This is a genomic window from Streptomyces sp. NPDC059169 (assembly GCF_042755225.1).
Taxonomy (GTDB): domain Bacteria; phylum Actinomycetota; class Actinomycetes; order Streptomycetales; family Streptomycetaceae; genus Streptomyces.
This window is the reverse complement of sequence record NZ_JBHZCF010000001.1, coordinates 629,671-728,848: the sequence shown is the minus strand read 5'-3', so window position 1 is coordinate 728,848 and position 99,178 is coordinate 629,671. Positions and strand designations below refer to the sequence as shown.

At 70.0% G+C, this 99,178-nt stretch carries 95 protein-coding genes, 4 tRNA genes and 1 pseudogene (1 of these 100 cut by a window edge); 77 read left to right on the top strand and 23 right to left on the bottom strand.

Annotated elements, in window-relative coordinates; all coding sequences use genetic code 11:
* Positions 1-174: 174 nt before the first annotated feature.
* Entirely contained in the window at positions 175-663 is a 489-nt protein-coding gene (locus ACFXOM_RS03270; RefSeq protein WP_384935124.1) for a YajQ family cyclic di-GMP-binding protein, read from the bottom strand.
* Positions 664-856: 193 nt separating this feature from the next.
* Here ACFXOM_RS03270 and ACFXOM_RS03265 point away from each other — a divergent pair.
* A tRNA-Tyr gene (locus tag ACFXOM_RS03265) sits at positions 857-938 on the top strand.
* Positions 939-1,496: 558 nt separating this feature from the next.
* On the opposite strand, the gene ACFXOM_RS03260 is transcribed toward ACFXOM_RS03265, so the two are convergent.
* Entirely contained in the window at positions 1,497-1,934 is a 438-nt protein-coding gene (locus tag ACFXOM_RS03260) for a hypothetical protein (protein WP_384935173.1), read from the bottom strand.
* A 370-nt stretch (positions 1,935-2,304) separates the two neighbouring features.
* Between ACFXOM_RS03260 and ACFXOM_RS03255 the strand changes: the two genes are divergently transcribed.
* The gene (locus ACFXOM_RS03255; protein ID WP_384935175.1) at positions 2,305-3,939 is read left to right on the top strand and encodes an FAD-dependent monooxygenase; all 1,635 of its coding nucleotides are present in this window, start codon (positions 2,305-2,307) and stop codon (positions 3,937-3,939) included.
* A 278-nt stretch (positions 3,940-4,217) separates the two neighbouring features.
* On the opposite strand, the gene ACFXOM_RS03250 is transcribed toward ACFXOM_RS03255, so the two are convergent.
* From ACFXOM_RS03250 to ACFXOM_RS03235, 4 genes are all read right to left on the bottom strand, one after another.
* On the bottom strand, positions 4,218-4,676 hold the full coding sequence (locus ACFXOM_RS03250) for a transglycosylase SLT domain-containing protein (protein WP_384935412.1): 459 nt from the start codon (positions 4,674-4,676) through the stop codon (positions 4,218-4,220).
* A 1,116-nt stretch (positions 4,677-5,792) separates the two neighbouring features.
* Positions 5,793-6,311 (bottom strand): GyrI-like domain-containing protein, encoded by a 519-nt coding sequence (locus ACFXOM_RS03245; protein WP_385036814.1) that lies wholly within the window; start codon positions 6,309-6,311, stop codon positions 5,793-5,795.
* A gap of 55 nt (positions 6,312-6,366) precedes the next feature.
* Positions 6,367-7,023 (bottom strand): NAD(P)H-binding protein, encoded by a 657-nt coding sequence (locus tag ACFXOM_RS03240; RefSeq protein WP_384935181.1) that lies wholly within the window; start codon positions 7,021-7,023, stop codon positions 6,367-6,369.
* A 67-nt stretch (positions 7,024-7,090) separates the two neighbouring features.
* Positions 7,091-8,335, bottom strand: coding sequence for an amidohydrolase family protein (locus ACFXOM_RS03235; protein ID WP_384935183.1), 1,245 nt, complete (start codon positions 8,333-8,335; stop codon positions 7,091-7,093).
* Between the two features lie 254 nt (positions 8,336-8,589).
* On the opposite strand from ACFXOM_RS03235, the gene ACFXOM_RS03230 reads away from it, so the two are divergent.
* From ACFXOM_RS03230 to ACFXOM_RS03195, 8 genes are all read left to right on the top strand, one after another.
* A tRNA-Thr gene (locus ACFXOM_RS03230) sits at positions 8,590-8,662 on the top strand.
* A gap of 47 nt (positions 8,663-8,709) precedes the next feature.
* Positions 8,710-8,782, top strand: a tRNA-Met gene (locus ACFXOM_RS03225).
* Between the two features lie 119 nt (positions 8,783-8,901).
* The gene (rpmG, locus tag ACFXOM_RS03220) at positions 8,902-9,066 is read left to right on the top strand and encodes a 50S ribosomal protein L33 (RefSeq protein WP_003948671.1); all 165 of its coding nucleotides are present in this window, start codon (positions 8,902-8,904) and stop codon (positions 9,064-9,066) included.
* A gap of 91 nt (positions 9,067-9,157) precedes the next feature.
* On the top strand, positions 9,158-9,610 hold the full coding sequence (locus tag ACFXOM_RS03215) for a MaoC family dehydratase N-terminal domain-containing protein (protein ID WP_384935186.1): 453 nt from the start codon (positions 9,158-9,160) through the stop codon (positions 9,608-9,610).
* Complete coding sequence (locus ACFXOM_RS03210; RefSeq protein WP_384935189.1) at positions 9,610-10,038, top strand: MaoC family dehydratase; 429 nt, start codon at positions 9,610-9,612, stop codon at positions 10,036-10,038. Before ACFXOM_RS03215 ends, ACFXOM_RS03210 begins: the two co-directional genes overlap by 1 nt.
* 253 nt (positions 10,039-10,291) lie before the next feature.
* Positions 10,292-10,852, top strand: coding sequence for a TetR/AcrR family transcriptional regulator (locus ACFXOM_RS03205; RefSeq protein WP_384935192.1), 561 nt, complete (start codon positions 10,292-10,294; stop codon positions 10,850-10,852).
* An 87-nt stretch (positions 10,853-10,939) separates the two neighbouring features.
* Positions 10,940-12,394, top strand: a complete 1,455-nt coding sequence (locus tag ACFXOM_RS03200) for a DHA2 family efflux MFS transporter permease subunit (RefSeq protein WP_385036811.1) — start codon at positions 10,940-10,942, stop codon at positions 12,392-12,394.
* 293 nt (positions 12,395-12,687) lie between these two features.
* A complete protein-coding gene (locus ACFXOM_RS03195) occupies positions 12,688-13,743 on the top strand; it encodes a UDP-N-acetylmuramate dehydrogenase (protein WP_384935198.1) in 1,056 nt (351 codons plus the stop codon).
* Between the two features lie 219 nt (positions 13,744-13,962).
* On the opposite strand, the gene ACFXOM_RS03190 is transcribed toward ACFXOM_RS03195, so the two are convergent.
* Together ACFXOM_RS03190 and ACFXOM_RS03185 are read right to left on the bottom strand one after the other, a co-directional pair.
* Positions 13,963-15,024 carry an adenosine deaminase gene (locus ACFXOM_RS03190; protein WP_384935200.1) on the bottom strand — a complete coding sequence of 354 codons (1,062 nt, stop codon included), beginning with the start codon at positions 15,022-15,024 and terminating at the stop codon, positions 13,963-13,965.
* Between the two features lie 125 nt (positions 15,025-15,149).
* Positions 15,150-16,376, bottom strand: a complete 1,227-nt coding sequence (locus tag ACFXOM_RS03185) for a pyridoxal phosphate-dependent aminotransferase (protein ID WP_384935203.1) — start codon at positions 16,374-16,376, stop codon at positions 15,150-15,152.
* 236 nt (positions 16,377-16,612) lie between these two features.
* Between ACFXOM_RS03185 and ACFXOM_RS03180 the strand changes: the two genes are divergently transcribed.
* The 10 genes from ACFXOM_RS03180 to ACFXOM_RS03135 all read left to right on the top strand — a co-directional run bounded on the left by ACFXOM_RS03180 (position 16,613) and on the right by ACFXOM_RS03135 (position 29,573).
* Positions 16,613-16,685 (top strand) — tRNA-Trp (locus ACFXOM_RS03180).
* A 106-nt stretch (positions 16,686-16,791) separates the two neighbouring features.
* Complete coding sequence (gene secE, locus ACFXOM_RS03175; protein WP_384935206.1) at positions 16,792-17,079, top strand: preprotein translocase subunit SecE; 288 nt, start codon at positions 16,792-16,794, stop codon at positions 17,077-17,079.
* Positions 17,080-17,156: 77 nt separating this feature from the next.
* A complete protein-coding gene (nusG, locus tag ACFXOM_RS03170; RefSeq protein ID WP_384935209.1) occupies positions 17,157-18,011 on the top strand; it encodes a transcription termination/antitermination protein NusG in 855 nt (284 codons plus the stop codon).
* A gap of 534 nt (positions 18,012-18,545) precedes the next feature.
* Positions 18,546-18,980 carry a 50S ribosomal protein L11 gene (gene rplK, locus ACFXOM_RS03165; protein ID WP_384935212.1) on the top strand — a complete coding sequence of 145 codons (435 nt, stop codon included), beginning with the start codon at positions 18,546-18,548 and terminating at the stop codon, positions 18,978-18,980.
* Between the two features lie 103 nt (positions 18,981-19,083).
* A complete protein-coding gene (gene rplA, locus ACFXOM_RS03160) occupies positions 19,084-19,806 on the top strand; it encodes a 50S ribosomal protein L1 (protein WP_384935215.1) in 723 nt (240 codons plus the stop codon).
* 74 nt (positions 19,807-19,880) lie between these two features.
* Positions 19,881-20,222, top strand: a complete 342-nt coding sequence (locus tag ACFXOM_RS03155) for a hypothetical protein (RefSeq protein WP_384935217.1) — start codon at positions 19,881-19,883, stop codon at positions 20,220-20,222.
* Positions 20,223-20,485: 263 nt separating this feature from the next.
* Positions 20,486-21,016 (top strand): 50S ribosomal protein L10, encoded by a 531-nt coding sequence (gene rplJ, locus ACFXOM_RS03150; protein ID WP_384935220.1) that lies wholly within the window; start codon positions 20,486-20,488, stop codon positions 21,014-21,016.
* 111 nt (positions 21,017-21,127) lie between these two features.
* Positions 21,128-21,511: a 50S ribosomal protein L7/L12 gene (gene rplL, locus ACFXOM_RS03145; protein ID WP_384935223.1), complete on the top strand. Its 384-nt coding sequence runs from the start codon at positions 21,128-21,130 to the stop codon at positions 21,509-21,511.
* A 542-nt stretch (positions 21,512-22,053) separates the two neighbouring features.
* Complete coding sequence (gene rpoB, locus ACFXOM_RS03140) at positions 22,054-25,539, top strand: DNA-directed RNA polymerase subunit beta (RefSeq protein WP_384935225.1); 3,486 nt, start codon at positions 22,054-22,056, stop codon at positions 25,537-25,539.
* Between the two features lie 128 nt (positions 25,540-25,667).
* Positions 25,668-29,573, top strand: coding sequence for a DNA-directed RNA polymerase subunit beta' (locus ACFXOM_RS03135; RefSeq protein ID WP_384935228.1), 3,906 nt, complete (start codon positions 25,668-25,670; stop codon positions 29,571-29,573).
* A 131-nt stretch (positions 29,574-29,704) separates the two neighbouring features.
* Here the strand turns inward: ACFXOM_RS03135 and ACFXOM_RS03130 are convergent, their stop codons facing one another.
* From ACFXOM_RS03130 to ACFXOM_RS03105, 6 genes are all read right to left on the bottom strand, one after another.
* Positions 29,705-30,520, bottom strand: a complete 816-nt coding sequence (locus tag ACFXOM_RS03130; RefSeq protein ID WP_385036809.1) for a BTAD domain-containing putative transcriptional regulator — start codon at positions 30,518-30,520, stop codon at positions 29,705-29,707.
* Between the two features lie 171 nt (positions 30,521-30,691).
* On the bottom strand, positions 30,692-30,946 hold the full coding sequence (locus tag ACFXOM_RS03125; protein ID WP_384946095.1) for a hypothetical protein: 255 nt from the start codon (positions 30,944-30,946) through the stop codon (positions 30,692-30,694).
* Positions 30,947-30,975: 29 nt separating this feature from the next.
* Positions 30,976-31,419, bottom strand: coding sequence for a 50S ribosomal protein L11 (rplK, locus tag ACFXOM_RS03120; protein WP_384935237.1), 444 nt, complete (start codon positions 31,417-31,419; stop codon positions 30,976-30,978).
* A gap of 324 nt (positions 31,420-31,743) precedes the next feature.
* Positions 31,744-32,859, bottom strand: a complete 1,116-nt coding sequence (locus ACFXOM_RS03115) for a lantibiotic dehydratase C-terminal domain-containing protein (RefSeq protein WP_384935239.1) — start codon at positions 32,857-32,859, stop codon at positions 31,744-31,746.
* Positions 32,856-34,103, bottom strand: coding sequence for a coproporphyrinogen-III oxidase family protein (locus tag ACFXOM_RS03110; protein ID WP_384935241.1), 1,248 nt, complete (start codon positions 34,101-34,103; stop codon positions 32,856-32,858). The genes ACFXOM_RS03115 and ACFXOM_RS03110 overlap by 4 nt, the downstream gene beginning before the upstream one ends.
* A gap of 131 nt (positions 34,104-34,234) precedes the next feature.
* The gene (locus ACFXOM_RS03105) at positions 34,235-34,387 is read right to left on the bottom strand and encodes a thiocillin/thiostrepton family thiazolyl peptide (RefSeq protein WP_384935244.1); all 153 of its coding nucleotides are present in this window, start codon (positions 34,385-34,387) and stop codon (positions 34,235-34,237) included.
* A 328-nt stretch (positions 34,388-34,715) separates the two neighbouring features.
* On the opposite strand from ACFXOM_RS03105, the gene nocL reads away from it, so the two are divergent.
* From nocL to ACFXOM_RS03045, 12 genes are all read left to right on the top strand, one after another.
* Positions 34,716-35,939 (top strand): 3-methyl-2-indolic acid synthase, encoded by a 1,224-nt coding sequence (gene nocL / locus ACFXOM_RS03100; RefSeq protein WP_384935247.1) that lies wholly within the window; start codon positions 34,716-34,718, stop codon positions 35,937-35,939.
* A 4-nt stretch (positions 35,940-35,943) separates the two neighbouring features.
* On the top strand, positions 35,944-36,678 hold the full coding sequence (locus tag ACFXOM_RS03095) for an alpha/beta fold hydrolase (RefSeq protein ID WP_384935249.1): 735 nt from the start codon (positions 35,944-35,946) through the stop codon (positions 36,676-36,678).
* Complete coding sequence (locus tag ACFXOM_RS03090) at positions 36,675-36,935, top strand: hypothetical protein (protein ID WP_384935252.1); 261 nt, start codon at positions 36,675-36,677, stop codon at positions 36,933-36,935. Before ACFXOM_RS03095 ends, ACFXOM_RS03090 begins: the two co-directional genes overlap by 4 nt.
* Positions 36,905-38,230, top strand: coding sequence for an AMP-binding protein (locus ACFXOM_RS03085; RefSeq protein WP_385036807.1), 1,326 nt, complete (start codon positions 36,905-36,907; stop codon positions 38,228-38,230). The genes ACFXOM_RS03090 and ACFXOM_RS03085 overlap by 31 nt, the downstream gene beginning before the upstream one ends.
* A 1-nt stretch (position 38,231) precedes the next feature.
* The gene (locus ACFXOM_RS03080) at positions 38,232-40,361 is read left to right on the top strand and encodes a hypothetical protein (protein ID WP_384935257.1); all 2,130 of its coding nucleotides are present in this window, start codon (positions 38,232-38,234) and stop codon (positions 40,359-40,361) included.
* Positions 40,358-42,403 (top strand): TOMM precursor leader peptide-binding protein, encoded by a 2,046-nt coding sequence (locus tag ACFXOM_RS03075; protein ID WP_384935259.1) that lies wholly within the window; start codon positions 40,358-40,360, stop codon positions 42,401-42,403. Before ACFXOM_RS03080 ends, ACFXOM_RS03075 begins: the two co-directional genes overlap by 4 nt.
* A 68-nt stretch (positions 42,404-42,471) precedes the next feature.
* Complete coding sequence (locus ACFXOM_RS03070) at positions 42,472-44,079, top strand: nitroreductase family protein (RefSeq protein WP_384946093.1); 1,608 nt, start codon at positions 42,472-42,474, stop codon at positions 44,077-44,079.
* Positions 44,076-47,090, top strand: a complete 3,015-nt coding sequence (locus ACFXOM_RS03065) for a hypothetical protein (protein WP_385036805.1) — start codon at positions 44,076-44,078, stop codon at positions 47,088-47,090. The genes ACFXOM_RS03070 and ACFXOM_RS03065 overlap by 4 nt, the downstream gene beginning before the upstream one ends.
* Positions 47,077-48,159, top strand: coding sequence for a lantibiotic dehydratase C-terminal domain-containing protein (locus tag ACFXOM_RS03060; protein WP_385036803.1), 1,083 nt, complete (start codon positions 47,077-47,079; stop codon positions 48,157-48,159). The genes ACFXOM_RS03065 and ACFXOM_RS03060 overlap by 14 nt, the downstream gene beginning before the upstream one ends.
* 91 nt (positions 48,160-48,250) lie before the next feature.
* Positions 48,251-49,477: a cytochrome P450 gene (locus ACFXOM_RS03055; RefSeq protein ID WP_385036801.1), complete on the top strand. Its 1,227-nt coding sequence runs from the start codon at positions 48,251-48,253 to the stop codon at positions 49,475-49,477.
* 9 nt (positions 49,478-49,486) lie between these two features.
* Positions 49,487-50,848, top strand: coding sequence for a cytochrome P450 (locus tag ACFXOM_RS03050; RefSeq protein WP_384935274.1), 1,362 nt, complete (start codon positions 49,487-49,489; stop codon positions 50,846-50,848).
* Positions 50,845-51,453: a hypothetical protein gene (locus ACFXOM_RS03045; protein ID WP_385036799.1), complete on the top strand. Its 609-nt coding sequence runs from the start codon at positions 50,845-50,847 to the stop codon at positions 51,451-51,453. The genes ACFXOM_RS03050 and ACFXOM_RS03045 overlap by 4 nt, the downstream gene beginning before the upstream one ends.
* Here the strand turns inward: ACFXOM_RS03045 and ACFXOM_RS03040 are convergent.
* Together ACFXOM_RS03040 and ACFXOM_RS03035 are read right to left on the bottom strand one after the other, a co-directional pair.
* The gene (locus tag ACFXOM_RS03040; RefSeq protein ID WP_384935279.1) at positions 51,446-51,910 is read right to left on the bottom strand and encodes a DUF5946 family protein; all 465 of its coding nucleotides are present in this window, start codon (positions 51,908-51,910) and stop codon (positions 51,446-51,448) included. The genes ACFXOM_RS03045 and ACFXOM_RS03040 overlap by 8 nt on opposite strands.
* 7 nt (positions 51,911-51,917) lie before the next feature.
* A complete protein-coding gene (locus ACFXOM_RS03035) occupies positions 51,918-52,454 on the bottom strand; it encodes a DUF5946 family protein (protein WP_384935281.1) in 537 nt (178 codons plus the stop codon).
* Positions 52,455-53,058: 604 nt separating this feature from the next.
* Here ACFXOM_RS03035 and rpsL point away from each other — a divergent pair.
* The 4 genes from rpsL (at position 53,059) to tuf (ending at position 57,418) form a co-directional block, all read left to right on the top strand.
* The gene (gene rpsL, locus ACFXOM_RS03030) at positions 53,059-53,430 is read left to right on the top strand and encodes a 30S ribosomal protein S12 (RefSeq protein ID WP_003948652.1); all 372 of its coding nucleotides are present in this window, start codon (positions 53,059-53,061) and stop codon (positions 53,428-53,430) included.
* A 2-nt stretch (positions 53,431-53,432) separates the two neighbouring features.
* Positions 53,433-53,903: a 30S ribosomal protein S7 gene (gene rpsG / locus ACFXOM_RS03025; protein WP_100108597.1), complete on the top strand. Its 471-nt coding sequence runs from the start codon at positions 53,433-53,435 to the stop codon at positions 53,901-53,903.
* 41 nt (positions 53,904-53,944) lie between these two features.
* On the top strand, positions 53,945-56,071 hold the full coding sequence (gene fusA, locus ACFXOM_RS03020) for an elongation factor G (RefSeq protein ID WP_384935285.1): 2,127 nt from the start codon (positions 53,945-53,947) through the stop codon (positions 56,069-56,071).
* Positions 56,072-56,224: 153 nt separating this feature from the next.
* Positions 56,225-57,418, top strand: a complete 1,194-nt coding sequence (gene tuf, locus ACFXOM_RS03015; protein WP_384935288.1) for an elongation factor Tu — start codon at positions 56,225-56,227, stop codon at positions 57,416-57,418.
* Between the two features lie 173 nt (positions 57,419-57,591).
* Here the strand turns inward: tuf and ACFXOM_RS03010 are convergent, their stop codons facing one another.
* From ACFXOM_RS03010 to ACFXOM_RS02995, 4 genes and pseudogenes are all read right to left on the bottom strand, one after another.
* Complete coding sequence (locus ACFXOM_RS03010; RefSeq protein WP_384935415.1) at positions 57,592-59,706, bottom strand: PIG-L family deacetylase; 2,115 nt, start codon at positions 59,704-59,706, stop codon at positions 57,592-57,594.
* Positions 59,707-60,169: 463 nt separating this feature from the next.
* The gene (locus tag ACFXOM_RS03005; RefSeq protein WP_385036797.1) at positions 60,170-63,127 is read right to left on the bottom strand and encodes a poly(A) polymerase; all 2,958 of its coding nucleotides are present in this window, start codon (positions 63,125-63,127) and stop codon (positions 60,170-60,172) included.
* A gap of 3 nt (positions 63,128-63,130) precedes the next feature.
* A pseudogene (locus tag ACFXOM_RS03000) lies at positions 63,131-64,108 on the bottom strand (AAA family ATPase); the annotation flags it as partial.
* A gap of 150 nt (positions 64,109-64,258) precedes the next feature.
* Complete coding sequence (locus ACFXOM_RS02995) at positions 64,259-65,155, bottom strand: hypothetical protein (protein WP_384935291.1); 897 nt, start codon at positions 65,153-65,155, stop codon at positions 64,259-64,261.
* A 915-nt stretch (positions 65,156-66,070) separates the two neighbouring features.
* Between ACFXOM_RS02995 and ACFXOM_RS02990 the strand changes: the two genes are divergently transcribed.
* From ACFXOM_RS02990 to truA, 32 genes are all read left to right on the top strand, one after another.
* On the top strand, positions 66,071-67,258 hold the full coding sequence (locus ACFXOM_RS02990) for a hypothetical protein (RefSeq protein ID WP_385036794.1): 1,188 nt from the start codon (positions 66,071-66,073) through the stop codon (positions 67,256-67,258).
* Between the two features lie 764 nt (positions 67,259-68,022).
* Positions 68,023-68,331: a 30S ribosomal protein S10 gene (gene rpsJ, locus ACFXOM_RS02985; RefSeq protein ID WP_003948644.1), complete on the top strand. Its 309-nt coding sequence runs from the start codon at positions 68,023-68,025 to the stop codon at positions 68,329-68,331.
* A 13-nt stretch (positions 68,332-68,344) separates the two neighbouring features.
* A complete protein-coding gene (gene rplC, locus ACFXOM_RS02980) occupies positions 68,345-68,989 on the top strand; it encodes a 50S ribosomal protein L3 (RefSeq protein ID WP_384935297.1) in 645 nt (214 codons plus the stop codon).
* Positions 68,990-68,997: 8 nt separating this feature from the next.
* On the top strand, positions 68,998-69,645 hold the full coding sequence (gene rplD / locus ACFXOM_RS02975) for a 50S ribosomal protein L4 (protein WP_384935300.1): 648 nt from the start codon (positions 68,998-69,000) through the stop codon (positions 69,643-69,645).
* On the top strand, positions 69,645-69,968 hold the full coding sequence (gene rplW, locus ACFXOM_RS02970) for a 50S ribosomal protein L23 (protein ID WP_384935302.1): 324 nt from the start codon (positions 69,645-69,647) through the stop codon (positions 69,966-69,968). Before rplD ends, rplW begins: the two co-directional genes overlap by 1 nt.
* A gap of 41 nt (positions 69,969-70,009) precedes the next feature.
* A complete protein-coding gene (gene rplB / locus ACFXOM_RS02965) occupies positions 70,010-70,846 on the top strand; it encodes a 50S ribosomal protein L2 (protein ID WP_384935305.1) in 837 nt (278 codons plus the stop codon).
* 12 nt (positions 70,847-70,858) lie between these two features.
* Entirely contained in the window at positions 70,859-71,140 is a 282-nt protein-coding gene (gene rpsS, locus ACFXOM_RS02960) for a 30S ribosomal protein S19 (RefSeq protein ID WP_017949661.1), read from the top strand.
* Between the two features lie 41 nt (positions 71,141-71,181).
* On the top strand, positions 71,182-71,529 hold the full coding sequence (gene rplV / locus ACFXOM_RS02955) for a 50S ribosomal protein L22 (RefSeq protein ID WP_384946107.1): 348 nt from the start codon (positions 71,182-71,184) through the stop codon (positions 71,527-71,529).
* The gene (gene rpsC, locus ACFXOM_RS02950) at positions 71,529-72,368 is read left to right on the top strand and encodes a 30S ribosomal protein S3 (RefSeq protein WP_384935308.1); all 840 of its coding nucleotides are present in this window, start codon (positions 71,529-71,531) and stop codon (positions 72,366-72,368) included. The genes rplV and rpsC overlap by 1 nt, the downstream gene beginning before the upstream one ends.
* Before the next feature lie 5 nt (positions 72,369-72,373).
* Complete coding sequence (rplP, locus tag ACFXOM_RS02945) at positions 72,374-72,793, top strand: 50S ribosomal protein L16 (RefSeq protein ID WP_005313579.1); 420 nt, start codon at positions 72,374-72,376, stop codon at positions 72,791-72,793.
* Positions 72,793-73,017 (top strand): 50S ribosomal protein L29, encoded by a 225-nt coding sequence (gene rpmC, locus ACFXOM_RS02940; RefSeq protein WP_031076670.1) that lies wholly within the window; start codon positions 72,793-72,795, stop codon positions 73,015-73,017. The genes rplP and rpmC overlap by 1 nt, the downstream gene beginning before the upstream one ends.
* On the top strand, positions 73,017-73,301 hold the full coding sequence (rpsQ, locus tag ACFXOM_RS02935) for a 30S ribosomal protein S17 (RefSeq protein WP_093656384.1): 285 nt from the start codon (positions 73,017-73,019) through the stop codon (positions 73,299-73,301). The genes rpmC and rpsQ overlap by 1 nt, the downstream gene beginning before the upstream one ends.
* 110 nt (positions 73,302-73,411) lie before the next feature.
* Entirely contained in the window at positions 73,412-73,780 is a 369-nt protein-coding gene (rplN, locus tag ACFXOM_RS02930; RefSeq protein ID WP_003956455.1) for a 50S ribosomal protein L14, read from the top strand.
* Positions 73,781-73,782: 2 nt separating this feature from the next.
* Complete coding sequence (gene rplX, locus ACFXOM_RS02925; protein WP_351226551.1) at positions 73,783-74,106, top strand: 50S ribosomal protein L24; 324 nt, start codon at positions 73,783-73,785, stop codon at positions 74,104-74,106.
* Positions 74,106-74,663: a 50S ribosomal protein L5 gene (gene rplE, locus ACFXOM_RS02920; protein WP_019329632.1), complete on the top strand. Its 558-nt coding sequence runs from the start codon at positions 74,106-74,108 to the stop codon at positions 74,661-74,663. Before rplX ends, rplE begins: the two co-directional genes overlap by 1 nt.
* A gap of 5 nt (positions 74,664-74,668) precedes the next feature.
* Complete coding sequence (locus ACFXOM_RS02915) at positions 74,669-74,854, top strand: type Z 30S ribosomal protein S14 (RefSeq protein ID WP_003956452.1); 186 nt, start codon at positions 74,669-74,671, stop codon at positions 74,852-74,854.
* 212 nt (positions 74,855-75,066) lie between these two features.
* Positions 75,067-75,465, top strand: a complete 399-nt coding sequence (rpsH, locus tag ACFXOM_RS02910) for a 30S ribosomal protein S8 (RefSeq protein WP_017949652.1) — start codon at positions 75,067-75,069, stop codon at positions 75,463-75,465.
* 22 nt (positions 75,466-75,487) lie between these two features.
* On the top strand, positions 75,488-76,027 hold the full coding sequence (gene rplF, locus ACFXOM_RS02905; protein ID WP_242329300.1) for a 50S ribosomal protein L6: 540 nt from the start codon (positions 75,488-75,490) through the stop codon (positions 76,025-76,027).
* A gap of 3 nt (positions 76,028-76,030) precedes the next feature.
* Positions 76,031-76,414 carry a 50S ribosomal protein L18 gene (gene rplR, locus ACFXOM_RS02900; RefSeq protein WP_336547169.1) on the top strand — a complete coding sequence of 128 codons (384 nt, stop codon included), beginning with the start codon at positions 76,031-76,033 and terminating at the stop codon, positions 76,412-76,414.
* 43 nt (positions 76,415-76,457) lie between these two features.
* Positions 76,458-77,063, top strand: coding sequence for a 30S ribosomal protein S5 (gene rpsE, locus ACFXOM_RS02895; RefSeq protein WP_005313527.1), 606 nt, complete (start codon positions 76,458-76,460; stop codon positions 77,061-77,063).
* Positions 77,063-77,245, top strand: coding sequence for a 50S ribosomal protein L30 (gene rpmD / locus ACFXOM_RS02890; RefSeq protein ID WP_071273185.1), 183 nt, complete (start codon positions 77,063-77,065; stop codon positions 77,243-77,245). The genes rpsE and rpmD overlap by 1 nt, the downstream gene beginning before the upstream one ends.
* 2 nt (positions 77,246-77,247) lie before the next feature.
* Positions 77,248-77,703: a 50S ribosomal protein L15 gene (gene rplO, locus ACFXOM_RS02885; RefSeq protein WP_384935314.1), complete on the top strand. Its 456-nt coding sequence runs from the start codon at positions 77,248-77,250 to the stop codon at positions 77,701-77,703.
* 245 nt (positions 77,704-77,948) lie between these two features.
* On the top strand, positions 77,949-79,268 hold the full coding sequence (gene secY / locus ACFXOM_RS02880) for a preprotein translocase subunit SecY (protein ID WP_384935317.1): 1,320 nt from the start codon (positions 77,949-77,951) through the stop codon (positions 79,266-79,268).
* On the top strand, positions 79,268-79,933 hold the full coding sequence (locus ACFXOM_RS02875) for an adenylate kinase (RefSeq protein WP_384935320.1): 666 nt from the start codon (positions 79,268-79,270) through the stop codon (positions 79,931-79,933). The genes secY and ACFXOM_RS02875 overlap by 1 nt, the downstream gene beginning before the upstream one ends.
* A gap of 126 nt (positions 79,934-80,059) precedes the next feature.
* Positions 80,060-80,896: a type I methionyl aminopeptidase gene (map, locus tag ACFXOM_RS02870; RefSeq protein ID WP_384935323.1), complete on the top strand. Its 837-nt coding sequence runs from the start codon at positions 80,060-80,062 to the stop codon at positions 80,894-80,896.
* 139 nt (positions 80,897-81,035) lie between these two features.
* Positions 81,036-81,257: a translation initiation factor IF-1 gene (infA, locus tag ACFXOM_RS02865; RefSeq protein WP_003956442.1), complete on the top strand. Its 222-nt coding sequence runs from the start codon at positions 81,036-81,038 to the stop codon at positions 81,255-81,257.
* A 59-nt stretch (positions 81,258-81,316) separates the two neighbouring features.
* The gene (gene rpmJ / locus ACFXOM_RS02860; RefSeq protein WP_003956441.1) at positions 81,317-81,430 is read left to right on the top strand and encodes a 50S ribosomal protein L36; all 114 of its coding nucleotides are present in this window, start codon (positions 81,317-81,319) and stop codon (positions 81,428-81,430) included.
* A gap of 201 nt (positions 81,431-81,631) precedes the next feature.
* Complete coding sequence (rpsM, locus tag ACFXOM_RS02855) at positions 81,632-82,012, top strand: 30S ribosomal protein S13 (protein ID WP_384935324.1); 381 nt, start codon at positions 81,632-81,634, stop codon at positions 82,010-82,012.
* Positions 82,013-82,076: 64 nt separating this feature from the next.
* Complete coding sequence (gene rpsK / locus ACFXOM_RS02850) at positions 82,077-82,481, top strand: 30S ribosomal protein S11 (RefSeq protein ID WP_003948617.1); 405 nt, start codon at positions 82,077-82,079, stop codon at positions 82,479-82,481.
* A 180-nt stretch (positions 82,482-82,661) separates the two neighbouring features.
* Positions 82,662-83,684: a DNA-directed RNA polymerase subunit alpha gene (locus ACFXOM_RS02845; protein WP_003956430.1), complete on the top strand. Its 1,023-nt coding sequence runs from the start codon at positions 82,662-82,664 to the stop codon at positions 83,682-83,684.
* A gap of 447 nt (positions 83,685-84,131) precedes the next feature.
* Positions 84,132-84,626: a 50S ribosomal protein L17 gene (gene rplQ, locus ACFXOM_RS02840; protein WP_384935327.1), complete on the top strand. Its 495-nt coding sequence runs from the start codon at positions 84,132-84,134 to the stop codon at positions 84,624-84,626.
* Positions 84,627-84,725: 99 nt separating this feature from the next.
* Entirely contained in the window at positions 84,726-85,598 is an 873-nt protein-coding gene (truA, locus tag ACFXOM_RS02835) for a tRNA pseudouridine(38-40) synthase TruA (protein ID WP_384935330.1), read from the top strand.
* Here truA and ACFXOM_RS02830 read toward each other — a convergent pair.
* Complete coding sequence (locus tag ACFXOM_RS02830; RefSeq protein ID WP_384935332.1) at positions 85,566-86,414, bottom strand: hypothetical protein; 849 nt, start codon at positions 86,412-86,414, stop codon at positions 85,566-85,568. The genes truA and ACFXOM_RS02830 overlap by 33 nt on opposite strands.
* A gap of 56 nt (positions 86,415-86,470) precedes the next feature.
* On the opposite strand from ACFXOM_RS02830, the gene ACFXOM_RS02825 reads away from it, so the two are divergent.
* From ACFXOM_RS02825 to ACFXOM_RS02805, 5 genes are all read left to right on the top strand, one after another.
* Positions 86,471-88,090, top strand: coding sequence for an ATP-binding cassette domain-containing protein (locus ACFXOM_RS02825; protein WP_384935335.1), 1,620 nt, complete (start codon positions 86,471-86,473; stop codon positions 88,088-88,090).
* A 323-nt stretch (positions 88,091-88,413) separates the two neighbouring features.
* Positions 88,414-88,857 carry a 50S ribosomal protein L13 gene (gene rplM, locus ACFXOM_RS02820; RefSeq protein WP_384935338.1) on the top strand — a complete coding sequence of 148 codons (444 nt, stop codon included), beginning with the start codon at positions 88,414-88,416 and terminating at the stop codon, positions 88,855-88,857.
* 41 nt (positions 88,858-88,898) lie between these two features.
* The gene (gene rpsI, locus ACFXOM_RS02815) at positions 88,899-89,417 is read left to right on the top strand and encodes a 30S ribosomal protein S9 (RefSeq protein ID WP_384935341.1); all 519 of its coding nucleotides are present in this window, start codon (positions 88,899-88,901) and stop codon (positions 89,415-89,417) included.
* Between the two features lie 187 nt (positions 89,418-89,604).
* Positions 89,605-90,963 carry a phosphoglucosamine mutase gene (gene glmM / locus ACFXOM_RS02810; protein ID WP_385036793.1) on the top strand — a complete coding sequence of 453 codons (1,359 nt, stop codon included), beginning with the start codon at positions 89,605-89,607 and terminating at the stop codon, positions 90,961-90,963.
* 230 nt (positions 90,964-91,193) lie between these two features.
* On the top strand, positions 91,194-92,600 hold the full coding sequence (locus ACFXOM_RS02805) for an alpha/beta hydrolase family protein (RefSeq protein WP_385036791.1): 1,407 nt from the start codon (positions 91,194-91,196) through the stop codon (positions 92,598-92,600).
* A 17-nt stretch (positions 92,601-92,617) separates the two neighbouring features.
* On the opposite strand, the gene ACFXOM_RS02800 is transcribed toward ACFXOM_RS02805, so the two are convergent.
* The gene (locus ACFXOM_RS02800; protein ID WP_384935349.1) at positions 92,618-93,568 is read right to left on the bottom strand and encodes a DUF389 domain-containing protein; all 951 of its coding nucleotides are present in this window, start codon (positions 93,566-93,568) and stop codon (positions 92,618-92,620) included.
* A gap of 9 nt (positions 93,569-93,577) precedes the next feature.
* Positions 93,578-94,570 (bottom strand): type I pantothenate kinase, encoded by a 993-nt coding sequence (gene coaA, locus ACFXOM_RS02795; protein WP_384935351.1) that lies wholly within the window; start codon positions 94,568-94,570, stop codon positions 93,578-93,580.
* Between the two features lie 141 nt (positions 94,571-94,711).
* On the opposite strand from coaA, the gene glmS reads away from it, so the two are divergent.
* The 4 genes from glmS to alr form a co-directional block, all read left to right on the top strand.
* The gene (gene glmS / locus ACFXOM_RS02790; RefSeq protein ID WP_384935354.1) at positions 94,712-96,559 is read left to right on the top strand and encodes a glutamine--fructose-6-phosphate transaminase (isomerizing); all 1,848 of its coding nucleotides are present in this window, start codon (positions 94,712-94,714) and stop codon (positions 96,557-96,559) included.
* Positions 96,556-96,924 carry a holo-ACP synthase gene (locus ACFXOM_RS02785; protein ID WP_384935357.1) on the top strand — a complete coding sequence of 123 codons (369 nt, stop codon included), beginning with the start codon at positions 96,556-96,558 and terminating at the stop codon, positions 96,922-96,924. Before glmS ends, ACFXOM_RS02785 begins: the two co-directional genes overlap by 4 nt.
* A gap of 227 nt (positions 96,925-97,151) precedes the next feature.
* Positions 97,152-98,585, top strand: a complete 1,434-nt coding sequence (locus tag ACFXOM_RS02780; protein ID WP_384935360.1) for an NAD(P)H-hydrate dehydratase — start codon at positions 97,152-97,154, stop codon at positions 98,583-98,585.
* Between the two features lie 172 nt (positions 98,586-98,757).
* On the top strand, positions 98,758-99,178 hold the beginning of the coding sequence (alr, locus tag ACFXOM_RS02775) for an alanine racemase (RefSeq protein ID WP_384935363.1). The gene runs 725 nt beyond the window's last position; only the first 421 of its 1,146 coding nucleotides appear in the window; its start codon is at positions 98,758-98,760; its stop codon lies off the right edge, out of view.

Below are 99,178 nucleotides of genomic sequence, written 5' to 3'. Positions count from 1 at the left end.
GTGACGGGCGAGGTCCCCGGGGCGTGTGACCTGTGCGCGGTCCGGGGACGGGCCGCCGTCGGAAAGGACCCCACCCCCCTCCTCTCCCCCCCCCCCAACCCCCAAAACAACCAACAACCCCCTCCCCTCCCCCCCCCTCGCCACCCCCGGAACGCCCGGAACCGCGTCGACGGCTCAGCGGTAGTTCACGAACTGGAGCGCGAAGTCGAAGTCCTTGCCCTTGAGGAGCGCGATCACGGTCTGCAGGTCGTCGCGGCTCTTCGAGCTGACCCGCAGCTCGTCGCCCTGGACCTGCGCCTTGACGCCCTTGGGTCCCTCGTCGCGGATGGCCTTCGCGACCTTCTTCGCGTTCTCCTGGGAGATGCCCTCCTGGATGGTCGCGAAGATCTTGTACTCCTTGCCGGAGAGTTGCGGCTCGCCCGCCTCCAACGCCTTCAGCGAGATGCCCCGCTTGATCAGCTTCGACTGGAAGATGTCGAGGACCGCCTTGACCCTCTCCTCGCCGCTCGCCTGCATGAGGATCTTGTCACCGGACCACTCGATCGTGGCGCCGGTGCCCTTGAAGTCGTAGCGCTGGGAGATCTCCTTGGCGGCCTGGTTGAGGGCGTTGTCGACCTCCTGCCGCTCGACCTTCGAGACGATGTCGAAACTGGAGTCGGCCATGTCCTGTGGCTCCTTGAGTGGGGTGGTTAGGGGTACGGCCGGGCTGCCCGGACCGCCACCGCAAAGCCTAGCCACACACCCCGGTCCCCACGCTGATCAATCCGGTGGCGGAGCACCCCCGGGCATCAGGTATCGTTTACGTCGTTGCCGGGGAGCACCGCGGAAAAGCGGCCATCCTGCAGCAACATCCCATGGCGGTGTGCCCGAGTGGCCAATGGGAGCGGACTGTAAATCCGTCGGCTTAGCCTACCCAGGTTCGAATCCTGGCGCCGCCACGCGTAGAGGACCCCCCTCTGAACTGCGGAAACGCAGGTTCGAGGGGGGTTCTGCGTTGGTGGGCGCATGCAGGGGGCCGATGGGCGAAAAGTAGCGGTTTGTCTCACCTTGATCCGGCTGTGTACCGCCGAGAGAGGACAGGGTGCGCGGCGGAAGTACCCGGTTGCATGTCCTGAGCAGGGTGCTCTCACACGCCACGATCGTCCCGCCGTCCAGCTCGCCGACCGACACCGCGGCAGCGGCCACGACCTCTTCGCTTGCTCCTGGGTCGGGCAAGCACCTTGGAGCCGGGGTGCCGTTGCCTCGCGGCCGAGCCGTCGTCCCGTACCCCGGGCCGGTTTCTCATGTGTGCCGGCTCCTTGACGGGCAATCAGGCGAGGGACGGGCCGGCCTGCCGAGCACCCGCCCCGCTCACTGCGGTGTGCGACTCGGTTGGCCGGCGCATCGTGTGGTCGACGCGGGGCGAGTTGTACGAGCGGGGGTCGACCCGTGGCCGTTGAGGCGTGTTGAGCGTGGCGGTGTCCTTGTCGTTGTTCCACACGCACCGGCCGCGCTCGTCACGCCCGTCGCAGCTGCGACTGGTCTTTGAGCACGGTCACCTGGTCCCCGCCGGCGCTGTAGGACACCACCCCGGACCACCGGCGGTCCGGCCCCATCCGCCACTGGGTGAGCAGCCCCGGTACCCAGCTGCCCTCCACGAGCACCTCGCAGGGTTTCGCGTCGGCACTGGGTCGGTAGGCCGGGAAGCACGGGATGCACGCACCGCGGCCGGCCGCCATCGCCACGGAGAGCGGGACCTGCTCCGGAGCGTGGGTGTCACGGCCGGAACGCCGGGCTTTGAGCTGCCCCTCGCGCAGTGCCGCGCAGTCAGCCGCGCGGTGGAACACCGATCCGCCGCCGGTGACGAGGACCCGGGAGGTGAGCCCCCGCGGCACGGGCGCGCACTCCGTGCACTGTCCGACCACCAGTTCGTGTACGCAGCGCTCATCGGGCATGCCTCGATGCTTCCGGCGGGTGGGCCGCCCCACAAGAGTGGATCACGCCGTTGTGGGAGCTCACGGCGCTGCTCCGCGGTCCGGGGGCCGGCTGGTCCCCTTCCCGGGCGGCCCCTGCGCGGGTTCGCCCCGGGCCGTCGGCCGACCTCCGGCGTCGGCCGACCCGCGGCCCCGGATCGGCCTCGCCCCGGGTGTGACGCAGCGCGAATCTCCCTCCGCATCGGCGGGTCCCAACAGGGCACCGAGTCGCCGGGGTGGTCCTGCGGGGCCACCATGGAGGAGCCGGCGCCCCCACGTCCCCGACGGCAGCAACCACGTCGGGAGCGGGGCCTCGAACCGTCCGCAGAGGACCTCCCGGCGGGAGACACCAGTGGTCGACACCGATGTACTGATCGTGGGCGCTGGTCCGGTGGGGTTGACCGCGGCCGCGGAACTGCGGCGGTACGGCGTCGACTGCCGTCTCATCGACAGGCTCCCGGCCCGGCTTCCGTACGCGAAGGCCGTGGGCGTACAGCCCAGGACCCTGGAGATCTGGGACCGGATGGGTCTGGTGAACGTCGCTCTGGAACGTGCCGTACCGATGCGCGGTCAGCTGATCTTCGTCAACGGGACCGAGCAGGCGCGCATCGACCTCAGGCTTCCGCCCGAGGTCCCCTACGGATTCGCCGCCCTGCCCCAGTACGAGACCGAGCGCATCATCGAGGAGCACCTCCTCCGCTTCGGGACCGTGATCGAGCGCGGTACGGAACTGCTGTCGTTCACGCAGGACGACGACGGCGTCCTGAGTCTGATCAGGACGTCCTCGGACGGGGGCCGGCTGGACCGCGACGTGCGCTCCCGCTACCTCATCGGCTGCGACGGAGCGCACAGCACGGTCCGCAAGGCGCTCGGCCTCAGTTTCGAGGGCGGTGCGTTCGCCGACGAGTACATGCTCGCGGACGTGGAGGTCGACTGGGGCTTGCCCCGCGGTTACGGCGTGCGGGCCACGCACAGGACCGATGGAAAGGTCGATGACCTGCTGGTCTGCATCCCCCTCCCGGGGCGCTGCCGCTACCGCATGTCCATGTTGGTCCCGCCCGAGCTCTCCACGACGGGCTCCCGGGGCGACGGGCGCGACGAGGTCGCCCACGGTCTCGAGGGTGGCCGCGCTCCGGGACTGGAGCACGTCCAGGCGGTCCTCGACCGGCTCTCGCCGCAGCCCACCACAGCCTCGGCCATGCGCTGGTCCTCCGTCTTCCGGATCAGCCACCGCCTGGTGAACCGCTACGGGGGCGGCCGGGCGTTCGTCGCGGGAGACGCCGCGCACATCCATCCGCCGACGGGCGCCCAGGGAATGAACACCGGGATCCAGGACGCCTACAACCTCGCCTGGAAGCTGGCCCTCACCCTCACGGGTGATGCTCACCCCCGGTTGCTCGACAGCTACGACGCCGAGCGCAGACCGGTCGGTGAGGAGGTGGTGGGACGTACCGTCCGGCACGCCACCGAAGGCGTCCAGGCGGACCCGGCCGATCCGGTCGTGCTCATGCTGCGGGAGGCGCAGTTGCTCGTCGGGTACCCCGACAGTCCCGTGGTGGGTCCGGGCTCCGCCGCACGCGTCGGCCCCGGTCCCGGTGAGCGGGCCCCGGACTGTGGTGGCTTGACCGGCACGATCGCCACGTTCCCTTCGCGCCTGTACGACGTGCTCCGGGGCCGCGGGCACGTGCTGTTGCTCTACGCGGACGCGGACGGGCAGGTCGCAGGCTTCGACGAGCCGGCTGTCGTGGCCCGGAACCTGACGCGCGGACAGGTGGAGGCCTGTGCGGTCCTCGCCCCCGATGTCGGCGACGCCGGGGAGACGCAGCTTCCGGTCTACCGGGACGGCCGCGGAGAGTTCCGGCGTGCGTACGCGGCTGTGGGGCCCACGGCCTTCCTCGTGCGCCCGGACGGTTACCTCGGGACGCGCCTCACACCCGCGACGGCCGACGGGCTGTCCGCGCACCTCCGTCGGGTGTTCCTTACCTGACCTGAACCCATCGCCTGCACGCTGTGACCCCGGCACGGGCGTCCGAGTTCGGCCGGCCGGGCGGCTCCTGCCCGCCCCTGCCACGGCGGCCCGCCGTCCGGGGCAGCCTGCCCGGTGGTGTTGCCGGGCGTTCAGGGCTCGTCCCGCACCGGTGGAGGAGGAGCCCTCAGCCGTGGGGCGACAGCGGCGTGCGGGGGGTGCTGTGCGCTGCGTCACGCATCACCAGGGAAAGGAAAAAGGGGAGGTTAAATCGGACAAATACGCCCCATGTGGGCTAATCAGTAGGGCCCGTTCACGTTGTCGATCGACCCGTAACGGTGCTTCGCGTAATTGCATGCGGCCACGATGTTGGCAATCGGATCATAAATGTCCCATGAGGTGTCATCTACGTGGTATGTCCGAAATGTAGGGTCAATGACCTGCATGAGTCCCTTGGAGGGAATTCCCGCTTTCGCGTTGGAATCCCACAGGTTGATGGCGAAGGGGTCGCCGCTCGACTCGCGCATGAGGTTGCGGTGGATCCCGTTGTAGCTGCCGGGGATCCCCTTCGCCTTCATGACCAGCAGTGAGTGCTTGATCCAGCCGTCAATCCGGTGTGCGCTCGCGGGAGTTGCCGATGCCGGGGTGGGGAGGACCGCAGTGCTCGCGCCGAGCAGCACCGCGGCGGCGGCGAGGCCACCGGTGCCGTACTTGAAGGCCTTGGAGGCTGCTCGCTTGGGGAGAACGGAAAGCCGCATGGCGCCGCCCTTTCGCGTATTTCTGTGGATGGTGATCCCGTAGAAGGCGGTTTTGATGAGTAATGACATTTCCGCCGGGGGTTTCTCAGGATCCGAGTGGAGGGCGTTCACGGCAAGGGGCAATTCTGTGATTGCTGCCACAAGGGGTGGGAATTGAGGGGAAAGCGGGACGTCAGCATGACTGCACGGCCGAACCGGGCCTGGCTCGCACGTGAGTCCAGAAAGTCGGAATTTTATTGATTTGGTGGACCTGTCCTCGAAGGGTCGGGAGGGCTGGGAGAGGGTTCGGTGGGACCCTCGGGAAGGCCCTTGAGGCTGTTGGTGCGGCGGGCGGGCGGCCAGATGCGCCGTGCGGTTCGGCTGGGCGCGCGGCCCCGGGTGCGGTGCCCTGTGTATGGGGGTCCGCCGCGGTGCAGGGCGATCCGAGCGGCGCAGATGACGCCGCAGCGGGGTGCGGGTGCACGGTGACGGCCGATGCGCAGGGGGGGTGGGTGTCTCGGTGGCGCTGTACACCGGCCGTACGCCTGGAACGTCCGGCTTCACGAGCCGCCCGAGGCCATCGCACGATGTGGAGACGGCAAGGTCAACAAGGGGCGTCGGTCGGAATTCTCGATCGCCGCGACGCCCTTATGTGTGCACGTGCTTCATTCGCGCAGTCCTGTGCGGGCGAGCAATTCCTCTTCTTATTCCCTGTGTTGACGCCGGGGATTTCCCGCCCTTGCCTGCCGCGCACAAATCCCCTTCCCGCCTTGGGGCATGGCAGGGCCGGAGTGCTCTCCGCACTGTCGGCCGCGCCCGTGCTGTGGCCCGGGAAACCAGTGGCCCGGGGAAGCCTCCGCAGTCAACTGCCGTCCGTCCGGCGGCCTTCCGTCCCGGTGCCCTCCGTCCGGCGGCCTCCTGGTGAGGAGCGCACCGGTCCCGACGGTCGCACCGGTCCCGGTCGTGTCGACGCCCCCAGCGGTCGACGCGCCTGGACGAGACTCCCGTCCTCGAAGCCCATGCCCTCGGCGGCCCGTTGCCGGGGTCGCCCGGAGTGCCTCCGGGACGTCGACGGGCGAGCGCCCAGGGAGGCCAAGCGGCCCGAGCTGCCGAAGCGGCCCAGATGGCCCCATCGGCTCAGTCGGCCAACCGGAAGGCCAGCTCCATCTCCCACTTGGACATGTCGGGCTCGACCCGCGGGTCCGTGAGGTACGACTCAAGCCGGCAGCCCCAGCGCTCCACTCCGCCCGGCTCGGTGATCAGGTCCCAGGCCAGCCCTCTTGCCGCCGCCCATTCGCGCAGCCGCCCGATGTTGTCGAGCAGTCCGTGCGGGTGTCCGGCGTGGACCAGGGTCGCGTAGCGGCCCGCGGGGATGGTGCCGACGACGATGTCGCCCTCCGGCTCGGGAGGGGCGCTGACGGGGACGCCTGCCTCGACCAGCGTGTCACCGCCCGTGTCGATGGCGTAGAAACGGAAGAACGGGGCTCCGACCGGGGCGGCGTCGTAGGACAGTAGCCATCCGAAGACCTCCGGGAACCGGTCGGCGACGAGGCCGAACCGGTCCATCCGCACGGACCTCCTGACGCCCACGTAGGTCTGTTCGGGGCGTTGCACGACGGTGGGTTGGTGCTCCACGTGTTCGCCGTGTCCCTTCATGGTGCCAAGGCCCCTTCCGGTGGACGGAATTCATCGCGCACGCCTGCGCCGGACGTCAGTTGCCCGCGACGTCCTTCACCGCGACCATGACCGGCACCGAGCCGCTGATGAGTTCCAGGACCAGTCCCGCGGTCGCGGACGTCTCGGTGAGTTCGGCGACGACCGCGGCCACGTCGTCCCGCGGTACCAGGCCCGGACCCGTCTCCGCCTCCAGCCGCACCAGCCCCGTCCCGGCGTCGTTCGTCAGCCTCCCGGGCTTCAGGATCGTCCAGTCGAGACCGCTCTTGGCCTGTACGTAGGCATCCGCCTCGCCCTTCGCGCGCAGGTACACGTCGAAGACGTCGTCGCCCTTGCGCGCGGGGTCGGCGCCCATGGCGGAGATGACGACGTGCCGGCGCACCCCCGCACGTTCGGCCGCGTCCGCGAACGCCATCGCCGCCCTTCTGTCCACGGTGTCCTTGCGGGCCGGACCGCTACCGGGGCCGGCTCCGGCGGCGAACACCGCCGCGTCCGCTCCCTGCAGCACCGCGGCCACCTGCTCCACCGAGGCCGACTCCAGGTCCAGCAGCACCGGCTCCGCACCGGCGGATCTCAGGTCGGCGCCCTGCTCCGATTTACGGATGATGCCCACCGGCTCGTGGCCGCCCGCCGAGAGCAACCGCTCCAGCCGCAGCGCGATCTGACCGTGTCCTCCAGCGATGACAATGCGCATGCTCACGACCGTACGCCGGTCCACTGCGGCCCGCGCGCGAGGCCCCGGACTGCGTGCGAGGGCCCGATCACGGGCGGGGGTCCGGCCGCCCCTGGCGCGGCAGTTCGAGCGCCACGGCCGCCGCCGAGTCGCAGTACTCGCGCACTGCGCTGGTGCGGGCCACCACGCGCCCCCGGTGCACGACGATGCGGCTGTACGCGAGGGACAGCACTCCGCTGAGCTGCTCACCGCGCAACGCGAGCAACTCGGCCGGGAAGCCCGCCTCCACCCGCACCTCGGAGAGCCCCATCACCTCCCGGGCCGCCGAGCTGACCGCGTCGTACGCCTCGGAAGCCGACAGCCCGCCCTGTGAGGTCAGGAGGAAGGCCGCCTCCAGCGGATCGCCGCGCCCCACCGGGTTGGCGACGTCGCGCATCGCCCCACTGCCGGCGGCCACCCGCACACCGGCCTGCCGCAGCAGGCGCACCGGCGCGACGCCGCGCAGTCCCGCCCCCGCGCAGCCGCCCTGCGGCAGGCAGACCACCGTCACTCCGGCCGCGGCGAGCTGGTCCGCAGTCCGGGACGCGACCTGGGCGGGCAGCCGGGCCAGCCCGGTGCAGGGGCCGACCGAAACTCCGGGCCGCAGCCCGCCCGCCATCGTGGCCAGGCGTGCCAGCCGGGCGGGGTCGTCGCCGTCGGTGTGCAGGTCCACGGGGCATCCGTGCTCGGCGGCGATCTCGAGCACGGCCTCCGTGTAGCCGGCGGGGTCGGGGTCCAGGTCCGGACTGCCGCCCACCGAAGCGCCCATCTTCGCGGCGTCCCGCAGCATGGCCAGTCCGTCCGCCCCGGCAACTCCGGTGAGCAGTCGGGGGGCTGCGACGGTGTTCAGCTCGGCCAGTCCGCGCAGCGACCGGCGTGCCTGCATGACCGCCTCCAGTGGGCCCAGCCCCTGCACGTCGCCGATCCGTACGTGGGAGCGCAGCGCGGTCGCGCCGTGCCCGAGCTGCAGCAGGGCGGCTTCGGTGGCGCGCCGCTGGACGTCCTCGGAGGCGTACGACACGGGTGATCCGGCGGTGAGTGCAGTGAGGGCGGTGTCGCTGTGGGCGTGGGGTTCGGCGGGGGCGGGGAGCAGGAGGTAGCCGCTGAGGTCCACCCGGGCGGAGTGGCCCTTCGGGGTCGCGCTGAGACTGCCTGCGGTGCCGACGGCCTCGATGCGTCCACCGCTGAGCCGGACGTCGACCGTGCGGCCGTCGGTGAGGCGCGCCCCGCACAGGAGCAACGCGGTGGTGTCTGCAGTGGCGCCGTCGGGCGGCTGCGCCTGGCTGTCGGGCATCGCGCTCCTGAGGGGCGGGGTGGGACGGCCTGCGACGGGGCGGGGGAGGCCGGCCGGCGGACGATCAAGATCACCCGGCGGGGCCGAGCCTAGGGGTGCCCTGAGCGTGCATCGAGGAGGCGGGCAGCAGCCGTGCCGGGGTGACCACGAGTGGCCTACGGGGCGGAGGCGGCGCACCGCCCGAGGCCGGTGTCACCACGGCGGTTAACGGATTTGGGCGATCGGCGACCGACCGTGTAATGTCTTCATCGCTCGCCCCAATAGCTCAGTCGGCAGAGCGTCTCCATGGTAAGGAGAAGGTCTACGGTTCGATTCCGTATTGGGGCTCTGATGCTGGGTGATCCTCGCCTTCGGGCGGGGGGATCCTGCATCGAAGCGGTGTAGCTCAGTCGGTAGAGCAAGCGGCTCATAATCGCTGTGTCACCGGTTCAAGTCCGGTCACCGCTACACACAGTAGCCGATTGTGGGGTCGGTCCTCCGATCGGCTACTCTTTTATGCGCCCCCGCTGCCAATTGGCACCGGCGGCGCCCCTGATCCGTCCATCCGTCCGTCAAGGAGCACTCACGTGGCTGCCACCGACGTCCGCCCGAAGATCACGCTGGCCTGCGTGGAGTGCAAGGAGCGGAACTACATCACCAAGAAGAACCGGCGCAACAACCCGGACCGTCTTGAGATGAAGAAGCACTGCCCGCGCTGCAACGCGCACACCGCGCACCGCGAGACGCGCTGAATCAGGCTCGAATGCGAGGCCGTCCCCACGAGGGGGCGGCCTCGTGTCGTTGTACCGGTGTTCTGCCAAGAATTCAGGAGGTAGCGCGTCCATGGCGCTCGACCAGTCCTTCGTCGGGCGGAGCTATCCGCCCACCCCGCCGTATGAGGTCGGCAGGGAAAAGATCCGCGAGTTCGCCGAAGCCGTGGGCGACGCGAATCCCGCGTACACCGATCCCGACGTCGCGAAGCAGCTCGGCCACTCCGATGTGATCGCGCCGCCGACTTTTGTGTTCGCCATCACGTTCAAGGCGGCGGGCGAGGTCATCGCCGACCCGCAACTGGGTCTGGACTACAGCCGAGTGGTGCACGGTGATCAGAAGTTCGCCTACCGGCGTCCGGTGCGGGCGGGCGACCGGCTCACGGTCACCTCGACCATCGAAGCGGTCAAGTCGATGGCCGGCAACGACATCCTCGACATCCGCGGTGAGGTGCACGACGAGGCCGGCGAGCTCGTGGTGACCGCGTGGACCAAGCTCGTGGCGCGCGGCGCCGAGGAGGCGTGATGGCAGCGAAGATCGCTTACGCGGACGTGGAGGTCGGCACGGAACTCCCCGCGCGGAGCTTCCCGGTGACCCGGGCCACGCTGGTGCAGTACGCGGGGGCCTCCGGCGACTTCAACCCGATCCACTGGAACGAGAAGTTCGCCAAGGAGGTCGGGCTGCCGGACGTCATCGCGCACGGCATGTTCACCATGGCCGAGGCGGCGCGCGTGGTGACGGACTGGGTGGGGGACCCGGGGGCGGTCGTCGAGTACGGGGTCCGCTTCACCAAGCCGGTGGTCGTGCCCAACGACGACAGCGGAGCCGTCATCGAGGTCAGCGGCAAGGTCGCCGCGAAACTGGACGACCACCAGGTGCGGGTGGACCTGACTGCGACGTCGGCGGGTCAGAAGGTGCTCGGCATGTCGCGGGCGGTCGTCCGGCTCGCCTGACGCACCTGCGCACGCCTGACGCATCCGGCTCGGCGTGCGGCCGGCCGGCGCCTTCGGGGTCGAGGGGCCGTGCCGTGCGGGCTGCCGAGCCGCTCGGGCGGGCTGGCAGGAGGCGGGGGAGCGACCTGTGGTCGCAGCCTCCGCCTTCGCGTTTCCGGCCCGTCCTGCTGGGTCGATCAGCGCGGCGCAAACCGTACAAGAGGGCGCGCGCACTGCTTGACCAAGTTAGTTATTGAGCACTAACTTTCTCTCCATGGTGCGGATGAGTGCAGAAGACCGGCGCGAGAGCGTCGTCCGTGCGGCGATGTCCGAGTTCGCCCACGGTGGCTACAGCGGTACGTCCACCGAGGCGATCGCCAAGCGGGTGGGCGTCTCGCAGCCGTACCTCTTCCGGCTCTTCCCGGGGAAGAGGGCCATCTTCCTCTCCGCGGTGGAGCGTTGCATGGCGGAGATGTGTCAGGTCTTCGAGGAGGCGAGCCGGGGGTTGGAGGGCGAGGAGGCCCTGCACGCCATGGCGGCGGCCTACACCCGGATCATCGACGAGCAGCCCGAGCGGCTGATGATGCAGATGCAGACCTACGTGGCCGTGGCCGCCGCCGAAGCGGCGGGGGACCACGAGTTCGGCGAGACCGTACGCGCCGCGTGGATGAGGCTGTGGGAGACGGTCCACCTCTCGCTCGGCGCGGACGTCGACGAAACCACGGTGTTCATGGCGTACGGCATGCTCATCAACACGCTCGTCTCGATGGGGTTCCCGGCGGGGCATCGGGTCTGGGAGGGGTTCTACACGTCCGCGCAGCGCCCGGCCCCGTAGTAGGGCGTAACCGTTCACGCTCCGGGTGGCGGGTTTTCCGCGCCCAGAGAAGTTAGTCAGCAATAACTAACCATCAGGGGGAAGGTCATGAACCAGCAAACGGCCCGTGCGGGCGGCTCCGCCGTCTGGGCCCTCGTCATCACCAGCGTCGCCAGCTTCATGGCGGCCCTCGACAACCTCGTCGTCACCACCGCCCTGCCCTCCATCCGGGCGGACCTCGGCGGCGCGCTCGAGGACCTGGAGTGGACCGTCAACGCGTACACGCTGACCTTCGCCGTGCTGCTGATGTTCGGGGCGGCGCTCGGGGACCGCTTCGGACGGCGCAGGCTCTTCATCGGAGGGCTGACGGTCTTCACGGCCGCCTCCGCCGCGGCAGCGCTCTCGCCCGGCATCAACGAGTTGATCGCCGCGCGCGCGGTGCAGGGCGTCGGCGCCGCGGTCATGATGCCGCTGACCCTCACCCTCCTCACCGCCGCCGTGCCCGCTGCCCGCCGCGGCACGGCCCTGGGCATCTTCGGTGCCGTCACGGGCCTGGCCGTCGCCAGCGGCCCGCTCATCGGCGGCACACTCACCGAACACCTGTCCTGGCAGTGGATCTTCTGGCTGAACGTGCCCGTCGGGGTGGCCCTGCTACCGCTCGCCAGGCTGCGGCTGGCCGAGTCCCGCGGTCCCGGTGCGCGGCTGGACGTCCTCGGCACGGTCCTGGTCAGCACGGGGCTCTTCGGGATCGTGTACGCCCTGGTCAGCACCCCTTCGCACGGCTGGACCAGCGGGCGCGTCCTGACCGGGCTGATCGTGGGCGGCCTGCTGACCGGGGCCTTCGTCCTGCACGGCAGCAAGGGCAGGCACCCCATGCTCCCCATGCGGCTCTTCCGCGACGGGGGGTTCTTCGGGATCAACATCGCCAGCCTGTTGATGTTCCTGGGTATGTTCGGCTCGATCTTCCTGCTGAGTCAGTTCCTCCAGTCGATCGTCGGCTACTCGCCCACCGAGGCCGGGCTGCGGATGCTGCCGTGGACCGGCATGCCGATGATCGTCGCGCCGATCGCGGGCTACCTCTCCGACCGGGTCGGCGGGCGGCCGGTCGTCGTGACGGGCCTCGCCCTGCAGGCCGTGGGCCTCGGGTACTTCGCCCTGGTCCTCGACCCCGACGTCTCGTACGCGGCCCAGCTGCCGGCCCTGATCATCAGCGGAATCGGCATGGCGATGTACTTCGCCCCCGCGGCCAGCCTCGTCATGTCCAGCGTGAAGCCCTCCGAGCAGGGCATCGCCTCCGGCGCGAACAACGCCCTGCGTGAGGTCGGCGGATCCCTCGGTGTGGCGATCCTCTCCTCCGTCTTCTCCGCCCAGGGCGGCTTCGAGTCCGCCGAGGCGTTCACCGACGGAACGGTCCCGGCGCTGTGGATCGGTGCGGCAGCGGTCGGGGTGGCTGCGGCGGTGGCCCTCCTCGTACCGCGCCGCAGGGCCGCGGCACCCGAAGGTGCCGCCGCGCTCTCGGAAGCCCCGGCCGCCGCTGAGGGACGCGAGCGGATCCCGGTCTGAACGGGGTCCCGGCAGGAACGTGCAGTCTCCGGCGCCCACCGGACCCGGGCCGACCCGACCGGGAGCCCGACGAAGGAGGCGCCGGCAACGCGCCGGCAGAGGACGCACCGGGGAAACGTCGCGGTCCACGGATACGTCGCAGCCCGCGGAAACCCGACGTACCGGAGGCGGACGCACCGGCCCGGGCCGCACGCGGCCCGGGCCCGCCCCTTCCGGAAGGCGCCCGGTGCTTACCCGACGCTCCTCCCGGGCGGGCTCGGGCCGTCAAGGCCCCGGACCGTACCCTTGTGCCCGTGCAGGAACTCCATGACGCCCCCCTCGCCCCCCTGACCACCTTCCGCCTCGGCGGACCTGCCGCCCGCCTGGTGACCGCCACCGGCGACGACGAGGTCGTCGCCGCCGTGCGGGAGGCGGACGCCACCGGGACGCCGCTGCTCGTCATCGGCGGCGGCAGCAACCTGGTGATCGGGGACAAGGGCTTCGACGGCACCGCCCTGAAGATCGCCACCACCGGATTCGTGCTCGACGGCACGAGGTTGGAACTGGCCGCGGGCGAGGTCTGGGACGACGCCGTGGCCCGAACCGTGGAGGCGGGCCTCGCCGGGCTGGAATGCATGTCCGGTGTTCCCGGTTCGGCGGGTGCCACCCCGATCCAGAACGTCGGGGCGTACGGGCAGGAGGTCTCCTCCACGATCACCGAGGTCGTGGCGTACGACCGCCGCGACGGCGAGACGGTCACGCTGCCGAACGCCGCGTGCGGCTTCTCCTACCGGCACAGCCGCTTCAAGGCCGACCCGGACCGCTACGTCGTCCTGCGCGTCCGGTTCGAACTGGAGGACGCGGGAGGCCTCTCCGCACCGATCAGATACCCGGAGACCGCCCGTGCCCTCGGCGTCGAGGCGGAGGACCGAGTGCCCGCGCAGGTCGCGCGCGAGGCGGTCCTGAAGCTGAGGGCGGGCAAGGGCATGGTCCTGGACGCAGAGGACCACGACACCTGGTCGGCCGGATCGTTCTTCACCAACCCGATCCTCACGGCGGCGGAGTACGAGAGCTTCGTCACCCGGGTGCGCGACCGGCTCGGCGACCGGGCCGTCCCGCCCGCCTATCCCGCGGGCGACGGTCGGACCAAGACCTCGGCCGCCTGGCTGATCGACAAGGCGGGATTCACGAAGGGGTACGGCAGCGGCCCGGCCCGGATCTCCACCAAGCACACGCTCGCGCTCACCAACCGTGGCGGAGCCACCACCGAGGACCTGCTGGCGCTCGCCCGCGAGGTCGTGGCCGGGGTCCACGAGGCATTCGGGGTCACCCTCGTCAATGAGCCGGTGACGGTGGGCGTCAGCCTCTGAGGAGCCCGGCACGGGCGGGCCGTCCCGTCCCTGCCCGCGTTCGGGGCGACCCGGAGGCCGACACCTCAGGCGAGGGGCAGCGGGTCGAGGACCGCCGTCGAAGCGCGCGGCGCGGGGCCTCGACGTGGTGAACCCCGGGGCCCTTGCGCACCCCGCCGTTCCGCCCGGCCACCGCCGCGGCGGCACCGGGACACCGCCCGGCACGCGCCTCCCGCCGCTTCAGGCCACCGGACCGGCCAGCCAGTCGTCGATGCCCGACAGCAGCTTCCCCCTGACGTCCTCCGGGGCCGCGGAGGCCCGCACCGACTGGCGTGCCAGCTCCGCGAGCTCGGCGTCCGTGAAGCCGTGGTGGCGCCGGGCGATCTCGTACTGGGCTGCCAGCCGGGAGCCGAACAGGAGCGGGTCGTCCGCGCCCAGCGCCATCGGGACGCCTGCGTTCCACAGCGTCCGCAACGGGACGTCCTCGGGCTTCTCGTAGACACCGAGTGCCACGTTGGACGCCGGGCACACCTCGCACGTCACCCCGCGGTCGGCGAGCTTGCGCAAAAGCCGGGGGTCTTCTGCCGCCCGTACTCCGTGGCCGATCCGGGAGGCGTCCAGATCGTCCAGGCAATCCCGCACCGACGACGGCCCGGTCAGTTCGCCGCCGTGCGGGGCCGCGAGCAGACCGCCCTCGCGGGCGATGGCGAAGGCCCGGTCGAAGTCGCGCGCCATACCGCGCCGCTCGTCGTTGGAGAGCCCGAAGCCGACGACTCCCCGGTGCGCGTACCGGACGGCCAGCCGGGCCAGGGTGCGGGCGTCCAGCGGGTGCTTCATGCGGTTGGCGGCGACCACTACGCGCATCCCGAGCCCGGTCCGGCGGGCCGCGTCGTCCACCGCGTCCAGGATGATCTCCAGCGCAGGGATCAGACCGCCCAGCAGTGGGGCGTACGACGTCGGGTCCACCTGGATCTCGAGCCAGCTCGATCCGTCCCGCACGTCTTCCTCGGCCGTCTCCCGCACCAGTCGCTGGATGTCCTCCGGCGCACGCAGGCACGAGCGGGCGATGTCGTACAGCCGTTGGAAGCGGAACCACCCTCGCTCGTCCGTCGCCCGGAGCTTCGGCGGTTCGCCGCCGGTGAGCGCGTCGGGGAGGTGGACGCCGTACTTGTCGGCGAGATCGAGGAGCGTGGCGGGCCGCATCGATCCGGTGAAGTGCAGGTGCAGATGGGCCTTGGGGAGCAAGGCCAGGTCTCGGACGTCCGCTGCGTTCGGGGGGCGTCCCCCTGATGGGTGGGGCATTTCAGGATCCTGCCGCACGCCCCGCCCGTACGGCACCCCCTTTCCCCGATCGGGTCCTTGCCCGAACGCGGGAACGGGCCCCGGCTCCGGAGCCGGGGCCCGTTCCCGCGAACGAGAAGCGGAACCTAGTCGCGCGCCTCGGCGAGCAGCTTCTGCATCCGCGAGACGCCCTCCACCAGGTCCTCGTCGCCCAGCGCGTACGACAGCCGCAGGTAGCCCGGTGTGCCGAAGGCCTCGCCGGGGACGACGGCGACCTCGGCCTCGTCCAGGATGAGCGCGGCGAGCTCCACGGACGTCTGCGGCCGCTTCCCGCGGATCTCCTTGCCGAGCAGGCCCTTCACCGACGGGTAGGCGTAGAAGGCGCCCTCGGGCTCGGGGCAGACCACCCCGTCGATCTCGTTGAGCATCCGCACGATGGTCTGGCGGCGGCGGTCGAACGCCTCACGCATCGCCGCGACCGCGTCCAGGTCGCCGGAGACCGCGGCGAGCGCCGCGACCTGCGCCACGTTGGACACGTTGGACGTGGCGTGCGACTGCAGGTTGGTCGCGGCCTTGACGACGTCCTTCGGGCCGACGATCCAGCCCACGCGCCAGCCGGTCATCGCGTACGTCTTCGCCACGCCGTTCACGACGATGCACTTCTCGCGGAGCTCGGGCACCAGCTTGGGGATCGAGGAGAACGCCGTGCCGCCGTAGACGAGGTGCTCGTAGATCTCGTCCGTCAGCACCCACAGGCCGTGTTCCAGCGCCCAGCGGCCGATCGCCTCGGTGTCGGCCTCGCTGTAGACCGCACCGGTCGGGTTGGACGGGGAGACGAAGAGGACCACCTTGGTCTTCTCCGTGCGGGCCGCCTCCAATTGCTCCACCGACACGCGGTAGCCGGTGGTCTCGTCGGCGACGACCTCCACCGGGACGCCGCCCGCGAGCCGGATCGACTCGGGGTACGTCGTCCAGTACGGCGCGGGGACGATGACCTCGTCGCCCGGGTCGAGGATCGCCGCGAAGGCCTCGTAGATCGCCTGCTTGCCGCCGTTGGTCACCAGCACCTGGGCGGGGTCGACCTCGTAGCCGGAGTCGCGCAGGGTCTTCTCGGCGATGGCCTTCTTCAGCTCGGGCAGGCCGCCGGCCGGCGTGTAGCGGTGGTACTTGGGGTTCTTGCAGGCCTCGATCGCCGCTTCGACGATGTAGTCGGGGGTCGGGAAGTCGGGCTCGCCGGCGCCGAAGCCGATCACCGGACGGCCGGCCGCCTTGAGGGCTTTGGCCTTGGCGTCGACGGCGAGGGTCGCGGACTCGGAGATCGCGCCGATGCGGGCGGAGACCCGGCGCTCGGTCGGAGGAGTTGCAGCGCTCATGGGGCCATGGTCCCAGACCCCGCCTGGGCGGGGCACACTCGTTTCGCGTCGCGGACGGGGTCTTCACGCCACCCGGACACGGTCCGTACAGAAGCCGGCACCACCCGGAGAGAACGCGGACAGGAACCGTCTCGGAGCTATCTGTTCGACGCACGGCTCCTGACCACGTACACTCACTCGTCGTTGGCCCTCACCGACCACCTCTACCGATGGGGTAGGTTTGGGGGGAACCACAAAGGGTCGTAGCTCAATTGGTAGAGCACTGGTCTCCAAAACCAGCGGTTGGGGGTTCAAGTCCCTCCGGCCCTGCTACACACTCCATCGCCAGGATGTGTGCGCATGTACGTACTTCGATGCATCGCCGTGCGGCTCGACCGGGCGCGGCACGGCCACGACCCGGAATCAGGTGAGAGACGTGACGGACGCCGTGGGCTCCATCGACATGCCTGATGCCGAGGACGAGGCGCCCGAGTCCCGCAAGAAGGCCCGGAAGGGCGGCAAGCGCGGAAAGAAGGGCCCGTTCGGCCGTCTCGCGCTCTTCTACCGCCAGATCGTCGCCGAGCTGCGCAAAGTCGTCTGGCCCACGCGCAGCCAGTTGACGACGTACACCACGGTGGTGATCGTCTTCGTTGTCATCATGATCGGCCTGGTGACCGTGATTGACTTTGGCTTCCAGCAAGCAGTCAAGTACGTCTTCGGCTGATCCTGCGGAGGGTGCCTTCACCGGCGCCCCTTTCGCCACGTTCCACCCCCTCTGTAATCCAGGAAGAAGCAGCCACCGTGTCTGACCCGAACCTGAACGACGCCGTTGAGCCGCGCGTAGGCGCAGCGGAGTCCGCTGAGGACGAGCTCGACATCGTCGAGGCGGCCGACGAGGACCAGGCGGAAGCTGCTGACGCCGCTGCGGGCGAGCCGGCCGAGGAAGCAGCGATGCACGTCGAGGGCGAGGCCGTCGCCGAGGTCGCCGAGGACGAGGAAGCCGCCGAGGAGGTCGTCGAGGCGGAGCCCGAGGCTCCCGCCGACCCGATCGCGGCCCTCCGTGACGAGCTGCGCGGCCTGCCCGGCGAGTGGTACGTGATCCACACGTATGCGGGCTACGAGAAGCGCGTGAAGGCCAACCTGGAGCAGCGTGCCGTCTCGCTGAACGTCGAGGACTTCATCTACCAGGCCGAGGTGCCCGAGGAAGAGATCGTCCAGATCAAGAACGGTGAGCGCAAGAACGTCCGGCAGAACAAGCTGCCCGGGTACGTGCTCGTCCGCATGGACCTGACGAACGAGTCCTGGGGCGTCGTCCGCAACACGCCCGGTGTCACCGGCTTCGTCGGCAACGCCTACGACCCGTATCCGCTGACCCTCGACGAGATCGTCAAGATGCTCGCTCCGGAGGCCGAGGAGAAGGCCGCCCGCGAGGCAGCCGAGGCCGAGGGCAAGCCTGCTCCGGCCCGCAAGGTCGAGGTCCAGGTGCTGGACTTCGAGGTCGGCGACTCCGTCACGGTGACCGACGGTCCGTTCGCCACCCTGCAGGCCACGATCAACGAGATCAACGCCGACTCGAAGAAGGTCAAGGGCCTCGTCGAGATCTTCGGTCGTGAGACCCCGGTCGAGCTGAGCTTCGACCAGATCCAGAAGAACTGAGCACCATCCGGAAGAGCCCCCGACCGCGGTCCACCGCCGGTCGGGGGCTCTTCCGCGTGTGGGCCCGCACGGGAGTCCGCACACGTCGGCCCCCGGACGGCCGCTCAGCCCGGGCTCGAGGGGAACCACAGGGCCTGTCCCGCCCGTCGGGACGGGCGGTGGGGCACGCGGAGACGGGGCGAGCACGCACGGAGGGACCGGTCGGGGGACCCTGGTGGGTACGGCCTCCGGGCTGCTCCCTCAGGGCACGGAACGCCCCGACGCCTCCCGGCCGGCGGGCGGACGGTGGACCGGCTGACGGAAACCCGGGGGCGCCGGTCCCGTCCCGCGTGGCAGGCTGGGGTTACCACGTTCCGTGGACCCGCACGCACCGGGGACCGCGAGCGGCCGGATCGGCCCTCGAACGCGTTCCGGGCGGTTCTGACCTGCTCGGTTTTTGGCCGCGCAGCCCGACCCGCTATCGTTGTGCGGTATGCCTCCATCCGGATGATCGGGTGGAAGGCGGAAACTCTCACTAGGACCCGGAGAGAGCACATGCCTCCCAAGAAGAAGAAGGTCACGGGGCTCATCAAGCTCCAGATCCAGGCCGGCGCCGCCAACCCGGCTCCGCCGGTCGGCCCCGCGCTGGGTCAGCACGGCGTCAACATCATGGAGTTCTGCAAGGCCTACAACGCCGCGACCGAGTCGCAGCGTGGCATGGTCGTGCCGGTGGAGATCACGGTCTACGAGGACCGTTCCTTCACCTTCATCACCAAGACTCCGCCGGCCGCCAAGCTGATCCTCAAGGCCGCGGGTGTGGAGTCGGGCTCCGGCGAGCCGCACAAGACCAAGGTCGCCAAGCTGACGCGCGACCAGGTCCGTGAGATCGCCTCGGTCAAGATGCCCGACCTGAACGCCAACGACCTGGAAGCCGCCGAGAAGATCATCGCCGGCACCGCCCGCTCCATGGGCATCACGGTCGAGGGCTGACAGCCCCGTAAGACCTCTGTGGTAGGGCCGGCGCTGGCCCGCACCACAACTCCACACCTGCCGTGCGGCGGAGCCGTACGGTGTCACTCCCACAGGAGAAGAAGTGAAGCGCAGCAAGGCTCTCCGCACCGCGGACGCCAAGGTCGACCGGGAGCGCAACTACGCCCCGCTCGAGGCCGTCCGTATTGCGAAGGACACCGCCACCACCAAGTTCGACGGCACCGTCGAGGTCGCCTTCCGCCTGGGCGTTGACCCACGCAAGGCCGACCAGATGGTCCGCGGCACCGTGAACCTCCCGCACGGTACCGGCAAGACCGCCCGGGTCCTGGTCTTCGCGACCGGTGACCGTGCTGCGGCCGCGGAAGCCGCTGGCGCCGACATCGTCGGCTCCGACGAACTGATCGACGAGGTCGCGAAGGGCCGTCTGGACTTCGACGCCGTCGTCGCCACCCCGGACCTCATGGGCAAGGTCGGCCGCCTCGGCCGCGTGCTCGGTCCCCGTGGTCTGATGCCGAACCCGAAGACCGGCACCGTGACCATGGACGTCACCAAGGCCGTCACCGACATCAAGGGCGGCAAGATCGAGTTCCGTGTCGACAAGCACGCGAACCTGCACTTCATCATCGGCAAGGTCTCCTTCGACGAGACCAAGCTGGTGGAGAACTACGCCGCGGCGCTGGAGGAGATCCTCCGTCTGAAGCCGTCCGCCGCGAAGGGCCGCTACATCAAGAAGGCGACCCTGACCACCACCATGGGTCCGGGCATCCCGCTGGACGCCAACCGCACCCGGAACCTCCTCGTCGAGGAGGACCCGGCAGCGGTCTGAGCCTGACGGCTCTCTTTCGTAAACCGGCCCCCGCACCTCTGACGAGGCGCGGGGGCCGGTTTATTCGTACGGCTGTGTCAGCACCCCGAGAGGGCACGCTGACCTTGGAGCAGATGGTCGACGCCGACAAGTCCTTCGACGCGCTCTTCCGAGGAGGAGCGCGAGCGCCTCGTCGCCAACGCCAAGAAGAGCGGTATCGAGGGGTCCACGCCGAGGCCTGGGCCAACGGGGACAACTACCCGGTGAAGGTGGTCGTCGGCATGAAGATGCCTCAGGACACCGTGCACATCACCGCCCACCACTCCGACAACGACGCCAAGGCCACCGTCGAGGCGCCGCCTGCCGAGGACACCTTCGACGTCTTCACGATGCTCGAGCAGCTCGGCAAGGGCTCGGTGAAGCCCGTCCAGGCCTGAGTCGTCCGGACGGATTTGCCTGTTGCCGACCGACTCCCGTACTCTTCCACGGAAGCCAAAGACCGCTGGTCGTTGCCGTGCCCCGTACGGGGTGCGGTGGCCGAAGGATCCGCTAGCTGCGGACGACCCGCGCAGGTGACTGTGGAAGAGAGCTCCCGGAATTTTCGGTCGAGCTTCACGCCCCGTGCGCCTGCGCCGGGGCGTTTCGTTTTGCCCAGCCCCTTCCGAGCGGTCCTCATCACCCGGAAGGAGGCCGACGCTCTATGGCAAGGCCCGACAAGGCTGCCGCGGTAGCCGAGCTCGCGGACCAGTTCCGCAGCTCGAACGCCGCTGTGCTGACCGAGTACCGGGGTCTCACCGTGGCCCAGCTCAAGCAGCTGCGCCGTTCCCTCGGTGAGAACGCCCAGTACGCCGTGGTGAAGAACACGCTGACCAAGATTGCGGCCAACGAGGCCGGGATCACTTCGCTCGACGACCAGTTCGCTGGTCCGACGGCGGTCGCCTTCATCACCGGTGACCCGGTGGAGTCGGCGAAGGGTCTTCGTGACTTCGCCAAGGACAACCCGAACCTCATCATCAAGGGCGGTGTCCTTGACGGCAAGGCGCTGTCCGCCGATGAGATCAAGAAGCTTGCGGACCTCGAGTCCCGCGAGGTTCTGCTCGCCAAGCTGGCGGGCGCCATGAAGGGCAAGCAGTCCCAGGCTGCCGCGCTCTTCCAGGCGCTCCCGTCGAAGCTCGTCCGCACCGTGGACGCGCTGCGTGCCAAGCAGGCCGAGCAGGGCGGTGCCGAGTAATTCGGCTCGCGCATTGAGCTGCGCCGCCTAGTGCGCGGCTCGTAGCGGGCCGTAACGCCCGCCGTTATGTACATCCCGGCACCAGCCGAATTAGTGGAAGGATCGCCCATCATGGCGAAGCTGTCTCAGGAAGACCTGCTCGCGCAGTTCGAGGAGATGACCCTCATCGAGCTCTCCGAGTTCGTGAAGGCGTTCGAGGACAAGTTCGACGTCACCGCTGCCGCCCCGGTCGCCGTTGCCGGTGCCGCCGTTCCGGGTGCCCCGGTCGAGGCTGCTGAGGAGAAGGACGAGTTCGACGTCATCCTCACCGGCGCCGGCGACAAGAAGATCCAGGTCATCAAGGTCGTGCGTGAGCTGACCTCCCTGGGCCTGAAGGAGGCCAAGGACCTCGTCGACGGCACCCCGAAGCCGGTCCTCGAGAAGGTCAACAAGGAGGCCGCTGACAAGGCCGCCGAGTCCCTCAAGGCTGCCGGTGCGGCCGTCGAGGTCAAGTGACCTCGCGAGTCTTCTGACTCCCGCGCTGTAACGCGCGCACACTGAAGGGCGATCACCCATGCGGGTGGTCGCCCTTCGGCGTCTCATGACGCGGCCGGGTGGTTGTGTTGCACTGTCCGCTGCGGAGAGTAGGGTGATCTTCGCCGTGCGCCAGGTGACGATCCCAGTAGCCAGGATTGGGCTGGGGGGCCTTGACGAACCGCACGCAGCGCGCAATTCTCAGGACGGGTCGTCACAACGGTCCAGGTTCGAGGCATGGATCGACGGCCGAACGGGCAGTATCGGTGTGCGCCTCCAGCGCACGGCATACGGCGGAGTTGAGAACAACGAGGGTCCTGAAAAACCCGCCCTGGACATCAGTGGGCCAAGTGGCTACACTGACCCTTTGCGCTGCCTGTTAGCTGCCCCCTGCCCGTCACCAGGGGCATACCCTCGCACGAGCATCGACGGCCGAAATAGCCCTGACCTGGGATTTCTGTCTCTGTGCCCGGCTTGGGACCGGTACGCGCGTAGTGAGTCCGAGCCCTCGGAAGGACCCCCTCTTGGCCGCCTCGCGCAACGCCTCGACCGCGAATACGAACAACGGTGCCAGCACCGCCCCGCTGCGCATCTCCTTTGCAAAGATCAAAGAGCCCCTCGAGGTTCCGAACCTCCTTGCGCTGCAGACCGAGAGCTTCGACTGGCTGCTCGGCAACGCGGCCTGGAAGGCTCGTGTCGAGGCGGCTCTGGAGAACGGACAGGACGTCCCCACCAAGTCCGGTCTGGAGGAGATCTTCGAGGAGATCTCCCCGATCGAGGACTTCTCCGGGTCGATGTCGCTGACCTTCCGCGATCACCGCTTCGAGCCCCCGAAGAACTCGATCGACGAGTGCAAGGAGCGCGACTTCACGTACGCCGCTCCGCTCTTCGTCACGGCCGAGTTCACCAACAACGAGACCGGTGAGATCAAGTCCCAGACGGTCTTCATGGGCGACTTCCCGCTCATGACCAACAAGGGCACCTTCGTCATCAACGGCACCGAGCGTGTCGTGGTGTCGCAGCTGGTCCGCTCGCCGGGTGTCTACTTCGACTCCTCCATCGACAAGACGTCCGACAAGGACATCTTCTCCGCCAAGATCATCCCTTCCCGGGGTGCCTGGCTGGAGATGGAGATCGACAAGCGCGACATGGTCGGCGTTCGCATCGACCGCAAGCGCAAGCAGTCCGTCACCGTCCTCCTGAAGGCGCTCGGCTGGACCACCGAGCAGATCCTGGAGGAGTTCGGCGAGTACGAGTCCATGCGCGCCACCCTGGAGAAGGACCACACCCAGGGCCAGGACGACGCGCTGCTGGACATCTACCGCAAGCTGCGCCCGGGCGAGCCCCCGACGCGTGAGGCCGCGCAGACCCTTCTCGAGAACCTCTACTTCAACCCGAAGCGCTACGACCTCGCCAAGGTCGGCCGCTACAAGGTCAACAAGAAGCTCGGCGCGGACGAGCCGCTGGACGCCGGCGTGCTCACCACCGACGATGTCATCGCGACCATCAAGTACCTGGTCAAGCTGCACGCCGGTGAGATCGAGACGGTCGGCGAGAGCGGTACGCAGATCGTCGTCGAGACCGACGACATCGACCACTTCGGCAACCGCCGTCTGCGGAACGTCGGCGAGCTCATCCAGAACCAGGTCCGTACGGGTCTGGCGCGTATGGAGCGCGTCGTGCGCGAGCGCATGACGACCCAGGACGTCGAAGCGATCACGCCGCAGACACTGATCAACATCCGGCCGGTCGTCGCCTCCATCAAGGAGTTCTTCGGCACCAGCCAGCTGTCCCAGTTCATGGACCAGAACAACCCGCTGTCGGGCCTGACCCACAAGCGCCGCCTGTCGGCGCTGGGCCCCGGCGGTCTGTCCCGTGAGCGGGCGGGCTTCGAGGTCCGCGACGTGCACCCGTCCCACTACGGACGCATGTGCCCGATCGAGACCCCCGAAGGCCCGAACATCGGTCTGATCGGTTCACTCGCCTCGTACGGCCGCGTCAACGCGTTCGGCTTCGTCGAGACGCCGTACCGCAAGGTCGTCGACGGCCAGGTCACCGACGAGGTGGACTACCTGACCGCCGACGAGGAGGACCGCTTCGTCATCGCGCAGGCCAACGCCGCGCTCAATGACGACCTGCGCTTCTCCGAGGCCCGGGTGCTCGTCCGCCGCCGCGGCGGCGAGGTCGACTACGTGTCGCCCTCGGACGTGGACTACATGGACGTCTCGCCGCGCCAGATGGTGTCGGTCGCGACCGCCATGATCCCGTTCCTCGAGCACGACGACGCCAACCGTGCCCTCATGGGCGCGAACATGATGCGCCAGGCCGTTCCGCTCATCAAGGCGGAGGCCCCGCTCGTCGGTACCGGCATGGAATACCGCTGTGCCACCGACGCCGGCGACGTCATCAAGGCGGAGAAGGACGGTGTGATCCAGGAGGTTTCGGCCGACTACGTCACCGTCGCCAACGACGACGGCACGTACACCACGTACCGCATCGCCAAGTTCTCCCGCTCCAACCAGGGCACCTCGGTCAACCAGAAGGTCGTCGTCTCCGAGGGCGACCGGGTCATCGAGGGCCAGGTCCTCGCCGACGGCCCGGCCACCGAGAACGGCGAGATGGCGCTCGGCAAGAACCTGCTCGTCGCGTTCATGCCGTGGGAGGGCCACAACTACGAGGACGCGATCATCCTGTCGCAGCGCCTCGTTCAGGACGACGTCCTCTCCTCGATCCACATCGAGGAGCACGAGGTCGACGCCCGTGACACCAAGTTGGGCCCCGAGGAGATCACCCGGGACATCCCGAACGTCTCCGAGGAGGTCCTCGCCGACCTCGACGAGCGCGGCATCATCCGCATCGGTGCCGAGGTCGTCGCCGGCGACATCCTGGTCGGCAAGGTCACCCCGAAGGGTGAGACCGAGCTGACCCCGGAGGAGCGCCTGCTCCGCGCGATCTTCGGTGAGAAGGCCCGTGAGGTCCGTGACACGTCGCTGAAGGTGCCGCACGGCGAGACCGGCAAGGTCATCGGCGTCCGCGTCTTCGACCGCGAGGAGGGCGACGAGCTTCCCCCCGGTGTGAACCAGCTGGTGCGCGTCTACGTCGCGCAGAAGCGCAAGATCACCGACGGTGACAAGCTCGCCGGCCGCCACGGCAACAAGGGTGTCATCTCCAAGATCCTGCCGATCGAGGACATGCCGTTCCTGGAGGACGGCACCCCGGTCGACATCATCCTCAACCCGCTGGGTGTCCCGTCCCGCATGAACCCGGGACAGGTCCTGGAGATCCACCTCGGCTGGCTCGCCAGCCGCGGTTGGGACGTGTCCGGTCTCGCCGACGAGTGGGCCCAGCGCCTGCAGGCCATCGGCGCGGACCAGGTCGCACCGGGCACCAACGTCGCGACCCCGGTCTTCGACGGTGCTCGCGAGGACGAGCTCGCGGGTCTGCTCCAGCACACCATCCCGAACCGCGACGGCGAGCGCATGGTGCTCCCGTCCGGCAAGGCCCGGCTGTTCGACGGCCGCTCCGGCGAGCCGTTCCCGGACCCGATCTCGGTCGGGTACATGTACATCCTCAAGCTGCACCACCTGGTCGACGACAAGCTGCACGCCCGGTCGACCGGTCCGTACTCGATGATCACCCAGCAGCCGCTGGGTGGTAAGGCTCAGTTCGGTGGCCAGCGGTTCGGCGAGATGGAGGTGTGGGCGCTGGAGGCGTACGGCGCCGCATACGCCCTCCAGGAGCTGCTGACCATCAAGTCCGACGACGTCACCGGCCGCGTGAAGGTCTACGAGGCCATCGTCAAGGGCGAGAACATCCCCGAGCCCGGCATCCCCGAGTCCTTCAAGGTGCTCATCAAGGAGATGCAGTCCCTGTGCCTCAACGTGGAGGTGCTGTCCTCGGACGGCATGTCCATCGAGATGCGCGACACCGACGAGGACGTCTTCCGCGCCGCGGAGGAGCTCGGCATCGACCTGTCCCGGCGCGAGCCGAGCAGCGTCGAAGAGGTCTGACGGGCCTGGCCGGGGCCCCACAAGGAGCCCCGGCCGTCGCCGGACCCTCCCCCTACGCCCCGGCGGGCGTGGAGGGGCCCCCATCAGACCATTGATTGAGACACGACCCTGAGAGGGATTGACGCATAGTGCTCGACGTCAACTTCTTCGACGAGCTGCGGATCGGCCTGGCCACTGCTGACGACATCCGTCAGTGGTCCCACGGCGAGGTCAAGAAGCCCGAGACCATCAACTACCGCACCCTGAAGCCCGAGAAGGACGGACTCTTCTGCGAGAAGATCTTCGGTCCTACCCGGGACTGGGAGTGCTACTGCGGCAAGTACAAGCGCGTCCGCTTCAAGGGCATCATCTGTGAGCGGTGCGGCGTCGAGGTCACCCGTGCCAAGGTGCGCCGCGAGCGGATGGGCCACATCGAGCTTGCCGCCCCCGTGACCCACATCTGGTACTTCAAGGGTGTTCCGTCGCGGCTGGGTTACCTGCTCGACCTCGCCCCGAAGGACCTGGAGAAGGTCATCTACTTCGCTGCGTACATGATCACGTACGTGGACGAGGAGCGCCGCACCCGCGACCTGCCCTCGCTGGAGGCCCACGTCTCCGTCGAGCGCCAGCAGATCGAGAACCGTCGCGACGCCGACCTGGAGGCCCGCGCCAAGAAGCTCGAGACCGACCTGGCCGAGCTCGAGGCCGAGGGTGCCAAGGCAGACGTGCGCCGCAAGGTGCGCGAAGGCGCCGAGCGGGAGATGAAGCAGCTGCGCGACCGTGCCCAGCGCGAGATCGACCGTCTCGACGAGGTGTGGAGCCGCTTCAAGAACCTCAAGGTCCAGGACCTGGAGGGCGACGAGCTGCTCTACCGCGAGCTGCGCGACCGCTTCGGCACGTACTTCGACGGCTCGATGGGCGCCGCGGCGCTGCAGAAGCGCCTGGAGTCCTTCGACCTGGACGAGGAGGCCGAGCGCCTCCGCGAGATCATCCGCACCGGCAAGGGCCAGAAGAAGACCCGTGCGCTCAAGCGCCTCAAGGTCGTCTCCGCCTTCCTGCAGACCAGCAACAGCCCCAGGGGCATGGTGCTGGACTGCGTCCCGGTGATCCCGCCGGACCTGCGTCCGATGGTGCAGCTGGACGGTGGCCGCTTCGCGACCTCCGACCTGAACGACCTGTACCGCCGGGTCATCAACCGGAACAACCGTCTGAAGCGTCTGCTCGACCTCGGTGCCCCCGAGATCATCGTGAACAACGAGAAGCGGATGCTCCAGGAGGCCGTCGACGCGCTGTTCGACAACGGTCGCCGCGGCCGTCCGGTCACCGGTCCCGGTAACCGCCCGCTGAAGTCCCTCAGCGACATGCTGAAGGGCAAGCAGGGTCGCTTCCGGCAGAACCTGCTCGGCAAGCGAGTCGACTACTCGGCGCGTTCCGTGATCGTCGTCGGCCCGCAGCTGAAGCTGCACCAGTGCGGTCTGCCCAAGGCCATGGCGCTGGAGCTCTTCAAGCCGTTCGTGATGAAGCGCCTGGTCGACCTGAACCACGCGCAGAACATCAAGTCGGCCAAGCGCATGGTCGAGCGCGGCCGCACCGTCGTGTATGACGTCCTCGAAGAGGTCATCGCCGAGCACCCGGTGCTGCTGAACCGTGCGCCCACGCTGCACCGCCTCGGCATCCAGGCCTTCGAGCCGCAGCTGGTCGAGGGCAAGGCCATCCAGATCCACCCGCTCGTCTGCACCGCGTTCAACGCGGACTTCGACGGTGACCAGATGGCCGTGCACCTGCCGCTGTCCGCGGAGGCGCAGGCTGAGGCCCGCATCCTGATGCTGTCCTCGAACAACATCCTCAAGCCGGCCGACGGCCGTCCGGTGACCATGCCGACCCAGGACATGGTGCTGGGCCTGTTCTTCCTCACCACGGACGAGGAGGAGCGCGAGGTCCGCGGCGAGGGTCGTTCGTTCAACTCCACCGCCGAGGCGATCATGGCCTTCGACGCCCGGGAGCTCTCGCTCCAGGCGAAGGTCGACATCCGCTTCCCGATCGGTACCGTCCCGCCGCGCGGCTGGACCCCGCCGGTCGCGGAGGAGGGCGACGAGTCCGTCGCGTGGCAGCAGGGCGACAGCTTCCGGCTGAAGACCACCCTGGGCCGGGCGCTCTTCAACGAGCTGCTGCCCGAGGACTACCCGTTCGTCGACTACTCGGTCGGCAAGAAGCAGCTCTCCGAGATCGTCAACGACCTCGCCGAGCGCTACCCGAAGGTCATCGTGGCGGCGACGCTCGACAACCTGAAGGCTGCCGGCTTCTACTGGGCGACCCGCTCCGGTGTCACCGTCGCCATCTCCGACGTCGTCGTGCCCGCGGCGAAGAAGGAGATCGTCGCGTCGTACGAGGCCAAGGACGAGAAGGTCCAGAAGCAGTACGAGCGCGGTCTGATCACCAAGGACGAGCGCACGCAGGAGCTCATCCAGATCTGGACCGAGGCGACCAACAAGGTCGCCGAGGCGATGAACGACAACTTCCCGAAGACCAACCCCATCTTCATGATGGTCAACTCGGGTGCTCGCGGAAACATGATGCAGATGCGTCAGATCGCGGGTATGCGTGGTCTGGTGTCGAACGCCAAGAACGAGACCATTCCGCGTCCGATCAAGGCGTCCTTCCGCGAGGGTCTGTCCGTGCTGGAGTACTTCATCTCCACGCACGGTGCCCGTAAGGGTCTCGCCGACACCGCTCTGCGTACCGCCGACTCGGGTTACCTGACCCGTCGTCTGGTGGACGTCTCGCAGGACGTCATCATCCGCGAGGAGGACTGCACCACCGACCGCGGTCTGAAGCTGCGGATCGCCGAGCGGGGTGCCGACGGCACGCTGCGCAAGGCGGACGACGTCGAGACGTCGGTGTACGCGCGGATGCTCGCCGAGGACGTCGTCGTGGACGGCAAGGTCATCGCGCCTGCTAACGTCGACCTCGGTGACGTGCTCATCGACGCCCTGGTGGCGGCCGGTGTCGAAGAGGTCAAGACCCGCTCGGTCCTGACCTGTGAGTCCGCGGTCGGTACCTGTGCGTACTGCTACGGCCGTTCGCTCGCCACCGGCAAGCTGGTCGACATCGGTGAGGCGGTCGGCATCATCGCCGCCCAGTCGATCGGTGAGCCCGGTACCCAGCTGACGATGCGTACCTTCCACACCGGTGGTGTGGCCGGTGACGACATCACCCAGGGTCTGCCGCGTGTCGTCGAGCTCTTCGAGGCGCGCACGCCGAAGGGTGTCGCCCCGATCTCCGAGGCCGCGGGCCGCGTTCGGATCGAGGAGACCGAGAAGACCAAGAAGATCGTCGTCACCCCGGACGACGGCAGCGACGAGACGGCCTACCCGATCTCGAAGCGCGCCAAGGTCCTGGTGCACGAGGGCGACCACGTCGAGGTGGGCCAGAAGCTCACCTTCGGTGCGACCAACCCGCACGACGTGCTGCGCATCCTCGGCCAGCGGGCCGTCCAGGTCCACCTGGTCGGCGAGGTCCAGAAGGTCTACAACTCGCAGGGCGTGTCGATCCACGACAAGCACATCGAGATCATCATCCGGCAGATGCTGCGCCGGGTGACGATCATCGAGTCCGGCGACGCGGAGTTGCTGCCGGGCGAGCTCGTCGAGCGCTCGAAGTTCGAGACCGAGAACCGTCGTGTGGTCACCGAGGGCGGTCACCCCGCCTCCGGCCGCCCGCAGCTGATGGGTATCACCAAGGCCTCGCTCGCCACCGAGTCGTGGCTGTCGGCGGCGTCCTTCCAGGAGACGACCAGGGTTCTGACCGACGCGGCGATCAACGCCAAGTCGGACTCCCTGATCGGCCTCAAGGAGAACGTCATCATCGGTAAGCTCATCCCGGCCGGTACGGGTCTGTCCCGCTACCGCAACATCCGGGTCGAGCCGACCGAGGAGGCCAAGGCCGCGATGTACTCGGCCGTGGGCTACGACGACATCGACTACTCGCCGTTCGGCACCGGCTCCGGCCAGGCCGTTCCGCTGGAGGACTACGACTACGGTCCGTACAACCAGTAAGGCGACAGCGTAGGGAGGGCGGCTACCCCGTGGGGGTGGCCGCCCTCCGGCGTCTTCCCGTGCGGCCGGGGAGCGGCGCGCCCCTACGCCGCGGAGCCTCGTCCCGGCTCTGAGTTCCCGTGAAGTCCCGTCTAGAAGGTGGAGACGTCCCAGGTCACGTTGAGCTCGCTGAGGCCGTGGTCGGAGATGAGCATCGAGCGCTGGAGCCGCCGTAGGGCAGGGGACGGCTCAAGTCCCAGTTCGCTCACCAAGGTGGCCCGCATGCGCTGGTAGACCTCCAGGGCTTCGGAGCGTCGGCCGGAGCGGTAGAGCGCGAGCATCAGGTGGGCGCACAGCCCTTCGTGGGTCGGATGGGCGGCGATGATGCTCCGCAGTTCGCTCAGGAGTTCGTGATGGCGGCCCAGCCGCAGATCGGACTCGATTCTGCGGTCCAGGACGTTGAGGCGGGCCTCTTCGATGCGCTCGACCTCCATCCGGAGGTGGGGGCCGACCTGGACGTCCGCGAGGGTGCGCCCGCGGCAGAGGCCGAGGGCTCTGGCGAAGTTCTCCGATGCGGCCTGGAAGTCGCCCTGTTCTCTGGCCCGGTGGCCTGCTGCCGCCAGGAGTTCGAAGTTGTCGAGGACCACGTGGTCGTCCGCTGCCTTGAGCAGATAGCCCCCTGGCATGGTCACCAGGACGTCCTTCGCCTCGGGCACCGAGCCGTCAGGACGCCTTTTCGAGCCTGCGGCGATCTTCTTGCGCAGGTGCAGGATGTAGCTCTGCATCGCGGTCCTGGCGCTGGGCGGTTTCTCGGCGATCCACAACTCGTCCATGAGGGACGACAAAGCGACGAAACGATTTGCCCGTACGGCGAGCAGAGCCAGCACGGTGCGGGGCTTGGAAGCGGTCGGAACGATCGAAGCTGATTCCTGCGAGACCGACAGCGGCCCCAGTACATCGACCTCCATGGAATTCCCCCGTTGCGGCGCACGAGCGGATGCCGCCCAAGGCGGTGTGCATCGCGCTCCCCAGTCTGGACATCACGCTCCCCGGGAATCAGAGAGATGGAACGGGTGCCGGATGCCGAACGGCGTTGTGGGCACGGGAGATCCTCGTGCCGCACAACGCCGTTCCGGCGGCTACGCCTCCAGATCAGCGACCCTGAGGACGAGCTGCTGCGCCACCTCGATGTGGCCCGCCTCGGAATCCTCAGCCGCCGCGGTCACCGCCAGGGCGGCGAATCGCAGCATGCCGACGAGCGCTCCTGGTGGATCGGGGATCTGCCGGAGGCAGTCCTTCAGTGACTCCTCGTCGTTCGCGAGGAAATGCGCGACCGCGGCGCCCGCCAGTTGCGTGGCGCGGACATTGCGCTCGCTTCGGCTCTCAGCGCTCATGTCACTCCATTGCCTTGCTGCGGAGAGGATCAGTCAACGATCTTTATGCCCATCGACCTGGCCGTGCCCCCGACGATCTTCTCGGCCTGCTCGACGGATTCCGCATTGAGGTCGGGCATCTTGATGGAGGCGATCTCGCGCAGTTGCGCCTTGGTCACCGTCCCGGCCGTCTCCGCGTGCGGGCGCGCGCTGCCCTTCTGCACGCCTGCCGCCTGGAGTAGCAGGCTCGCCGTGGCCGGGGTCTTGACGGCGACCTCGAAGGAGCGGTCTTCGTAGATCGTGATGTCCGCCGAGACGAGGAGGCCGCGGTGCGCCGCGGAGCCTTCGTTGAACTCCTTCATGACGCCGACGATGTTCACGCCGTAGGAGCCGAGGACCTGTCCGACCTTGGCGACGTTCGCGTTACCTCCTTCCTGGCTGATTCGCACCACGCCGGCGACTTTGCTCTTCTTCTTTTTTACCTGCTCCGACACGGGCAACTATCCCCCCAACTGCGAAAAGATTTCGCCTTCTGGTTCATGATTGCAGCCGCCGAGAGTACCCCAAGTGAATTGATCTTGTATTCATGTGTAGGGATAAGTGGCCACCTGCTCGTGACATGAAATGGATGGTGGAATTCCACATCCATGGGAAGTGTGCTCGGGTCGGCCCGGAGCGAATCCCGCAGCTAGGAGCGGGTTCATTAGGCCACCGGAAAAGATCCTTTTGGGGAATCCTGGTGCGGCCGTCGCCGGAACGCGCACTCCCGTGCGATGTCCGTGCTCTCGCACCGTATGCGGGCATGTGGGTTTTCTGGCTCAAAAGCGTTGGGCGTCGGCGAGTGTGGAAAGGACCGCCAGTGCATCCGTGCGGAAAATGGCCTCACACGCGCGACTGACCGAATAGCACAGGAAGTACCGCTCCGCCAGGCTGATTCCAGCACTATGCAGACAGGCGTAAAGGAGGCTGGTCAGCAGCCGGGTCGAGAGGAAAGAGGGTTCCCGGTCGAGGAAGTCGCGCAGTCCGTCCGAGGCGCTGACGATCCTGTGGAACGTGCTCCCGTCCAATGCATGAACGTCCGTCTCCGCAGGCTCCTCGGTCAGCACCAGGTCCGTGCCCGTCGCGAAGAGACCGGTCGCCACCGGCTTCGCCGCACGGACTGCCTCGTACCAGTCCCGTGCGGGCCGGGAGACCAGCGGCCCGCGCCCCTCGCACTGGGCCAGCACCGCGGCGACGGTCCGTTCCAGATCCGGTGCGACGCGCGCGTACTGGGCGTCCAGCGCCTTCCGGGCCCCCTCCGGGTCCCGGCTGCTCGCCACGAACGCCTCCGCGTGCGAGCGGTAGCTGAGGAAACCGAGCGGAACGCCCTCCCTGCCCTCCTCGTAGTCCTGCGCGGTCGGCGCCCCGGCGGCCGTCGCTCCGCGCAGATGCGCGGCCATGAGGTGGGCCGCGGAGGCCAGGAGGGCGGGCCGGCCCCGCTCGCCGGCCGTCACCAGTGACAGCACCGCGGGGGACGCTTCGGCCAGGAAGTCGCGGGTGACGGGTGCCAGGGCCCTGCCCCCGAAGGCCGAGCCGGCCAGCGGGACCAGCCGCGCCGGCCCCGTGGTGACCTCCACCCCGTCCAGGTGCGCGGCCAGCCGCGTCGCGCGCTCGGTGCACTCCGTTCCCCACACGCTGCGGGGCGGTTCCTGCGCGATCTGCACCGAGAGCAGCGGCTGGGCAGGACCCGTCCCGCGGAGGAAGAACGCATGCGGCGGTGCGGCACCGGACGGTGGCCCGGCGAGCAGCGGCCGGACGACCGAGCGCAGCAGGTCGGGCAGCGCCTTCGGCGGCGCGGACAGCGCGACCTCCAACCACTCCCGGCCGGAGCGGGCGACTGCGGTGCCGGTGGCCGTGTTCCGATCGTCGTCCGGCGCGGTGCCGGTGGCCGTCATACGAGCTCCGGCTGGGACATGGCCATCTCGAAGGCCAGCTCGATCAGGGTGAGTCCTGCCTTGTCGCGGGGCAGCCGGATGCCGTGCTCGTCCTCGACCAGCCCGCGTCCGCGCAGGAAGTCCGCGAGCGGCGCGATGGCGGGTCGGGCCAGGACGTCGGTCAGGTCCGTGCCCGTGCGGTAGGCCCAGTCCTTCCTCGGCACGCCGTCGAACATGGCGAGCCCGGCCTGCAGCAGGGAGACCAGCACCCTGTCCTGGCCCGCGGGGACGTCGATGTCGAAGCCGAGCGGGTCCGCGACGTAGGCGTGCAACAGGCCCTTCATGTGGGACTGGAACTGCTGGTTGACCAGGGAGATGGCGCCGGAGCCGAGTCCGACGGTGTCCGCCCGCAGTTGGAAGTACATGGCTGCGAACGGGGACACCTTCCCGAAGTAGCCGTTGGCGTACTCGGCCAGACCGGAGTCGTGGATGGCCCGCCGGGCCCGCGTGAACAGAACCTGCTGCCGGCGGAGGTAGTTCCGGCGTTCGGTGTCCGCCATCTTGCGGCGCATGAAGGTGCCGGGTGTGGGTCGGAACGAGTACAGGGACATGTGGTTGACGGGTAGTTGCAGCGCCTGGTCCACGGTCCTGGCGAGTTCGTCGGCCTGCTGGTCGGGAAAGCCCGACATGAGGTCGATGGACACGTCCTCGAATCCGGCCGCACGAGCGGCGTGGACGATTCGGATCGCCTGCGCCGCAGTGTGGCGACGGCCGAGACGCCGCAGCCGTGCGTCGTCGAAGGACTGCACTCCGCTGGAGACGCGGTTGAAGCCCAGGCCGCGGAAGAAGGTCAGCTTCTCCTCGTCCACCGTGTCCGGGCTGCACTCGATGGTGGCCTCCGCCACGCCGCTCAGGTCGAAGGAGGAGCGCAGCGCGTCCATGACGGCGGTGGCCTCGCGCTCGTCGAGGCTGCTGGCCGTGCCGCCGCCCCAGTAGACGACGTACGGCACGTCACCGGCCGCCCGGTGCGCCGCCCCGCGCATCTCTATTTCCCGGCAGAGTGCCGCGATGTAGTTCTGGCGGACCGAATCCTCCGGTTTGCGGAGGAGATCCTTCGTGGGAATGGCTTGGACCCAGTCGCAGAACGTGCACTTCGAATGGCAGAAGGGGATGTGCACGTAGAGCATCAGCATGTTCCGCTCCGGAGAGCTGGAGGGGAGTTCCGTCAGTGCATTGTCCAGGAGGTGCGTCTCCGGGCTGGGCATCGGATTCCTTTCACATGCCGACTCGTCGATGCGCGTTTTCCACGTCGTTCACGAGCCGGTGCCCCGGGGGCGCTGCGCCCCGGGGCACCGGCGGGCACTCAGGGGTGCCGCTGGCCCGACCTGGCGGTACGTCAGGAGGAGCAGGAGCAGCAGCACTCACAGGTGGTGCAGGAGGCCGACATGACCTTGGCCACGACCTCGCTGTCCTCGAGGCGGCTGTCGTCCAGGAACTCGGAGATCTCAAGGGCGTCGACGTCCAGCTCGGACAGGCGCTCAGCGTCCACTGGAGGCTCCTTTCACGGTCCGCAGGAATTTATGTGCACATTCCTTTGTGCACGACCAGGAGGCTATGTGGGGTGTCTTGGGGGCGTCAATGATATTCTGTCGAATTTTCCGGTGTTGTCTCGCCGACGAGATACTTCGATGTCGCTAAAGGGTCACTCAAGCTCTGCTGTTCCCGTGATGCAGGCCGGCGAAGCGGTCGTTAATTCGCGCAGGTGGTACGAGGAACAGAAAGGCGATCCTTCCGTTTTCCCATTCCTTGTTCCCGCTTCTTTTCGTCGGATATAAATCCAGCGTCTCTTCTCGAGCGAGCTGCAGGGGGATCTTCAGATGACGCAGAACGCAGGGGCCGTCGCGGGCGACTACGTGCTCCCCGACATGGACGAGGTGCGCCGCGAAGCGGCCAAGGTCGACACCCGCGCGGTCCTCGCCCTCCCCGAGGGGCAGGAGCCGGCCTGGTCCCGGGAGGCGGTCGCCCTCGCTCTCTGGGGAGACCGCTCGATCGGAACCGACGAGCTCAAGGCCGCGGCCGAGGCGCGGTGCGCCGCCCGCCGCCCGAGGCTGCACACCTTCGTGCCCCTCTACACCACGAACTACTGCGACTCCGAGTGCAAGATGTGCTCGATGCGGGCCGGGAACCTCCGCCTCGACAGGAAGTTCTCCGGTCGCGAGGAGATCACCGGGCAACTGGAGATCCTCTACCACCACGAGGGTGTCCGCGGCGTCGGCTTCCTCACCGGCGAGTACGAGGACAAGCACACCCGCCTCGCCTCGGCCTTCCGCATCGGCTGGGCCATCCGCACCGCCCTCGACATGGGCTACGAGCGGGTCTACTTCAACATCGGCAGCATGGAGCCGGACGAGATCGACGTCCTCGGCGAGTGGGTCGGCCGCGAGGAACCGGTCACGATGTGCGTCTTCCAGGAGAGCTACGACCGGGAGACCTACCGTCGCTTCATGGGCAAGACCTCGGCCGACGTGCCGAAGGCGAACTTCGACCGGCGCGTCGTCTCGTTCGACCGCTGGTTGGACGCCGGCTACCGCTACGTGAACCCGGGTGTGCTGGTGGGGCTGCACGACGACCTCCCCGCTGAGATCGTCAGTCTCGTCGCACACGGTGCGCACCTGCGCTCCCGCGGGGCCGTCGTCGACCTGTCCGTGCCGCGCATGCGCCCCGCCATGAAGTCCCGGGACACCACCCGCGTCAACGACGACGACTACCTGCGGATGATGTCCGCCGTCGCCTTCGCCTGCCCCGAGCAGCGACTCGTCCTCACCACCCGCGAACCGCAGGACTTCCAGGACGTCGCACTCGGCCTGGCCGGGGTGATCTCGCCGGGCAGCCCGGACGTCGCCCCCTACCGTGCCGACTGCCAGGCCCGCAACGACGAGTCCTCCTCGCAGTTCCTGGTCGCCGACCTGCGCAGGCCCCGTCACATCCTGAGCCGCATCGAGGCCAACGGGACCCCCGTCGAGCACTTCGTCGACCCGGCTGCGGGCAAGTCGGCAGAAGCCGTGCCGCCCTCGGCCGGCGAGACGTCCACGGCGGTCTGACCCGATGCCCGAGGACGACACGCCCGCCCCGCCCGGCTGCGCCCCCGCGGTCTACCTGGTCCACGGCCTGCTGGGGACCGGCTACGCGCACTTCGGCCACCAGATCCGCGCCTGGCGCGGCCGCTGCCGGGTGTTCCCCGTGGACCTGCCCGGCCACGGGCGCTGCCCGGTGGACGCACAGGAGGACTACTTCGACGGGGCACTGCGCCACCTCGTCGCCGTCATGGAGCGGTTCGGCCCGGGACGGCTGGTCGGCGCGTCGTACCTCGGTGGGCCGATCGCCCACCGTTGCGCGGCCGAGCGGCCCGACCTGGTGTCCTCCCTGGTGCTGACGGGCTTCGCGCCCGACGCCGACCGGGACGCGTTCCTGGGCCTCATCGCCGGCTTCGACCGGCTGGCGGCCGAGCAGCCGGCCCTCGCCGCGGAGTACGAGCGCCTGCACACCGCGCGCTGGAAGCAGACGCTGGCAGCCGTCACCGGGCACGTGGAACGGGACTTCGAGCGCACCGTGCTGGTGCGCTCGGCGGACCTGGTCGCGCTGCGGCCCCCGGTGCTCGTCCTCAACGGCTCGCTGAAGTCGGCCGAACGGGCCGCGGTGGACCGTGTCGACGGCCTGGGAGGGCGGGTCCGCGGCCGGGTGATCGACGGCGCCGGCCACCTGGTCGGCCATGACCGACCGGAAGCGTTCAACAGGGCCGTCGAGGCCTTCTGGCAGACGAGCGAGGAGGACGGCGAGTGACCGCACCGCAACCACGGGACCTACGGCGACCACCCGGGGCGGGCGTTCCAGGCGAGCCCGACGACCTGCGCGCACGGCTCTGCGCGCTGCTCCAGGAGGACGACCCGGAACGGACCCTCGACTCTCTCGAACAGGTCGTCGTCGCCGCCTGGTTCACCAAGCGCACCTCCGACGGCGAGGTGCCCGCTCTCCCCGACGCCCCCAGGACCGTCGAAGGGTGGGTGACATGGGCCGCCCGGCGTTCCTCCGCTTCCTGACCGGCCGGCGGGACACCGCCCGGGGTGCTGCGCAGCCCGGAGTCCACTGGGGTCGGGACTTCGCGACCTGGGACGACCTGCTGGCCCGCGGACGTGGGCGTGCGGAGTCGGTGTGCCCCCGACGCACGTACGCCGTCGACCCGGGAGCCGGACCCGAGGCGCTGGCCTCGCTGTTCGCGGTGGCCACGGTGCCCGGCACCGCGCTCCTCTGGGCGGATCCCGGTGCCCTTGGAGTGGACCACCGGGAGCTCGCACCCGCCTTGTACGAGGTGATGTCCGGTGGACCGGCACTGTCACCCGAGGACCAGCGGCCGGTGGGCGGCGTCTGCACCTCGGGCAGCTCCGGCCGGCCGAAGGTGGCCCTCGGTCACGCGGACGAGTGGGAGCTCATCGCCCTGCACTGCGAGGCGGCGATGTACCAGGACGCGCTGCCCGGGGGGCCGCCCGAGGCGCTGGCGACCTGCCTGCCGCTGGGCTTCTCGGCCGCCTTCTTCATGTCGGTCCTGCCGGCTCTCTTCTTCCGGCGGGACCTGCTGGTGTACGCGCCGCAGGACTGGGGCCCGCTCCACGAACTCGCCCGCAGGCGGCGGGTCGTGGCCCTCGGCGTGCCCGCCCTGGCCGCCGCCGCGTGTCTGGCCGAGGACGCCGCCACGGACATGGGTTCCGTCGCCCTGCTGCTCGGCGGCGGACACCTCAGCGCCCCGCGCGTCGCACTGATCCGCGAACGCTTCACCGGTGTCGCGGTCAGCAACCTCTACGGCACCGCGGAGACCGGAGCGATCGCCCTCGACCACGACCCCGGTCACAACCGGCACGTCGGGCGGCCCGTCCCCGGCAAGTCCGTGTGGATCGCGGACGCCGACGAGTCGGGCACCGGGGTGCTCGCCGTCGCCGGGCCGGGGTGCGGCCACCACCTGTGGCGGCCGGGCTCCGATCCGGTCGCCACCTCGGCGGGGTACGTGACCGGCACCGACTACGCACGCTTCGACGCCGACGGGAACCTGTGCCTCGAAGGCCGGGTCGACGGCGGCGAGAAGCTGTCCGGCGTCCTCGTCTACCCCCGGGAGATCGAGCGCCACGTCCTCGCCCTCGACGGGGTCAGCGACGTGCGCGTCACCGTCGAACGCGCCGCGTCCGGACTGGAGTTCCTGGCCGCCCGGGTGATCGGCGACGTCGACGAAAACACGGTGCGGGAGCACTGCGCCTCCCTTCCCGAGCGGCACCGCCCCAGCCGGATCACCTGCGACTCGGAACGGCAGGCCGCCTCCGCCTACAGCTCGCACGGAAAGCTCTGACATGGCATCGGACACGCCAGGCACGGCATCGCGCACGCCCGACACGGCTCCACGTACGGCGCCCGGCGGCACCGCCGGCCGGACGCAGACCGGCACCGGCCCCGAGGGCGCCGGTGACGACGGTACGGCGCCCGGCGCCGGCCCGGTCCACCCGGAACTCGACCGCACCTTCCGCGTCCGCGCCGACGCCTTCTACGTCCGTCAGCAGGACGGAGTCTGGCTCGGCAACGACACGGGATCCTTCTCGGTCCGTGGCGAGGGCGCGTACCAACTCGTCAGCTCCCTGTTCGCAGGGCTCGACGGCGAACACACCCTCCACGACCTGTACGGCAACGTCCCCGAAAAGGCCCGCCGCTCCGTGCTGAGCCTCGTCGACGCCCTGCTGCGCAACGGCTTCATCAAGGAGGTCTCCCACCCGGCGGAACCCGTCCCCGGCTGGATGCGCGACCGTTACGCCACCCACCTCGCCTTCCTGGAGCACCACGCCGACCGGCCCGTCACCCGGCTCCAGCGCGTCCGTACCCGGCGGGTGCTGTGCGCGGGACGCGGCACGGCCCTGCGCGCGCTGCTCGATGCGCTGCGCGACTTCGGCATCGCCCAGGTCGACGTCGTCGCGGACGGCGATCCCGATCTGGCGCCGGTCCTCGGGGACACCGCCGCGCAGGACCCCGGGGCGCGTTGGCGCCTCCACGGCGATCTCGGCCCCGGCGGGCCGGCCGCCCTCGCCGAGCACTCCGCGGTGGGCGGTGCCGACGTGGTCCTGCTGGCATACGACACCGCATGCGCCGACGAGTTGGCCGAAGCGCAGCACGCGCTGTGGGCCCGTGGCCACACGGTCGGGGTCCTGGCCCGCTGCGGCGGCTTCGTCGCCGCCCTCGCACCCGGGCAGCGCACCCCGTGGTGCTGGGAGTGCGTGCACCGGTCGGTGGCGGCCGCGGCCGTCGGGGGTGCCGAAGGGCTCGGGCCCGCGGTCGCCCCCGCGGCCGTCGGCGCCCTGCGGCTGGCCGAGCACGCCTTCGTCCGACTGGCCGACGTCGAACGCTACGACCGCAAGCCCCTGACGACCGTGGAACCGCTCACCCCCGTGGTGCGCAACCACGTGGTCGCCCAGCACCCGCTGTGCCCACGGCACACGCCGGCACCGCACGGTGCAGCGCTGTTGCCCGACTCGGCGTCGGTGCCGGAGGACGCCGTACGGCCGGACGTCCCCGCGCCGGAGGATCCGCCGTCCCGGGTGGAGGTCTCCGACCGCATCGTCGCGGCGAGCGCGCGGCTCACCGATCCGGTCACCGGCCCGCTGCTCTCCCTCGGTGAGGAGGACCTGGGGCAGCTGCCGCTGTCGGCCAGCGCCTGCCGTGTCGCCGACCCGGAGGGGGACGCCTCGGCCCCCCGTGACCTCCGTCTCGTCTGCCGTGCCTTCTCCCCGCGCGAGGCACGCAACCAGGCCGTGCTGTTCGCCGTCGAGTGGATGGCCGCCCGGGTCGCCCTGCGGACCGGGGACCCGGCGGCGGCCGAGCTCGCCGGATACCGGTTCGGCGCCGGCTGGTCACCGGCCGAGGCGCATGGCCGCGCCCGGTTGAACGCGGCGCTCGACGTCCCACCCGGCCCCCTCGACTGGAAGCCGGCCGCCGCCGCGCCCCCGTCCGCTCTCCCGGAGGGTGGTTCGCCGCCGCCCGGATCCCCGGCCGACGGCACACCCGGGGTCCTCCGCCCCGAGGAGGACCCACTGATCGGCTTCCTCGCCGGAGCGCTGGCCACCGAAGGGGTGCCCTGGCGCGAGACGTCCGTCGAGAGCCTGGCCGGCGGCATCGTCCGGGCCCACGTGCGCACCGCCGACGGCGCGGTCGCGACCGGTGCGGGTCACGACGCGGACCGTGCGGTCGGACACGCGCTCGCCCGGGCGCTGGCGCGGTGCGCCACGGGCGGGAACGCCGAGCCGGGCACCCGCTCGGCGGTCGCCTTCCTCGCGCCCGCCGCGGCCGCGTGGACCGAGGCACTGAAGGCGATCGAGCCGTCGGAGGGGGCGCGGGACGTCAGCGCACTGCTCCCCTTCCTCGGTGGTGCGGACGCCCCTTCCGACGGTGCGTGCATCAGCGTCGTCGCCGTTCCGGGACCGGGGGTGACCGGATGAATCCGGCCGCCGCCCGGTCCCCCCGAGGGCCCGCCGCACCCGCCGCACCCGACGTCGTCGGACGGGGGGCCCTCGCCGACCACCTGAGCCGGCACCCCGTCCTGCGGTCCGCCCATCGAACGGCCGGACGGGACGCGAGGCCCCCCGGCTCCGCGGCGGCCGTCCCACCGACGGTGTTGGTCGCCGAACTCGACTGCCTCGGTGACTTCCAGGACACGGTCGTGGACTGCCTCGTGACGGGCCGCCCGCTGCTCTTCGTCGGGACCTGGCGGTCCCTGGTCTACGTCGGTCCGGTGTGGGTCCCGGGCACCCCAGGCTGCCCGCACTGCGTGGTCACCAGGACGGCGAACTCCCCGTTCGGCCCCGGACTGGAGGGCGACGACTCCGCGGAACCGCCGCGCGCTTGGTCCCCCGGGCCCGAGGCCCGGGCGTGGGGGCCGGGCGTGCTGCGGCTGGTCGAGCACCACGTGCACGCCTGCCTCGCCGGACCGCTCGGCACGGACACCGGTGTCGTGGTGGTGGACGCTGCCACCGGCACCGTCGAGCAGCAGACGCTGCTGCCCGACTCGTCCTGCCCGAACTGCGGCGTCCTGCGGGGGGACACGGCGCCGGTGCTCACCCCGCCCGGAGTGCCGCTCACCAAGGTCGGGTCGACCGTCCTGCGCACCCGCAGCCTGGATCAGGAGGTCGTGCGCCGTGACTACCTCTACTCCGGCCTCGGGCTCTTCAAGGAACTCCGGCAAGACCTGCAGAGCCCGTTCGGAGCGTGCTCGGTGGAGTTGCCGGCGCGCTGGGGGCGCCGCGAGCCCGCCATCGGGCGAGCCGCGGACTACCGGACGAGCCGCACCATCGCCGTCCTGGAAGGACTGGAGCGTTACGCCGGCCTGCACCGCGGTGGTGCCGCGCCGCCCGTGCGGGCCCGGTACGCGGACGTCGCCGACCGCGCCCTGTACCCGCCGGCCCTGGGCACCCACCCGGAGGAGAGCTACCGGAGCCAGGGGTTTCGGTACTCCCCGTTCGATCCGGACACGGAGGTGGACTGGGTCTGGGCGTACTCCTTCCGCCGCGACGATCGGGTGCTCGTGCCCGAGCGGGCCGCCTTCTGGGGGCCCCGCCACGACGACGAGGTCGCGTTCTTCTACGACACCTCCAACGGCTGCGCGCTCGGGAACTCGGTCGAGGAGGCGGTGCTGCACGGGCTGCGCGAACTCGCCGAGCGGGACGCATTCCTGCTGACCTGGTACCGCAGGCTGGCGCTCCCCGAGGTCGAGTTGGCCGGCGCCGACCCGGCTCTCGATCACCTCCTCGCCAAGGCCCGCCTGTTCACCGGCTTCGCCTTCCGGAGCTTCAACGCCACGATGGAGTACGGCATCCCCGCCCTGGTCCTCACGGCGGAGAACCGGTCCGGCGTGGGGCCCCGACTGTTCGCGGGCTGCGGGGCTCACCCCGATCCCGTGCAGGCGGTGGCGGGCGGACTGCACGAACTGGTCGGCACCGTCCTCGCCACCAGGGACGCCTACGAGCGCCGCCGCCCGGAAGGGCTGCGGATGTTGGAGGACCCGTTCCTGATCCGACGGATGGAGGACCACTCCACCGTGGGCGCCCTGCCCGAGGCACGCAGCCGGTTCGCGTTCCTGCTCGACGCGAACGCGGCCAAGGCCACGGGCGACGCAGGCGGAGGCGGAAGCGACGGCACCGACGCAGGCAGCGGCACGGATCCGGTCCGGGTGCCGCTCGCCCGGATCCCGACGACGCTCCGCTCCGACGAGCCCGATCTGCGGGCCGACCTCTACACCGCCGTGTCCGGGATCCTCGACCGCGACCTCGACGTGCTGGTCGTCGACCAGACCATGCCGGAGCTCCACCGCAACGGGCTCAGTTGCGTGCGCGTCCTGGTCCCCGGGCTGGTCCCGATGACCTTCGGCCACCGCAACCGCCGCACCGAAGGGCTGCCACGGCTGACCGAGGGGATCGGGGTGCCCTACCCCAGCCGACTCCCGTCCGGGGTCGAGATCGGCTCCGTCCCACACCCGTTCCCGTGACGCGGGGGACGGCCCGTCCGCGAGGCGCGGACAGACGACACGCTCCGGAAGGGAGAGGACATCCAGCCATGGCCAAGCCGCGCCTGCCTGCACCCGGATCCGCGGCCGCGGGACCGACGGACCCCACGACCGACGAGGTGTACGCCTACACCTCCCGCCTCCGGCTCGACCCGCGCCGGGCCAATCCGGACGGCTGGCGGGTGGACTGGCACGACGGGCCCTGGCCGGTGAAGGTCTACACCGGTGGGCAGCGGCTCCGGCTGCGGCCCGGCGACGCCGATCCGCTCGGCGCAGCCCTGCACCGCGTCCTGTACGGCTGCTTCGCGATCAGCCGGGTGCGGTCCGACCCGGCGGGCGGCGTGCACGCCTCCCCGACGGATCCCCGGCCGCACCACGGCCCCGAAGTCCTGCTGCGCCGACCCGTACCGTCCGGCGGAGCGATGTACCCGACGGAGGTGTACACCGTCCTCACCGGTACGGACCAGGTCTGCCACTACGACCCCTATCGGCACGAACTCGTCCGGCTGGCCGGCGGCGCGGCAGCCCGGGCCATGCGTGACGCGCTGGGCCCGCCCGCCGGCGAGCCGCCCGCCCCAGCGCTGCTCGTGCTCACCAGCCGCTACTGGAAGAACTTCTACAAGTACGGCGACTTCTCCGCCCGGCTGGGCTCCGTCGACGCCGGCGTCGCCCTCGGACGAGCGCTCCGGCTGGCCGGGGCCGAGGCCGGCCCTGCCCGGGTCCTGTCGGCGTTCGACGACGCCGCACTGGGCGCCGCCCTCGGCCTGGACGGGGCGGAGGAGGGGGCGTACGCGGTCGTGACCCTCGGCGACCCTGCCGTGCCGTCCGGCTTCGGGCCGACCGTTGCGGATGCCGCCCCGGCGGTCCTGGAGCGGTCCCGGACGGTCAAACGCTCGGCTGAGTTCGACGCCCTGCAGCGGGCCGTCCGTACCCGCCCCCGGGGCCCGCGCCCAGCGTCCGAGGGCGGCCACGCCGGGGACGCGGCGGTGCACCCGGCCGGGGACCCTGCCGAGGCGTTCGCCCTCCCGCCGCCGCGCGCCGTCGATCTGCTCGCTCCCGCGGTGCTCGCCCGGCGTGCCTCGCGCGGTCGGTTGTTCAACGGGGCGGAGGCGGCGGCCGGAAGCCTCGCCACCGTGCTGCACCACGGCACCGGTGCGCTGCGGCGGCTCGCCCGCGCGTGCCCCGACGGCCTCGGTGCGCGGGCGGTCGGGACGGAGCTCTACTGCGCGGTGCACCGCGTCCGCGGCGTCCCGGCCGGCTGGTACCGCTTCCTGCCGGACGCCTGCGCCCTCCTCCCGGTGGGCGCAGGACCCGACGAGGGCTGCGCACGGCAGGTCCACGAGGCACTGTTCGCCGCCTCCTTCAACGCCGAACTCGCGGCGTTCACCGTCCACGTGGTCACCGCGCTGGACTGGCGGCGGGCGGGCGGGCCGCGGGCGTACCGCGAAGAGCAACTCGCGGTCGGGGCGGCGGTGGAGGGACTGACCCTCGGTGCTTCGGCCGAAGCCCTCAGCGGCCACGCCGTACTGGGCTTCGACGTCGCGCGGGTGGACCGGGCGTACGGACTCGATGACAGCGGAAGCGGGACGCAGGCGCAGGTCTGCGTGGGCGCACTGCGCGCCGACCCGAACTGGGAGATTGCGGTGATGCCACGGTGACGACCGACCGAGAGACGGCACGGACGGCAGGCACGGCTCCGGCGGCAGGCGCGGAGCAGACGGCACGGGCGGCCCAGCGGGGAGACGGGGCACGGACAGCGCCGAAGGGCGCAGCGGCCGGCGAAGACCGGGGACGCGGCGACGCCCCGCACCGGACATCACCGCCGCCGTCGTCGTCGGGCGCCGGCTTCAGCCCCTACTACCTGTTCCGCCGAGGAACCCTCGACCTGTCCGCCCTCCGGGGACTCGTACCGGACCGGACCTGGACACTGCTGGACCGGGCCGAGCTGGCCAGGGTCCGCCGCGAAGCGCTGCGCGAACGCCTGGAGGACGCCCTGCACGACGCCGTGCCCGTGCTGCCCGCGGACCGGCGGCACGACATCCTGCGTCTGCGCCGCGCCGTCCACAACGACCGGGTCCCGGGTGTCCCCGACGCCGCACGGCTCCTCGACGGGGCCTCTCGGGAACTGCTGGAGTGCTGGCTGCGGCACCGGGCCGAGGGTTCCCGGTGGATGAAGGAGGCGGAGGCCGCGCTCCAGACCGAACTGGACGCGGGGCGCCGGACCCTGGCGGCCGTCGCCCGGCACGAGGACTTCCAGCGCGGGCTGCAGCTCTCCGACGAGCGCACCTGGCGGACCGTGCTGGACTACGCTGCCGATCCGTTCTCCGCGCGGCGCAAGCCCAGCAGGCGGCGCCGTGCCGAGAACACCCTGACCAGCTTCGCCTACCGGGTCGTCCTCAAGCCGTCCCCGTTCGCCTCGTTCACCGAGATCGGCGCCCGCCCCTGGGCCCCGGACCACCCGTACGCCGCCGACGACGCGGGCGGGGGGAGCGGAGTCGGCGACGGAGGTCCGGCCGGAGCCAGGACCGTGCCCCGGGGCCGACCCGTGCAAGCACGGCTCAGCGCCGGACTGCTCTCGTGGATGGCGTACGAACTGCATCGGTTGGACGGGGCCGACCGCCTGATGCGGATCCGACTCAACAACTCGCTCTCCGTCCGGGACGGCCGGGCCCTCTGGATCCGGCGGGCACCCGACGGAGCCGAGGAAGCGGCCTTCGGCGCCTCCCGGGTGGTCACCGCCCGCGACACCGCCCTGCTGCGGCTGCTGCGTCGGGTGCTCGCCGACGGCGACGTCCCCGAACGCGACGTGCGGGAACGGCTCGTGGCGGCCGGCCTCGCCCCGGACTCGGCGGCCCGCGCCCTGGAGCAACTGGTGCAGTCGGGCCTGTGCCACCGCGGTCTCGGGCTGCCGGACCAGCACCCGCGTCCGGCCCAGGCCATCGCCCACCGCCTGCGGGCCCTCGGTACCGAACAGGCCGGCAGGTGCGCCGTGGTGTTCGAACGGCTGCAAGCCATGGAGGACCGGTTCCCCGCCGCCGACGCACGGCGCCGCGCCGGGCTGCTGTCCGCGGTCCGCGAGCAGGTCGAGGCGTTCGTCGCGCTCTGCGGCTGCCGTGCCCCGGCGCCCGAGGCCATGCGCTCGGTGATCTACGAGGACGTGGGTACCCGTGAGCCGGCCAGGAGCTGGCAGCCGCGGCTGCTGGAGGACAACCGGTGGGCACTGGAACTCCTGCAGCGGATCGTCCCCGTCCTCGACGACGCAACGATCGAGAAGGCCGGGCTGTACGCCTTCTTCGTCCGCCGCTTCGGGGCCGGGGCCCGGCCGGTGCCGTTCACCGACTTCTACCGCGCCTTCGCCGAGCTCACCCCGGACGGTGCGAGTGCCGTGGCGAGCGGCGTCGGCGACCCGCACTCCGACGGCATCCGCCGCCTGCGGGAGGAGTTCGCCGAGCTGCTGCGCTGCGAGCTGCGCGCCGGTGGTCGCGACGAACTCCGCCTGGACCCGGACCGGTTGCGCGCATTCGCCGACCGGCTCCCGCAGTCGCTGGCGCCCTGGCGGTCCGCCGCCTACCGGGTGCAGTTCACCACGGACCGGGACCGCCGGCTCGCCGTCGTCAACGGGATCACCACCGGGCATGGCGTGTTCTTCTCCCGCTTCTGCGAGCTGCTGGAACCGGACCGGCCGGACGCATGGAGCCTCACCGAGGCGCTGCGCGGCCACATCGCCACCACCACGCCCCGGCAGTGCGACATCACCGCCGTCCTGGGCCTCAACTTCAACCTGCACCCCCGGCTCAGTCCGTACGAGCTGGTGTACCCGGGGTCGGTGGCCCGTACCGCCCTGGGCGACATGGTCGACCCCGTGACCGGGGACCCCCTGGCGGGCACCGGCGGTACCACCCTCGGCCTTGCCGACCTGGCGGTCGTGCCGGATCCGGCACGACGGACCCTGACGCTGGTCACCGCCCGGGACGGGCAGCCGCTGGACCTCGTCCCCCTCAACTTCCTCTATCCCGCGGCGGCGCCCGGCCTCTACCGACTGCTCTGCTCCTTCGCTCCCACGCGCACCTACCGCGGCGGGCTGTGGGACCAGTTGGACCGGGCCGACGCCGCCCGGGGCCGGGCCCTGGGCCGCAGCGGCGCGCCGGTCTCCGCGCGGACCCGGCCCCGGGCGGTGGTCGGCGACGTGGTGCTCGACCGCCGGTCCTGGCGGACACCGGTGGCGACCGTGCCGTGCCGCGAAGGGCTGGAACGGCAGGAGACCGCAGCCCTGGCCGAGTTCGACCGCTGGCGCATCCGTCAGGGCATCCCCCGCCACACCTTCTTCCGGGTGGCAGCCGCCCCGGCGGCCCCACCCGGCGGGCGCGACCTGCTCGCGGAGACCCGGGAGTGGGCGCTCCAGGCGCGCACCGCCCGGCTGCACAAGCCGCACCACCTCGACGCCCGAAATCCGTTCCTGCTCCAGGTGCTCGCCAGACAGCTGGCCGAAGCGGGGGACGGCGGTGCCGTCACCTTCCACGAGTGCCTGCCGCACACCGACGACTACGACCGGGCGGACGGACGGGGGGACCTGGCCACGAGCGCCGAGGAGTTCTTCGTCGAGCTCACCCTCGGCATCCCGGCGGCCGCACGCCGACTCACCGAGGGGGACGACGATGCACACCGCTGAGCAGCCCGGGTCCGGGAGTACGGACACCGCTCCCGGCGGTACGGGCCCCGAGTGGTACGGCCTGCACGTCCACCGCTACACCGGCCAGGACGACTTCCTGGTGGACGCCGTGGCCCCGGCCCTCACCCCGCTGTACCGCCAGGGGGAACTGGACCGGGCGTTCTTCCTCCGCTATTGGCAGGGCGGCCACCACATCCGACTGAGGCTGCGGCTCACCGCGGCCGACCCGCAGCGCCGCGAACGCACGTTCGACGACGTGGTCGACCGGATCGCCGCCCAGTTGGAGGCGTCCCCCGGGGGGTACGGCTTCGACCCCGACGCGTTCCGCGAGGCCCAGACCACGATGGCGGCGCTGGAGTCGGAGGCGCCCGACGAACTCCGGCCGCCCGACTCCCTCCACCGTGTCCCGTACGCGCCCGAGTACGACAAGTACGGCGGTACGGAGGGCGTGGCGATCGCGGAGCGCTTCTTCGACCGCAGCAGCGCGGTGGCGCTGGCGGCCCTGCGTAGCATCGGCGGGTCCTCCGCCAAGCGGCTCGGCGCCGCGTTCTCCATGATGCTCCGCGGGCTGTCCGCCGCCCGGCTCTCCCCGGCGGAGACGGCCGCCTTCTTCGCCCACTACTGCGTGGTCTGGTCGCCGTACGTCTTCGACCAGTTCCTCGACACCTGGCCCGACCTGTTGGAGCAGCGGCAGGGAGCGGCGGCCCGCCACGCCGAACGTCTGCTCGCCGGCGGGCGGCCCGCGGACGACCCCTTCGCCGTGGCGGTCGGGGAGGCGTGGGCGGGGCTGACCGCCGCCTCCGCCACGGTGCTCCCGGCCGTGACGTTGGGGGGAGCGCGCGCCCCGGCGGAGCGCCGGAAGCAGATCGTGCTCCTCAGCTACCTCCACACCCACAACAACCGGCTGGGACTGATTCCCGAGCAGGAGGCGTTCCTCGGCTGCCTCGGTCACCACGTTGTCAGCGCGTGCGCCGGACTGGTCCCGGCCGCGGACCTCCTCGACCGGGTGCGCGACCACCGTCGGGAGCGGCTCGCCGCCGGTCCCGGTGTGCCGTCGGGCCGCTACTGAACACATCCGGGCCGGTCCGGAACCGGCACTGCCCCGCACCCACGTGCCGCCACGAACGAACCGCCCACCAGGCACCGACAGGAGAACAGCCGTGGACATCGCCGACCGCACCTACCCGTTCACCCGTCACGTCCCGTTCGAGATGCCCGAGGAGTTCGCCTGGATCCGGGAGAACCGGCCCATCGCCCCCGTACGCCTGGAGAGCGGTGACCCGGCCTGGCTGATCACGCGCTACGAGGACGTACGGGCGGCACTCACCGACCAGCGGTTCAGCCGCACCATCAACCGCGAGGGGGCCGCCCGCGTCGACACCGGCTTCCAGGCAGACGCGTCCAGCCCGGTCTTCAACTTCGGCGGCTCGATATCCGAGCCTCCCGGTCACACCCGCTGGCGGCGCATCGTCAACCAGGCCTTTACCGCCCGGCAGGCCGAGTCGATGAGGGGAGCCATCGCCGCCCACACCGATGACCTGCTCGACGAACTCGCCCAGCAGGCGGGCCACTTCGACCTCATGGCGGACTACGCCTACAAGCTGCCCATCCGGGTGGTCTGCGACCTGTTGGGGTTGGAGTCCGAGTCACGCCCGGAGTTCACCGCGCTCGCCGCCCGGCTCACCCGCAGGGACATGCAGTCGTCCTTCATCGAATTCGGCCAGACGCTGCAGTCCATCGGCCGCTACGCGATCGGGCTCATCGTCCGCAAGCGGAAGCACCTCGGAGACGACCTGCTGAGCACCCTGATCGGCCTGCGGGACGAGGACGACGGACGACTCAACAACGAGGAACTCGTCTCCACCGTGATCCTCCTGCTGATGGCCGGCTACGAGAGCACTGCGGTCCAGCTGGGCAACGCCTTCTACGCGCTCTTCCGCCACCCCGAACAGATGCGGCGGCTGCGCGCCGAGCCCGCGCTGATCGGAGGGGCCGTCGAGGAGATCCTGCGCTACGCCCAGATGGGCACCGGCTATGCCATCGCCAAGTTCACCACCGAGGACGTCGAGCTGTCCGGGACCAAGATCCCGGCCGGCTCCACCGTCTTCGTCTCCCTCGCCTCGGCCAACCGGGACGAGGAGGTCTTCGGTGACGACGCCGCCGTGTTCGACATCGCGCGCGGCTGTGCGCACCGGCAGACGGCCTTCGGCCACGGCCCCCACTTCTGCCTCGGTGCCGCACTGGCCAGGGTGGAGATGCAGGAGGGCGTCTCGCGGATGCTCGCGCGCTTCCCGGCCCTCCGGTTCGCCGAGCCCGACCTCGACGCCGTGCCCCTCGCCAGCAATCTGTTCACCTTCTACCCGGCCGTCCTTCCGGTACAGGTCTGAGGAGGCCTCGTGGAACCGTCGGAAAGCGTCTACCCCTATCCGCAGAAGTGCCCGTTCCAGCAGCCCGAGGAGCTGACCTGGCGCCGCAGGAACGCACCGGTGTCGCAGGTCCGCTTGGCCAACGGATCGCTCGTCTGGCTCGTGACCCGCTACGACGACGTCCGCACCGTGCTCACCGACGCGCGCTTCAGCCGGCGGCACGTTCGTGAAGGGGCGGTGGACGGCCGGCCCCCGGGCGCTCCCGTGCCTCCCGACGGCGCTCCGGTGCCCCCGGGGGCGGCCGTACCCCCGCCGGGCGTACCGGGCCCGCCGGGCGCAGCCGTCCCGCGGCCCCCCGCACCGGGTGCCCGGCCACCGGGAACACCCGGGCCCCAGGGTGCTCCGCGGGGAGCATCGCCCGGCGGGCCGTTCGACTTCGGCATGTCCCTGGCCGATCCCGAGCACCACGCGGCCTGGCGCGGTGCACTCGCCGCCGTCCTCACCCCCCGGCACGCCGAGTCCCTCCGGGAGGAGGTCGGCCGGGCGGTGGAGGAGGTGCTCGACGCACTCGAGAAGGGACCCCGGCCGGTCGACCTCGTCTCCGGCTTCGCCTACCAGGTGCCGGTCCGGGTGCTGTGCGCACTCTTCGATCTGCCCGACGAACTGCACCCCGACTTCCGTACCTGGGCGGAACGCGTCCGGGCGGCGGCCCCCTCCACGGCAGCCTTCGGCGAGGCGATGGGCTCGCTGCTCGGCTGCGCCCGCCGACTCGTCGGCAAGGAGCGCGCCACACCCGGCGAGGGGCTGCTCGGGCTACTGCTCCGCCGGGCGGAACCCGCGTCCGGCCTGTCCGACGACGATCTGCTGTCGACCGTGATGCTGCTCGCCACCGCCGGCTACGAGTCCACCGCCGTGCAGTTCGCCAACGGCCTGCTCGCGCTGTTCCAGCACCCGGACGAACTGGCCCGGCTGCGCGACGACACGGTGACGGCCGGGGCCGCGGTGGAGGAAGTCCTCCGGTACGCCCAGGCGGGCACCGGTTTCGCCGGTACCACGGTCACCACCGAGGAGGTGCGGCTCGGCGAGGTGACCGTCCCGGCCGGGGCGACCGTGTTCATCTCCCTGGACTCGGCCGCCCGGGACGAAGCGCACACCGCACGCCCCGACGTGTTCGACCTCGCCCAGGGTGCCCCGCACCACCACCTGGCGTTCGGCGCGGGAAGCCACTACTGCCTCGGTTCCTCCCTGGCCCGGGTGGAACTGCAGGAGGGGTTCGTCCGGCTGCTGCGGAGGTTCCCCGACCTGAGGCTCGACGGTGATCCGGCGGAGGTGGAGTTCACCGGAAACCTCTTCCACCGCTATCCGCGCGAGCTCCGGGCGGTGTGGTCATGACCGGGGAGGCGCCGCAGCTGTACTGCACCGTGATCCTCTGGGACCTCGGCCGCTCCGGGCAGACGGTCGCCTCCCTGCGGGCCTATCTCCGCGACTACGCCGTCGAGGCGTACGCGAAGACCCCGGGACTCCGGCAGAAGGTGTGGATCTCGTCCACCGGCCCCGAGGGCGAACAGTGGGGCGCCGTGTACCTCTGGGACTCCGAGGAGGCCGCCTACGGGCGGCCACCGGGGGTGTCCAAAGTGGTGGACCTCATCGGCTACCGGCCCACGGAACGCCGCTACTTCAGCGTGGAGGCGGCGACCGAGGGGCTCGGCGGCGTCGCCGGGACACTGACCGGGGTCGGCCTCGCGTACCGGAGCGGACAGCCGGAGCCGCTGACCCGGCCGCAGGAGTTCGTGCCCCCCGGCGCGGACGCGTTCATCCCCGCAGCGCCGGGAGCGGCTCCCCTCGCCACCGGAGCGTTCCCGGCGCCACCGGGAACGGCGCTCCCCGGTCCCGGGACGGCCCCGACACCGGCCGGGGCGGTGCCCCCGGAGCCGGGACCGGTTCCGGATGCGTCCGGTCCTCCCGCCCCCCGGCGACCGCAGGGCCCGGTCAGCTGAGGGAACGTCCGATCCACCCGCGCACCTCGGCGTGGTGGTCGGACCACGCCTCCCACACCTGCGCGCCCCACGAGGTGAGGAGCGTGCGGTACTCCTGGACGTCCGCGGCGTGCGCCACGTCCGCAGCGGACATCCGGGCGTGCAGCGCCTCGGCCGTGGGCCGGGGCTCCAGCGGCCGGAAGCCGCCGTGGGCGACCATGCGGCGGTGCAGCTGCGGCCCGAGGCGAGGGTCGGCGTCGTCCTCCACGAACATGCCCAGTGTCATCAGGCAGATCGACAGCCGTTGCACCGAGCGGTGGTCGCTGCCGCCGGGGTGCTGCACGAAGTAGCTGTCCACCAGCAACTGGTGCAGTGGTTGCCGTTCCGCCTCGTTGTAGGAGGCGGCGAGCAGCTCCATGTAGGGCGCCCGGCACTGCTCGCAGCCGAGGGCCTCGCCTGCGTCCCCGCTCTTCGTCACGTCGTCCTCACTTCCCTTCCGCGAGCACCGCTCGGGCCCAGTCGTCGACCGTCCGGTGCGCGTCGGACCACGCGGTCCACACCGAGGCGGCCCAGCGCCGCGTGGCGTCCGCACGCTGTTCCGGCGCGGCACCGCGGACGTCGAGGACGGTCACCGGACCGAGGTCGGTCGGGGGGACGAGGGCGGGCCAGTCGTCCCGCCCGAGCCGTGGCAGCACCTTCCGGCTGATGGAGTTGACGACCCGGCGCATCCGCTGCTCGGGAACCCCGTGTTCCAGGTGGAGGCAGAGCGAGGTCAGGTGCACGCCGACCGACTGGCGCTGGCGGCGTTCGACCGCCCCGCCGTGCGGGTGCTGGACCGCGTAGGCGTCGGTGGCCAGGCGCAGCACGGCCGGGTCGGTGAGTTCGGCGGTCAGCTCGGAGAACTCCTGCCAGCACCCCGCTGCCCCGGTCATGTAGGGGTGTGCGGGGCCGGCGACGTCCGCCACCCGGGCAGAGCAGCCGGAGCAGCGCACCGGTCGTGGTGAGTCGTGTCCCGCGGTCATCACGTCGTCCGTCCCTGTGTGCGTCCTCGGCCCGCGCGCCCGCCCGGCCCCCCTGGGCCGACTCGTACCGGCCCGAATTCGGACACTACCAGCGGGGCTCGCCCGGGTCCGGTGAGTAATCGGGACGCGAGGGAGCCACGGGGGATCCGCCCGTTGCCGGTCGCCGCCGGGACCACCGCGTACGGTGCCCGGCTGCGTCCAGCGCGCGGGAGTGCCCGGATCCCGGTAGCGTGTGTCCTTTGGACGTGCCGCCCACCGGACGGCCGCGGGCTCCGCGTCACGGTCGCGTGCGGCCTGACGCGGGCCGGGGCTCGCGCGGAACGACACGCCGAGAACCGCTCGACGGGGCACATCGAGGGCGTTCCCGCACGCAGGCATTTGTTTTGACCGGAGAGCATGCGCTAGGTACGCTCAGACCTTGTGCCTGGGGTGTGCCTGGGTTCCCGTGCGTGCCTTCAACCGCACGGCGAGCTCGAATCGGCCACCGCAATCTGCGCCTTTCCGCCTCGTGTGCGAGGGCCCGCAGCTTCGACACACCCGACCGCGTGGGTCGGCGACGTTCCAGGTTAGCTTTACTACACGGCACACAGAAACCGGAGAAGTAGTGCCTACGATCCAGCAGCTGGTCCGCAAGGGCCGGCAGGACAAGGTCGAGAAGAACAAGACGCCCGCACTCGAGGGTTCCCCTCAGCGCCGAGGCGTCTGCACGCGTGTGTTCACGACCACCCCGAAGAAGCCGAACTCGGCCCTCCGTAAGGTCGCGCGTGTGCGTCTGACCTCGGGCATCGAGGTCACGGCCTACATCCCGGGTGAGGGACACAACCTGCAGGAGCACTCCATCGTGCTCGTGCGTGGTGGCCGTGTGAAGGACCTGCCGGGTGTTCGCTACAAGATCATCCGTGGTTCCCTCGACACCCAGGGTGTCAAGAACCGCAAGCAGGCCCGCAGCCGCTACGGCGCCAAGAAGGAGAAGTAAGAATGCCTCGTAAGGGCCCCGCCCCGAAGCGCCCGGTCATCATCGACCCGGTTTACGGTTCTCCTCTGGTGACCTCGCTGATCAACAAGATCCTGCTGAACGGCAAGCGTTCCACCGCCGAGCGCATCGTCTACGGCGCCATGGAAGGCCTCCGCGAGAAGACCGGCAACGACCCGGTCATCACGCTGAAGCGCGCCCTCGAGAACGTCAAGCCGGCGCTCGAGGTCAAGTCCCGCCGTGTCGGTGGCGCAACCTACCAGGTCCCGGTCGAGGTCAAGCCCGGCCGCGCGTCCACGCTGGCCCTGCGCTGGCTCGTGGGCTACTCGCGCGCCCGCCGCGAGAAGACCATGACCGAGCGCCTCATGAACGAGCTGCTGGACGCCTCGAACGGCCTCGGCGCTTCGGTCAAGAAGCGCGAGGACACGCACAAGATGGCCGAGTCCAACAAGGCCTTCGCGCACTACCGCTGGTAGTCGCACCCCACATCGAGAGACCGAGAGAAGACTGAAGCCTTATGGCTACCACTTCGCTTGACCTGGGCAAGGTCCGCAACATCGGGATCATGGCCCACATCGACGCGGGCAAGACGACCACCACCGAGCGCATCCTTTTCTACACCGGTGTTTCGTACAAGATCGGTGAAGTCCACGACGGCGCTGCCACGATGGACTGGATGGAGCAGGAGCAGGAGCGCGGCATCACGATCACGTCCGCCGCGACGACCTGCCACTGGCCGCTCGAGGACGTCGACCACACCATCAACATCATCGACACCCCGGGTCACGTCGACTTCACCGTCGAGGTGGAGCGCTCCCTGCGCGTGCTCGACGGTGCCGTGACGGTGTTCGACGGCGTTGCTGGTGTCGAGCCGCAGTCCGAGACCGTCTGGCGTCAGGCGGACCGCTACGGCGTTCCGCGTATCTGCTTCGTCAACAAGCTCGACCGTACCGGTGCCGAGTTCCACCGCTGCGTGGACATGATCAGCGACCGCCTGGGTGCGCAGCCGATCGTCATGCAGCTCCCGATCGGTGCCGAGGCCGACTTCAAGGGCGTCATCGACCTGGTCCGCATGAAGGCCCTGGTCTGGTCCGCCGAGGCGGCCAAGGGCGAGATGTACGACGTCGTCGACATCCCGGACACCCACACCGAGGCTGCCGAGGAGTACCGCGGCAAGCTGCTCGAGGCCGTGGCCGAGAACGACGAAGAGATCATGGAGCTGTACCTCGAGGGCCAGGAGCCTTCCGAGGAGCAGCTGTACGCCGCGATCCGTCGCATCACCATCGCCTCCGGCAAGGGCAAGGGCACCACGGTCACCCCGGTGTTCTGTGGTACCGCGTTCAAGAACAAGGGCGTTCAGCCCCTGCTCGACGCGGTCGTGCGCTACCTGCCCTCCCCGCTCGACGTCGAGGCCATCGAGGGCCACGACGTCAAGAACGCGGAGGAGGTCGTCACGCGCAAGCCGGCCGACGACGAGCCGCTGGCCGCCCTCGCCTTCAAGATCATGAGCGACCCGCACCTGGGCAAGCTCACCTTCGTCCGGGTCTACTCGGGCCGCCTGGAGTCCGGCACCGCCGTGCTGAACTCCGTCAAGGGCAAGAAGGAGCGCATCGGCAAGATCTACCGCATGCACGCCAACAAGCGTGAGGAGATCGACTCGGTGGGCGCCGGCGACATCGTCGCCGTCATGGGTCTGAAGCAGACCACCACCGGTGAGACGCTGTGCGACGACAAGAGCCCGGTGATCCTGGAGTCCATGGACTTCCCGGCGCCGGTCATCGAGGTCGCGATCGAGCCCAAGTCCAAGGGTGACCAGGAGAAGCTGGGTGTCGCCATCCAGCGTCTCGCGGAGGAGGACCCCTCCTTCCAGGTGCACACCAACGAGGAGACCGGCCAGACCGTCATCGGCGGCATGGGCGAGCTTCACCTCGAGGTGCTCGTCGACCGCATGAAGCGTGAGTTCAGGGTCGAGGCCAACGTCGGCAAGCCGCAGGTCGCGTACCGCGAGACCATTCGCAAGTCGGTCGAGAAGATCGACTACACGCACAAGAAGCAGACCGGTGGTACCGGTCAGTTCGCCAAGGTGCAGATCTCGGTCGAGCCGATCGAGGGTGGCGACGCCGCTTACGAGTTCGTGAACAAGGTCACCGGTGGCCGCATCCCGAAGGAATACATTCCTTCGGTGGACGCCGGCTGCCAGGAGGCGATGTCCTTCGGCATCCTCGCCGGTTACGAGATGACCGGCGTGCGCGTCACGCTCCTCGACGGCGCCTACCACGAGGTCGACTCCTCCGAGCTCGCCTTCAAGATCGCCGGCTCGCAGGCCTTCAAGGAGGCCGCGCGCAAGGCGTCCCCGGTTCTCCTCGAGCCGATGATGGCCGTTGAGGTCACCACGCCCGAGGACTACATGGGCGATGTCATCGGTGACATCAACTCCCGCCGTGGCCAGATCCAGGCCATGGAGGAGCGTGCCGGCGCCCGTGTCGTCAAGGGCCTGGTGCCGCTGTCGGAGATGTTCGGCTACGTCGGCGACCTCCGCAGCAAGACCTCGGGTCGCGCAAGCTACTCGATGCAGTTCGACTCCTACGCCGAGGTTCCGCGGAACGTCGCCGAGGAGATCATCGCGAAGGCCAAGGGCGAGTAACTCACCCGAGTTCACGCTTTAGGCTTGACGCCGTAGCCGTCGGGGCGCGCCCCGCGAACCCGTGAGGCTCGTCCCGGCGGCCGGCACCACCAGCAAAGATCACCCTGGCGCCGATGAGTAAGGCGTACAGAACCACTCCACAGGAGGACCCCAGTGGCGAAGGCGAAGTTCGAGCGGACTAAGCCGCACGTCAACATCGGCACCATCGGTCACATCGACCACGGTAAGACGACCCTTACGGCCGCCATTACCAAGGTGCTGCACGACAAGTACCCGGAGCTGAACGAGGCCTCGGCCTTCGATCAGATCGACAAGGCTCCTGAGGAGCGCCAGCGCGGTATCACCATCTCCATCGCGCACGTCGAGTACCAGACGGAGTCCCGTCACTACGCCCACGTCGACTGCCCGGGTCACGCGGACTACATCAAGAACATGATCACCGGTGCTGCCCAGATGGACGGCGCCATCCTCGTGGTCGCCGCCACCGACGGCCCGATGCCGCAGACCAAGGAGCACGTGCTCCTGGCCCGCCAGGTCGGCGTTCCGTACATCGTCGTCGCCCTGAACAAGGCCGACATGGTGGACGACGAGGAGATCCTGGAGCTCGTCGAGCTCGAGGTGCGCGAGCTCCTCTCCGAGTACGAGTTCCCGGGCGACGACGTTCCGGTCGTCAAGGTCTCGGCGCTCAAGGCGCTCGAGGGCGACAAGGAGTGGGGCGAGTCCGTCCTCAACCTGATGAACGCCGTCGACGAGTCCATCCCGCAGCCGGAGCGCGACGTCGACAAGCCGTTCCTCATGCCGATCGAGGACGTCTTCACCATCACCGGTCGCGGTACGGTCGTCACCGGCCGTATCGAGCGTGGTGTCCTGAAGGTCAACGAGACCGTTGACATCATCGGCATCAAGCAGGAGAAGACCACCACCACGGTCACCGGCATCGAGATGTTCCGCAAGCTGCTCGACGAGGGCCAGGCCGGTGAGAACGTCGGTCTGCTCCTCCGTGGCATCAAGCGCGAGGACGTCGAGCGCGGCCAGGTCATCATCAAGCCGGGCTCGGTCACCCCGCACACCGAGTTCGAGGCGCAGGCCTACATCCTCTCCAAGGACGAGGGTGGCCGCCACACGCCGTTCTTCAACAACTACCGCCCGCAGTTCTACTTCCGTACCACGGACGTGACCGGCGTCGTGACCCTCCCCGAGGGCACCGAGATGGTCATGCCGGGCGACAACACCACCATGACGGTCCAGCTGATCCAGCCGGTCGCCATGGAGGAGGGCCTGAAGTTCGCCATCCGTGAGGGTGGCCGGACCGTCGGCGCCGGCCAGGTCACCAAGATCACCAAGTAAGTTCCGGTGGTTTGACCTGGTAGCTCGCTGAGCTGCAAGGAGGGGCCCGCACGACCGAGTCGTGCGGGCCCCTTCGCCGTGTCCCGGGCAGCGTCCCGTGCTTCACGGACCGCGCGGCCACGCGCGACGGGGAGGGCCGCGTCAAGCGATGCGGCCCTCCCCGTTGCGTCGTCCTATCCCGCCGTTCCCGTCTCCGGGTACCAGATCCACGGCTGGGCGTCGGGACCCATGCCGACCGCCGTGGCGCCGGAACGCCCCATGGTGAGCGTCGGGAAGTACAGTGCGTCCGTCCCCTGATCGAGCGTCACCAGGCGCTTGCCGATGCGGAGTTGGACACGGCCCCGGAGGTCCCTGCCGAGCAGGACAGGGCCGCCGGGCGACATGGCCGCACTGACCGGACCGTAGCCGTCGAACTTCTCCTTGCGCGGGCGGGAGGACGCGCCGCCCACCCGCGCGGCGATCACGGGGACGGCCGTCGCCTTGCGGTAGTACAACTCGATGCCGCTGTCGCCGCTCGGCAGTGCCGCAACCGCGTCACCCGGCACCGGCAGTTCGCCGCTGTGCGGTCGGAAGGTGACCTCTCCGCTGCGGATGTCCTGGGTCCAGTGGTGCACCGTGTCCCGGCCCGCGGCGAAGACGTGCACCCTTCCGGTGCCGTCGACGACCGCCGACAAACCGTCCTGGACCTCCTCGCCCCCGAGGCCCCGCCAGCGGTCCCAGCGCCCGGCGGTGTCGCGCACCCGGGTGCTGATGCCCTTGTCGGCGTTGCGCACGAAGAGATGGACCCTTCCGTCCGCGGCTGTCACCGCGACCGGAACGCCGATGCGCCGACCCCGGTCGTCGTCCCTCTCGGGGTTGCCGAGCCCGCTCCACGGGAGGAAGTCCCCGCCCGGCGCGCGCTGTTCGAGCAGGACCACCTCGCGGCGGTTCCGCCCGCCGTGACCGCCGATGTCCGCGAAGCGCAGCCCGAAGACCAGTTGTCTGCCGTCCTTGAGGGTCGCCGCACCCAGCGCGGGGGCCAGCGGTCCGCCACCCAGGTCGTCCGGGTCGCCCCACAGCCCGCTGCCCCGCTGCGTCTCCTGCCACCGTACGGCCCGCAGCCCCAGCACCCCGTACGCCGTGAGCCGGCCGTCGGCCTCGGTGGCGACCACCGGACGGGCACCCGGGTAGCGGTGGTGCGTGGCGCGCACCCAGCCCTTCTTGTTGGTCAGCGGTCGGGTTCCGCCGACGTTGTAGTCGCCGCAGCCGGACGGGTTGCCGCACTCCCAGTCCGGGGCGGCACCGTACGGCACGAGGTGGGCGGCCTTCTCCTGGAGGACCTTCGCCGGGAGGTTCTTCGGCCAGTGACGGTTGTAGTAGCCGCGGAAGGCCGTGGCGACGAACCCGGGCACCCGCCCGCCGTCCTTGGTGGTCTCCGCCACCCAGCGCACCATCGAGGCCCAGCTGAACGACGCGACGGCGGTGTGGTCGGCGTGGTCCGAGTAGCCGCGCTGCTCGCTGTCCCTCTTGCGGGTCTCCTCGTCGCTGTGCTGGATGTCCGGGTCCGGGTCGAGGGTCTGCACCACGGTCGGCCGGTACCGCTGCATCAGCCCGACGAGCACGTCGACGAGGTCGTCGTAGTCGTACGAACTGGACCTGCGCAGCGGGGAGTCCTTGGCGACGACCGTGCTGAGGGACAGCTCCCGGTCATGCCAGAGACTGGGGAGGGCCATGTAGCGGCGGCTGGTGTGCATCGCCAGGTTGAGGAAGATCAGCTCGACCCTGCGGTTGCCGTTGGTGAGCGTGTTGATCTCGGCTTCGTGGTCGCGGCGCAGCGTGACCACGCCCTTGGACCAGTCGGTGAACCTGTCCAGCCCGAGGAGCGTCGCGTAGGCCTGCCGCAGCCCCTGGTGCCGGGCGGAGGAGTACGCCTCCTTGTCGGCGGGGACCTCGTGCCGTCCGGGTATGTGGTTCTTGCCGTCGTGCTCGCCAGCCGTGACGTACACGCAGACGAGGGGCACCCCGGCGTCCAGCATCCGCTGGGTGTCCGGGTTCATGAAGTACAGGTCGTCGTCGGGGTGGGCCAGGATCTGCATCAGCTGTGCGCGGTGCGTGCTGGCGATCGGCATGCCCGGGGCGGGGTCGGCACCGGCCGTCGGTCTACGGCGGGACGGCACGGAGCAGGCGCCGAGTGCGGTGGCTCCCGCCACGGCGGTCAACGCTGCGACGACGCTGCGGCGGCGGGGACGCGGGCGGTGCCGAAGGGTGCCGTCCCCGTCGGGCGCCCCCTCCCGTCCGGTTCTGGGCATGCCGTGTGCAGCGCTGTCGTTCACGTGGTGTGCTCCGTCCGCTTCCCCCCGCAGCGATCGGGCGTCGACCCACGGCTGCGTACGTTTCCTTCTCTCCAGGTGGCGGACCCCGACCGGGTCCCAGCCGCCTTCCGCGACCGGCTAGACGGAATTCCGCCACGCGGGGTTGCCTGTTCCGCCACCGTCCGCCCTCGCCGGTCGGCGGTGCCGCTCCGCACGATCCGGAGGCCAGCGGCAACGGCGAGCCCCGCCGGGCGATCTGCGGCGACGCTCGACGAGCACCGCCCCCCGCTGCGACGGGCGACGGCGTGACGACGCCTCCCGTGCTCGCACGGGAACGACCGTGCGACGACCATGCGACGACGGTCCGACGACGGTGCGGCGGCCCAGCGTGACGGGCCCCGCGCACGTGGCCGAGCGCGGCGGCCGGCTCGCAGCCCGCCCGGTGCCCGGCGGAGGCGGCTCAGCTCAGGGTGGGCACCTCACCGCACTCTGCCCGGGTGAGCGTGACGCCCGGCAGCCCCTTGAGCCACCGTTCGGCGATCCGCCCCAGACCCGCGCCGTCCGGGGGAGCGGTACCGAGTCCGATCGCGTACCGGGCGGAGCCCGGCCCCGACACGAAGGGGCGCGGCCACGCCTGCACATCCGTGACCCCCGCCTCCTCCAGCGCCGTCAGCAGTGCGCGCACCCGCCCCCGTACCCGGCCCAGGACGAGCTCGAATTCCTCGCCGGGGGAGGAGCGCACGGTCAGCACGGCCCACGCCGCGTGCCTGCGGTGCAGCGGGGGCGGTGCCAGCAACTCGCTCCTGAGGTGCGCCGCGGATCCCGCCGCCGTGTCGAGGACCTCCCAGGCGCGGAGGAGTTCCCGGGTCAGCAGCTCACGGCCGTCCGCGCCGACCTGGTCACTGCACGGGCGCACCGGTGCGGTCGGCGTCATCACCGTGACGGGCAGGCCCGTCGGCGCTTCCCCACCGACCGGGACGCGCCAGTCCCATGCCGCCCAGGTCGCGAAGAACTGCCGGAGCAGTTCCTCTGGCGGTACGTCGCCGGCGTCCCGGACCGTCCGTGCCGCCAGCAGGGACCAGGCCAGACCCGGCAGTCCGCCGAACGGCGCCGCATCAAGACCGCGGGACTTGGCCCACGCCTTGACCTCCCGGGCCAGACGCACGAACCCCTCCCGGTGCGCGCCGGCCAGGTCCAGCACGGCATCGGCGTCGCTGACGGCGCTCAGGGCAACCGCTGCCGACTCGCCCAACTCGCCGCGCCGGGCGACGGCCTCGGCCGGGGCGAGGGCGCCGCTCGCGACCGCGACGAGGTCCACGTCCACGCCGCCGACGTGCAGTCTGAGCCCCGGTACCCGGGCACCGACGACTTCACGGACGGCCGTGGCGCCGTCCAGGGCAGCAGTCACCCGCGTCCGTACCCTCGCCATGTCGACCGAGCGGCCGGGCACCACCACCACGAGGTCCAGATCCGCGCCGGGCAGCGCACAACCCATGCGTCGCGAGCCGACCATGTGCACCGCCGCGTCGGTGAGCGCTCCGGACACCCGCCGGGCGACGTCCCGGGCGTGGGCGTCCTCGTGCGCGGTCGGCTCACCGGCACCCGTGGGGCCCCTCAGTTCGCCCCGGTCCTCGGTGCCGGCGGCCGGTACACCGGCATTCCCCGGGGACGAAGCGGCTCCGAGACCGCCGCCCAGGGCCCCCGGTGCGTGCCGGCCCTCCTCCGCGCCCAAGCTGTCTCCGGCCTCGGGCACCCAGCGCACCTCACCCGTCCCGAGCGCCACCGTGGCCCGTACCCGCATCGGCTCGTCCCCCCGCCGCGACAGCAGGGCGAGCTCACCGACCTCGGCCTCCAACGGGCCGCCCAGCCGAGCCGCGCACTCCGCCTCGACGGCGTGCGGGTGCCGGGTCCGCCCAAGGCTCAGGTGCGGGGTGAAACCCCCGCGGTGCCCGCGGCAGCGCGGGAAGCGCTGCTCCAGGGCCCGCCGCAGCCCGGCCCACGGCGCCTCGCCCGCCGCGGCGGGATCGAGCCACACCGTCGCGTCGTCCCGGTGACCGAAGCTGTGGACGCCCTCCAGCGTCGCGGTGAAGGGGGCGGTCCCGTCGACCGCCGCGGCGACCAGCACGGCCGCCTCCTCGAAGTCCGACTCCGGTACGAAGCCGAACAGCACGTTCACGTGCGGTGGCCAGCGGTGGACCTGCGGGTCGTGGTCGCGGCGGACGTCCTGCAGCGGCGGCCACAGCTCGGCGGGCGGGAGCCAGGCCAGTGCCGTGCGGGCCGTCGGCCGGGAGTCGAGGACCCCCGGCGGACCTTCGCCGCCCAGGCTCAGGTCCGCCTCTACGCCGTAGTGGTCGGAGACGAACAGCCCGTCCACCGGGGTGTCGCCGGTCAGCGCCACGCCTTCCGCCCGCAGCGGCCCCCCTGAGCGCAGGAGCACCCGGTCGAGCCGGGACGCCCGGCCGGACAGCGAGGACACGGCGGCCAGCGGATTTGCGCCCGGGTCGAAGGTCGGTGCCGCGTCGTCGGGCCCGCGCACCTCGATCCAGGCGTCCACCATGCCGAGCGTCGTCTGCGGCAGGTCGCCGCCGTCGTTGAAGTCGCCCAGCAGGACGAGCGCGCCCTGCACGCCCGCCAGACCCTCGGCGAGCCGCACCAGTTCGGCCTCCCGCCGCTCCGCTCCGTCCTCGGAGTGGTCGCTGGTCAGATGTGTCGAGGCCACGACGAGCGGTCCGGAGGCGGTCTCCACGGCGACGGCCGCGACGGCCTTGTGCGGGCCCAGCGAGTGGAGGCCCGCCTCGCGCACCGGCAACCTGCTGAGCAGCAGCAGCCCGCAGTCGTCGACGTCCTTGCCGCGCGGGTCGGTGCCGAGCGTGTACTCCTCCCGCACCCACGGTGCTTCCAGCAGCAACGAGAGCAGACCCGCCTCGACCTCCTGCAGAGCGATGACGTCCGCGTCGGCGTCGTGCAGCGCCGACAGCAGCAGCGGACGGCGCCTGGCGGTGTCGATGCGGTCGCCGTCGTAGCGGTCCCAGAGGGTGTTCCAGGTCAGTACGCGCAGACCGGCTGAAGCCGCCGTACCCCGCGGCTGCTCCGCCGGGGCCCAGCGGGCACTCGCCGCGTCCCAGACGTGCGGCGTCCGTGCCGAGAAGAAGGCCCCCCGTAGCCGCCTCGGGTCCCGCACCCGCCCCGCGCGGGACGCGTCGATCCTGTCCACACCTGCCGAGCGGTCCCAGACCACCTCGCCGTCCGCTTCGAAGAACAGCACCCGGTGCCACGGGATCTCGCCGCCCGGGTCGAAGGCATCCAACGGCATCCGCTTGGGCCCGGCACCCCGCTGGTGGATCCCCATCACGAAGCGGGCGGGGTCGAAGCGCGGGTCCCAGCGGACCCGGTGGTAGATCTCCTCGCTGGTACGCACTGCTTACGCCTCCTCCTCCACGGTCCCGCGCGCCCCGACGTACCAGGTGCGGTGGGCCTGGCCCGGGTACGGGGGGACGAACCGGCGCAGCTGCGCGGCCAGCACCTCCGGCGGCACGGGGTGGGCCCGGCCGGCGTTGCGCCGCACCAGGACGTCCCCGTCGACCAGCACCGCCGCGTGCGTGACCAGGGCGTCGCGGCGGTGCGCGATCGCGTGCACCAGGGAACGCTGGTGCGGGTTCAGGGACGTGGCGTCCCACACCACCGTGCCACCACCGGCCAGGGCGTTGTCCAGCCGGTCGAGTCCGGTCCGGAGCACGTCGGCATTGGCGCGCTGGTCGGCCCGTGCCCCGCGCTCCTCGCGCGGCTGGTCGAGGGAGACACACGCGTCGACCCCGGCCAGACCGCGGGCGAAGGTACTCTTCCCGCTGCCCGACGGGCCCACCAGGTGGACCAGCCGCGGGTAGTCGCCGGCCCGCCACCTCCAGGTCGCCGCGACCGCTTCGTCGGCGGTCCGGATCCGTCCCTGCACGAACGCCTCGCGTGCCTCGCCCAGGCAGCGGGCGGCCGCGGCGGGCGCGAGGTCCTGGAACACCCCGTCCCACGAGGGGAGGGGATCTGCTTCCTCGGCGTGCAAAGCGGACCAGTCCACCTGCTCCCTCGCCGTGGCGTCAGGGGCGACGGCCCCGGCGACGGCGTGCAGCACGCCGAGGTGCACGGCGTACGACATCCGCACGAGGCCGCCCCTCCGCTCCTCGTCGGGGTACGGGAGGTGGAGCCGGCCGTGGAGCCCGACGAGATCGGCGACCCGCCGGGCGAGCGGGAGACCGAGCGGCGCGGCCAGTCTCCCGGCCAGTGCCGCTCGGTGGCTGTCGTGCAGCAGGGCGGCCAGCACACCGGCGAGCCGCGTGTCGCCCGTCAACCCCAGCACGTCGAGACGGGCGGCCGCGTCGCCGGCGGCCGCCGCCGCGGGACCGGACGGGCCCGGTGACCACGGCAGGTGTGGCGTGCGCGGATAGTGCGTGCGCATGGTGGCGGGCCCCCGGTGACGGTTTCGTGCCCGGCAACAGTAGGAGCGTGCTGACGGGCGGATCCATCCAATAAGGCCGGAGGTCCTGTCTGTTGCGTGTTCTTACGCCTCGCGGAAGACGTCCTCTGCGGATTCGGCAGCCGGTGCGCGCAGGAGCCACCGGTGCAGGGAATCGAGGTCGTGGCAGCTGGTGATGCGTTGGCGGGTCTCGTCCGGGACGTCGATGCCCTGCTGGGTCAGGAGGATCAGGATGCTCTCGGCGATGCCTTCGACGCGGCCTTCTTCGCGGCCTTCTTCGCGGCCCTCTTCCCGGAGTTCCTGGGAGAGGGGTGACGTGTAGAAAGAGAGGTCCACGGCCACCAGTTTCCTCCACAGTTCAGCGGCTGGGTGCTTGCCCATGCCTTGGGCGATGAGTTCGATGACGGGGTCGGCGATGTCGCGCGGGGTGTCCCGTAGGACGGTCGACACCGACTTCAGTATGGCCCCGATGTCCGGGTCCGAGACGTGGGTGATGGCGGCCAGCGTGGCGAGCCCGAGATCCTTGCGCGCCTCGGCCGGATCGGTGATCACGGGCATGTTGTGCGGTCCCGCGACGAGGGGGCGCAGGGTGAGTGCGGCCCACTGGGGCGGTCCGATGTGGACGGGGCTCCCCGCCCATTCGGCAGTGCCACGGTCCTGGCAGACCACCAGCAGCACGGGCGGCAGCCGGTACTTCGTGTGCAAGTACGAGAGGTAATAGGCCCAGCTGGCGGGCTTGTCCGGATCCTTCCTTCCCTGGGCCTCGACGGCGAGGAGTAAGGACTCGCCGTCCTCCGTGTCGAGCTTCAGCAGCGTGTCGACCCGTCGTTCGAGCGGGCGGGCCTCGGTCAGGTCCGTGGGGAGCACGGTGACCGAGAAGGGAGGGTTGAAGGCGAGGCCCAGCACTTCGGAGACGCGGGAGAAGAGTTCCGGGTGGTCCTGGAAGATGCGGTGCATCGCTTCGTGGGGTGGGCTGACCATGAGGGTCCCTGTGGTCGCGGTGAGGAATGGGGTCGAGGCATCGAACTGCGACACGGGAACTGCCCGTGGCACATGCCCATGGCGTTACTCGTCAGTGAGACTAGGTGCCCAACGCGAGCCGTTCAGTGGCCAATTGGCGATGTTCACCCGCAGGTGTGAGGGACTTTCTGCGGGCGGTGACGGACTCGGGCGACTACCTGGATGACAAAAGCGGGATCCGCAGGACGGGAGAAGGAGCCCAGACCTACGCCGTCCGCAGCACTGCGCCTCGTTGCCGTGGTGGCGGGCTTGAGCAGCCTCCGGACACTCGTCCGCCCCGCCGCCCTGTTGCCCGAGGGGTCGCCGGGGTTCCGGCGGCTGCGCCACCATCCGCCCGCCGTCATCGGGTAGGCCTGGGTGATGGACACCCAGCGCGCGGCGCCCAGCCCCAGCGGGCACCTGGTCGATCTGCATCTGCGCCGCCTGCCGTTGGGCGGCCTCGGACTTCAGTCGTTCCCGCTCGTCCCGGGGCATGGGCGTACGTCCTCGCTTCCCCGTCCGGCTCGGTGTGCGGCCGGCAGTACTCCATGATCACGACCCGTTCGGACCGGCGGCCGGTCCCTGCCTATGCGTCAGATCACAACTGCGGGGGTGGGCTTGGGGACGGCAGGGGAGGGGGCGCGGGCCACGCCGGGGTCCGGCCAGGTCTCCGCGGTCTCCGCAGGTGGCTGCTGTCGATGCGGGGGCGGTCCCGCTCGTGCCGACGGGCGCGGCCGGCGTGTTCGGTGGGCCGACGGCGTGACGCGATCCCGCGCCAGCAGAGCCGCGGGGGGCGGCCCCGTCACGTCAAGGTCACGTTGTGGCCGCCTCCCTGGCCCCCGTGCCCTGTTTCCGGTGGAATGTTCATGACGTACGACCAAGGGAACGGGTGGGGTAGTGAGCGCGAGCGCGCCGGAGGAGAGTCCGGGCGACCGGTCGCCGATATCTGACGCCGAGTGGGCCGAATTCGCCCGCCAGGCCGAGCACGGCGCGGCGGACGCTCCCAAGGAGCCGTCCGCCAGGGCGCGGATGGTCACCGCACGGCTTCGTGCGGAGGACGAGCGGTCCGCGCGCCAGCAGCGGCGGTGGGGCAGGAAGCCGAAGCGGCAGGAGCCGGAGGGCTGGCGCACCGGCCCCGCGTGGCAGGAGATGCGCGGCGGAGGAAAGGGACGCCGCCGGCTCGTGTCCGCCCTCGGCGTGCTGCTCGGTGTCGCGCTGGCCGTCGTCGCCGTGCGGCCGGAACTGGTCACCGAGCGGCTGCCGGGCGCCTGGGGCGACGGTGAGACCACCCCCCTCGCCGCGGAAACCACTCGGCCGACTGCCGCGCCGCCCGAGGACTCCTTCCCGGACCACCCGACGGTGGAGGAACCGTTCCGCGGCTCGCCGGCCGCCCGATGGGCGGACGGGGCGGACGGGATCGTGTTGCCACCGGCGAAGGCCGTCGGCGGGATGAGCAAGGACCAGGTCGAACACGCGCTGCGCAGTTCGAAGGCACTGCTGGTCGCCGCCAACCTCGATGCGGCCACGCTCCGGGGCGGACGACCCGGGGCCGTGATGGCCCTGCTCGACCCGCTCCAGTCAGATGTGCACGGCATGGTGGACGAGGCCCTGCGCAAGCCCGGCCCGAAGCAGGACCCGCTGTGGCTGTTCAGCCGGTTCGACCCCACCGAGGTGCGTCTGGTCGGTGACGTGGTCAAGGCCCGTGGACGGATGACCTTCGGCGAGGGGGACCGTCCGGGCGAGGTCCGGGTCCACGTCGACTACACCTTCGTGTACCCGCTGGTGAAGGCGGAGTCCGGTGCCGACGAGGTGGCACGGACCATCGTCCGCCGCCAGATGACGTTCGCCCTGTACGACCCGGCGAGGACGCGGGCCACGTCCGGCAAGCTCCACGTCCTCGAGATGAGGCTGAACAGCGGGAACTCGGACTGTGCGAGGAACGGCGACGGGTTCCTGAGGCCACAGTTCGTGCAGGACCTGGCGAGCGGGGCTTCCGGGGCGCCGGGCCCGACCCTCGACCCGTACGACCGCAGCAAGGACATCAAGGACCTTCCGAAGGAGTGCGGTACCGTCACCCGGACCTGAGGCTGCGGCCCCCTGCGGGCCCGGAGCCGGTCGACGGCTCGACGGTGCCGTCGGGGCGTCCCCGCCGCGGCGCGGGAGGCGCTCCCCGGTGCCGGATCGGTGCGCGGTCCCGGAGCACGGGCCTGCCGCCGCCCCGCTGGCGGGGAGGGGCCGCCCCCGGCGAAGGGGACCGGCCCGTCCATCGACACCACGAGGGGGATGCCGGCCCCGGCCGGCAGGACCGGACCGAAGGGCAGGACTGCGCCGGCATCGCGGGCGTCCGGGGGCGAGCCCGAACCGTGCGTCGTGCCCGGGTGTGCCTCGGTCGCCTATGCCAGGCCCATGACAATGGTCGCGTGGTGGCCGCCCCGGTTCGATCGTGTGTCCGCGCGCCGCGGTTTGACACGCAACCCCCGCCGGGTAGTCTTTTCGGCTCGATTGGCGCCCCCGGTGGGCCGTGTGGCAGACTGTCCGGGTTGCTCGGTTGAGTGTCGATGCTGCGCGTCTCCCGTCGGGAGGACCGGAAGCGAGTCCCACAGTACTCGTCACCCCTGATCAGGGGTGGAAGTACGGGAATCTTCCGGGAAGCGTGAGCGGGGCGCCGGCCAGGCACCCGGTGGGTGTTCGCCCCCGGCTCGCGGTCTTTGCGCCCGCACCCCCTTGGTTGGGAAATCCTCCGGGAGATCTTCGTAGAGGGGCTGCGACACGCCCGACCGCGTGGGTCGGAGGATGGACGCGAACGCACCGGGTTCCAGAGCGTTACGAGACTAGGAAGACAGGAAGCCATGGCGGGACAGAAGATCCGCATCCGGCTCAAGGCCTACGACCACGAGGTCATCGACTCCTCGGCGAAGAAGATCGTCGAGACGGTGACCCGCACTGGTGCGTCGGTCGCGGGCCCGGTGCCGCTGCCCACTGAGAAGAACGTGTACTGCGTCATCAAGTCGCCGCACAAGTACAAGGACTCGCGCGAGCACTTCGAGATGCGCACGCACAAGCGCCTCATCGACATCCTCGACCCCACGCCGAAGACGGTTGACTCGCTCATGCGACTCGACCTGCCGGCGGGCGTCGACATCGAGATCAAGCTCTGAGGTGACGCGCGAGATGGCTAAGCAGATCAAGGGCATCCTGGGCGAGAAGCTCGGCATGACTCAGGTCTGGGACGAGAACAACCGTGTCGTCCCGGTCACCGTCGTCAAGGCCGGCCCCAACGTCGTCACCCAGGTCCGCACCAACGACACCGACGGCTACGAGTCGGTCCAGATCGCCTTCGGCGAGATCGACCCGCGCAAGGTGAACAAGCCCCTCAAGGGCCACTTCGCCAAGGCCGACGTCACCCCCCGCCGCCACCTGGTGGAGATCCGCACCTCCGACGCCGCCGAGTACACGCTCGGCCAGGAGATCACTGCTGAGGTCTTCGAGGCGGGCGTCAAGGTCGACGTCACCGGCAAGAGCAAGGGCAAGGGCTTCGCCGGTGTCATGAAGCGCCACAACTTCCGTGGCCTGGGCGCCGGACACGGCACCCAGCGCAAGCACCGCTCGCCCGGTTCCATCGGTGGCTGCGCCACCCCGGGCCGTGTGTTCAAGGGCCTCCGCATGGCGGGCCGCATGGGCAACGAGCGGGTCACCACCCAGAACCTGACCGTCCACGCCGTTGACGCGGAGAAGGGTCTGCTGCTCATCAAGGGCGCGGTTCCTGGTCCGAACGGCGGCCTCGTCCTGGTCCGTACCGCGGCCAAGGGGGCCTGAGGTAACCGATGAGCACCATTGACATCCTTTCGCCGGCTGGCGACAAGGCCGGGACCGTCGAGCTCCCCGCGGAGATCTTCGACGCCAAGGTCAGCGTTCCGCTGATCCACCAGGTCGTCGTCGCGCAGCTGGCCGCTGCCCGTCAGGGCACGCACAAGACCAAGACCCGCGGCGAAGTCCGTGGTGGTGGCAAGAAGCCGTACCGCCAGAAGGGCACCGGCCGCGCCCGTCAGGGTTCGACCCGTGCGCCGCAGTTCGCCGGTGGTGGCGTCGTCCACGGCCCCGTGCCGCGTGACTACTCGCAGCGGACCCCGAAGAAGATGAAGGCCGCCGCCCTGCGCGGTGCCCTCACCGACCGGGCCCGTCACTCCCGCATCCACGTCGTCTCCGGCGTGGTCGAGGGTGCGGCTTCCACCAAGGCCGCCAAGACGCTGCTCGGCAAGATCTCGGAGCGCAGGAACCTGCTCCTGGTCGTCGACCGCAGCGACGAGGCCGCGTGGCTGTCCGCCCGCAACCTGCCCCAGGTGCACATCCTGGAGCCGGGCCAGCTGAACACGTACGACGTGCTCGTCTCCGACGACGTGGTCTTCACCCAGGCCGCCTTCGAGTCCTTCGTGTCCGGCCCCAAGGCCAACAATGAAGGGAGCGAGGCCTGATGTCCGAGGCCACGATCACCAGCAAGACCTTCTCGGACCCGCGTGACGTCCTCGTCAAGCCGGTCGTTTCCGAGAAGAGCTACGCGCTGCTGGACGAGAACAAGTACACGTTCATCGTCGACCCGCGTGCGAACAAGACCCAGATCAAGCAGGCCGTCGAGGCGGTCTTCTCGGTCAAGGTCACCGGGGTCAACACGATCAACCGCCAGGGCAAGCGCAAGCGCACCCGCACCGGTTTCGGCAAGCGCAAGGACACCAAGCGCGCCATCGTGACCCTCGCCGAGGGCGACCGTATCGACATCTTCGGCGGTCCGACCTCCTGACGGAGGTCCGGATCGTCCGAATATCGGACGAGGACTGAGAAATGGGTATCCGCAAGTACAAGCCGACGACTCCGGGCCGTCGTGGCTCCAGCGTCGCCGACTTCGTCGAGATCACGCGGTCCACGCCGGAGAAGTCGCTGGTCCGCCCCCTGCACAGCAAGGGCGGCCGTAACAACGCCGGTCGTGTGACCGTTCGCCACCAGGGCGGTGGCCACAAGCGCGCCTACCGCGTGATCGACTTCCGTCGTCACGACAAGGACGGCGTGCCGGCCAAGGTCGCGCACATCGAGTACGACCCCAACCGCACCGCGCGCATCGCGCTCCTGCACTACGCGGACGGCGAGAAGCGCTACATCATCGCGCCGCGTGGCCTGAACCAGGGCGACCGTGTCGAGAACGGCCCGGCCGCCGACATCAAGCCCGGCAACAACCTGGCGCTGCGCAACATCCCGGTCGGTACGACCATCCACGCCATCGAGCTGCGGCCCGGCGGCGGCGCGAAGTTCGCCCGCTCCGCGGGTGCCTCCGTGCAGCTGCTGGCGAAGGAGGGCTCCATGGCCCACCTCCGCATGCCGTCCGGTGAGATCCGCCTGGTCGACGTCCGCTGCCGCGCCACCATCGGCGAGGTCGGCAACGCCGAGCAGTCGAACATCAACTGGGGCAAGGCCGGCCGCATGCGCTGGAAGGGCGTTCGCCCGACCGTCCGCGGTGTCGCCATGAACCCGGTTGACCACCCGCACGGTGGTGGTGAGGGCAAGACCTCCGGTGGTCGCCACCCGGTCTCCCCGTGGGGTCAGAAGGAGGGTCGTACTCGTTCTCCCAAGAAGGCGAGCAACAAGTACATCGTCCGCCGCCGCAAGACGAACAAGAAGCGCTAGGAGCGGGTTTAGATGCCGCGCAGTCTCAAGAAGGGGCCCTTCGTCGACGACCACCTGATCAAGAAGGTGGACGCCCAGAACGAAGCAGGCACCAAGAACGTCATCAAGACCTGGTCCCGTCGCTCGATGATCGTCCCGGCCATGCTGGGCCACACGATCGCGGTGCACAACGGCAAGACCCACGTCCCGGTGTTCGTCACCGAGTCGATGGTCGGCCACAAGCTCGGTGAGTTCTCGCCGACTCGCACCTTCCGCGGCCACGTCAAGGACGACCGGAAGTCGAAGCGCCGCTAACGCGGAGTGGAACGACTATGACTTACACCGAAGGGACAACCATGGAAGCCAGGGCCCAGGCGCGGTACATCCGCGTCACGCCCATGAAGGCCCGCCGCGTGGTGGACCTCATCCGTGGCATGGACGCCACGGAGGCTCAGGCGGTCCTGCGTTTCGCCCCGCAGGCCGCGAGCGTGCCGGTCGGCAAGGTGCTGGACAGCGCCATCGCCAACGCCGCGCACAACTACGACCACACGGACGCCTCGGCGCTGTACATCAGCGAGGCGTACGTCGACGAGGGCCCGACCCTGAAGCGGTTCCGTCCGCGTGCCCAGGGCCGTGCCTACCGGATCCGCAAGCGGACCAGCCACATCACCGTGGTCGTCAGCAGCAAGGAAGGAACCCGGTAATGGGCCAGAAGGTAAACCCGCACGGGTTCCGGCTCGGCATCACCACGGACTTCAAGTCCCGCTGGTACGCCGACAAGCTGTACAAGGACTACGTCAAGGAAGACGTCGCCATCCGTCGGATGATGACGTCCGGCATGGAGCGCGCCGGCATCTCCAAGGTCGAGATCGAGCGCACCCGTGACCGCGTGCGGGTGGACATCCACACCGCGCGTCCCGGCATCGTCATCGGCCGCCGTGGCGCCGAGGCCGACCGCATCCGCGGCGACCTCGAGAAGCTCACGGGCAAGCAGGTCCAGCTGAACATCCTCGAGGTCAAGAACCCCGAGGTCGACGCTCAGCTCGTGGCCCAGGCCGTTGCCGAGCAGCTGTCCTCCCGCGTCTCCTTCCGCCGCGCCATGCGCAAGAGCATGCAGTCGGCCATGAAGGCGGGCGCCAAGGGCATCAAGATCCAGTGTGGTGGCCGTCTCGGCGGCGCCGAGATGTCCCGCTCGGAGTTCTACCGCGAGGGTCGTGTGCCGCTGCACACGCTCCGCGCGAACGTCGAGTACGGCTTCTTCGAGGCCAAGACCACCTTCGGTCGCATCGGCGTGAAGGTCTGGATCTACAAGGGCGACGTCAAGAACATCGCCGAGGTCCGCGCCGAGAACGCCGCTGCCCGCGCCGGCAACCGCCCGGCCCGTGGTGGCGCTGACCGCCCGGCCCGTGGTGGCCGCGGTGGCGAGCGTGGCGGTCGCGGTCGCAAGCCGCAGCAGCAGTCCGCGCCGGCTGCCGAGGCCCCCAAGGCCGACGCTCCCGCCGCCGCTGCTCCGGCTGCTGAGAGCACCGGAACGGAGGCCTGACCGAAATGCTGATCCCCCGTAGGGTCAAGCACCGCAAGCAGCACCACCCCAAGCGCCGCGGTATGGCCAAGGGCGGTACGACGGTTGCGTTCGGCGAGTACGGCATCCAGGCCATGACTCCGGCGTACGTGACCAACCGCCAGATCGAGGCGGCTCGTATCGCGATGACCCGCCACATCAAGCGTGGCGGCAAGGTCTGGATCAACATCTACCCGGACCGCCCGCTGACCAAGAAGCCCGCCGAGACCCGCATGGGTTCCGGTAAGGGTTCCCCGGAGTGGTGGGTCGCGAACGTGCACCCGGGCCGGGTCATGTTCGAGCTGTCCTACCCGAACGAGAAGATTGCGCGTGAGGCTCTGACGCGTGCGGCTCACAAGCTGCCGATGAAGTGCCGGATCGTCAAGCGCGAGGCAGGTGAAGCGTGATGTCGGCCGGTACCAAGGCGTCCGAGCTGCGCGAGCTGGGCAACGAGGAGCTTGTGGCCAAGCTCCGCGAGGCCAAGGAAGAGCTGTTCAACCTCCGCTTCCAGGCGGCGACGGGCCAGCTCGAGAACCACGGCCGGCTCAAGTCCGTCCGTAAGGACATCGCCCGGATCTACACCCTGATGCGTGAGCGCGAGCTGGGCATCGAGACGGTGGAGAGCGCCTGATGAGCGAGAGCAACGTGACTGAGAACAAGACCGAGCGCGGCTTCCGCAAGACCCGTGAGGGCCTGGTCGTCAGCGACAAGATGGACAAGACCGTCGTCGTCGCCGTCGAGGACCGCGTCAAGCACGCGCTGTACGGCAAGGTCATCCGCCGTACGAACAAGCTCAAGGCGCACGACGAGCAGAACGCCGCGGGCGTCGGCGACCGCGTCCTCCTCATGGAGACCCGGCCGCTGTCCGCGACGAAGCGCTGGCGCGTCGTCGAGATCCTCGAGAAGGCCAAGTAATCGCTTGAAGGGGTAACCCTTCAAGTTCGTTCCGCCAGGCTCGGCAGGGGCCCCATCCCGTCAAGGGGGACGGTCCCTGCCGGGAACCGGCAGACAAACAGGAGATAGACGTGATCCAGCAGGAGTCGCGACTTCGCGTCGCCGACAACACTGGTGCCAAGGAGATCCTTTGCATCCGTGTTCTCGGTGGCTCGGGTCGCCGCTACGCGGGCATCGGTGACGTCATCGTCGCCACCGTCAAGGACGCGATCCCCGGTGGCAACGTGAAGAAGGGTGACGTCGTCAAGGCGGTCATCGTTCGCACCGTCAAGGAGCGCCGCCGCCAGGACGGCTCGTACATCCGCTTCGACGAGAACGCCGCCGTCATTCTGAAGAACGACGGCGACCCTCGCGGCACCCGTATCTTCGGCCCCGTGGGCCGTGAGCTGCGCGAGAAGAAGTTCATGAAGATCATCTCGCTCGCGCCGGAGGTGCTGTAAGCATGAAGATCAAGAAGGGCGACCTGGTCCAGGTCATCACCGGCAAGGACAAGGGCAAGCAGGGCAAGGTCATCGCGGCCTTCCCCCGCGAGGACCGCGTCCTGGTCGAGGGTGTCAACCGGGTCAAGAAGCACACGAAGGCCAACCAGCCGGGTCGTGCCTCGCAGGCCGGCGGCATCGTCACCACCGAGGCCCCCATCCACGTCAGCAATGTTCAGCTGGTCGTGGAGAAGGACGGCAAGAAGGTCGTGACCCGCGTCGGTTACCGCTTCGACGACGAGGGCAACAAGATCCGCGTTGCCAAGCGGACGGGTGAGGACATCTGATGGCTACCACCACGACTCCGCGTCTCAAGACGAAGTACCGCGAGGAGATCGCGGGCAAGCTGCGTGAGGAGTTCTCCTACGAGAACGTCATGCAGGTTCCCGGCCTCGTCAAGATCGTGGTCAACATGGGTGTGGGCGACGCCGCCCGCGACTCCAAGCTGATCGAGGGCGCCATCCGCGACCTCACCACGATCACCGGCCAGAAGCCGGCCGTCACCAAGGCCCGTAAGTCCATCGCGCAGTTCAAGCTGCGTGAGGGCCAGCCGATCGGTGCCCACGTCACGCTCCGTGGCGACCGCATGTGGGAGTTCCTGGACCGCACCCTGTCGCTCGCGCTGCCGCGCATCCGCGACTTCCGTGGTCTGTCCCCCAAGCAGTTCGACGGCCGTGGCAACTACACCTTCGGTCTCACCGAGCAGGTCATGTTCCACGAGATCGACCAGGACAAGATCGACCGCGTCCGGGGTATGGACATCACCGTGGTGACCACGGCGACCAACGACGCTGAGGGCCGTGCCCTTCTCCGTCACCTCGGCTTCCCGTTCAAGGAGGCGTAAGCGAGATGGCGAAGAAGGCTCTGATTGCCAAGGCTGCTCGTAAGCCCAAGTTCGGTGTGCGTGCGTACACCCGCTGCCAGCGCTGCGGCCGCCCGCACTCCGTGTACCGCAAGTTCGGCCTGTGCCGCGTGTGCCTTCGTGAGATGGCTCACCGTGGCGAGCTGCCGGGCGTGACCAAGAGCTCCTGGTAATCCCGGGTTTTCCCGGAATTACCGGAGGCTCTCGGTAAGCAACGGGTCGGCGGGGCCCTCCCCCACATGCCGTAGGCTTGTGGGGTTGGGCGCCCGCCGCCCTGATCGACTTACTACGCCGTAGGTCCCCGTGCCGCACCCGTCCCGCCCATGTGTGGGGAGAGGGATGGCACATACAGGAAACCCCGGTGAGAGAGGCCGAAGGCCAATTCATGACCATGACTGATCCGATCGCGGACATGCTGACTCGTCTGCGTAACGCGAACTCGGCGTACCACGACTCCGTGACGATGCCGCACAGCAAGATCAAGTCTCACATCGCGGAGATCCTCCAGCAGGAGGGCTTCATCACGGGCTGGAAGGTCGAGGACGCCGAGGTCGGCAAGAACCTCGTCCTCGAGCTGAAGTTCGGCCCGAACCGTGAGCGCTCCATCGCGGGCATCAAGCGGATCTCCAAGCCCGGTCTCCGGGTGTACGCGAAGTCCACCAACCTGCCGAAGGTGCTCGGCGGCCTGGGCGTGGCGATCATCTCCACGTCGCACGGGCTCCTCACCGACAAGCAGGCCAGCAAGAAGGGTGTGGGCGGGGAAGTCCTCGCCTACGTCTGGTAGTCGGGAACGGAGGAGAAGAACAATGTCGCGTATCGGCAAGCTCCCCATCTCGGTTCCCGCCGGCGTGGATGTCACCATCGATGGCCGTACGGTCCAGGTGAAGGGCCCCAAGGGCTCCCTGACCCACACCGTTGCCGCGCCGATCGAGATCGCGAAGGGTGAGGACGGCGTTCTCAACGTCACCCGCCCCAACGACGAGCGTCAGAACAAGGCCCTGCACGGCCTGTCCCGCACGCTGGTGGCCAACATGATCACCGGTGTGACCGCGGGGTACACGAAGGCGCTCGAGATCAGCGGTGTCGGTTACCGCGTCGCCGCGAAGGGCTCCAACCTGGAGTTCCAGCTCGGCTACAGCCACCCGATCCTGGTGGAGGCCCCCGAGGGCATCTCCTTCAAGGTCGAGTCGCCGACCAAGTTCTCGGTCGAGGGCATCGACAAGCAGAAGGTCGGCGAGGTCGCCGCGAACATCCGCAAGCTGCGCAAGCCCGACCCGTACAAGGCCAAGGGCGTGAAGTACGCGGGCGAGGTCATCCGCCGCAAGGTCGGAAAGGCTGGTAAGTAAGCCATGGCATACGGCGTGAAGATTGCCAAGGGCAAGGCCTACAAGGGTGCTTCCCTGAAGCGTCGCCACATCCGCATCCGCAAGAAGATCTCGGGTACCCCGGCGCGTCCGCGTCTGGTCGTCACCCGGTCCAACCGCGGCATCACGGCTCAGGTCATCGACGACCTCGCGGGTCACACCCTCGCGTCGGCGTCCACCCTGGACTCGTCCATCCGCGGCGGCGAAGGCGACAAGTCGGCGAAGGCGAAGCAGGTCGGCCAGCTCGTGGCCGAGCGTGCCAAGGCCGCCGGCGTCGAGGCTGTCGTGTTCGACCGTGGCGGCAACCAGTACGCCGGGCGCATCGCCGCCCTGGCGGACGCCGCCCGCGAAGCCGGTCTGAAGTTCTGAGCCGGTTCCGTAGCTCAGCGGAAAACGAAGAGAGGTAATTCCAATGGCTGGACCCCAGCGCCGCGGAAGCGGTGCCGGTGGCGGCGAGCGGCGGGACCGGAAGGGCCGTGACGGCGGCGCAGCTGCCGCCGAGAAGACCGCTTACGTTGAGCGCGTTGTCGCGATCAACCGTGTCGCCAAGGTTGTGAAGGGTGGTCGTCGCTTCAGCTTCACCGCGCTGGTCGTGGTGGGCGACGGTGACGGCACCGTGGGTGTCGGTTACGGCAAGGCCAAGGAGGTGCCGGCCGCCATCGCCAAGGGTGTTGAGGAGGCCAAGAAGCACTTCTTCAAGGTCCCCCGTATCCAGGGCACCATCCCGCACCCGATCCAGGGTGAGAAGGCCGCGGGCGTCGTCCTGCTCAAGCCGGCTTCCCCCGGTACCGGTGTTATCGCCGGTGGCCCGGTGCGTGCCGTGCTCGAGTGCGCCGGCGTTCACGACATCCTGTCGAAGTCGCTCGGCTCCGACAACGCGATCAACATCGTGCACGCGACCGTGGCGGCCCTGAAGGGCCTGCAGCGTCCCGAGGAGATCGCGGCCCGCCGCGGTCTGCCGCTCGAGGACGTCGCCCCCGCGGCTCTGCTCCGTGCGCGTGCGGGAGCGGGTGCGTAATGGCCCGCCTCAAGATCACGCAGACGAAGTCGTACATCGGCAGCAAGCAGAACCACCGTGACACCCTGCGTTCGCTTGGCCTGAAGAGGGTCAACGACGTGGTCGTCAAGGAGGACCGCCCCGAGTTCCGCGGAATGGTGCACACCGTCCGCCACCTCGTGACGGTTGAGGAGGTCGACTGATCATGGCGGAGCAGAACCCGCTGAAGATCCACAACCTCCGTCCCGCCCCGGGCGCCAAGACCGCCAAGACCCGTGTGGGTCGCGGTGAGGCGTCGAAGGGTAAGACGGCCGGTCGTGGTACCAAGGGCACGAAGGCCCGCTACCAGGTTCCGGAGCGCTTCGAGGGTGGGCAGATGCCCCTCCACATGCGCCTCCCGAAGCTGAAGGGCTTCAAGAACCCCTTCCGCACCGAGTACCAGGTCGTGAACCTGGACAAGCTGGCCGCGCTCTACCCGCAGGGTGGCGAGGTCACGGTGGCCGACCTGGTCGCCAAGGGTGCGGTGCGCAAGAACCAGCTCGTCAAGGTCCTGGGCCAGGGCGAGGTCTCCGTGGCGCTGCAGGTGACGGTCGACGCCGTCTCCGGCTCCGCCAAGGAGAAGATCACCGCCGCCGGCGGCACCGTCACCGAGCTCGTCTGAGACGAGCCGATGGCTTGAACATCGACCGGGGATGCCTCGTACACGGGGCATCCCCGGTCGGTCGTTCCTAGCGGGGCACGCTCGCCGGTAAGGTGGCGTGCGTTGTTGCTGTAGTCCCCGGGGGGCGACCCCCTGGCCGCGAGGTCCGCCCGCAGGGCTCTCCGAGCGGCTCTTGACTCATTCGTATTCGTCGAACCTCAAGACCGTCACCTCTGACGCTTTGCGCGGGGGTCGCAGGAGGCACCGTGCTCACCGCGTTCGCCCGGGCGTTCAAGACGCCCGACCTGCGCAAGAAGCTGCTCTTCACGCTCGGCATCATCGTGCTGTACCGGGTCGGGGCGCACATCCCGGTACCCGGGGTGAGTTATCAGAACGTCCAGATCTGTGTGGACCAGGCATCCAAGGGCAACGGCAGTCTGCTCGGTCTGGTCAACCTGTTCAGCGGCGGCGCGCTGCTGCAGATCACCGTCTTCGCGCTCGGCATCATGCCGTACATCACGGCGAGCATCATCCTGCAGCTGCTGACCGTGGTCATCCCGCGGTTGGAAGCCCTCAAGAAGGAGGGCCAGGCGGGGACGGCCAAGATCACGCAGTACACGCGCTACCTCACGGTCGCGCTCGCCGTGCTCCAGGGCACCGGCCTCGTCGCCACCGCCCGCAGCGGTGCGCTGTTCTCCGGGTGTGCGGTCGCCGGCGAGATCGTCCCCGACCAGTCCATCTTCGTCACCATCACCATGGTGGTCACGATGACCGCCGGTACGTGTCTCGTGATGTGGCTCGGAGAGCTGATCACCGACCGCGGCATCGGCAACGGCATGTCGATCCTGATGTTCATCTCGATCGCCGCCGGCTTCCCGGGCGCCCTGTGGGCCATCAAGCAGAGCGGCAAGCTCGCCAAGGGCTGGATCGAGTTCGGAACGGTCATCCTGATCGGCTTCGTGATGGTCGCGCTCGTCGTCTTCGTCGAGCAGGCCCAGCGGCGCATCCCGGTCCAGTACGCGAAGCGCATGATCGGCCGCAGGTCGTACGGAGGTACGTCCACATACATCCCGCTCAAGGTGAATCAGGCGGGTGTGATTCCTGTCATCTTCGCTTCGTCACTGCTCTACATCCCGGCGCTGATCGCACAGTTCTCGAACTCCGAGGCGGGTTGGAAAACCTGGATCCAGACCCACTTCGTCAAGGGTGACCACCCGTATTACATGGCGGCGTACTTCCTCCTCATCGTGTTCTTCGCCTTCTTCTACGTGGCGATTTCGTTCAACCCCGAGGAAGTAGCCGACAACATGAAGAAGTATGGTGGCTTCATCCCGGGTATCCGGGCTGGTCGACCTACTGCTGAGTACTTGAGCTACGTGCTCAACCGGATCACCTGGCCGGGCTCGCTGTATCTGGGTCTGATCGCTCTTGTGCCGACGATGGCGTTGGCAGGCTTCGGTGGCGCCAACCAGAACTTCCCGTTCGGTGGCACCAGCATCCTCATCATCGTGGGTGTCGGTCTCGAGACTGTGAAGCAGATCGAGAGTCAGCTCCAGCAGCGCAACTACGAAGGGTTCCTCCGCTGATGCGAATCGTCCTCGTCGGGCCGCCCGGTGCGGGCAAGGGAACGCAGGCCCAGTTCCTTGCCAAGAACCTGTCGATCCCGCACATCTCCACGGGCGACCTCTTCCGCGCCAACATCAGCCAGGGCACCGAACTGGGCAAGCAGGCCAAGGCGTACATGGATGCGGGCAACCTGGTGCCCGACGAGGTCACCATCGGGATGGCCCGGGACCGCATGGCCCAGCCGGACGCGCGCGACGGCTTCCTGCTGGATGGTTTCCCGCGCAACGTCTCCCAGGCCGAGGCGCTCGACGCCGCCCTGGAGGAGGACGGCGTGAAGCTGGACGCGGTACTCGACCTGGAGGTTCCCGAGGACGAGGTCGTCAAGCGGATCGCGGGCCGCCGGATCTGCCGCAACGACAGCTCCCACGTCTTCCACGCGGCGTACGCCCCGCCGAAGACCGAGGGTGTCTGCGACGTCTGCGGCGGTGAGCTGTACCAGCGCGACGACGACTCCGAAGAGACGGTGCGCAAGCGGCTCGAGGTCTACCACACCCAGACCGAGCCGATTATCGACTACTACAAGGCCCAGGGCCTGGTGGTCACCATCTCGGCGCTCGGCAAGGTCGCCGAGGTGACCGAGCGGGCCATGGAGGCGCTGCAGAAGGACCGGGCCGCCCAGGCCTGAGCTCCGTCGAGCCCCCGAGCTGTACGTGATACGGCCGCGGTGTCCCAGGGACGCCGCGGCCGTATCGTATTGATTACCGACGCATACCGAAGAACCACTCTCCGATCCCGAAAGGCGCCGGCCCCCATGGTGCAGATCAAGACCCCCGAGCAGATCGCGAAGATGCGCGAGGCGGGACTGGTCGTCGCCGCCATTCACGCGGCGACCCGTGAGGCCGCGGTCCCCGGCGCCACGACGAAGGACCTGGACGAGGTCGCCCGCAAGGTGATCGCCGACCATGGTGCGAAGTCGAACTTCCTGGGGTACGGCGGATTTCCGGCGACCATCTGCACCTCGGTGAACGAGGTGGTCGTCCATGGCATCCCGGACGACAAGACCGTCCTCAAGGACGGGGACATCATCTCGATCGACGCCGGCGCGATCGTTGACGGCTGGCACGGCGACGCGGCGTACACCGCGTTCGTGGGGTCCGGGCACGCGCCTGAACTGATCGAGCTCTCCCGGGTGACCGAGGAGTCCATGTGGGCCGGTATCGCCGCGATGAAGAACGGCAACCGGCTGGTCGACATCTCCCGGGCCGTCGAGACCTTCATCCGCCGTCAGCCGAAGCCGGGCGGCGGCAAGTACGGGATCATCGAGGAGTACGGCGGTCACGGCATCGGCACCGAGATGCACATGGACCCGCACCTGCTGAATTACGTCTCCCGCAAGCGTGGCAAGGGCCCCAAGCTCGTCCCCGGTTTCTGCCTGGCCATCGAGCCCATGGTGTCGCTCGGCACCCCGCACACCGAGGTGCTCGCCGACGACTGGACCGTCATCACTCCGGACGGGACCTGGTCCTCGCACTGGGAGCACTCGGTGGCGCTCACGGAGCAGGGCCCGCTGGTCCTCACCGCCGTGGACGGCGGCAGGGCGAAGCTGGCGGAACTCGGCGTCACAGCGGCGCCGGATCCCCTGGCGTAACGATCAGCAGCATTGGGCAAACATCCTGGATTCGTCTTTTCCAGGGGCCTGACGTAGACTGATGCGTCGGCTCTCGTGTATCCGCATGTCCGCGTGCGGGACGAGAGTCGATCAAGGTAGCCGATTCGAAGGGCGAAGCGTGGCCAAGAAGCAAGGTGCCATCGAAATCGAGGGCACCGTGATCGAGTCCCTGCCGAACGCCATGTTCAAGGTGGAGCTCCAGAACGGTCACAAGGTCCTCGCGCACATCTCCGGCAAGATGCGGATGCACTACATCCGTATCCTCCCGGATGACCGGGTCGTGGTGGAGCTCTCTCCGTACGACCTGACGCGTGGGCGGATCGTCTACCGCTACAAGTAGATCTTGCCTCGCCCCCTCCCGTGGGGCGCTGGCAACTGACCCGGAGAACCTCACATCCCATGAAGGTCAAGCCGAGCGTCAAGAAGATCTGCGACAAGTGCAAGGTGATCCGCCGTCACGGTCGGGTCATGGTCATCTGCGACAACCTGCGCCACAAGCAGCGCCAGGGCTGACGCACGCCGACCTGCACTCCGCAGTTACTTCGCGCGACGCGAGCATCACACGTACATACGCAGGGCCCGCCCAGTCCGTGTCGGACCGGCGGCACCTCCGGCGGGGGCCGGGGACCCGGACGTACCACCTCTCCCCAGGGAGCGGTCGGCGGCCGGGAACGGCTCTGCGGAAGACCCCCGAAACACCACAGGAGCCATTGAATGGCACGCGTTTCCGGTGTTGACATTCCGCGCGAAAAGCGCGTGGAGGTCGCACTCACCTACGTCTTCGGCATCGGCCGCACCCTGGCGAAGGAGACCCTCGCCGCGACCGGTGTGAACCCGAACACCCGCGTTCGTGACCTGGCCGAAGAGGACCTCGTCAAGATCCGCGAGTACGTGGACAACAACATCAAGACCGAGGGTGACCTCCGTCGCGAGATCCAGGCCGACATCCGCCGCAAGGTCGAGATCGGTTGCTACCAGGGTCTTCGCCACCGTCGCGGTCTGCCGGTCCACGGTCAGCGCACCAGCACGAACGCCCGTACCCGCAAGGGCCCGCGTCGCGCCATCGCCGGCAAGAAGAAGCCGGGCAAGAAGTAGTCCTCAGCCGGACGCCTCACCGCGGTCTTCGCTGTAGGACCGACCACCTCCACGGGAGAAATACATGCCCCCCAAGGGACGCCAGGGCGCTGCCAAGAAGGTGCGCCGCAAGGAAAAGAAGAACGTCGCCCACGGCCACGCTCACATCAAGAGCACGTTCAACAACACGATCGTGTCCATCACGGACCCGACCGGCAACGTGATCTCCTGGGCCTCCGCCGGCCACGTCGGCTTCAAGGGCTCGCGCAAGTCCACCCCCTTCGCCGCGCAGATGGCCGCCGAGTCGGCCGCCCGCCGCGCGCAGGAGCACGGCATGCGCAAGGTCGACGTCTTCGTCAAGGGTCCGGGCTCCGGCCGTGAGACCGCGATCCGCTCCCTCCAGGCCACCGGCCTCGAGGTCGGCTCCATCCAGGACGTCACCCCCACGCCGCACAACGGCTGCCGTCCCCCCAAGCGTCGTCGCGTCTGACCCTTGCCCGCGCCGTGTGGCGCGGGGGAGCCAGCGCGTGACGTGAGAGTTCGGGCGGTGCGACCCCTCCGGGGACGTGCCGCCCGTACCCTTGCAGTACGCAGTAGTTTTGAGTGCCGGGCAACCGCCCGGTGAGTCGGGCGTCAAATAGCGGGCGCCCACGACTGAAGGATCACAGACATGCTGATCGCTCAGCGTCCCTCGCTGACCGAAGAGGTCGTCGACGAGTACCGCTCCCGGTTCGTCATCGAGCCGCTGGAGCCGGGCTTCGGCTACACCCTCGGCAATTCTCTCCGCCGTACGCTCCTCTCCTCGATTCCGGGTGCGGCGGTCACGTCCATCCGCATCGACGGTGTCCTGCACGAGTTCACCACCGTGCCGGGCGTCAAGGAGGACGTCACCGACCTCATCCTGAACATCAAGCAGCTGGTCGTCTCCTCGGAGCACGACGAGCCGGTCGTGATGTACCTGCGCAAGCAGGGCCCGGGTCTGGTCACCGCCGCCGACATCGCCCCGCCGGCCGGTGTCGAGGTGCACAACCCCGACCTGGTCCTCGCCACGCTGAACGGCAAGGGCAAGCTGGAGATGGAGCTGACCGTCGAGCGCGGTCGCGGCTACGTCTCCGCCGTGCAGAACAAGCAGGTGGGCCAGGAGATCGGCCGCATCCCGGTCGACTCCATCTACTCGCCGGTGCTCAAGGTCACGTACAAGGTCGAGGCGACCCGTGTCGAGCAGCGCACCGACTTCGACAAGCTGATCGTCGACGTCGAGACCAAGCAGGCCATGCGTCCGCGTGACGCCATGGCGTCGGCCGGCAAGACCCTGGTCGAGCTGTTCGGTCTGGCCCGCGAGCTCAACATCGACGCCGAGGGCATCGACATGGGCCCGTCCCCGACGGACGCCGCGCTCGCTGCCGACCTGGCGCTGCCGATCGAGGAGCTGGAGCTCACGGTCCGCTCGTACAACTGCCTCAAGCGCGAGGGCATCCACTCCGTGGGTGAGCTCGTCGCCCGCTCCGAGGCCGACCTGCTCGACATCCGAAACTTCGGTGCGAAGTCGATCGACGAGGTCAAGGCGAAGCTGGCCGGCATGGGCCTGGCCCTCAAGGACAGCCCGCCCGGATTCGACCCGACGGCCGCTGCGGACGCGTTCGGCGCGGACGACGACGCGGACGCCGGCTTCGTCGAGACCGAGCAGTACTAGTCGCCCGGCGGGGCGTACGGGGTGGGGTTTCGGCCCGGGCCCCGGCTCCCCGCCGGAACGACACGCTCTCCGGCCTCCGGGTCGGGGGAGTCACCCGGGCTTCGTTCCCGGGAGGCAGGACGCGGGGCTACTGCCCCGTTAGCCCGGCTGCGGTGCCGGGGCGTCGGGGCTCGGCCCCGTCCGCCCCGGTCGGCGTCCGGGGCCCGGCCACGTCCGGGCAGCACGGTCTTCGGGCGCTGCTCCGTAGACCCCGGCCCGGGTACGAGACCGGACCGGACCCCAGCCCGTGCGGCCGGGGTGCAGACCCCGGGGTGCACCCGGGTGCCGGGCGCAGCCCGGAGAGAAGGACTTCCCCGGGACCCCGGGGGTGCGCGAGGGGCGTGTGCCCCTCGCACAGGCTGACACCGGTACCTGATACGGCCGGTGCAGATCATGAGGAGAAACACCATGCCGAAGCCCACCAAGGGTGCCCGTCTGGGCGGCAGCGCCGCGCACGAGAAGCTGCTCCTCGCGAACCTCGCGAAGTCGCTGTTCGAGCACGGCCGCATCACCACGACCGAGGCCAAGGCCCGCCGCCTGCGTCCGGTCGCCGAGCGCCTGATCACCAAGGCGAAGAAGGGCGACATCCACAACCGTCGCCTGGTGCTGCAGACGATCACCGACAAGGGCATCGTCCACACGCTCTTCACCGAGATCGCCCCGCGTTACGCGGAGCGTCCGGGTGGCTACACCCGCATCACCAAGATCGGCAACCGTCGTGGTGACAACGCCCCGATGGCCGTGATCGAGCTCGTCGAGGGCGAGATCGCGAAGAAGGCCACCGTCGCCGAGGCCGAGGCCGCCGCCAAGCGTGCGGTCAAGGAGGCCGAGCAGGCCAAGGCCGAGGAGACCAAGGCCGAGGACGCCGCTGAGGCTCCGGCCGAGGAGTCGAAGGACGCCTGAGGCGTTCTGAGACGGCTTTACGGCTGACGGACGGGCCCGTTCCCCTTTGTGTGGGGGCGGGCCCGTCCCGTTGGCAGGATCCTGAGAGGCATACGAGACGTGAGCGATGACGTGAAGCCCGGCTTCGTACGGGTGCGGCTCGACCTGTCCTACGACGGCAAGGACTTCTCGGGCTGGGCCCGGCAGACCCGGGGGCAGCGCACCGTACAGGGCGAGATCGAGGACGCGATCCGCACGGTCACCCGGTCGCAGGAAACGTACGAGCTGACCGTCGCCGGGCGCACCGACGCCGGGGTGCACGCACGCGGCCAGGTCGCGCACGTCGACCTGCCGCAGGGGCTGTGGGACGAGCACCGGGACAAGCTGCTGCGCCGACTGGCCGGCCGGTTGGCCCACGACGTGCGGGTGTGGAGGGTGGCGGAAGCCCCCGCGGGCTTCAACGCGCGCTTCTCCGCGATCTGGCGGCGGTACGCCTACCGAGTCACCGACCACCCCGGCGGAGTGGACCCGCTTCTCCGCGGTCACGTTCTGTGGCACGACTGGCCGCTGGACGTGGAGGCGATGAACGCCGCGGCCGAACGGCTGCTCGGCGAGCACGACTTCGCCGCGTACTGTAAGAAGCGCGAGGGTGCCACGACCATCCGCACGCTTCAGCAGCTCCACTGGCAGCGGGACGCGTCCGGCGTGCTGACCGCGACCGTGAGGGCGGACGCCTTCTGCCACAACATGGTGCGGGCCCTGGTCGGGGCGATGCTGTTCGTCGGCGACGGGCACCGCCCGGTGGACTGGCCGGGCCAGGTGTTGGCCGCCGGGGTACGCGACTCGGCCGTGCACGTGGTGCGGCCGCACGGCCTCACGCTGGAGGAAGTCGGCTACCCGGCGGACGAGTTGCTGGCGGCCAGGAACGCCGAGGCTCGCAACAGGCGCACCCTGCCGGGCTCACCGCTCGGCGGGCGCGGTGGCTGCTGCTGACGCCTGGAGCTCGCCGCGGCGCACGATCTGGCGGAACGTGAACTCCGCCAGGTCGTCGCCCGGTTGGAATGCCTTGGTGTCGCCCTTGGTGACGGACTTCCCGTTGAGGTAGCCGGTTGCGGTGAAGTAGGCGTACCTGCCGTAGGAGTTGCCGACGAACCGGCACACCGGGCCGCCTTTGCAGAAGCCCTCGATGCCCGAGCCGTAGAGTGGGGAGATGCGGCGGGCGGACTGTTTCACGACCGCCTGCGCCTGCGCTTCGGTGGGGAGTACCGCGACGCCTATGGTGACGGCCACGCCGTCCTTCGTGTACGTGGCGCGCAGCAACTGCTCACAGTCCTTGGCCCGCAGGACGGCGCCGAGCTGACCTTCGGTCGCGGAGGCGCAGTTCGTGGTGCGGGCCGTGGAGCCCTTGGTGTAGACCCGGTTGCCCATCGTCAGCTTCTTGCCCGGGTAGAACGTGTCGACGTTCAGTGGGGCCTTGTCCTTCTTCCCGTTGGAGATGAACTCCTTCGGGTCCGGCGGCAGCGGTGGCGCGACCGCCGAGAACGACGGCCGCGGCTGTGTCGTCTCGCTCGGCAGTTCGGGTGCCGTCGGCAGGTCACTGGCGGTCTTGCCGGAAGCGCCCCCCTTGTCGGAGACGACGGCACTCGCCACGACCGCGACGACGGCCGCCGTCGCGGCGGCGCAGCCGCCGATCAGCAGCCACTTCCTGCGGCGGGCGCGGGCAGCGGAGGCATCGGCCAGTGCGGCCCAGTCCGGAGTCTCGGCGCGGTGTTGCGGCTCCTGCGGCCACTGCGGTCCCCCAAAGCTCATGCCGCGCATCCTAAACCTGTTGGGCGAAAGCGTGTCCGCCGACGAGAATGCCCGGCATGGGACATCTCGAGGCCGCACATCTGGAGTACTACCTGCCGGACGGTCGGGTGCTGCTCGGTGACGTCTCGTTCCGCGTCGGGGACGGATCGGTCGTCGCCCTCGTGGGAGCGAACGGCGCAGGGAAGACGACGCTGCTGCGGCTGCTCTCCGGGGAACTGAAGCCGCACGGCGGAACGGTGACGGTGGGCGGAGGACTGGGCGTCATGCCGCAGTTCGTCGGTTCGGTGCGGGACGAACGCACGGTGCGGGACCTTCTGGTCTCGGTGGCCCAGCCGCGGATCCGGGACGCGGCCCGCGCGGTGGATCGGGCCGAGCACCTGATCATGACCGTGGACGACGAGGCCGCGCAGATGCGGTACGCGCAGGCGCTGAGCGACTGGGCGGAGGTGCAGGGCTACGAGGCCGAGACGGTCTGGGACATGTGCACCACCGCTGCGCTCGGCGTCCCGTACGAGAAGGCCCAGTGGCGGCTCGTACGGACGCTCTCCGGCGGCGAGCAGAAGCGGTTGGTGCTGGAGGCGCTGCTGCGCGGCCCAGACGAGGTGCTGCTGCTCGACGAGCCGGACAACTACCTGGACGTGCCCGGCAAGCGCTGGCTGGAGGAGCGGTTGCGGGAGACCCGCAAGACGGTCCTCTTCGTGTCCCACGACAGGGAGCTGTTGGCACGGGCGGCGCAGAAGATCGTGGCGGTGGAACCAGGGCCCGCGGGCAGCGACGTCTGGGTGCACGGCGGGAGCTTCGGCACCTTCCACGAGGCCAGGCGGGAGCGCTTCGCGCGCTTCGAGGAGCTGAAGCGGCGGTGGGAGGAGAAGCACGCACAACTGAAGAGGCTGGTGATCAACCTCCGGCAGGCCGCATCGGTCAGTCATGAGATGGCGTCCCGGTACGCTGCGGCGCAGACGAGGCTGCGGAAGTTCGAGGAGGCCGGCCCGCCGCCGGAGCCCCCGCGCGAGCAGGACATCCGGATGCGGCTGCGCGGCGGGCGCACCGGGGTGCGGGCCGTGACCTGTGCCGGGCTGGAGCTGTCCGGACTGATGAAGCCCTTCGACCTGGAGGTCTTCTACGGGGAACGGGTGGCGGTCCTCGGATCGAACGGCTCGGGGAAGTCGCACTTCCTGCGGCTGCTGGCCGGGGAGGACGTGGCCCACGTAGGGGAGTGGAGGCTCGGTGCCCGGGTGGTGCCGGGCCACTTCGCGCAGACGCACGCCCACCCCGAACTGCTCGGTCGTACGCTTGTCGACATCCTGTGGACGGAGCACGCGAAGGACCGCGGTGGTGCCATGAGCGCGCTGCGGCGCTACGAGCTGGAGCGCCAGGGGGACCAGACGTTCGATCGGCTGTCCGGCGGGCAGCAGGCCCGCTTCCAGATCCTGCTGCTGGAGCTGCGCGGGACGACGGCGCTGCTGCTGGACGAGCCGACGGACAACCTGGACCTCGATTCGGCCGAGGCCCTCCAGGAGGGGCTGGAGGCGTACGAGGGCACGGTGCTGGCGGTGACGCACGACCGCTGGTTCGCGAAGTCCTTCGACCGCTTCCTCGTCTTCGGAGCGGACGGCGTGGTCAGGGAGACCCCGGAGCCGGTGTGGGACGAGCGTCGGGTCGTGCGCGCACGGTGACCGGACGGGGCGGACACGGTGGTCGGGAAGGGCCCGTCCGACCCCCGGCGGCGGGGCCCGCGGGGCGGTCCGGCCGTTTTGACCCGTGCGGGGGACCCCAGGTATCCTGCTGGTTCGTTATGCGTATTGGCTTGCTCTATCTCACGTGAGGGGCCCTTACGCCGGTTCACCGGGCCGATGACCAGCGGCATGCACTCGGGTTGCGTCCCCGATGTGCGGCCAGGGCTGTCGTGATCGTCCGGGTGGCCTTGTCAGGACCCCGTCCTCCGAGCCCTCGCGGGCCCCGGGGGATCCCCATCACTGAAGAAGCGAAGGCTACGACCGTGCGTACGTACAGCCCCAAGCCCGGCGATGTGACGCGTCAGTGGCACGTCATCGACGCCCAGGACGTCGTCCTGGGCCGTCTGGCCACGACTGCTGCCACCCTCCTGCGGGGCAAGCACAAGCCGATCTACGCGCCGCACGTTGACGCTGGTGACTTCGTCATCATCATCAACGCCGACAAGGTGCACCTGTCCGGCAACAAGCGGACCCAGAAGATGGCGTACCGCCACTCCGGCTACCCGGGTGGTCTGCGCTCCGTCCGCTACGACGAGCTGCTTGAGAAGAACCCCGAGAAGGCCGTCGAGAAGGCCGTCAAGGGCATGCTCCCCAAGAACTCCCTGGGCCGTCAGATGCTCTCGAAGCTGAAGGTCTACGCGGGTGACCAGCACCCGCACGCTGCCCAGCAGCCGGTCCCGTTCGAGATCACCCAGGTCGCGCAGTAAGTCCGGCCACCCCCTAAGACGAAGAGAATCTGAGGAGAATCGTGGCCGAGACCACCACCGAAGTTCCGCTCGAGGGCGAAGAGACCTACGCCGAGGTCACCACCTTCGAGTCCGACACCCCCGTCGAGGGCGAGTACACGAGCGAGTCGCTCGGGTCCCGCTTCGGCGACCCGCAGCCGGCCGCCGGCCTGGGCCGCCGCAAGAACGCCATCGCCCGCGTCCGGATCGTTCCGGGCACCGGCAAGTGGAAGATCAACGGTCGCACCCTTGAGGACTACTTCCCCAACAAGGTGCACCAGCAGGAAGTCAATGAGCCCTTCAAGGTGCTCGAGCTCGACGGTCGTTACGACGTCGTCGCCCGCATCGCCGGTGGCGGCGTGTCCGGCCAGGCCGGCGCGCTGCGCCTCGGCGTGGCCCGTGCGCTGAACGAGGCGGACGTGGACAACAACCGCGGCGCGCTGAAGAAGGCCGGCTTCCTGAGCCGCGACGACCGTGCCGTCGAGCGCAAGAAGGCCGGTCTGAAGAAGGCCCGCAAGGCCCCGCAGTACAGCAAGCGCTAATCGCCTGCTGGCCTGTACGGCATACGTTCGCCCCGGCAGCACTCGGTGCTGCCGGGGCGTCCCGTTTACCGAACCCATCGGAACCGGGGCGACCCCCCCGGAGTGACACAGCTCGACGCCTCGGGCGTATAACGACAGGAACGCGCTTCAGAGGCTGTGCGTTTTCGGAGCATTTCGGAGGACACCAGTGGGACGACTCTTCGGCACGGACGGTGTGCGCGGCGTCGCGAACGCGGACCTGACGGCGGAGCTCGCGCTCGGTCTGTCGGTCGCCGCGGCGCACGTGCTCGCCGAGGCGGGCACGTTCGAGGGCCATCGGCCGACGGCGGTGGTCGGGCGTGATCCCCGCGCGTCCGGGGAGTTCCTGGAGGCCGCGGTCGTGGCCGGCCTGGCGAGCGCGGGCGTGGACGTCCTGCGCGTCGGCGTGCTGCCGACGCCCGCGGTGGCGTACCTCACCGGTGTGCTCGGCGCCGACCTCGGCGTGATGCTCTCCGCGAGCCACAACGCCATGCCGGACAACGGCATCAAGTTCTTCGCTCGCGGCGGCCACAAGCTGGCCGACGAGCTGGAGGACCGCATCGAAACCGTGTACGAGGAGCACCGCACCGGTGCGCCGTGGGACCGGCCGACGGGTGCCGGCGTGGGCCGGGTGCGGGACTACGACGAAGGCTTCGACAAGTACATCGCCCACCTGATCGCCGTGCTGCCTAACCGTCTCGACGGACTCACGATCGTCCTCGACGAGGCGCACGGCGCCGCTGCCCGGGTCTCGCCGGAGGCGTTCGCCCGGGCGGGCGCCGAGATCGTCACCATCGGTGCCGAGCCGGACGGCCTCAACATCAACGACAACTGCGGCTCCACCCACCTGGGTCTGCTGAAGGCCGCCGTGGTCGAGCACGGGGCCGACATCGGCATCGCCCACGACGGCGACGCCGACCGCTGCCTCGCCGTGGACGCCGACGGCAACGAGATCGACGGCGACCAGATCCTGGCCGTGCTGGCCCTGGCCATGCGCGAGGCGGGGACGCTGCGCGGCAACACCGTCGTCGCGACCGTCATGTCGAACCTCGGCTTCAAGCTGGCGATGGAGCGCGAAGGCGTCGAGCTGGTGCAGACCGCGGTCGGTGACCGGTACGTCCTGGAGTCGATGAAGGAGCACGGCTACGCACTGGGCGGCGAGCAGTCCGGGCACGTGATCGTCCTGGACCACGCCACCACGGGTGACGGGACGCTCACCGGACTGATGCTGGCGGCGCGCGTCGCCGCCACCGGCCGTTCCCTCGCCGAGCTCGCCGGCGTCATGCAGCGCCTCCCGCAGGTCCTGATCAACGTTCCGGACGTCGACAAGTCCCGCGTCGCCACGTCCGCGGAACTGGCTGCTGCGGTGGCCGAGGCCGAGCGTGAGCTCGGGTCCACCGGCCGCGTCCTGCTGCGTCCGTCCGGTACCGAGCCTCTCGTCCGCGTGATGGTCGAGGCGGCCGACATCGAGCAGGCCCGCTCGGTCGCGAGCCGGCTCACCGATGCGGTGAAGTCGGCGCTGGGCTGACTCCGGTGCCGCGGGGCCCCTGGGCCCCACCGTGTGTTCTCGCGCCCGCCGTGGTCCCGCACCGCGGCGGGCGCGGTCGTCCGCTCCTGCGGCACCCCGGGGAACCAGCTCCGTTCCGATTCCGGCCGGGTGGGGGCTGCACTGGAGGAGGACCGGTCGGAGGGCCGTTCGGGTGAAGGGCGGGTGTCGCGGACGGGAGCAGGCCGAGGAGGCTCCTACGTTCGGCTGGCATGACGTACGGATCAACTGATCGCACGACAGGCCCCACGCGTCGCACCGCCCTCGCCGGGCTCGCTGCCGGGGCGGGTGCGGTGCTGACCGCCGGATGCACCCGGTCGGGTACGTCACCGGCGAACGCACCCACCCCGAGCCGATCCGCCTCGGCCCCCGCCGTCCAGCCGGGCAACCCGACGCCCGGGGTGATGACGCTCTTCAAGGACCCGGCGTTCAACTTCAACGGACTCCTGGCTCTGGGGGGTTCCGGAGCGGGGGCCGCGGAGGTGGGCGAAGTGCTCACCGCCGTGAACGCGATCAACAAGGCCGGTCTCTCCCCGCAGTCGTACGTCGAGACGTTCCGGAAGCTCGGGGACCAGCTGATGGAGGCCCCGCAGGACAGCAAGGCGGACGACCAGACGACGCGCTTCCGAGCGCTCCGCGCCGCGCAGTACTACGCTCAGGCGCTGTTCTTCGTCCTCGGCTCCGACGACCCGGGCGGCGAAGAGCAGCTGTACAAGGCCGGACGCGGCGCCTGGGACACGTTCTGCCGGCTGTGCGACCCGCCGCCGGTCACGGCGAACGTCCCGTACGGCAACAGCCCGCTGCCGGTGTGGTTCTTCCGCCCCGACGAGGACACCGCGCGACGCCCGACCGTGATCCTCACCAACGGCAGTGACGGGCAGAACGTCGACATGTGGACCTACGGCGTTCCGGCGGCGCTCCGCCGGGGCTGGAACGCCCTCGTCTACGACGGCCCCGGTCAGGGGCAGCTGCTCTTCGTGGACCAGGTGACCTTCACGCCCACCTGGGAGAAGGTCGTCAGCCCCCTCGTCGACTGGCTGTCCGAGCGCCCCGACGTGGACACCGGCAAGATCGCCATCACCGGGCTGAGCATGGCGGGTGACCTCGTGCCGAGGGCAGCCGCGTTCGAGAACAGGCTCGCCGCGGCAGTGGCGATGCCCGGCTGCCTCTCGCCGTGGCTGGCCTTCCCCCCGGAGGTCCGGGAGATCCTCCAGCCGAGCAAGGAGGAGACGAACGACATCTGGAACAAGGAGGTCGTCCCGCAGCTGTCACCCTCCGCCGCAGCGACCATGAAGAAACGCTTCGAGCCGTTCTCGATCCCGGCGATGCTCGCCGCTCGCCAGGGCAAGATGTTCACCGACTTCTACTCGCCGGCCAATGCGGTCAAAGCACTGGACATCAGTGGTGTCGTGAGCAGGATCAAGATGCCGGTGCTCGTCCTCGACTACGACTACGAGCAGTTCTACCCCGGCCAGCCGCGCGAGCTGTTCGACAAGCTGACCTCGCCCAAGGACTACGTGAAGCTCACCACGGCCGAGGGGGCCCAGCTGCACTGCTCCCCGATGGCTCCGCAACTGCACTGCGAGGTCGTCTTCGACTGGCTGCAGGAGACGCTCTAGACCGGGCGGTGCGTCGGCTAGGAGGAGGGTGACCGCACCGTCGCTCGCCTCAGGCGGACCGACCACGCCCACTTCTGGACGAACAGCGTGAGCGTCCCGGCAAGGACGATGCCGAGCAGATTGAGCAGCAACTGTTCGCCGGACCCCCAGGCCTGGCGGAATTCGCTGTAGCTGAAGGCGACCGCGGCGTTGGCGGCCGCAGGGACGGTCGTCACCGAGATCGTGACGCCCACCAGGGCACCCGACTTCGCCGAGGTCAGGGAGAGTGTGCCGGCGATGCCCGCGAGAACGGCGACGACGAAGGAGAACGCGTCCGGCCGGTAGATGAAGTGGGTGTTGGGGCGCGCGCCCTGCAGCATCGACTTCTCGAACAGGCCGATGCTCGCCATGAACGCGCCGAAGGCGGCGGTCACCAGCATGGCAACGGTGAATCCCACGAGCAGCGCCACCAGCGACCGCCAGGCGAGCCGGGGCAGCCGCTGCACCACGGCCGTGCTGAAGCCGGTGAGCGGCCCGAACTCCGGACCGACGGCCATGGCGCCCACGACGAGGATCGCGTTGTCCAGCACCACGCCGCACGCGGCGATCATCGTGGCCAGCGTCAGGAACGCCAGGTAGGTGACGGTGAGCGTGGACTCCTCGTTCGTCGCCTCGGTCAGCTGCTCCCACAGCACTGCGTCGGCGGCCTCGCCCGGCGCCTCGTGCTCGGCCTGGTCAGCGCGCCGGGACAGGGTGAGGTCGATGGGCTCGACGGAGATGGCGCCGTCGCGGTCGATGCCCAGTTCGCGCAGGCGGCCTATCAGCTCGTGACCAGCCTCGCGCGCGACGTCGCACAGCACCAGATCGCCGGCGGGACTGCGCGCCGCACCGGGCAGGACGGCGATGTGGGTCGTGCCCACCGCCCTCTCCACGGTGTCCACGACCCGCTCGGTGCGGTCGGCCGGGACGATCAGGCGCAAGTGCAGCACGCGGCTTCCTCAGAGTTTGCGCAGGGAGAGCCGCTGGACCTTGTGGTCGGGCCCCTTGCGGACGACGAGGGCTGCCCGCCCGCGGGTCGGCGCCACGTTCTCCAGGAGGTTTACCCGGTTGATCGTGCGCCACATCGTGCGGGCGTACTCCAGCGCCTCCTCCTCGGAGACCTGGGTGTACTTGCGGAAGTACGAGGACGGGTCCTGGAAGGCGGTCTCGCGCAGCTTGCGGAAGCGGTTGAGGTACCAGCGCTCAATGTCCTCGGGCCGGGCGTCCACGTACACCGAGAAGTCGAAGTAGTCGGCGAGACCGACCCGGGTGCGACCGTCCTTGCCCGGCAGGGCCGGCTGGAGGACGTTGAGTCCCTCGACGATCAGGATGTCGGGGCGGCGCACGGTCAGCCGCTCGCCGGGCACGATGTCGTAGATCAGGTGCGAGTAGACGGGCGCGGTGACCTCGTCCTTGCCCGCCTTGATGTCCGCGACGAACCGGGTCAGGGCGCGCCGGTCGTACGACTCGGGGAACCCCTTCCGCGACATCAGGCCGCGTTCGTGCAGCTCCTTCATCGGCAGCAGGAAGCCGTCCGTGGTGACCAGTTCGACGCGCGGGTGCTCCGGCCAGCGGGCGAGCAGGGCCTGCAACAGTCGTGCGACGGTGGACTTGCCGACGGCCACCGAGCCCGCCACGCCGATGACGAACGGGGTGCCGCGCTGGGTGCCGTGGCCGTTGCCCGCCTCGCCCAGGAAGGTGTTCAGCGCGCCGCGGAGGTTCGCGGTGGCGCCGACGTACAGGTTGAGCAGCCTGGACAGCGGCAGGTAGATGTCCCGCACCTCATCGAGGTCGATGACGTCGCCGAGCCCGCGCAACTGCTCGACCTCGGCTGCGGTCAGCGGCAGCGGTGTCTTCTCCCGTAGGGCACTCCACTCCTCCCGGGTGAGGTCGACGTAGGGCGACGACTCCGTCTTCTCGGTCCTACGGCTTCGTGGCGGCGAAGTGATCACATGCTTATTGTCGGGGCACGGACGGCCGAACGCGGCGTGGTATCCCTCACGCCCGCGCACCGTGGACAGGTCGCGGGATTGTCCCGAAGGCGCCCATGGCGGACCGCCGCCGGCCCGCTGCGCACCCCTTAGGCTGCGGCCATGTGCGGAATCGTGGGTTACGTGGGAGCGCAGTCCGCGCTCGATGTCGTCATCGCCGGACTCAAGCGGCTCGAATACCGGGGCTACGACTCGGCCGGTGTGGCGGTGCTCGCCGACGGCGGACTGGCCGCTGCGAAGAAGGCGGGCAAGCTTCTGAACCTGGAGAAGGAACTGGTCGACCGGCCGCTGCCGACCGGGTTGACCGGCATCGGACACACCAGGTGGGCGACCCACGGCGGCCCCACGGACGCCAACGCCCACCCCCACCTGGACAACGCCGGCCGGGTCGCCGTCGTCCACAACGGAATCATCGAGAACTTCGCCTCGCTGCGGGCCGAACTGGCCGAACGGGGCCACGAGCTGTCCTCCGAGACGGACACCGAGGTCGTCGCACACCTGCTCGCCGAGACGTTCTCGTCCTGCGGCGAGCTGGCCGAGGCCATGCGCCTGGTCTGCAGGCGCTTGGAGGGCGCGTTCACCCTGGTCGCGGTGCACGCGGACGAACCGGACGTGGTGGTGGGGGCACGCCGCAACTCGCCGCTGGTCGTCGGCGTCGGTGATGGGGAAGCGTTCCTCGCCTCCGACGTGGCCGCGTTCATCGACCACACCCGCAGCGCCATCGAACTGGGCCAGGACCAGGTCGTCGAGCTGCGTCGCGACGCGGTCGCCGTCACCGACTTCGACGGTGCGCCCGCCGAGGTCCGCTCGTACCACGTCGACTGGGACGCCTCCGCCGCGGAGAAGGGCGGCTACGACTACTTCATGCTCAAGGAGATCGCCGAGCAGCCGAAGGCGGTCGCCGACACCCTGCTGGGCCGCATCGACGCCGCCGGCTCGCTGACCCTGGACGAGGTGCGCATTCCGGCCACGGTCCTGCGCGAGGCCTCCAAGGTCGTCATCGTGGCGTGCGGGACGGCGTTCCACGCCGGACTCATCGCCAAGTACGCCATCGAACACTGGACCCGCATTCCCTGCGAGGTCGAGCTGGCCAGCGAATTCCGCTACCGGGACCCGATCCTGGACCAGCGGACCCTGGTGATCGCGATCTCGCAGTCCGGCGAGACCATGGACACCCTCATGGCGCTGCGCCACGCGCGCGAGCAGGGCGCGAGGGTCCTGGCCATCTGCAACACCAACGGTTCGACGATCCCCCGCGAGTCCGACGCCGTGCTGTACACGCACGCGGGGCCCGAGGTCGCGGTCGCCTCCACCAAGGCGTTCCTGACCCAACTCGTGGCCTGCTACCTGGTCGCGCTCTACCTGGGCCAGGTCCGCGGAACGAAGTGGGGCGACGAGATCCACGCCGTCGTGCGGGACCTCGCCGACATCGCGACCCAGGTGGACCGGGTGCTGGAGACGATGGAGCCGGTGCGCGAGCTGGCCCGCTCCCTCGCCGGCAAGAACACGGTGCTGTTCCTGGGCCGTCACGTGGGCTACCCGGTCGCGCTGGAAGGCGCGCTCAAGCTCAAGGAACTCGCGTACATGCACGCGGAGGGCTTCGCGGCGGGCGAGCTCAAACACGGCCCGATCGCCCTCATCGAGGAGGACCTGCCCGTCGTGGTCGTGGTGCCGTCGCCGCGTAGCCGCTCCGTGCTGCACGACAAGATCGTGTCCAACATCCAGGAGATCCGGGCCCGCGGGGCACGGACCATCGTGATCGCCGAGGAGGGCGACGAGGTGGTCGTGCCCTACGCCGACCACCTGATCCGCATCCCGGCGACCCCGGCGCTGCTGCAGCCACTGGTCGCGACCGTTCCCCTGCAGGTGTTCGCCTGCGAGCTGGCGACGGCCCGCGGCAACGAGGTCGACCAGCCGCGGAACCTGGCGAAGTCGGTCACCGTCGAATGATCGTCGGGGTGGGGATCGACGTCGCCGAGATCAATCGCTTCGAGGACGCACTGCGGCGGACGCCCGCGCTGGCGGACCGGCTGTTCCTGGACAGCGAGCTGTTCCTGCCCAGCGGTGACCGTCGTGGCATCGCCTCCCTCGCCGCGCGGTTCGCCGCGAAGGAGGCGGTGGCGAAGGCACTGGGCGCACCGGCGGGGCTGCTGTGGACGGACTGCGAGGTGTACGTAGAGGACTCGGGGCGGCCGCGCCTGAGGATGACGGGCACGGTGGCCGAGGCGGCGGCGGAGCGTGGGGTGCGGGTGTGGCACGTCTCGCTGAGTCATGACGCGGGGGTGGCGTCCGCGATGGTGATCGCGGAGGGGTAGCCGTATCGCGGACCGGCGGCGGGGTGGGCGAGACGGCGGCCGTGGGGCCTCGTGAGGGGCCGGTCCGTCGCCCCGCGCCACGTGCGAGCGCCCCGAACGGGCTCCGTCCGCGTCCCCCCCCGGCCCCTCCCGGGCGGGGGCTCGCCCCGGAGCAAGGTCCGGTGCCGAAGACTCCGTGCGCGCATCCGGCGTGGCCGTAGCGGCGGTCGCACGGCATGCTTCTGAGCATGCGTCATGCCTACAGCGTCGAGACCGTACGGGCCGCCGAGGCCGAGTTGATGGCACGGCTGCCGGAGGGCACGCTCATGCAGCGCGCCGCCGCGGGGCTGGCCGCCGCGGCCGCCGGCCTGCTCGGCCGGGTGTACGGGGCCAGAATCGTCCTGCTCGTGGGCAGTGGGGACAACGGGGGAGACGCGCTCTGGGCGGGCGCGCGCCTCGCGCGGCGCGGCGCCGGGGTGACCGCGGTGTTGCTCGCACCGGAGCGGACCCACGAGGCCGGGCTTGCCGCGCTGCTCAAGTCCGGGGGGCGGGTCGCCGACGACCCGTTCGACGTACTGGCCGTCGCGGACCTGGTGTTGGACGGCATCACCGGCATCGGCGGACACGGCGGCCTCCGGCCGGAAGCTGTTCCGGTGACCCGTGCGGCCCGCGGCTCCCACGCCCTCGTGCTCGCGGTCGACCTGCCCAGCGGCGTCGAAGCGGACACCGGAGAAGTGAAGGGGGAGGCGCTGCGGGCCGATGCGACGGTCACGTTCGGCACGTACAAGCCCGCCCTGCTGGTCGATCCCGGCAGGGAGCACACCGGAGCGGTGCGGCTCGTCGACATCGGCCTGGAGCCGCACCTGCCGTCCGTACCCGACCTGGAGGCCCTCCAGCACGCCGACGTGGCGCAACTGCTGCCGGTACCGGCTGCGGAGAGCGACAAGTACCGGCGTGGGGTGGTGGGCGTCGTCGCCGGGTCCGCGCGCTACCCCGGGGCGGCGGTGCTCGCCGTCGCCGGTGCGCTGCGCGGCGGCGCGGGAGCCGTGCGGTACGTGGGCCCGGCCGCGGACGCCGTCATCGCCCGTTTCCCGGAATCGCTGGTGCACGGGTGGCCGCCGTCGAAGGCGGGCCGGGTCCAGTCCTGGGTGGTCGGCCCGGGACTCGGCGACGGGCCCGGCGTCGACGAGGTGCTGGACTCCGACGTGCCGGTGCTGGTCGACGCGGACGGACTGCGCGGCCTCGACCCGGAAGCGGTGCGCGCCCGGAGCGCGCCGACGCTGCTCACCCCGCACGCGGGCGAAGCGGCGGCGCTCCTCGGCGTGGCGCGCGAGGAGGTGGAGGGGGCGCGACTCGCCGCCGTGCGGTCCCTCTCCGCGAAGTACGGCGCGACGGTGCTGCTGAAGGGCTCCACCACCCTCGTGGCCGATCCGGACGCCCGCCGTGCGGTCCGGGTGAACCCGACGGGCACCTCGTGGCTGGCCACGGCGGGCAGCGGCGACGTGCTGTCCGGGTTGGCGGGCTCGCTGCTGGCCGCCGGACTCGCGCCGTTCGACGCCGCCTCCGTGGCCGCGTACCTTCACGGCCTCGCCGCGCGTCTCGTCTCCGCCGGGGCGCCGGTGGCGGCCCACGACGTGGCCGAGGCCGTTCCCCGCGCGTGGCGCGACACGAAGGCGCTCTGACGGCCGTGGAACGACCGGGGCGCCCGTGCGCCGGCCCCCGTCCGGCCTGGGCCGTGCCCACTCGGACCGCACCCTCTTGCCGTGCCCGCGCGGCCCCGCACCCGGGTGACCAGCGCCACTCCTGGTCGTTGCCGCACGAACGATCTCGCGGGCCTCTGAGAGACTGGCGGCGATGACGACGAACGCACCCTTCCGAGCTCAGGCCGAGATCGACCTCGCCGCACTCCGCGCCAACGTGCGCGCCCTGCGCGCACGTGCGCCCCGGGCCGCCGTGATGGCCGTGGTGAAAGCCGACGCGTACGGGCACGGGATGGTGCCCTGTGCGCGTGCCGCGCTGGCCGCGGGCGCCGCGTGGCTCGGCACCGCGACCCCGGAGGAGGCCCTCGGACTGCGCGCGGCCGGGATCGGCGGCCGGGTGATGTGCTGGCTCTGGACGCCCGGCGGTCCCTGGCGCGAGGCCGTGGAGGCCGACCTGGACATGGGCGTGAGCGCCCTGTGGGCGCTGCGCGAGGTGGCCAGGGCGGCGCAGGAGGCGGGCCGCACGGCACGCATCCAGCTCAAGGCCGACACGGGTCTCGGTCGCAGTGGCTGCC

What these genes read in the sequence shown, in the direction of transcription:
- ACFXOM_RS03270 (WP_384935124.1), bottom strand. Translation starts at nt 663, where the DNA reads ATGGCCGACTCCAGTTTCGACATCGTCTCGAAGGTCGAGCGGCAGGAG.
- ACFXOM_RS03260 (WP_384935173.1), bottom strand. Translation starts at nt 1,934, where the DNA reads ATGCCCGATGAGCGCTGCGTACACGAACTGGTGGTCGGACAGTGCACG.
- ACFXOM_RS03250 (WP_384935412.1), bottom strand. Translation starts at nt 4,676, where the DNA reads ATGCGGCTTTCCGTTCTCCCCAAGCGAGCAGCCTCCAAGGCCTTCAAG.
- ACFXOM_RS03245 (WP_385036814.1), bottom strand. Translation starts at nt 6,311, where the DNA reads ATGAAGGGACACGGCGAACACGTGGAGCACCAACCCACCGTCGTGCAA.
- ACFXOM_RS03240 (WP_384935181.1), bottom strand. Translation starts at nt 7,023, where the DNA reads ATGCGCATTGTCATCGCTGGAGGACACGGTCAGATCGCGCTGCGGCTG.
- ACFXOM_RS03235 (WP_384935183.1), bottom strand. Translation starts at nt 8,335, where the DNA reads ATGCCCGACAGCCAGGCGCAGCCGCCCGACGGCGCCACTGCAGACACC.
- ACFXOM_RS03215 (WP_384935186.1), top strand. Translation starts at nt 9,158, where the DNA reads ATGGCGCTCGACCAGTCCTTCGTCGGGCGGAGCTATCCGCCCACCCCG.
- ACFXOM_RS03210 (WP_384935189.1), top strand. Translation starts at nt 9,610, where the DNA reads ATGGCAGCGAAGATCGCTTACGCGGACGTGGAGGTCGGCACGGAACTC.
- ACFXOM_RS03205 (WP_384935192.1), top strand. Translation starts at nt 10,292, where the DNA reads ATGGTGCGGATGAGTGCAGAAGACCGGCGCGAGAGCGTCGTCCGTGCG.
- ACFXOM_RS03200 (WP_385036811.1), top strand. Translation starts at nt 10,940, where the DNA reads ATGAACCAGCAAACGGCCCGTGCGGGCGGCTCCGCCGTCTGGGCCCTC.
- ACFXOM_RS03190 (WP_384935200.1), bottom strand. Translation starts at nt 15,024, where the DNA reads ATGCCCCACCCATCAGGGGGACGCCCCCCGAACGCAGCGGACGTCCGA.
- ACFXOM_RS03185 (WP_384935203.1), bottom strand. Translation starts at nt 16,376, where the DNA reads ATGAGCGCTGCAACTCCTCCGACCGAGCGCCGGGTCTCCGCCCGCATC.
- rplK (WP_384935212.1), top strand. Translation starts at nt 18,546, where the DNA reads ATGCCTCCCAAGAAGAAGAAGGTCACGGGGCTCATCAAGCTCCAGATC.
- rplJ (WP_384935220.1), top strand. Translation starts at nt 20,486, where the DNA reads ATGGCAAGGCCCGACAAGGCTGCCGCGGTAGCCGAGCTCGCGGACCAG.
- rplL (WP_384935223.1), top strand. Translation starts at nt 21,128, where the DNA reads ATGGCGAAGCTGTCTCAGGAAGACCTGCTCGCGCAGTTCGAGGAGATG.
- ACFXOM_RS03130 (WP_385036809.1), bottom strand. Translation starts at nt 30,520, where the DNA reads ATGGAGGTCGATGTACTGGGGCCGCTGTCGGTCTCGCAGGAATCAGCT.
- ACFXOM_RS03125 (WP_384946095.1), bottom strand. Translation starts at nt 30,946, where the DNA reads ATGAGCGCTGAGAGCCGAAGCGAGCGCAATGTCCGCGCCACGCAACTG.
- ACFXOM_RS03115 (WP_384935239.1), bottom strand. Translation starts at nt 32,859, where the DNA reads ATGACGGCCACCGGCACCGCGCCGGACGACGATCGGAACACGGCCACC.
- ACFXOM_RS03110 (WP_384935241.1), bottom strand. Translation starts at nt 34,103, where the DNA reads ATGCCCAGCCCGGAGACGCACCTCCTGGACAATGCACTGACGGAACTC.
- nocL (WP_384935247.1), top strand. Translation starts at nt 34,716, where the DNA reads ATGACGCAGAACGCAGGGGCCGTCGCGGGCGACTACGTGCTCCCCGAC.
- ACFXOM_RS03095 (WP_384935249.1), top strand. Translation starts at nt 35,944, where the DNA reads ATGCCCGAGGACGACACGCCCGCCCCGCCCGGCTGCGCCCCCGCGGTC.
- ACFXOM_RS03085 (WP_385036807.1), top strand. Translation starts at nt 36,905, where the DNA reads ATGGGCCGCCCGGCGTTCCTCCGCTTCCTGACCGGCCGGCGGGACACC.
- ACFXOM_RS03080 (WP_384935257.1), top strand. Translation starts at nt 38,232, where the DNA reads ATGGCATCGGACACGCCAGGCACGGCATCGCGCACGCCCGACACGGCT.
- ACFXOM_RS03075 (WP_384935259.1), top strand. Translation starts at nt 40,358, where the DNA reads ATGAATCCGGCCGCCGCCCGGTCCCCCCGAGGGCCCGCCGCACCCGCC.
- ACFXOM_RS03070 (WP_384946093.1), top strand. Translation starts at nt 42,472, where the DNA reads ATGGCCAAGCCGCGCCTGCCTGCACCCGGATCCGCGGCCGCGGGACCG.
- ACFXOM_RS03060 (WP_385036803.1), top strand. Translation starts at nt 47,077, where the DNA reads ATGCACACCGCTGAGCAGCCCGGGTCCGGGAGTACGGACACCGCTCCC.
- ACFXOM_RS03045 (WP_385036799.1), top strand. Translation starts at nt 50,845, where the DNA reads ATGACCGGGGAGGCGCCGCAGCTGTACTGCACCGTGATCCTCTGGGAC.
- ACFXOM_RS03035 (WP_384935281.1), bottom strand. Translation starts at nt 52,454, where the DNA reads ATGACCGCGGGACACGACTCACCACGACCGGTGCGCTGCTCCGGCTGC.
- rpsG (WP_100108597.1), top strand. Translation starts at nt 53,433, where the DNA reads ATGCCTCGTAAGGGCCCCGCCCCGAAGCGCCCGGTCATCATCGACCCG.
- fusA (WP_384935285.1), top strand. Translation starts at nt 53,945, where the DNA reads ATGGCTACCACTTCGCTTGACCTGGGCAAGGTCCGCAACATCGGGATC.
- ACFXOM_RS03010 (WP_384935415.1), bottom strand. Translation starts at nt 59,706, where the DNA reads ATGCCCAGAACCGGACGGGAGGGGGCGCCCGACGGGGACGGCACCCTT.
- ACFXOM_RS02995 (WP_384935291.1), bottom strand. Translation starts at nt 65,155, where the DNA reads ATGGTCAGCCCACCCCACGAAGCGATGCACCGCATCTTCCAGGACCAC.
- rpsJ (WP_003948644.1), top strand. Translation starts at nt 68,023, where the DNA reads ATGGCGGGACAGAAGATCCGCATCCGGCTCAAGGCCTACGACCACGAG.
- rplC (WP_384935297.1), top strand. Translation starts at nt 68,345, where the DNA reads ATGGCTAAGCAGATCAAGGGCATCCTGGGCGAGAAGCTCGGCATGACT.
- rplD (WP_384935300.1), top strand. Translation starts at nt 68,998, where the DNA reads ATGAGCACCATTGACATCCTTTCGCCGGCTGGCGACAAGGCCGGGACC.
- rplW (WP_384935302.1), top strand. Translation starts at nt 69,645, where the DNA reads ATGTCCGAGGCCACGATCACCAGCAAGACCTTCTCGGACCCGCGTGAC.
- rplB (WP_384935305.1), top strand. Translation starts at nt 70,010, where the DNA reads ATGGGTATCCGCAAGTACAAGCCGACGACTCCGGGCCGTCGTGGCTCC.
- rpsS (WP_017949661.1), top strand. Translation starts at nt 70,859, where the DNA reads ATGCCGCGCAGTCTCAAGAAGGGGCCCTTCGTCGACGACCACCTGATC.
- rplV (WP_384946107.1), top strand. Translation starts at nt 71,182, where the DNA reads ATGGAAGCCAGGGCCCAGGCGCGGTACATCCGCGTCACGCCCATGAAG.
- rpsC (WP_384935308.1), top strand. Translation starts at nt 71,529, where the DNA reads ATGGGCCAGAAGGTAAACCCGCACGGGTTCCGGCTCGGCATCACCACG.
- rplP (WP_005313579.1), top strand. Translation starts at nt 72,374, where the DNA reads ATGCTGATCCCCCGTAGGGTCAAGCACCGCAAGCAGCACCACCCCAAG.
- rpmC (WP_031076670.1), top strand. Translation starts at nt 72,793, where the DNA reads ATGTCGGCCGGTACCAAGGCGTCCGAGCTGCGCGAGCTGGGCAACGAG.
- rpsQ (WP_093656384.1), top strand. Translation starts at nt 73,017, where the DNA reads ATGAGCGAGAGCAACGTGACTGAGAACAAGACCGAGCGCGGCTTCCGC.
- rplX (WP_351226551.1), top strand. Translation starts at nt 73,783, where the DNA reads ATGAAGATCAAGAAGGGCGACCTGGTCCAGGTCATCACCGGCAAGGAC.
- rplE (WP_019329632.1), top strand. Translation starts at nt 74,106, where the DNA reads ATGGCTACCACCACGACTCCGCGTCTCAAGACGAAGTACCGCGAGGAG.
- ACFXOM_RS02915 (WP_003956452.1), top strand. Translation starts at nt 74,669, where the DNA reads ATGGCGAAGAAGGCTCTGATTGCCAAGGCTGCTCGTAAGCCCAAGTTC.
- rpsH (WP_017949652.1), top strand. Translation starts at nt 75,067, where the DNA reads ATGACCATGACTGATCCGATCGCGGACATGCTGACTCGTCTGCGTAAC.
- rplF (WP_242329300.1), top strand. Translation starts at nt 75,488, where the DNA reads ATGTCGCGTATCGGCAAGCTCCCCATCTCGGTTCCCGCCGGCGTGGAT.
- rplR (WP_336547169.1), top strand. Translation starts at nt 76,031, where the DNA reads ATGGCATACGGCGTGAAGATTGCCAAGGGCAAGGCCTACAAGGGTGCT.
- rpsE (WP_005313527.1), top strand. Translation starts at nt 76,458, where the DNA reads ATGGCTGGACCCCAGCGCCGCGGAAGCGGTGCCGGTGGCGGCGAGCGG.
- rpmD (WP_071273185.1), top strand. Translation starts at nt 77,063, where the DNA reads ATGGCCCGCCTCAAGATCACGCAGACGAAGTCGTACATCGGCAGCAAG.
- rplO (WP_384935314.1), top strand. Translation starts at nt 77,248, where the DNA reads ATGGCGGAGCAGAACCCGCTGAAGATCCACAACCTCCGTCCCGCCCCG.
- ACFXOM_RS02875 (WP_384935320.1), top strand. Translation starts at nt 79,268, where the DNA reads ATGCGAATCGTCCTCGTCGGGCCGCCCGGTGCGGGCAAGGGAACGCAG.
- map (WP_384935323.1), top strand. Translation starts at nt 80,060, where the DNA reads ATGGTGCAGATCAAGACCCCCGAGCAGATCGCGAAGATGCGCGAGGCG.
- rpmJ (WP_003956441.1), top strand. Translation starts at nt 81,317, where the DNA reads ATGAAGGTCAAGCCGAGCGTCAAGAAGATCTGCGACAAGTGCAAGGTG.
- rpsM (WP_384935324.1), top strand. Translation starts at nt 81,632, where the DNA reads ATGGCACGCGTTTCCGGTGTTGACATTCCGCGCGAAAAGCGCGTGGAG.
- rpsK (WP_003948617.1), top strand. Translation starts at nt 82,077, where the DNA reads ATGCCCCCCAAGGGACGCCAGGGCGCTGCCAAGAAGGTGCGCCGCAAG.
- ACFXOM_RS02845 (WP_003956430.1), top strand. Translation starts at nt 82,662, where the DNA reads ATGCTGATCGCTCAGCGTCCCTCGCTGACCGAAGAGGTCGTCGACGAG.
- rplQ (WP_384935327.1), top strand. Translation starts at nt 84,132, where the DNA reads ATGCCGAAGCCCACCAAGGGTGCCCGTCTGGGCGGCAGCGCCGCGCAC.
- ACFXOM_RS02830 (WP_384935332.1), bottom strand. Translation starts at nt 86,414, where the DNA reads ATGAGCTTTGGGGGACCGCAGTGGCCGCAGGAGCCGCAACACCGCGCC.
- ACFXOM_RS02825 (WP_384935335.1), top strand. Translation starts at nt 86,471, where the DNA reads ATGGGACATCTCGAGGCCGCACATCTGGAGTACTACCTGCCGGACGGT.
- ACFXOM_RS02805 (WP_385036791.1), top strand. Translation starts at nt 91,194, where the DNA reads ATGACGTACGGATCAACTGATCGCACGACAGGCCCCACGCGTCGCACC.
- glmS (WP_384935354.1), top strand. Translation starts at nt 94,712, where the DNA reads ATGTGCGGAATCGTGGGTTACGTGGGAGCGCAGTCCGCGCTCGATGTC.
- ACFXOM_RS02785 (WP_384935357.1), top strand. Translation starts at nt 96,556, where the DNA reads ATGATCGTCGGGGTGGGGATCGACGTCGCCGAGATCAATCGCTTCGAG.
- ACFXOM_RS02780 (WP_384935360.1), top strand. Translation starts at nt 97,152, where the DNA reads ATGCGTCATGCCTACAGCGTCGAGACCGTACGGGCCGCCGAGGCCGAG.